This window comes from Streptomyces sp. NPDC127129, assembly GCF_042671585.1.
Lineage (GTDB): Bacteria > Actinomycetota > Actinomycetes > Streptomycetales > Streptomycetaceae > Streptomyces.
The window spans coordinates 1-109,971 of record NZ_JBHXTV010000010.1 but is presented as its reverse complement, the minus strand read 5'-3'; the positions used below and the strand labels follow the sequence as shown (position 1 = coordinate 109,971).

The window sequence follows — 109,971 nt, the reverse complement described above, 5'->3', positions numbered from 1 at the left end:
ACCTCACAGTCGTCCTCCGGGCAAGTCCCCGGACAGCAGCGGACCTTACCGACCGTCAACACTCTGTTGAACTGCGGATATGGCCCGCCCGGCCAGACATTGCACGGTAGGGCGGAAGTTTTTCCGGCGCGTTAACTCGGGCTTTGCACGTCCATGGACATCAGCCCGCGCAGGCCGTCCTCCAGGACCTCGACCTCCACGTCCCCGAAGAGCGCCTGCTGCGCGATGAATCCCTGGGCCGTGGCGATGAGGGTCCGGGCGACCCGGTCGGCGGGGACGTCCGCGGCCAGGATCCCGCTCGCACGGTAGGCGTCGACGAGCTTTCCCCAAGCCTCGCGCATACCGTCGTACCCCTCGGAGAGCGTCCGGAAGAGGTGCTCGTTGCGGAGGGTCTCCGACCACACCTGGAGGATGAGGCGCGCGAAGGCCTGCCGGTCGGCTCCCTCGATGCGCTCTTCGAGAAAGAGCCGCAGGACGGCGCCGAGCAGCACGTCGGGCGTGGGCGGCGGGGTCGCGCGGGAGGCCTCCTCGAAGGCGCCGCGGATTCCGGCGAACGCCTCCGTGGCGATGGCCGCGATCAGCTCGTCCTTGCCGCTGAAGTAGCGGTAGACGGCGCCTGCCGAGAGGCCCACCTCGGTCAGGACGTCCTGCATGGACGTGGCGTGGAAGCCGTTGCGGGCGAAGCAGCGCGCGGCGCCGTCGAGGATCTGCCGGCGGCGGGCGTCGAGGTGTTCCTGCGAGACACGGGCCATGCCAGAAATCTAAAACGAACATTCATTCTTGACAAGCGCGCACCTCGGCGGGACAGTGAGGACACCGTAAAACGAACGATCCTTCTCTTTGAATCGAGAGTGTCATGACCGCCACCCGCAAGACCGTCGCGGTGCTGGTGCTGATCCCGGTCGTCGTGGCCCTGGCCCTCTGGGCCTTCGCCTGGCCCGCCGCCCGGATCGCCCCGCGCGACCTGCCCCTCGGCGTCGCGGGTCCCGCCACCGCCACCGCCCCGCTGGAAGAACGGCTCGCCGAGCACGCCGGAGCCTTCGAGGTGCACCGGTACGACTCCGAGGCCGCCGCCCGTACGGCGATCGAGGACCGGGCCGTATACGGCGCGGTGGTCGTCACGCCGCAGGGACCGGAACTGCTGACGGCGTCCGCCGCGAGCCCGGTCGTCGCCGGGCTGCTGCGCGAGGCCGTCGCCGCACAGGCCCCGGCCGGCACCCAGATCAAGGTGACCGACGTCGTCCCGGCCCCGGCGGGCGACCCCCGGGGCAGCGCCTTCGGAGCGGGCCTGTTCCCGCTCATCCTGGCCGGCGCGGCATCCGGCATCGCGGCGACGGTCCTCGGCCTGCGCGGCGCCCGGGCGGCCGGGACCCTGCTCGGCGCCGCCGCGCTCGCCGGGATCGTCGGCGCGACGCTCGCCCACAGCTGGCTCGGCGTGCTCACGGGCGACTGGTGGGCGGAGGCCGGGGTCCTCGGCCTGACCGTGTTCGCGATCGGCGCGACGATCGCGGGGCTGGCCGCGCTCATCGGCAGGGCGGGCATCGGCGTCGGGGCGCTCCTGATGATCCTGCTGGGCAACCCGTTCTCCGGTGTGGCGAGCGCGCCGGAGCTGCTGCCCGCGCCGGCGGGCGCGCTCGGCCAGTGGCTGCCGCCGGGCGCGGGCGGCAGCGCGCTGCGCTCGGTCGCCTTCTTCGACGGTGCGGGCGCGGGCTCCGCGCTGCTGGTCCTCGGCGTCTGGGCGGCCGGTGGCCTGGCCGCGGTCCTGCTCGGCGGGCGGCGGGACCGCACCGCGGGCGCGGCGGCGGCCACCCCCGCTCCCGTGCCGGCACCCTCACCGGCGCCCGTGGGCTGACGCTCACGGCGACGCCCGCCGGCCGGCGCCCGCGAGGGCGCTCCGCACCGCCGCCCGGGCCGACGCCTTCTCATACGGCCGCGTGCCCCCGCTGTAGCGGACGGGGGCACGCGGCTTCGTCATGCGCCGGGAGTACCGGGGGCGCGATGGCGCGCCGCGATGCCGAACCGGCCCTGTTCACCCGGAGCGGACGGGAGCGGGCGCACCTCGGAGACCGTGCTGACCGCCAGGTCCTCGGCGGCCTCCTGCTCCGATTCGAGTCTGTCCAGGTCAGCGGCCGAGACCAGGGCCACGAGCGGCTTTCCGTGCCGGGTCACGACGACGCGCTCGTTGCCGTACACCACGCGGTTGATCAGGTCGGCGAGCTCTGCACGTGCTTGCGTCACCGGAATCTCGTAGGCCATGCTCCTCATCTTACGGCCTGTACGTCCTGTACATTTTTTACAAGGAGGCGCCGCATGCACGCCCGCTACGTCCTGCCCGAGTTCACCGAGCGCACGAGCTCCGGGTCCCGGACCCTCGACCCGTACTCCAAGCTGCTCGACGAGCGGATCGTCTTCCTGGGCACCCCGATCGACGAGACCTCGGCCAACGACGTCATCGCGCAGCTTCTGCACCTGGAGTACGCCGACCCGGACCGGGACATCTCGCTCTACATCAACTCGCCCGGCGGTTCGATCAGCGCCATGTCGGCGATCTACGACACGATGCAGATCGTCACCTGCGACGTGGAGACCACCTGCCTCGGGCAGGCCGTCTCGACCGCCGCCGTACTGCTCGCGGCCGGCGCCCCCGGCAAGCGGCTCGCGCTGCCCGGGGCCCGGGTCGTGCTCCAGCAGCCCGCGACGGACGAGCCGTTGCAGGGGCAGCCGAGCGATCTCGCCATCCAGGCGGCGGAATTGGTCCGGCTGCGCGCGATGCTGGCCGGCATCCTGGTCGCCCACACCGGGCAGAGCCGCGAGCGGATCGACGCCGACATCGACCGCGTCACCGTCCTGGACGCACCGGCCGCCACCGCGTACGGCCTGGTGGACCACGTGGTCCAGAACCGGGGGGCGTCGGGCGGCGCCGGGACGCGGTGAGCCGGTCATGGTCCCCGAACTGCCGCCGCTGCCCGCCCTGACGCGCGCCGAGGGCGAGTTCATCGACGCGTATCTCGAAGTCGTCGACCTGCTGGGCCGGATCAATCCATCCAGGGGAGCGCATACCTATGGGGCGCTGAGGGCGGCACAGGCCCTGGTGGGGAAGGCGAGCGCCCTCCGGGACGCGTTGACGGTGATGCATATCCGCGGGGAGGCGGAGGTCCACGCGGAGACATTGGCCCGCGCGCTGCGGGTGTTGGACGGGGAGCGCCGGGCGCAGCGGGTCACAGTGCCGGAGGCTCCGACGAGTTGACATTCAGGCGTGTCGTGTCGAGGTCCACTCGGAGCAGCGGAGCCGCAGAATCGCTCCCCCGTTCGGCGTAGTCGACGAATCGACATATGTGCGGGGTGAGTTGCACAACAGGTGTACGCATCTGGCCGAATCGGACGTTCCAGCCCTGGTCCGGGACTCGTCGGCAAAACCTCCGAAGATCACGAAACCTGCCTGTCCACCCGAATGGATCAGTCGTGAGGAGCCTCACATAACGCCGTTTCGACTCGGATTTCGCCCTGGTTGTGGGTCAAGATCCCTCACGACGACAAGCCCCCGCCACCGCGGCGGGGCGGTCCGGGCGGACGCCGAGTCCTGCCGCTGTCCCGGATGTCTGGTCGACAGGAGTGGATCGGCAGGAGTGGAGGACCCGAGCAGTACGGGACGGCCGGCCAGTGGGGCCGTTCCTCGGGGTGAAGCCGCAGCCGCGGCCGGGCAACTTCGCCAGCCCGAACCCGACAGGTCATCCTTCACAGGCGGCTGACGAAGGGTTGCGCATGAGTGCGCAGATTCATGTCCCGTCCATGCTGTCCCGGGCCGGAGCCGTCTCGGCTCTCACCCTCGCCGCCCTCGGCGGCACGATGCTGGCGCCGGGCGCCGCACCGGAGGCCCAGGCGGCGACGTCGCACGCCGGCAAGGCGCTGAACGTCGCCGCCTCCAAGAAGGGATCGCCCTACAGGTACGGAGCGGCCGGACCGACCCGGTTCGACTGCTCGGGGCTCACGCTCTACTCGTACAAGAAGGCGGGCAAGTCGCTGCCCCGTACCGCGCAGCAGCAGTACAACAAGACCCGGCACATCAAGGCCTCCAGCCGCCAGAAGGGGGACCTGGTGTTCTTCCATTCGGGTGGAAGGGTCTACCACGTGGGGATCTACGCGGGTAGCGGCAAGATCTGGCACTCGCCCAAGACCGGCTCCTGGGTGAAGCTCGACAAGATCTGGTCGTCCAAGGTGTATTACGGCCGGGTGCGCTGACGCCGCGCCGGGTGCGCCTACGCCGTGCCGGATCCGCTGACGACACCGCGCCGGAGCGGGGCGTGCCGTGCGGCGAGTGAGCTGAGCTGACACGACCAGTGGGTGCGGTGGCGCCGCCGCACCCGCTCGTCCTCAGGAACCGGCCGGCTGGGGCGCGAGCATCCGGTCCGGCGAGGCGGTCCAGGGAAGGTTGATCCAGACCGTCTTGCCGCCCTCGCTGGTCGGCGTGACGGAGAGCCGCCCGCCGGCCTCGGCCGCCAGGAAGCGGATGATGACCATCCCCCGGCCGTTGTCCTGCTGCACCGCCGCCGGAAGCCGCTTGGGCCAGCGGGGGTGGCTGTCGGTGACCCCGATGTGGAGCTGCTCCTCGCGCTCCAGGCGGACGTCGACGGTGAACGTGGGCGACTGCCCGAAGGTGTGCTGGACCGCGTTGGTGGCCAGTTCGGAGACGATGAGCCGGACGGTGTCGGCGGTGCCCCCGGCCTCCGCGAGCCCCCAGCCGGTCAGGACGTCGGCGACATATCTTCGGGCGGCGGACACCGAGGCGGGATCGCTCGGCAGAGTGACGGTTGCTTCCTGGTGGTCTGCCATGGCGACGCTGTCCCTTTCCCACCGGGCCCGGCCCGGATTGCGCTACGCGTCAGAGTGCCACCGATGGTGCCGTCCCGTATGGCGATCCACCAAGATATGTGCATATTTGTCGCTCGAAGCGGTGAACTCTGCTACGAGAGACCGTATTTGGGCTGCGGTCAGGCGATCGGAGGTGCTGTCCGCACGATCGTGGCGACGGCCTGCTCGATCTGCGCGTCCGTCAGGTCCGCGCGGGCCGTGAGCCGCAGCCGCGAGACACCGTCCGGCACGGACGGCGGACGGAAGCAGCCGACGACGAGCCCCTGATCGCGGCAGTCGGCGGCCCACCGCAGCGCCGCCTCGGGCGAGGGGGCACGGACCGAGACGACGGCCGCCTCCGGGCGCACGGCGGTCAGACCGGCCGCCGTGACCATCCCGTGCAGCGTGGTGGCGACGGTCCTGGCGCGCTCGGCGAGGCCGGGATCGCCCTGGATCAGCCGAAGGCTCGCCAGGGCGGCGCCCGCGGCGGCCGGGGCGAGGCCGGTGTCGAAGATGAACGTACGGGCCGCGTTGACCAGGTGCTCGATCACGCGGGCGGGGCCGAGGACGGCTCCGCCCTGGCTGCCGAGCGACTTGGAGAGGGTGACGGTGGCGACGACGTCCGGGTCGCCGGAGAGACCGGCGGCGTGCAGTCCGCCCCGCCCGCCGTCGCCGAGCACGCCCAGACCGTGGGCGTCGTCCACGACGAGCCCGGCGCCGTGGGCGCGGCAGGCCTCCGCCAGCTCGGCCAGCGGGGCCTGGTCGCCGTCCACGGAGAAGACGGAGTCGGAGACCACGAGGGTCCGGCGCTCCGGGTGGGCCTGGAGGGTCTTGCGTACGGCCTCGGGGTCGGCGTGCGGGACCACCGCCGTCTCGGCGCGCGAGAGCCTGCAGCCGTCGACGATCGAGGCGTGGTTGCCCGCGTCGGAGACGATCAGCGCGTCCCGGCCGCTGAGCGCGGTGAGCGCGGCGAGATTGGCGGTGTAGCCGGAGGAGAAGACGAGAGCCGCCTCGAAACCGCAGAAGTCGGCGAGTTCGCGCTCCAGGCGGGTGTGCAGCCGGGTGGTGCCGGTGACGAGACGGGAGCCGGTGGAGCCGGCGCCCCACCGGCGGGCGGCCTCGGCGGCCGCCTCCGTGACCTCCGGGCGGTGGGTCAGTCCGAGGTAGTCGTTGCTCGCCAGGTCGAGCAGATCCGACTCGGCGGCCCGCGGCCGGAGCGTGCGGACGAGACCCGCCTCCGCACGGCGGCGCGCCTCCGCGTCGGTCCAGTCGAACGGGGTCCGGCGGGTGTCCTCGTCCCGGTGCATGGGGCAGATCCTTTTGTAGGCAGCGCACAGACCCTAACCGCCCGCGGCCAGGGACAGGGTGTGGCCATGCACACACCTCAATCGGGCTCGTTTGTTCAGATCCTCCTTGGCCGCGAGGTGTGCCGTAGGCGAGGATCACCCTTTATGGACCTGCTGAACACGCTGGTGGACAAGGGGCTGCGGCGCGAGCTGCCGAGCCGTGAAGAAGCGCTCGCCGTACTGGCGACCTCCGACGACGAACTCCTCGATGTGGTGGCCGCCGCCGGCAAGGTGCGTCGTCAGTGGTTCGGGCGGCGCGTGAAGCTGAACTATCTGGTCAATCTGAAGTCGGGGCTGTGTCCCGAGGACTGCTCGTACTGTTCGCAGCGGCTCGGCTCGACGGCCGGGATCCTGAAGTACGGCTGGCTGAAGCCGGACGAGGCGTCCCAGGCGGCCGCCGCCGGTGTCGCGGGCGGGGCCAAGCGGGTCTGCCTGGTGGCGAGCGGCCGGGGGCCGACGGACCGGGACGTGGACCGCGTCGGCAAGACGATCGAGGCGATCAAGGAGCAGAACGAGGGCGTAGAGGTCTGCGCGTGCCTCGGCCTGCTCTCCGACGGCCAGGCGGAGCGGCTGCGCGCGGCGGGCGCCGACGCGTACAACCACAATCTGAACACGTCCGAGGAGACGTACGGGGAGATCACCACCACCCACACGTACCAGGACCGGGTGGACACCGTGCAGAAGGCGCACGCCGCCGGTCTGTCGGCCTGCTCCGGTCTGATCGCGGGCATGGGCGAGAGCGACGAGGACCTGGTCGACGTCGTCTACGCGCTGCGCGAGCTGGACTCGGACTCGGTGCCGGTGAACTTCCTGATCCCGTTCGAGGGCACGCCGCTCGCGAAGGAGTGGAACCTCACCCCGCAGCGCTGTCTGCGGATCCTCGCGATGGTGCGGTTCGTCTGCCCCGACGTGGAGGTCCGGATCGCGGGCGGGCGCGAGGTGCACCTGCGCTCGATGCAGCCGCTCGCGCTGAACATCGCGAACTCGATCTTCCTCGGCGACTACCTGACCAGCGAGGGCCAGGCCGGCAAGGCGGACCTCGACATGATCGCGGACGCCGGCTTCGAGGTGGAGGGCGCGGGCACCACGACGCTGCCGAAGCACCGTGCGGACGCGCTCGCGGAGGCGGGTGCGGCGGCCGCCGCGGGTACGGCCGGCGGGTGCGGCTCGCACGCGTCGGGCGGCTGCGGCCCGTCGGGGTCCGGGTCGGCGCCGGCGGGCTGTGGCTCGCACGCCGAGGCGGGCGGCGGCTGCGGTCCGTGCGGCGGCCACGCGCCGGCGGCCGTACCGGAGGAGTCCACGGAGGCGGAGCCCGCCGCCGAGGGTGCGCCGGGGGCCCGTACGGACCTGGTGGCGGTACGCCGTCGCGGCGCCGGGACGGAGTTCGCGCCGAATGCGTAACGAGGAACTGCTCGCCCTCGACCGGGCGCACGTCTGGCATCCGTACGGCCCCATGCCGGGCCGTACGGACCCGATGGTCGTCGCCTCCGCGTCCGGGGTACGGCTCCAGCTCGCCGAACCCGTCCACGGACAGGACGAGTTGATCGACGGCATGTCCTCGTGGTGGTCCGCCATCCACGGCTACAACCACCCGGTGCTCAACGAGGCGGCGCACGGTCAGCTGGACAGGATGAGCCACGTCATGTTCGGCGGGCTCACCCACGAGCCGGCCGTCCGGCTCGCCACGCGGCTGGTGGAGATCACGCCCGAGCCGCTCCAGCACGTCTTCCTCAGCGACTCCGGCTCGGTCTCCGTCGAGGTCGCGGCGAAGATGTGCCTGCAGTACTGGCGCTCGGTGGGCAAGCCCGGCAAGCAGCTCCTGATGACCTGGCGCGGCGGGTACCACGGGGACACCTGGCAGCCGATGTCGCTGTGCGACCCCGAGGGCGGGATGCACCAGCTGTGGTCGGGCGTGCTCCAGCGCCAGGTCTTCGTGGACGCGCCGCCGACCGCGTACGAGGAGTCGTACGCCGACATGCTGCGCGAGCAGATCGCGCTGCACGCGGACGAGGTCGCCGCGGTGATCGTGGAGCCGGTGGTGCAGAACGCGGGCGGGATGCGGTTCCACTCGCCCGAGTACCTGCGTGTGCTCCGCGAGGCGTGCGACGAGCACGGGGTGCTCCTGATCTTCGACGAGATCGCGACCGGGTTCGGCCGCACGGGCACGCTGTTCGGCGCCGGCCACGCGGGGATCTCGCCCGACGTGATGTGTGTGGGCAAGGCGCTGACCGGCGGGTATCTGTCGATGGCGGCGACGCTGTGCACGACACGGATCGCCGAGGGGATCTCGCGCGGCGAGGTTCCGGTGCTCGCGCACGGCCCGACGTTCATGGGCAATCCGCTGGCCTCCGCGGTGGCCTGCGCCTCCATCGACCTGCTGCTGTCCCAGGACTGGGCGCAGGAGGTCAAGCGGATCGAGACGGGTCTGCGCGAGGGCCTCGCCGAGGCGGCCGCGCTGCCCGGTGTGCGGGAGGTACGGGTGCTGGGCGCGATCGGCGTCGTCCAGCTGGACCACGACGTCGACATGGCCGCGGCGACGGAGGCGGCGGTCCGCGCGGGCGTCTGGCTGCGCCCCTTCCGCGACCTGATCTACACGATGCCGCCGTTCGTCACGGGCGACGACGACCTCGCCCGTATCTGCGCCGCGGCGTGCGCGGCCGCGGCGGCGGGCTGACGGCCGGAGCGGCACCGAAGAGAGCCGGAAGCCGGCCCGGGCCGTCCTTCGCGGGGCGGCGCGGGCCCGGCGCTCCGGGCGGCCGGCCCGTGCCCGGGCCTTCGGAAGCCCGGGTGAGGGCCGGCGCACCAGATCCCCCGCGGCCGTGCGGGCGCGGGGCCCAGGAGAGGAATCGACACACCATGACCGTCATCGTCGTCAGCGGTACGGGGACGGAGATCGGCAAGACGATCGTGACCGCAGCGGTGGCCGCCGTGGCCGTCGCGCAGGGGCGGTCGGTCGCCGTGCTCAAGCCGGCACAGACCGGACTGGAGCCCGGTGAGCGGGGGGACGCGGACGAGGTCGTACGGCTTTCCGGCGCGGCGGTCTCCGAGGAACTGGCCCGCTTCCCCGAGCCGTTGGCGCCCGCCACGGCGGCCCGGCGGGCCGGGATGGCACCGGTCGGGCCCCGGGAGGTCGCCGAGGCGGCTGCGAAGCTGGCCGCCGAGCACGATCTGGTGCTCGTCGAGGGCGCGGGCGGGCTGCTCGTCCGCTTCGACGAGGAGGGCGGCACGCTGGCCGACGCGGCCCGTCTCCTCGGCGCACCGGTACTGGTCGTGACACCGGCGGGGCTCGGCACGCTCAACACGACCCAGCTGACCGCCGAGGCGCTCGCGGCACGCGGCATCGAGCAGCTGGGCGTGGTGATCGGCAGTTGGCCGGCCGAACCGGACCTGGCCTCGCGCTGCAACGTGGCCGAGCTGCCGGAGATGGCCGGGGCGCCGCTCCTCGGAGCCGTGCCGGAGGGTGCGGGCGCGCTGGACCCGGCGGAGTTCCGGGCGCGTGCGGGCACGTGGCTGGCCCCGGCGCTCGGTGGGTCCTGGGGCGCCGACGCGCTCTGACCTCCGTAGGCTGGATCCATGCGCGCACACGTTTCGGAGATCGTTTTCGACTGCGCCGATCCGGCGCGTCTGGTGCGGTTCTGGGCCGCGCTCCTCGGCGGGGATCCGGTCGACCGGGGCCCCGACTGGTCGTACGTCGAGCCTCCCGGGTTCGTACGGATCGCCTTCCAGCAGGTCCCCGAGGGCAAGGTCGTGAAGAACCGGCTCCATCTGGATCTGGAGGCGCCCGGGCTGGACGCGGCGGCGGACGAGGCGACCGCCCTCGGCGCGTCCCGGGTCGGCGGTGTGGTCACCGATCCGCAAGGGGCTTTTCAGGTGATGCGTGACCCCGAGGGCAACGAGTTCTGCTTCGTGTCGGGCTGAGAAGGGCGGCAGGGGGCAGAATCCTTCCGTCCGTCCACGTCTGCGACGTCGAGCGTCGGAGGAGGTCCGCGATGTCCTCGCGTTCCACCCGGGTCCCCCGGGATGCCGTCCACCATCCCCTCTTCGCGCGCTTCTACGCGCGGTTCAGCGTCTCCGCCGACACGAAGGGCGGTATCGGCGCCCTTCGTTCGGAGCTGCTCACGGGCCTGTCCGGCCGGGTCATCGAGATCGGCGCCGGGAACGGGCTCAACTTCGCGCACTACCCCGGCGCCGTGTCCGAGGTGGTGGCCATCGAACCGGAGCGCCATCTAAGGCAGTTGGCGGCGGAGGCGGCGCTCCGCGCCGACGTGCCGGTGGACGTCGTCCCCGGCGCGGCGGAGGCGCTGCCGGTGAAGAGCGAGGCCTACGACGCGGCGGTCGCGTCGCTGGTGCTGTGCACCGTACGGGATGTGCACCGGGCACTGGCCGAGCTGCACCGCGTCCTGCGCCCGGGTGGCGAACTCCGCTTCTTCGAGCACGGGTTGGCACCCACACCAGGGATGGCGCGGACCCAGCGCGCCCTGGACCGCACGGTGTGGCCGCGGATGTTCGGGGGCTGCCACACGGCCCGTGACCCGCTGGCGGCGATCGAGGCGGCGGGCTTTGACCTCGTCACCTTCCGTCACTTCCAGGTTCCGGAGAACGGGCCCCGGCTCCCCTCCTCCTTCTGCGTGCTGGGCACGGCGCGCAGGGCCTGAGGGGCCGTCGGCTCAGCGGCTCCACTGGCGCAGCTCGTCCGCGATGGCGCGCACGTCGGCCTCGCCCTTCTTCACCAGGCGGGCCAGATCCCGCACCTGTTCGGGCGAGGTGACGACCTTCAGGCCGCTGGCGACCAGGTAGCCGTAGGCCACGGCGGAGGCGAACATGGCGTTGGAGTGCTCCAACGCCGGTACGTGCAACAGAAGTTGGAGGAGCGCCGCGGCGCGGGCGTGCGGGTCGCTGTAGACGGGCACGCCGAAGATCTCGGCGTCGTGCCGGCCGACGGCGGCGACGAGCGCTCCCCAGTCGGTGACCTGGGGGTCGCCGGGCGTCTGGTGTTCGGCCACCATGAGCAGCCAGGAGAGGTCGACCGCGAGGCTCATGCGGTGCGGTCGCGTGCGGTGCGGTCGCGCTCCGTCCCGAACTCCTCGGCGAACACGGCCTCGTACTGCTTCATGAAGTCGGCCGCCGCCTCGACGAAGGCGCGCCCCGACTCCCCCGCGTCCTGCTGGACGAGTTCCTCGATGTAGCGGTTGACGCTCATGCCGCGCTGCTGCGCCCGTCGGCGCGCGGTGTCGGCGGTGTTCTCGTCCACGCGTACGTTCAGCTGAGTCTTGGCCACACGACCACGCTAGCGCCGACGCGCTAGCAGCGACAAGGGGAACCGCCCGCGGGACGTGCCCGCGCCCGGGGGCGGCGCGTCGTCACCCGTCCCGCCAGGCGCCCACGACCCAGAAGACCGCGAACCCCGTCCATGCGATCGCGAAGCCCCAGACCAGAAGGTGTCCGCCGAACAACGCCATCGCACCGAGCCAGCCGACCCCTGCGGCCACGAAGAGCCAGCCGAAGTTGGGGAAGGCGAGGAGCCCCGAGAGCCGTCCGCTGACCACTCCCCACGCGCCCGCCGCCAGGATCAGGCAGCCCAGTGCGAGCCACCACGAGACCCCGCTCTGCGAGGAGGGCGCGTAGGAATGGGTGCGGCCGGCCACCTTCAGCCCCACGGCCTCGTCCCGCCACAACCGGACTTCGGCGCGGTCCCCCGCCTTGACGTCGTCGTACGTCGCCGAGCCCACCGCCAGCCAGGCGCTGCGGCCGGGCCACTCCACCTCGACGTCGTGGTACGTCGTGCACGTCGTACCGCCTCCGCCGCCGGTGGACACTCCGCCGGCCACCACACCACCCGTGCTGCCGCCGGCGGTGGCCATGCCGCCGCCCCCGCCGATCGTCGTGACGCCCCCGCTGGTTCCTCCGCTCGTACCGTTGGTGGTGCAGTGCTCGCCCGTCCGACGGTCGAGCACCGTGGCCCCCACGCGCCGCACGCACGCATCGTCCTCGGAACCGTTCCCGCTCCCCGACTCGCAGACCGGCGCGTCGCGGTACGCCATGGTCGCTCCGTACCCTTCGGCAACCTGCTGACCGCAGAGCAGGACTCCCCATCCGGCCGCGAGGACGACCAGCCCCCGTAACCAGAAGGGCAGCCGCCCGCGGTACCAACCCCGCCCGTACCCCGTTGACTTCACCCAGCCGTGATTCCCTGCGGACGGAGCGCCCATGCTCCGCGGCGGTCACCGTGCTCCGCAGCGGCCACCCGGCCTGCTACGCGCAGGAGGGGCAGAGTCCTCGGTAGGTGACCTCCGCCGCGGCCACCGCGAAGCCGAACCGCTCCCCCACCGGGAGGTCGGCCAGCGGGTCCCCGGTCGGGTGGACGTCGCGGATGGTGCCGCAGCGGGAGCACACCAGGTGCTGGTGCGGGTGGCGCGCGTTGGGGTCGTAGCGCTTGGCCCGGCCGTCGGTGGAGACCTCGGCGACCTCGCCGAGGGAGACCAGCTCGCCGAGCGTGTTGTAGACCGTCGCCCGGGAGATCTCGGGCAGCCGCTCCGCGGCGCGGACGTGCACCTCGTCGGCCGTGAGGTGCACATGGTCACCGTCGAGAACCTCGGCGACGACACGCCGCTGGGAGGTCATGCGCCAGCCACGTCCTCGCAGCCGCTCCAGCAGGTCGCTCATTCGGTTCACCCATTCAGCTCGGACTTCGGCGGGACACGCGACGTTCACCCAGGGGCGCCAGGGTTCCGAGGGGGTAGAGGATTGGCGCGCTTCTTGACTTGGACTCTGTCTATCGTAGGATCGATTCCGGCAATAGCCAAGGCACAACATGGCTCCGGACGGGCGACACGACCGCTCACCCGGGCCGCCCCGGCTGAGCACCGCGATCCGCCCCGTCCGGAAGGATTCCCATGTCCGAGAACCACGATGCAGTCGTCACCGACGCGAAAGCGGAGGGCGCGGGTGGCTGCCCGGTCGCGCACACCGCGCGTGCCGCGCACCCCACGCAGGGCGGCGGAAACCGCCAGTGGTGGCCGGAGCGGCTCAATCTGAAGATCCTCGCCAAGAACCCCGCCGTGGCGAACCCGCTCGGCGAGGAGTTCGACTACGCCGAGGCCTTCAAGGCCCTCGACCTGGCGGCCGTGAAGCAGGACATCGCGGAGGTGCTCACCACCTCGCAGGACTGGTGGCCCGCCGACTTCGGCCACTACGGCCCGCTCATGGTCCGTATGGCCTGGCACAGCGCCGGTACGTACCGCATCAGCGACGGCCGCGGTGGCGGCGGCACCGGTCAGCAGCGCTTCGCGCCGCTCAACAGCTGGCCGGACAACGGCAACCTCGACAAGGCCCGCCGCCTGCTGTGGCCGGTCAAGCAGAAGTACGGCCAGTCCATCTCCTGGGCCGACCTCATGATCCTCACCGGCAACGTCGCCCTGGAGACGATGGGCTTCGAGACCTTCGGCTTCGCCGGCGGCCGCGCCGACGTGTGGGAGCCCGACGAGGACGTGTACTGGGGCCCCGAGACCACCTGGCTCGGCGACGAGCGCTACACCGGTGACCGCGAGCTGGAGAGCCCGCTCGGCGCGGTCCAGATGGGCCTCATCTACGTCAACCCCGAGGGCCCCAACGGCAACCCGGACCCGATCGCCGCGGCCCGCGACATCCGTGAGACGTTCCGCCGCATGGCGATGAACGACGAGGAGACCGTCGCCCTCATCGCCGGTGGCCACACCTTCGGCAAGGCCCACGGCGCCGGCCCGGCGGACAACGTCGGCGACGACCCCGAGGCCGCGCCGCTCGAGGCCCAGGGCCTCGGCTGGGCGAACACGTACGGCACCGGCAAGGGCGCCGACGCGATCACCAGTGGTCTGGAGGTCACCTGGACCACCACGCCCGCGCAGTGGGGCCACGACTTCTTCAAGCACCTCTTCGAGTACGAGTACGAGCTCTCGAAGAGCCCGGCCGGCGCTCACCAGTGGGTGGCGAAGAACGCCGAGGCGATCATCCCCGACGCCCACGACGCGTCGAAGAAGCACCTCCCGACGATGCTCACCACGGACCTGTCGCTCCGCTTCGACCCGGTCTACGAGCAGATCTCGCGGCGCTTCTACGAGAACCCGGCGGAGTTCACGGACGCCTTCGCCCGCGCCTGGTTCAAGCTGACCCACCGTGACCTGGGCCCGGTCGTGCGCTACCTCGGCGCCGAGGTCCCGTCCGAGACGCTGCTGTGGCAGGACCCGCTGCCGGCGCGCGAGGGCGAGCTGATCGACGCCGCGGACATCGCCTCCCTCAAGGAGCAGGTCCTCGGCTCGGACCTCACGGTCACCCAGCTGGTCTCCGCCGCCTGGGCCGCCGCCTCCTCCTTCCGCGGCAGCGACAAGCGGGGCGGCGCCAACGGCGCCCGCATCCGTCTGGAGCCGCAGCGCAACTGGGAGGTCAACAACCCGGACGAGCTGGCGCAGGTGCTGCGTACGCTCGAAGGCATCCAGTCGTCCTTCAACGCCGCGGGCGGCAAGCAGGTCTCGCTGGCCGACCTGATCGTGCTCGCGGGCTCCGCGGCCGTCGAGAAGGCGGCGGCGGACGGCGGCTTCGACGTCGAGGTGCCGTTCACGCCGGGCCGCGTCGACGCCGCGCAGGAGCAGACGGACGTCGAGTCGTTCGCCGCGCTCGAGCCCACCGCCGACGGCTTCCGCAACTACGCGGGCAAGGGCAACCGTCTGCCCGCCGAGTACCTGCTGGTCGACAAGGCGAACCTGCTGACCCTCAGCGCGCCCGAGATGACGGTCCTCGTCGGTGGTCTGCGCGTCCTGGGCGCCAACGCGGGCCAGTCCAGGCACGGTGTCCTCACCGACCGCCCGGGCACGCTCTCCAACGACTTCTTCCTCAACCTGCTCGACCTGGGCACGGCGTGGAAGTCGACGTCCTCGGCGCAGGACGAGTTCGAGGGCCGCGACCTCGCCACGGGCGAGGTCAAGTGGACCGGCACCCGTGCCGACCTGGTCTTCGGCTCGAACTCCGAGCTGCGCGCGCTCGCCGAGGTCTACGCGAGCGCCGACGCGAAGGCGAAGTTCGTGAACGACTTCGTCGCCGCGTGGACCAAGGTCATGGAGCTGGACCGCTTCGACCTCGTCTGACGAGAGCCGCGGAGCCCGGCCAGGGACCCGGAGCCCCGTAGTCCCGTAGTCCCTTACTCACGGGCCCGGGCCCTGAAGCCGCGCTTCCGAAGCCCCGCCCTGCAGTCCAGGCCTGCCCTCTCGGGCAGGCCTGGACTGCTCCGCGCCCGCATCGCGAAACACGGTCGACGGACGGCCGGAGCCGGTGGTGGGATGCGCACCATGACCGAATCGCACATCCGCACCGCCGTACCGGCCGACCTCGACGCCGTTCTCGCCTTCTGGAAGATCGCCGCCGAGGGCACCAGCATCAGTGACGACCGTGACGGGATCGAGCGGCTCGTCGCCCGCGACCCCGAGGCCCTGCTGCTCGCCGAGCGCGACGGCGAGCTCGCCGGCACGGTGATCGCCGGCTTCGACGGCTGGCGCTGCCACCTCTACCGGCTCGCCGTGCACCCGGACCACCGCCGCCGGGGCGTGGGCGGCGCGTTGCTCGCCGCCGCGGAGGAACGTTTCGTTCGGCTGGGTGGCCGACGCGCCGACGCGATGGTGCTCGACCGCAACGAGCTCGGGCGACACGCCTGGCGGGCGGCGGCGTACGACCCCCAGGAGCAGTGGACCCGCTGGGTGAAGCCGCTGCCGACCACCCCTCCCCGGTGAGAACGGCTTTGCCCCTCCTTTACCATGGGTACCTCCATTCCCTGCACGATCGAAAGGTGTGAGCGTCCGCCCATGGGCGAGCCTCCCAGTACCAAGCGAGCGATACCTCTGTCCGTGACTGATCATGGAACGGAGGTGAACCGATGATCGAAGTGCTTCTGCTCGTGGTGGCGCTGCTGCTCTCGCTCGCGTGCGGCGCCTTCGTGGCGGCCGAGTTCTCGCTCACCACGGTCGAACGCTCCGAGCTCGAGAAGGCCGTCGAGCGGGGAGAGCGCGGTGCCTCCAGCGCCCTCAAGGCCGTCAAGTCGCTGACCTTCCAGCTCTCCGGCGCCCAGCTCGGCATCACCGTCACCAACCTGATCGTCGGCATGCTGGCCGAGCCGTCGGTCGCCAAGCTGATCCGCGGCCCCGTCGAGGCCCTCGGCCTCTCCCCCGCGGTCGCCTCCTCCGTCGCCCTGGTCCTCGGCACCGCCCTGTCGACCATCGTCCTGATGGTCGTCGGTGAGCTGGTCCCCAAGAACTGGGCGATCTCGTCGCCGCTGGCGATCGCGAAGCGGGTGGCGACCCCCATGCGGGTCTTCACCGCCGCCTTCAAGCCGCTGATCAGCCATCTCAACAACACCGCGAACCGGATCCTGCGGCGGCTCGGCATGGAGCCGACCGAGGAGCTGGGCTCCGCCCGTTCCCCGCAGGAGCTGGTGGCGCTGGCCCGCCACTCCGCCAAGCAGGGCGCGCTGGAGGCGGACACCGCGGAACTGTTCGTACGGACCCTCAACCTGGCGGAGCTGACCGCGGAGAACGTGATGACCCCGCGCGTGCAGGTCACGGCGCTCGAAGTGCAGGCCACCGCGGAGGACGTCGCCAACGCGACCCGCGCGACCGGCCTGTCCCGGTTCCCCGTCTACCGCGGCAGCCTCGACTCCGTCGTCGGCATCGCCCACGTCAAGGACGTCCTGGCCATACCGGCCGACGAGCGGCGGCGCCGGCGCATCGGTGACATGCTGCGCCAGCCGTTGCTGGTCCCGGAGACGCTCACCGTGGACCGGCTCCTCGACCGGCTCTCCGGCAAGCAGACCATGGCCGTCGTCATCGACGAGTACGGCGGCACGGCCGGTGTCGTCACGCTCGAGGACATCGTCGAGGAGGTCGTCGGCGAGGTGCGCGACGAGCACGACCCGCACGAGACCCCCGACCTGGCGCGGGCCGGTGTCGACGCGGACGGGCGCGAGCTCTGGTCCGCCGACGGCGCCGCGCGTACCGACCAGCTGGAGGCGATCGGCCTGCGCGTGCCGGACGGACCGTACGAGACGCTGGCGGGCGTCATCGCCAACGAGCTGGGCCGGATCCCGTCGGTCGGTGACCGGGTGGAGCTGGCCGGCTGGCTGCTGGACGTGGTGGACGCCTCCGGGCGCCGGGCCGCGCGGGTGCTGATGCACGTGCCGCCCCTCGAAGAGTCCGGCACGACCCCGGAGGCCGGCCGATGACCGCGATCCAGTTGCTGATCGGCGCGCTGACCCTGGTCGTGAACGCCTTCTTCGTCGGCGCGGAGTTCGCCCTGATCTCCGTACGCCGCAGCCAGATCGAACCCGAGGCCGAGGCGGGCAACCGGAGGGCGCGCAGCGTCATCTGGGGTCTGGAACACGTCTCGGCGCTGCTCGCCGCGGCGCAGCTCGGCATCACGCTGTGCACCCTGGTGCTCGGCATCGTCGCCGAGCCGGCCATCGCGCACCTGCTCGAGCCGGTCTTCGACGCGGTCGGCGTCCCGCACGGTCTGGTGCACCCGATCTCGTTCGTGATCGCGCTCGCCGTGGCGACGTACCTGCACATGCTGCTGGGCGAGATGGTCCCCAAGAACATCGCGCTCGCCGAGCCGACCCGCTCGGCGCTGCTGCTCGGCCCGCCGCTGGTCGCGCTCGCGCGGGCGCTGCGGCCGGTGATCTTCTCGATCAACGCCTTCGCCAACGCGCTGCTGAAGCTGTTGCGGGTGGAGGTCAAGGACGAGGTCTCGGCCACGTTCTCGGACGACGAGCTGGCGCGGATGGTGACCGACGCGGGTGTCGCCGGTCTGCTCGACGACCGTGCGGCGGAACGGCTGCACGACGCCCTGGAGCTGGGGCGCCGGCCGGTCCGGGACGTCGTCATGCCGGTGGAGAAGGTCGTGTACGCGGCGGTCGGGACGACGCCCGAGCAGCTGGAGGCGCTCGCCGCCGACTCGGGCTTCTCACGCTTCCCCGTGGTCGACGCGGGGAAGCGGATCCTGGGCTACCTCCACGTGAAGGACGCCCTGGACGTGACGCCGAGGGACCTGCCCTTCCCGGTCTCGGCGATGCGCCCGATCGCCCGGGTCCGGGCGGCGACGCCGATGGACGACGTGCTGACGGCGATGCGCCGCAGCCGTACGCACCTGGCGGCGGTCCTGGACGAGGACGGCAAGCTGGCCGGCCTGGTCACGATGGAGGACGTGCTGCGGGAGCTGGTCGGCCGGCCGACGGCTCCGTAGGACACCGCGGGAACAGGAGCCCCGGGGCGCGTCGCGCGCCCCGGGGCTCCGTCCTGCCTCCGGCGGAACACGCGCATACCGCACGGTATGATCGCTCTCGCCATGGAGATGAATGCCACCTACACAAGTCTGGTCGCCGTCGGGGACAGCTTCACCGAAGGCATGTCGGACCGACTGCCCGACGGGACGTACCGGGGGTGGGCCGACCTCCTCGCGGCCCGCCTCGCCGCCCGGACCCCCGACTTCCGCTACGCGAACCTCGCCGTACGAGGCAAGCTCATCGGCCAGATCGTCGAGGAGCAGGTGGACGTGGCCGCCGCGATGAAGGCGGACGTGGTGACCCTCGTCGGCGGCCTGAACGACACCCTGCGGCCCAAGGTCGACATGGGGCGTGTACGGGGCCTGCTGACCGAGGCCGTGGAGAAGCTGGCGCCGTCCTGCGGGCAGCTGGTCCTGATGCGCAGCCCGGGCCGCAACGGGCCCGTGATGCAGCGCTTCCGTCCCCGCATGGAGGAGCTCTTCGGGTACGTCGACGAGCTCGCCGCGCGCCATGGCGCCCTGGTGGTCGACCTCTACGGGGCACCCGCGCTCGGCGACCCGCGCATGTGGGACGTCGACCGGCTCCACCTCACCGACGAGGGGCACCGGCGGGTGGCCGAGGCCGTATGGCAGGCCCTCGGCCTGGCCGCCGAGGACGACTGGCGGACGCCACTGCCGCCGGCCCTGCCCCCGGGCTGGATGACCCGTCGCCTCGGGGACGCGCGGTTCGCGCGGGAGCACCTCGGCCCGTGGATAGGCCGCCGCCTCACCGGCCGCTCCTCGGGCGACGGCCGCCCGGCGAAGCGACCGGACCTGCTCCCCTACGAACCGGCCACGGCGCACGAGCCGGACACGACGAGCGAGCCGGCGCCGCACGAGCCGGACACGCCGCCCGGCAGGAGTCCCCGGCGGCCCTGAGGGTTCAGGAGCTGATGGGGACGGTGCCGAGCGGCTCGCTGGTGGGCTGGAGCGAGCCGCCGGGCGGCTCGACCGTGATCCCGACGGCCACCGCGTCGCCGAGCGGGCCTTCGAGGACGCGCGCCGAGCGGTCGCCGACGCCCGGCAGCAGACCGGCCGCGCGCAGATCGCCCGTCGGCTCTGCGTACCAGAGCTCGTAGACCTTGCCCCCGGTCAGCGCCGGGAGACCCTGGGCCGTGAAGACGGCCTCGGACTGACGGCGGGAGACGACGACCGCCGCCGTCGCTCCGTCGCTCAGCTCGCCGGTGTGGATCGTGGCGTCGGGCGCGGTCAGCACGTCGGTGATCGCGTCCTGGGCCTGCCGGGCCTCCTGCTGCGTCTGTGCGGCCCGTGCGCGCGCGTCGTCGGCCTGCGAGTGCTGCCACGCGGCGACCCCGCCGAGCCCGGCCGCCACCACGATGCTCGCCGCCAGCGCGAAGCGCAGTCCGCGTGCGGTGAGCGACGGCCCGTCGGCGCCGGGGCGCCTCCGCTCCTGACGCGTACGGGCGGCGGCGTCGAGGACGCGCGTGCGCAGCCCGGGCGGCAGGGGGGCGGTCTCGACGGCGGCGAGCCGGGCCGTGGTCGCCTCGAACTCGGCGACGTCCCTGCGGCACTCCTCGCAGCCGGCCAGATGGTTCAGGAAGGCTGCCTCCTCCGCCGGCGTGAGCGCGTGCAGGACGTACGCGGCGGCGTCGAGGTGGGGATCCTCCGGCTGTGTCATGAGCCGGCCTCCAGACATCGGCGGAGCTGCTCGAGGCCGTTGCGCATACGGGACTTCACCGTGCCTTCCGGCGTCGACAACGATCGGGCGACCTCGACGTACGTCATGCCCTGGTAGTAGGCCAGCACGAGCGGGACCCGCTGGAGGCGTGCCAGGGACGCGAGGCAGCGGCGGACCCGGCGCCGTTCGTCGTGGCCCTCGACGGTCTCCGTCACCTGGTCGAAGGCCCGGTCCGCGGCCAGCACGCCGGCCCGCTGTTCGCGCTCGGTGCTCGCCTGGGCGCTGCGCACCCGGTCCACCGCCCGCCGGTGCGCGAGGGTGAGGACCCACGCCTTGGCCGATCCGCGTTCGGGACGGAACCGGTCGGCCGTCCGCCAGACCTCGATCATGACGTCCTGCGTCACCTCCTCGGCCTGGGCGGCGTCCCTCAGGATCCGGCACGCGAGCCCCATGACCGCTTGGGCCAGCGCGTCGTAGATGCCGGCGAACGCCTCCTCGTCACCTTCCGCGGTCCGGGCCATGAGTGCTTCGACAGGCTCCGCCGGCTCGGATTCGTGCCGCACTGGCTGCTCCCCATCGTGCCTGTGGTCGTCCTGCCCTCGGTGCGGCAAACCGGCCTGCCGCCGGACGTCACCCATCCCTCGACTCTGCCGCTTGTGGTACGCGATCGCCGGATGGGGGTGGCGACCGGGTGACCGGACGCGGCCTCGTGACGTCACGGCGGTGCGTCTCGCGAGTCGGCGGTGTCGGGGGCCAGGGTCAGCGTGACGTGCACGGTCTTGCCGCCGAGACGTGGCACGACCGTGATCCGGCCGCCCAGACTGCGCATGATCTCCAGGCCGAAGCCGCCCCGGTGGTCCCCGCCGTCCCGGCGGCGCAGATCCGGGATCTCCTCGCTGTGATCGGTCACGGCGAGGTCCACGGAGGCACTGTGGGCGGTCAGGGTGAGCACACACGGTCCGTCGGTGTGGCGGACGGCGTTGGTGACCAGTTCGGACACGATCACGATCACGTCCGGAGTCCGGGCGCCTCGGCCCACGGACTCCAGCCATCGGGCCGTGATGCGACGGGCGGCGGCAGGACTGTGCAGGTCGCGGGGGAGAGCCGCGACGTGGCGTGTCGTGGTGGGTGGTGGCGCAATGGTGGTCATGCCCGCTCACTCCCTCGGGGCGCGAGGCCTGTGCACAGGGGATTCGTAGCCGGACCGACCGCGGATGTGCGGCGCTGCGCCGTCTCCGCGAGATTCTTCCCGCTGTCGTCGTCCGTCGGCTCCTCGTCGAGATTCTTCGCGCTGTCGTCATCCGGCGGCTCGACGGCACCGAATCACTCGTGTCCGTGCACCGCTGTCAACCAATTCGAGGGAGGTGTGTCCGATGACCGCATCCATGCGCGCCCGCCGTCTGGTGGCCGGCGCCGCCGCGACGGGGCTGCTGGCCGGTGGCGCCGCGCTCGGCATGTCCGGCACCGCCACGGCGGCTCCGGCGCCCACGTCGGTCGCGACCGTCGTCACGGGTGACCATCACGATCGCCACGAACGGTGCGAGTGGAAGAAGGGCCACTGGGAGAAGAAGTGGGTGAAGGGCCACTGGGAGAAGAAGGTGACCCATCACAAGACCTGGCACAAGGGCCATCACGACAAGCACGGCAAGTGGCACAAGGGCTACTGGGAGCACGAGCGGCACTTCAAGTGGGTCTACGTCCCCGCCCATTGGGACCACTACTGGGTGAAGGGCCACTGGGACTGCCGGCACCGCTGACCGCACGGTCGGCACCGACAGCGTCCGAGGACCGGGCCGTCCGGCGGCCCGGTCCTCACCGTGCGCGCCCGTGACGGGCGTCTCGTAGCAAGAGACGAAGACGGCCGTGGCGCTGGCCTGCAGAAACCGCCAGTAGAATCTGTCCACGTGACTGCTGTGACTGCGAAGCCCCGTATCCCCAACGTCCTGGCCGGCCGCTACGCCTCCGCGGAGCTCGCCGTCCTCTGGTCCCCCGAGCAGAAGGTGAAGCTGGAGCGTCAGCTGTGGCTCGCCGTGCTGCGTGCTCAGAAGGACCTCGGGATCGAGGTTCCGGACGCCGCCCTCGCCGACTACGAGCGTGTGCTCGACCAGGTCGACCTCGGCTCCATCGCCGAGCGCGAGAAGGTCACCCGGCACGACGTGAAGGCCCGGATCGAGGAGTTCAACGCCCTCGCCGGTCACGAGCACGTCCACAAGGGCATGACGTCGCGCGACCTCACCGAGAACGTCGAGCAGCTGCAGATCCGCCTCTCGCTCGAGCTGATGCGGGACCGCACGGTCGCCGTCCTCGCCCGGCTCGGCAAGCTGTCCGGCGAGTACGCCGAGCTCGTCATGGCCGGCCGCTCGCACAACGTCGCAGCCCAGGCCACCACCCTCGGCAAGCGTTTCGCCACGGCCGCCGACGAGCTGCTCGTCGCCTTCGGCCGACTGGAGGAGCTGATCGCCCGCTACCCGCTGCGGGGCATCAAGGGTCCGGTCGGCACCGCACAGGACATGCTGGACCTGCTCGGCGGCGACGCGGCCAAGCTGGCCGACCTGGAGCAGCGCATCGCCGGTCACCTCGGCTTCGCGCACGCCTTCACCTCCGTCGGCCAGGTCTACCCGCGCTCGCTCGACTACGACGTCGTCACGGGCCTCGTGCAGCTGGCCGCCGCGCCCTCGTCGGTCGCCAAGACGATCCGTCTGATGGCCGGTCACGAGCTGGTGACCGAGGGCTTCAAGCCCGGACAGGTCGGCTCGTCCGCGATGCCGCACAAGATGAACACCCGCTCGTGCGAGCGTGTCAACGGCCTCATGGTCATCCTGCGCGGCTACGCCTCGATGACCGGCGAGCTGGCGGGCGACCAGTGGAACGAGGGCGACGTGTCGTGCTCGGTGGTCCGCCGGGTCGCGCTGCCGGACGCGTTCTTCGCCCTGGACGGCCTGCTGGAGACCTTCCTGACCGTCCTCGACGAGTTCGGTGCGTTCCCCGCGGTCGTGGCGCGCGAGCTCGACCGGTACCTGCCGTTCCTGGCGACCACCAAGGTCCTGATGGGCGCCGTCCGGGCCGGCGTCGGCCGCGAGCTGGCCCACGAGGCCATCAAGGAGAACGCCGTCGCCTCCGCGCTCGCCATGCGCGAGCAGGGTGCCGAGCGCAACGAGCTCCTCGACAAGCTGGCCGCCGACGAGCGGATCCCGCTGGACCGCGCGCAGCTCGACGCCCTGATGGCGGACAAGTTGTCGTTCACGGGTGCCGCCGCCGACCAGGTCGCCGTCGTGGTCTCCCGTATCGAGGAGATCGTCAAGCAGCACCCGGAGGCCGCCGCTTACACCCCCGGGTCGATCCTCTGACCCGGTTCACCCCGCAGGAGCTCCAGGCCGCCCGCGACCGCGTCATCCCCGACGTGGTGGCGGGCGGCCTTTCGGTCCTCTTCTGCGGGATCAATCCGGGACTGATGTCGGCGGCGACGGGCCATCACTTCGCGCGCCCGGGCAATCGCTTCTGGCCCGTGCTCGCACGGTCCGGCTTCACGCCCCGGCTGCTGAAGCCGTCGGAGCAGGAGGAGCTGCTCGCCTACGGTCTCGGCATCACGAACGTGGTGGCGCGGGCGACCGCGCGGGCCGACGAGCTGAGCGCCGAGGAGTTCCTGGAGGGCGGCCGGCTGCTGACCGGGCGGGTCGAGCTCCGGCGTCCCCGCTGGCTGGCGGTGGTCGGCATCACGGCGTACCGGACGGCGTTCGGCGAGAAGCGCGCGGTCGTCGGGGAGCAGGAGCGGACGATGGGGGAGACCCGGATCTGGGTCCTGCCCAATCCGAGCGGGCTGAACGCGCACTGGACGGTGGACTCGATGGCGGAGGAGTTCGGGCGGCTGCGCGAGGCGGCGGGCGTACCGGACCGGCGGCCGGATGTCACGGCGGATCCACCTCCGTGACGCAGGCGAGGAGTGCGTGGCCGTCCTCGCCCCGGCGCGTGAGTCCGAGCACGATCCAGCGGGTGTCCACCCGCCAGAGCTGGATGTCGGGCACGGAGGCGCAGATCAGCGCCCAGGGCCGGGGTATGTCCTCGCCCGCTCCGGCGCGGGCGAGCAGGGAGTGGAGGCTGACCAGCTGAGGCGGGCCCCAGCGGGTCTCCAGGAGCAGGGCGAGAGCTTCCCGTTCGGCCTCCGCCTGCTCCTCGGTGGGCTCGGCGACGGCTAACTCGGTGAGGTGGTAGCCCTCTTCGGGGAAGGCGCGGGCGCGCAGCAGATCGAGGACGGCGAGATGCCGGGCGAGCGTCATGGGTTCAGTAAACCGCGCTGCTCTGACAGCCGATGATCCGTCAGGAGCCCCGTTCGCCACAGTGGGGTGCGGGTGGACCTCGCCGCACCACGGTCCATTGAGTAACATCCGGCAGACATGCGCACGAGCTGGGAGGACACACGGTGGGGCGGCTGACCGGCGGGGATCCGTCGCTGCTGCGGCGGATCAATTCCGCGGTGGTACTCCATGCTCTGCGGGGCGCCGACGCGCTCACGCTCACGGACCTGACGCGGATCACCGGGTTGTCCCGGCCGACCGTCGAGGGCGTCGTCGAAGGGCTCATCGTCGGAGGTCTGGTCGTCGAGGCGGCGGCCGAGGAGGGCGAGGCGAGGCGGCAGGGCCGACCTGCCCGGAGATTCCGCTTCCGGGCGGAGGCGGGGCATCTGCTGGGCATCGAGATCGGCCCGCACCGGGTCGCCGCGCTGCTCTCGGGTCTGGACGGCCGGATCATCGGCGCGGGGTCCCGTGACGTCTCGGAGACGGCTCCGGAGGACGAGCGCCTGGAGCGGGTCCGTACGGTCGTGGCCGACGTGCTGCGCAGGGCGGGCGTCGCACGGTCGAACCTGCGGGCGGTCGGCGTCGGCACTCCCGGGATCGTCGAGGCGGACGGCACGGTGCGGCTCGGTACGGCGCTGCCCGGCTGGACGGGCCTGGCGCTCGGGGAGCGGCTGCGGCGGTCGTTCAAGTGCCCGGTCCTCGTGGAGAACGACGCCAACGCGGCCGCGGTCGCGGAGCACTGGAAGGGCGCGGCGACCGACTCCGACGACATCGTCTTCGTCCTGGCCGGGCTGAGCCCGGGCGCGGGTTCGCTGATCGGCGGGCGGCTGCACCGGGGCTACGGCGGCGCGGCGGGCGAGATCGGCGCGCTGCACCTGCTGGGCCGGGGCGTCACGCCCGAGCATCTGCTCTCCACCACGGACGAGCCGCTGCATCCGCTGGACGAACAGGCGGTGGCCGAGGTCTTCGCGCTCGCCCGCGGGGGCGACGCCCGCGCGGAGGCGGCGGTGGAGCGCTTCACCCAGCGTCTGGTCCACGACGTGGCGGCGCTGGTCCTCGCGCTGGACCCGGAACTGGTCGTGATCGGCGGCTGGGCGGCCGGCCTGGACGGCGTCCTGCAGCCGCTGCGCGACGAACTGGCCCGCTTCTGCCTCCGCCCGCCGCGTGTGGTGCTGTCGATGCTGGGCGAGGCGGCGGTGGGCACGGGCGCGCTGCGGCTGGCGCTCGACCACGTGGAGGAGCAGCTCTTCGCGGTGGAGGGTACGGCGACGGCCCGCCGCTAGCGCGACGGGCCGAGGCTTCTTCCGGACACCAGTGGGCGAGGCGTCAGGACGCCATCACCAGGTCGCCCGAGTCGCCGAAGGTGAGGCGGCAGGTGTCGGCGCGGTAGGTGGCCACCGAGACCGCGGCCGTGCGGCCTTCGGAGAGGTAGCGGGTGGTGACGACGAGGACCGGGGCGCCGGGGAGGCGGTCCAGTTCCTTGGCGTCGTCCGCGCGGGCCGAGCCGAGCTCGACGGCACGGTCCTGTCCGTCCAGGGCGAGACGCTGGAGTTCGCGCAGGACGACACGGGCGCGGGCGGGGCCGGCCGGGGCGTCGATCGCGGTCAGGTCGGGGACCGAGGAGGACGGGACGTACAGGAGCTCGGCCGCGACGGGCTGGCCGTGCGTGACGCGCAGCCGGCGCACGACGTGCAGCTGCTCGTCGGGGGCGAGGTCCAGGAGCTTGGCGACGGCCGCGGGGGCCGTGTCACGGGCGGAGTCCACGGACTGCCAGGTCTCTTCGCCGACACCGGGCCAGACGTGCTGCGTGGTGGAGACGTCGACGCCCACGCGCGGCGGTGCGACGGTCGTCCCGACCCCGCGGCGGCGCTGCAGGCGGCCCTCCAGTTCGAGCTGCTCCAGTGCCTGGCGGAGCGTGGCCCGGGCGACGCCGAAACGCGCGGCCAGCTCACGCTCGTTGGGCAGGATCTCGCCGACCGCGAAGTCGGAGTCGAGAGCCTCGCCGATCACGGTCTTGAGGTGCCAGTACTTCGGCTCCGGAGCCGATTCCAGCTGCGTGGTCCCCACCCTGATCCTCCGCAATTCGCCGTGTCCCGCGGCGGTTTTCCGCGCCCTTGTTTATTAAAGGTTCCTGCACTAACTCTGCGACCATAAGGCGGCGCACCTACTTGGTCAAGACCAATCGTGACCCGGATGCCCCCCATTGCGGCCCTCTGGCGTAGATCGTTCACAGGACGTTCGCACCGATGTGTGCCCTGCGCAGCAAAGTGCCCCGCCTCCGGGGAGAAGGCGGGGCAGAAGGGACGGGCGTCGGGGAGCCGTCGGCGACGGAGCAGGTCAGCCGGGGTCGACGGCGGACAGCTTCTCGGGGTTGCGCACGATGTAGACGCACTGGATGCGCCCGTCACGTACCTCGATCTGGAAGACCGAGTCGGGCTTGCCGTCGGCGAGGGCCAGCAGCCCGGGCGCTCCGTTGAACTCGACGAAGCGGAACTCGAAGGCCGCCTCGGCGCCCTGGGCGACGGCGATGAGGAAGCGGCCGACCTTGTCCGCGCTGTCGATGACCCGCAGGGGCGCCTTCGCCTTGCCGCCGCTGTCGCCGACGAGCCGGGCGTCCGGCGCGAGCAGGGCCAGGAGCTGTTCCAGGTCGCCGCCTGCCGCCGCGGCGAGGAAACGCTCGGTGAGGTCGCGGCGTTCGGCCGGGTCGACGTCGTAGCGGGGCCTGCCCTCGTCGACGTGGCGGCGGGCGCGGCCGGCGAGCTGGCGGACGGCGGCCTCGGAGCGGTCGAGCGCGGTGGCGATCTCCCCGTACGGGAAGCCGAACGCCTCGCGGAGGACGAAGACCGCGCGCTCCAGCGGCGAGAGGGATTCGAGGACGACGAGGACGGCGAGGGAGACGGAGTCGGCGAGCATCGCGCGCTCGGCGGTGTCGGGGACGGCCGGACCGAAGTCGGTGACGACGGGTTCGGGGAGCCAGGGCCCCACGTAGGACTCGCGCCGGGCCTGCACCTGGCGGAGCCGGTCGAGGGCCAGCCGGGTGGTGATCCGGACGAGATAGGCGCGCGGTTCGCGGACGTCGTCGCGGTCCGCGGAGGACCAGCGCAGCCAAGCCTCCTGGACCACGTCCTCGGCGTCGGCGGCGCGGCCGAGCATCCGGTAGGCCACCCCGAGGAGGATCGGCCGGTGCTCTTGGAAGACGTCGGTCAGCGTTTCGGTCACCACTCCCCCATCCCAGCCGACGTGCCGCGCCCTGTCCAGTTCCGTCCGCACTCTTGAACTCGTATCTACCGAGCGGTAATTCTTGCTGACAGGGTGTCTAAGTCAAGGAGCAGGCGAATGTCCGCACAGATCTCGTTCACGGTCCGGACCCCGGCGGGGCCACGCACGGTCTCGGTGGCGTACGAGCGCAGGGGCGCGGGCGAGCCGCTCCTGCTGCTGCACGGCATCGGGCACCACTGGCAGGCGTGGGAGCCGGTGCTCGACATCCTCGCCGCCGAGCGGGACGTCGTGGCCGTGGACCTGCCGGGCTTCGGCACCTCCCCCGCGCTGCCCGACGGCTGCGCGTACGACCTGTCGACCGTGGTCCCGGTCCTGGGCGCCTTCTGCGAGGCGCTCGGTGTCGAGCGGCCGCATGTCGCGGGCAACTCGCTGGGCGGGCTGCTCGCCCTCGAACTCGGCCGGGAGAAGCTCGTGCGCTCGGTCACCGCGCTCTCCCCGGCCGGATTCTGGTCGGAGAGCGAACGGCGGTACGCCTTCGGGACACTGCGCGCGATGCGGGCGGCCGCGCTGTCGATGCCGGTGCCGCTGATCGAGCGGCTCTCGCGCAGCGCCGCCGGACGGACGGCCCTGACGAGCACCATCTACGCCCGCCCGGGGCGCCGTTCACCCGAGGCGGTGGTCGCCGAGACGCTCGCGCTGCGGGAGGCCACCGGCTTCCGTAAGACCCTGGAGGCCGGCCGGACCGTGATGTTCGGCGACGACGTCACCGAGGTTCCCGTGACCGTCGCCTGGGGCACCCAGGACCGGCTGCTGCTGCGCCGGCAGGGCGTCCGGGCCAAGCAGACCGTCCCGGGGGCGCGGCTCGTCCGGCTGCCCGGCTGCGGGCACGTTCCCATGAGCGACGACCCGGCTCTCGTCGCCCGGGTGATCCTGGACGGCAGCCGCTGACCCGTTCCGGCGGCTGAGGAGCCCGGTCCCGAGGGCCGCTCCGGCGCCGACGAGGAGCCCGCCGGCGGCCTGCGGGACGCCGAAGCCGCCGGTCGCGACGAGCGCCGCGGTCCCTGCCGCGGCGACCGGGATGGCGCCGGTGAAGAGGGTCGCGCGCTCCATGCCGAGCCGCTGGACGCCCATGTAGAACAGGACGAACCCGACGACCGTGGCCAGGACGGCCTGCCACATCAGAGCGCCCGTCTCCACGGCCGTCGGATTCCGCAGGAACGCGCCGCCGTCCACGACCAGCCCGAGCAGCGCCGACTCGACGGCGGCGATCCCGCAGACGGCCGCGGTCAGGAGCTTCGGCCCGAGCGGACGGAGCACCGGTACGGCGAGGACGGTGAACCCCACTTCGCCCGCCAGCGCTCCCGCGGAGTAGCAGAGGCCTGCCAGGTCGGTGCGGCCCCAGCCCTGGACGGTGAAGGCCCCGGCGGCCACCAGGAGCGCGCCGTGGAGGACCGGCCGGCTCGGCCTGCGCCCCTCCAGGAGGGGGACGACCACGGCCACGACGATCGGGGCACAGCCCACCAGGACGCCGGGCACGGCCGGTTCGGCGGTGCGTTCCGCGGCGAGGACCGCGAGGTTGAAGCCGACCATGCCGACGGCGGCGAGCACGGCGAGCCGGCACCATCCGCGGACACCGAGTCCCCGCAACGGCGCGAGCCCGCGGGGACCGAGCAGGGGCAGCAGCAGAAGGCAGGCGGCACCGTAGCGCAGAGCCTGGCCCCCCGCGTACGGATAGTCGCCCAGAAGGCTGTTGGCGGTGAAGGAGGCACCCACGAGGGCATAGGCGACGGTCACGAGGAGGGCTCCTCGCAGGGAGTTCGCGTTCATGCCCCCGACGCTAGAAAGCGGACCGGCCCGGTTTAAGGACCACTTCCCCCTCGCCGTCGGGGACCACTTCGCGCATCGCGGTCGAAGAGGGAGGAGGTGGGGCAGTGGGGCGGCGGAGGTGACGGCCGCGATGAAGGTACTCTCCACCGCGTTGTGCCGCGCCGGGTGACGACGGCCGCGCGACCACAGCCGACGGGCCGCGGGGGCGGCACGGACACCGCGATCAGGGGGACTTCTCGTATGCGGCCCACACCGGCCTGGGAACTGCTGCTCCCGGCGGCCGCCGCACCGGCGAGGCGGCGCGGCCGGGCGCTTCAGGAAGCGCTGCGGGAGGCGGTCCGCACCGGGCGGCTGGCGCCCGGGACGCGGCTCCCATCGAGCCGCGAACTGGCCGCCGACCTCGGCGTCTCGCGCGGCCTGGTGACGGAGGCGTACGAGCAGCTGACCGCCGAGGGTTACCTGCGCAGCGACCGGGGCGCGGGCACCTGGGTCGGAGAGGCGGTGCGGGCGGCCACGGACCGGGCGGGCCGGGACCGGGCGGGACGAGGCGGGGCGGGGGCGGTACGGGACCGGGCGGTACGGGACGCGGCGCCGCGCCCGCCGGGCGTGCGGATCGACTTCCGCCCCGGCACCCCCGACCTCTCGCTCTTCCCCCGCGCGGCCTGGGCGTCGGCCCAGCGCTCGGTGCTGTCCGCGCTGCCCCACCGGGCGCTCGGCTACCCCGACCCGCGCGGGCTGCCGGAGCTGCGGACGGCGCTCGCCGGGATGCTGGCCCGGCGGCGCGGCACGGTGGCCGATCCGGAACGCCTGGTGGTCTGCTCGGGTGTCGCCCAGGCGTCGACGCTGCTCGGCTTCGTGCTGCGGGCGCGGGGGCTGCGGACCGTCGGGATCGAGGACCCCGGCAGTCCGGAGCACGGGCGGCTTTTCGCCTCCACCGGCCTGGACACGGTGTGGCTGCCGGTGGACGACGAGGGGCTGCTGCCCGGTCCGCTCACCGCCTCGGGGGTGCGGGCCGTGGTGGCGACGCCGTCCCACCAGTTCCCGACCGGCATCGCGTACTCGGCTGCGCGCCGTGCCGCGCTGCTCGACTGGGCGCGGTCGGTGGACGGGTACGTGCTGGAGGACGACTACGACGGGGACTTCCGCTACGACCGGGCTCCGGTGGGCGCCCTCCAGGGCCTCGATCCGGAGCGGGTCGTCTACGCCGGGTCGGTGAGCAAGTCCCTGGCCCCTGGGCTGCGGCTCGGCTGGATGCTCGTACCGCCCGGGCTGCTCGCCGAGGTCGTGGAACGCAAGCGGACGATGGACCTCGGGAATCCGGCCCTGGACCAGGCGCTGCTGGCCGAGTTCGTGACGCGCGGGGCGTACGACCGGCAGCTGCGCCGCTGCCAGCGGGCGTACCGGGAGCGGCGGGACGCCCTGCTGGCGGCGCTCGCGGAGTCCTTTCCGGGCACCTCCGTGCGTGGCATCGCGGCCGGTCTGCACATCATCGCGCGCGTGCCGGAGCGATACGGCCCCACGGCGCGCTTCGTGGAGCGCTCGGCGCGGGCGGGGGTGGCTCTGCGCCCCCTGGAGGAGTTCGGCACGGCGCGCCCGACGGACGGCGCGGTCCGGCTGGTCCTCGGCTACGCCCATCTGACGCCGTCCGAGATCGGCCGAGGCGTGCGCCTGGCGGCGGAGGCGTGCGGCGCGGCATCCGGGGCCGGGGCCGATCCCGGGGCCGGGGCCGGGGCCGGGGCCGGGGCCGATCCCGGGGTCGGGGCCGGGGCCGGGGCCGCCGGGGCCACGGGTGCTGTCCGGACGGCCGAGGACCCGTCTGGCCCGAACGGGGGGTGACTCCGGGGTGTTCACCCCGGGTTCGCGTACGCGCCGCCCCTGACCGTTAGGCATGGGGCGACGCAACGCACCTGCTCCGTACCGCACTTGGAGGCGCTCCGATGTCCAGCTCCGTCCCCGAAGGACCGTCCCCCGCCCGTCGCAGCGTGCTGCGCGGCTCGCTCGCCGCGTCGGCGGCCCTCACCCTCGGCGGGGCCGCGGCCGCCCCGGCGCTGGCGCTCTCGGGGCGGCCGCGGGCCGCGTGGGGGGTGCAGACGGGCGATGTCACCGCCTCCTCGGGGCTGGTCTGGGTCCGTTCGGACCGCCCCGCCCGGATGATCGTGGAGACGTCGTCGAGCGAGTCGTTCCGCCGTACGCACCGCCATGTCGGTCCCCTGCTGGGAACGGGCAGCGACTTCACCGGGACGACGGCGCTGCGCGGGCTGCCCGCGGGCGAGCAGATCCACTACCGGGTCACCCTCGCGGACCCGGACGACCCGCGCCGTACCGGCGAACCGGTCGTCGGCACGTTCCGCACCGCCCCGGCACGGCGGCGCGACGGGGTGCGTTTCCTCTGGTCGGGCGACATCGCCGGACAGGGCTGGGGCATCAACCCGGACATCGGCGGATTCCGCGCCTACGAGGAGATGCGCCGGCTGAACCCCGACTTCTTCCTGTGCAGCGGCGACACGGTCTACGCCGACGGCCCCGTCCAGCCGGCCGTGACACTGCCCGACGGCCGGATCTGGCGGAACGTCACGACGCCGGAGAAGTCGAAGGTCGCCGAGACCCTGGCCGAGTACCGCGGCAACTTCCGCTACAACCTGCTCGACCACAACGTGCGTGCGTTCAACGCGCAGGTGCCCTCCATCGTGCAGTGGGACGACCACGAGGTCCGCAACAACTGGTACCCCGGCCAGATCCTGGACGACGCCCGCTACACGGAGAAGCACGTGGACGTCCTCGCGGCCCGCGCCTCCCGCGCGTTCGCCGAGTACTTCCCGGTCTCCACGCTCCACGCGCGCGGTGGCGGCGTCGAGGGCCGGATGCACCGGGTGGTGCGGTACGGGCCGCTGCTGGACGTCTTCGTCCTGGACATGCGCTCGTACCGGAACGCCAACTCCCCCGGCCGGCAGGCGGACGACACGACGGGCATCCTCGGCGCGGAGCAGCTGGCCTGGCTCAAGCGGGAGCTGGGCCGCTCCCGAGCGGTGTGGAAGGTGCTCGCCGCCGACATGCCGCTGGGGCTCGTCGTCCCCGACGGTTCGGCGAACTTCGAGGCGATCGCCCAGGGCGATCCGGGCGCCCCGCTCGGCCGTGAGCTGCAGATCGCGGAGCTGCTCCGGTTCATCAAGCACCGCCGGATCACCGGCACGCTGTGGCTGACCGCGGACGTGCACTACACCTCCGCTCAGCACTACGCGCCGGAACGCGCGTCGTTCCAGGACTTCGCGCCGTTCTGGGAGTTCGTCTCCGGGCCGCTGGCCGCGGGCGGCTTCCCGGCCAACGTGCTGGACGGCACCTTCGGGCCCGAGCGGGTCTTCGTACGGGCCCCGGAGCGGGCGAACGTGTCGCCGATGGAGTCGCCGCAGTACTTCGGCGAGGTCGACATCGACGGTGGCAGCGGGGAGTTGACGGTCCGGCTGCGCGCGGAGGGCGGGACGGTCCTGTTCAGCAAGGTCCTGCAGCCGGGACGCGTCGGGCAGTAGGACAGCGCAGTAGGGCAGCGGGGAGGCCGGGCCGGGCCGGGAGCGAGGCCCGGGAGGGCCTTCCGGGACGGCTCCCGGAGGCCGGCGGGACGGCCCCCGGAGGCGTGCGGGGCTGATTGTCAGTGGTGGGTCCTAGCGTTTTCGTCATGACGCGATCCGTACAGGCGCTCGCCTACTCACGCCCGTCCGCCCTGCGCTCCTCCGGGGACGGACGGCTCCTCGGCCTGGAGACCTCCGGGGGCCTCACGCCCACCGGCGCCGAGGCGCATCCCCGTTTCTTCACCGGGTTCCTGACGTCCCCGCAGATCGCCGCGCGGGGTCTGCTGGCGGTGGCGGACGTGGCGGCCGCCCGCTACTACCAGCGGATACGTCCGGGGTCGCTCGACCCGGTCGTGACGGGGAACGGCGACCGGCTGCGGTTCGAGTCCTTCTCCGGCTGCGGCGGGGTGTACGCCCGGCTCGACGTGCTGAGCGAGGGGCTCGACGGTGCCACGACGGGGCACGGCACGACCAACGTGGACGTCAACAACCCGCTGCGCGAGGCCCTGTCGCGGATGACGGGCAGCGATCCGCTGCATCTGCGGGTCGGCCCGGAGGAGTTGGCGGTGACGACGCTCCAGGGCGCGGTCGTGGAGAAGAAGGTTCCGCTGCCGGACCGCTGGCTGCGCGGTTTCGCGGAGGCGCAGGTGGCCTCGGCGGGCTTCGATCTGCGGGCCGAGCTGACGGGCGCGGAGGCGGTGAGGTTCCTGCGTTCGCTGCCGCGTTCGCAGGGCGCGGGGCGGCGGGTGCCGCTCTGGGTCGTCCAGGCCGGCCGGACGCTGCGGCCGACGACCCGGCCGGTCGCGGGAGCCGTCTGTCTGCCGGGGCCCGACCGGCTGGTGGCGCTGGAGCGGGTGCTCCGCCACGCGACGGCGCTGCGGGTGTACGGGCCGGTGCCGGACGGGGTCGCGACGGCGAGCGCCTGGGAGGTGACGCTGCCCGGGATGCGCCTGACGCTGACGCTCTCGCCGGACGCCTCGCGGGGCTTCTCCGGAGAGGGCGGGGTCCTGGAGGCTCTGGCGACGGAGGAGGCCGCCCAGGACGCCGAGCTGATCTCGGTCCTGCTCTCCTGGGAGCCGAAGATCGACCTGGCCGAGCTGGGTGACCGGTCGGGTCTTCCCGTGGACCGGGTGCGGGCCGCGCTGACCCGGCTGGGGACCGCCGGGCGGGTGGGATACGACGTGGCCGACGCGGCCTACTTCCACCGTGAGCTGCCGTACGACGCGGACCGCGCCGAGCGGCACAATCCCCGGCTGGTGGCGGCCCGCTCCCTCGTGACGGAGGGAGCGGTCACCCTCGACGGAGCGCTCGCGACGGTCGCCTCGGGGGAACGGCGTTACCAGGTACGGGAGTCGGGCGGATCGCTGACCTGCACCTGCCAGTGGTGGGCGGACTACCGGGGCCGCCGGGGGCCGTGCAAGCACGCGCTCGCGGTGCGGATGGCCCGGCGGAGTGCCGTGGCCGGTACGGCCGGCGTCGTGCCCGGTACGGCCGGTGCCCTGGCCGGGGCTGCTGCCGGATTCGAGTCCTTCGGCGGTGCGCGATGAGCGACGCGTTCGACCAGACCGCGCTGAAGGCGCGACTGACCGCGGCACGGGAGGGACGTGGGGTGAACAAGCTGCTGGCCGCCGTACGGGCGGGGCGGGTCGAAGCCGTCCCCGGGCTGCTGAAGGAGCTGGACCCGGGCGACCGCAAGAAGGCCCTCGTGGAGCTCAAGGCCCTGCGGACCGAGGTCCGTGGCTGGGGCTGGAGCCGGTGGCAGGAGCAGGTGCCGCTCCAGAAGGCGCTGCGGGTCGCCGGGGCGGGGTGCCACACGGGCGCGGCGGCGGCCGCCGCCTGGATCGGGGGCCGGGACCTCAACGACTGGGCCCGGGGCACGAGCCACGTCGTCCTGGACGTGCTCGCCGACCGTGATCCGGCCTGGCTGGGCGATGTCGCGCAGCGGCTCGCCGAGCGGCCGGCCGTGACGGAGCGCGACTTCCCGCTGGTGCGCGAGCTGGTGGCGCGCTCGGGCTGCTCCGTGCCGACGACGGACGGCTACGTCCTCGGCTGGACGGTCTCGGTGACCGGGGGACGGCTCCTGGAGGAGCTCCGCGCCGACGCTCACACGCCGGTGCTGGTGCCCCGCGTCCTCGACATGGCCGAGACCCCGGACCGGCTGACCTGGTCGGTGGGACCCGACGCCCCCACCCACTGGCCGACGGCGCTCGCGAAGCTCGCCGAGGAGGGTGTGCTGGACCGCGCGTCCCTGGTGGACGGCTGCGTGGCGCGGCTGCTGCGGGGCGGCCGGCCGCGGGACCTGCGGTTCCCGCTCGCCCTGCTGCAGCTCCTGGACCCGACGCCGGCGGAACGGCGGGGGCGGACGGCGGACTGGGCGGGGATGGCGGCGGACGCGCCGTCGCCGGTCGCCGCGTACGCGCAGGAGGTCCTGACGGGGCTCGCGGCCGGGGGCGAACTGTCGACGGCGGAGCTCGCGGAGATGTCCGGTCAGGTGCTGTTCCGTACGGAGAAGAAGCTCGTGCGGACCCAACTGACGCTTCTGGCCAAGGAGCTGCGGAGGGACCCGGGCGCAGCCGCGGCCTTGCTGCCCGTGGTCGCGGAGGCGTTCGGGCACGAGGACACGGGGATCCAGGAGCGGGCGCTGAAGCTCGTGGGACGCCACCTCACCCGGGTGGACGGTCAGGTGCGGGAGGAACTGGCACTCGCCGCCGCGGTGTTGAGCCCTGCGCACCGCGAGGCCGCCGAGGAGCTGTTCGGCTCCACGGGTCTCGCCGACGACCGTCCGTACGAGGAGACTCTGCCGCCCGTACCGGGGCTGAGGCGGGTGGCGGCCCCGGCCGCCACGGTCGCCGAGCTGGTCGAGGATCTCGTGACCGTGTCCAAGGGGCGGGGCGAGGCGCCGCCCGAGGAGTTCGAGCGCGCCCTCGCCGGGCTCGTCCACCATGCGCACCGGCACCGCGAGGAGCTGAAGGCGGCCCTGGCCGTGGCCTTCGCGGACGCCTGGTGGGCGGGCGAGGAGGGACAGGTCCCGGACCACTTCGTCTACGGGACGTACGGCGTGGCCGTGGTGATGGCCTCGCTGATGGGCCGGGTCCGCCGGTCCCGGATCCATGACGCCCGGGCCGGGGAGCCGGCCTCCTCCTGTGTGCACGGGGCCCTGGACGCGGTGGTCGACGCCCGTCTGTGGGAGGCGGCCGCCCTCGTCGGCACGGACCGGCTGCCGTTCCTGCTGGCCGCGCCGACCTGGCACACGGGGGCGATCGAACCCTCCGTCCTGGTGGAGCGGTTGCGCGCGTACCGGGACGCGGGCGTGGATCCGGCCCCCGTCGACCTCGCGCAGGCTCTGCTGCGCGTCCGTAAGGCCGACCCTTCGGCCGCCGCCGCGGCCGTCGACGCCTCGGCGCTGGGCACCCGGGCCGGGGAGCGGCTGGCGGACTGGCTCCGCGCGGACGCCTCCCTCGCACCCGGTCTGCGGTTCCTCGCCCGGGAACGGGCCCCGAAGGACGGCAGCGTGCGGCTGGCGGACCGGATCGTGCTGAAGATCCGCGAGCGCCGGGCGGTACGGGAGGAGTTCCCGCCCGTGTTCCGGTGGCTGGGCGGCGCCGACAGCAAGGCCCCGGAGCGCTGTTACCACTGGGGCGGGGAGCGGCGGAACTGGCCGGGCGTGGTGCCGGACGACCGGGAGACCCTGGCGTCCTGGCTGCTGCCCGTGCTCGCGGGCGGGGTCGAGTGGGACGAGCGCGGCACCTCCTGGGGCATGACCGCCCTGGCCGAGGCCGAGGGCCCCCTCGGGGAGGCGACGCATCTCGCCCTGGCGTTCGCGCTCGGCTGCCGGCACCCGGAGGACCGGCTGAACGCGGTGGACACCCTGCTCGTGCTCGCCGCGCGCGGCGATCTGGACGCCGGCCTGCTGGGCGGGCTGCTCGCGGGTCTGACCGTCGACGGCACCGTCAAGCCCAACCGCCTGGCGGACGCGGCCCGTACGGCCGCGGCGACGGGCGCGTACGGCACGACATGGTCCGTACTGGCCCCTCTGCTGCCCGCCCTGCTGACGGCCGAGAAGACGGCACGCGGGCTCGGCGAGCTGCTGGCCGTGGCGGCGGACTGCGTGGAGCGGTGCGGCACGGCCGGTGAGGTGGCGGGACTGGACGCGACGGCGGACCGGCGCGCTTCGTCGCAGCTCGTCGTCCAGGCCCGGCGGCTCCGGAAGGCGCTCCGGGCGGGTGCGTCAGCCTCCTCCCAGGAGGCCGATCAGAGGACGACACAAGTGGCCGAAAACGACCAGTAAGCTCACAGATCGGCGCTTAACCCGTCAGTCACAAAGCGTTCGTGATCACGCAACACCGTTGGGTCACAGTGAGGTCATGACCGATGTGACTTCCGCGAAGAGCTCCCGCCGCCCTCACCACTGGCGGCGGGACCTCATCGAACTCGCCGCCCTCTTCACCGCCGTGGTGGTGGCCGACACCATCGCCAAGACCGTCGTCCGCGGCGCCGACGGTCCGTACATGCTCGTGTTCTCGGCGATCGCCCTGGTCGCGACGGCCGCCTTCCACACCTGGTGGGCACGGCGCCACAGCCATGCGCCGCCCCATGGCCATCCCGGCGGCAGCGGGCCCACCCCGCTGCCGGCGGCCACCGACACGCGGGCGGGCGAGGCTCCGTCGCGCGAGTCCGCGTCCCGCGAGACCGGACCCGTCGAGACGACGCTCTGGCGGATGCGGACCACCGTCCGCGACACCCCGGGCAGCCTGGCCGCGCTCTGCACGGCACTGGCCCACCAGGGCGTGGACATCCTGACCCTCCAGACCCACCCGCTCGCCGAGGGCACCGTCGACGAGTTCCTGCTGCGCGCCCCGGCGCGCCTTCAGGCGAGCGAACTGACCCGGGAGATCGCCGGAGCCGGCGGCACCCACACCTGGATCGAACGCGCCGACGCCCACGACCTCGTGGACACCCCGACCCGACTGCTCGGACTCGCCACCCGGACCGCGCTCGACGCGGCCGAACTCCCGCTCGCCCTGCGCCAGCTCCTCGGCCGCTGCTCCATCCACTCGCTGCCCGCCGTCTCCCTCACCGGCCGTCCCACGGGCGAGACGGCGCCCGTCGAGGGGTCCCTGGAGGAGACGGTGATGCGTCTGCGCGACCCGAACGGCGGCGTGATCACGATCGAGCGGCCCTATCTGCCGTTCACCCCGACCGAGTTCGCCCGCGCGCGGGCTCTCGTCGAACTGGACGCCCGGCTCGGTCCGCGCATCCCGCGCAGCCAGGACGTCCTGACCCTTCCCGAGGGCAACGAGATCACCGTCCGCCGCGCCGACCAGCGGGACCTCGTCGCCGCACGTGCCATGCACGACCGCTGCTCCACCCGGACCCTCGGCCTGCGCTACCACGGCCCGGTCGGCGACGCCGACCGCTATCTCGACCACCTGCTCAGCCCCCGCTACGGCCGGACCCTCGCCGTGCAGACGACCTCCGGCCGGCTGGTCGCCCTCGGGCATCTGCTCTGGGACGGCGACGAGACCGAGGTGGCCCTGATGGTCGAGGACGACTGGCAGCGCCGGGGCATCGGCTCCGAACTCCTCGGCCGGCTGGTCGCGATGGCCGTGGAGGCAGGCTGCGAGAGCGTCTACGCCGTGACCCAGTCCTCCAACACCGGCATGGTGGCCGCCATGCGAGCCCTGAACCTCCCCCTCGACTACCAGATCGAGGAGGGAACCCTGGTCATCACCGCCCGCCTCTCCTCGGCCCAGACGCGAAGCCGTCTCCCGCTCGGCGAGCGCTGACGGACACCAGCCCGAGGAGGCGAACCCCTCAGGCCCCGGGCGCTCGCAAGTGTCGGAAAAGCGCCACACGGCCCATGGCCGGATCCCTTCTACCGCTCCCGGCCGGAGTGGCACGTTCTGCGCCTCCGCCGGCCGATACCGCGACCGCCCGCCGTGAGCTCGCCACCGAGGTGGGCGAGGCGCCCACCTCGGCTCCGCCGGGGACCGCCGCCGACGGGATCCGGCCAAACTCGGCCGCGGGCGTGAAGCCGCCCTCCCGGCCGAGAGCGTCCTCCCCGGCGCGAACTGATCGGCCCGTCCATCGAGCGCAAGCGCGGGTGACGCGCGTCGACCCCCCGCCGGGCGCCCGCTCGGAACCGGTACGGACCACCCGTTCCGAGCGCTCATTTGTCAGCCTAGTGAGATCGATTGAGGGTGACTCGAGGACCGTGAAGGCCCCAGGATGAACCTCATGCCAGAGACTTCCAGCAGCGCGCTCCCCCGCCAGGTCGCCGACAGCTACGTCGACGCTCTCATCGAACTCGACCCGATCACCGGTACGTACCTGGGAGTCAAAGCGAGCGCCGGCCTCCTTCCCGACTTCTCTCCGGCCGGCCAGGAAGCCGTGGCCGACCTCGCCCGCGGCACCCTCGCCCGGCTCGACGAGGCCGAGCGGCAGCCCGGTGCGGACAGCGACGCCGAACGACGCTGCGCCCGGCTTCTGCGGGAGCGTCTGACGGCCGAACTCGCCGTGCACGAGGCCGACGAGGGCCTCTGCGCGGTCAGCAACATGCGGTCCCCCGCGCACAGCGTGCGCATGGTGTTCACCGTGATGGCGACCGTGACCGAGGAGGACTGGGAGGCCGTGGCAGGGCGGCTGCGCGCGGTGCCCACGGCGCTGGAGGGCTACCGCGCCTCGCTGGAGCTCGGCCTGGAGCGCAAGCTCCTGGGCGGACCGCGGCCGACCGCCACGTTCGTCGGCCAGCTGACGGAGTGGGCGGGCGGGGAGGGCGACGGCCGGGGCTGGTTCGAGGAGTTCGCCGCCGCGGCCCCCGAATCCCTCCGCCCCGAGCTGCGTACGGAGCTGGCCTCTGCGTCCCGTGGTGCCACCGAGGCGGTCGTCGCGCTGCGGGACTGGATGCGCGACGTGTACGCCCCGGCCGTCGCCGGCGCACCGGACACGGTGGGCCGCGAGCGGTACCAGCGGTGGTCGCGCTACTTCAACGGCACCGACCTGGACCTCGACCAGGCCTACGCGTACGGCTGGTCCGAGTACCACCGGCTCCACGCCGAGATGCGCACCGAGGCCGAGCGCATCCTGCCCGGTTCCGGCCCGTGGGAGGCGCTCGCGCACCTCGACGTCCACGGCACCCACATCGAGGGCGTCGAAGAGGTCCGGGTCTGGCTGCAGAACCTGATGGACGAGGCGATCGAGGCGCTGGACGGCACCCACTTCGAACTCGCCGAGCGGGTACGGAAGGTGGAGTCGCGCATCGCCCCGCCCGGCGGCGCCGCCGCCCCGTACTACACCGGCCCGTCGGAGGACTTCTCCCGGCCCGGCCGCACCTGGCTGCCGGTCGACGGCCAGACCCGCTTCCCGGTGTACGACCTCGTGTCGACCTGGTACCACGAGGGTGTGCCGGGCCACCACCTGCAGATCGCCCAGTGGGTACACGTCGCCGACCAGCTCTCGCGCTACCAGGCGACGATCGGCGGCGTCAGCGCCAACGCGGAGGGCTGGGCGCTCTACGCGGAGCGGCTGATGGACGAGCTCGGCTTCCTCCCCGACGCCGAGCGGCGCCTCGGCTACCTCGACGCGCAGATGATGCGCGCCTGCCGGGTGATCGTGGACATCGGCATGCACCTGCGGCTCCGGATCCCGGCGGACTCGCCGTTCCACCCGGGCGAGGAGTGGACGCCGGAGCTGGCGCAGGAGTTCTTCCAGCGGCACAGCAGCCGCCCGCCGGCCTTCGTCGAGAGCGAGATGACCCGCTACCTCTCGATGCCGGGACAGGCGATCGGCTACAAGCTGGGCGAGCGCGCCTGGCTGCTCGGGCGCGCCAACGCGCAGGCGGCACACGGCGACGCGTTCGACGCGAAGGCGTGGCACATGGCGGCCCTGTCGCAGGGCCCGCTGGGCCTGGACGACCTGGTGGAGGAGATCTCACGCCTCTGAGCGTGCGCCGCAGGGGCAGCGCTGGAGCGAACCCGACAGGCGAGGGGCCCCGCACAGAAGCGACTCCGGCAGGCGGGGGCGCCCCGGCACAGAAGCGAATCCGCCAGGCGAGGGCGCCCCGGCGCAGGAGCGGACCCGGGCGGGGAATCCCGCCCGGTCCGCGTCCCGAGCCATGAGAACTCACCGGGGATCGCTTGATCGACCGGGGATTCCCCTGCACCATCTCGGTCATGACCGCCGTGACCGAGTACACCCCGGACGCCACCGACTGGCGCATCCTCGACGCCCTGCAGGCCCAGGGCCGGGCGAGCTTCACCGAACTGGCCCGTGCCGTCTCCATGTCGCCCTCCGCGGTGACCGAGCGGGTGCGCAGGCTGGAGGAGGCCGGGGTGATCACGGGGTACACGGCCGTCATCGACCAGGAACGCCTGGGGCTCCCGATCCTCGCCTTCGTCCGGCTGCGCTACCCGAACGGCAACTACAAGCCGTTCCACGACCTCCTCGCGGCCACGCCCGAGGTCCTGGAGGCGCACCACGTGACCGGCGACGACTGCTTCGTCATGAAGGTCGCCGCGCGGTCCATGAAGCACCTGGAGGAGGTCTCCGGGAAGATCGGCACGCTGGGCTCGGTGACGACGAGCGTCGTCTACTCCTCCCCCCTCCCCCGCCGCGCGGTCAGCCGCTGACCCCGCTCACCCGCCGGCTCCCGACTCGCGTCGGGGAAGCGGAGATCGAGCGCGCCGTTCAGGGTCTCCTTCCAGAAGCCGATCAGGGAAGCGGTCCACCCTTCCCGGCGCACCGGGACAGCGCCGGTGGGGACGAGGCGGATCAGGGGGCGGGGTCAGGCGCCGGCCGTTTTCTGGCGCACCGTCGATCCCGACCGTTCCTTGACGACCTCCAGTTGGGCCGGGATGCGGCGCCGGAGGTCGCCGACGTGGCTGACGATGCCGACGCTGCGGTCCCGTTCGCGCAGGGAGTCGAGGACGTCGAGCACCTCGTCGAGGGTCTGGTCGTCCAGGCTGCCGAAGCCCTCGTCGATGAAGAGGGTGTCGAGCCGGACGCCGCCCGCCTCGTCGGTGACGACGTCGGCGAGGCCGAGGGCGAGGGCGAGGGAGGCGAAGAAGGTCTCGCCGCCGGAGAGCGTGGCCGTGTCCCGCTCGTTGCCCGTCCAGGCGTCGACGACATGGAGGCCGAGGCCGGCGCGCTTGCCGCCGGAGCGGGCGTCGGAGTGCACGAGGGTGTAGCGGCCGGAGGACATGCGCTGGAGCCGGGCGGTGGCGGCGGCCGCGACCTGTTCCAGGCGGGCTGCCAGGACGTACGACTCCAGGCGCATCTTGCGTTCGTTCTCGGCGGAGGTCCCCGCGGTGAGGCCGGCGAGCCGGGCGACCCGGTCGTACTCCTCGCGCAACGGTCCCAGGCCGCGGACCTCGGCGCCGGCCTGCCGGGAGAGCCGGGCCAGTTCGGCGCCGCGGTCCCGGACGGCGGCGAGGGCCGAGGTGGCGTTCCGCAGGGTGCGTTCGGCGGCGGTGTGCGCGGCGTCGGCGGCCTCCGGGTCGGCGGCCGGGCGTTCGGCGGCGGCCCGGGTCTCCGGCTCGGCGAGCCGGTCGGCGACGGCGGCCGCCTCGGCCTGCCAGGCGTCCAGGCGGTGCTGGAGGGCGCGGTGCCCGCCGTCGTCCAGGAGCGCGGCGGCGGCCTCGGCGGGGGTGTCGAACCCGGCACGGAAGGCGGCGTTCGCGAGCCGGTCGTCGGCCTCCTTCAGACGCTGGGCGCTGAGCGCCTCGGAGCGTACGGTCTCGGCGGCCTCGATCAGGATGGTGATCTTCCGCTCAAGCCGTGAGGCGTGCTCTGCGACGCTCCCGGACTCGCCGCGCCCCCGGGCCACTTCGGCGTCGAGGGCCGTCTGCTCCCGGTCGAGCGCCTCCCGCTGCGAGGTCCGCGCGGCGACGCGCCGCTCGGCGTCCCTCTGTGCCCGCACCCGGCTCTCGTGCTCCCGCTCCGCCCGCGCGAGCGCCTCCCGAAGGCCGTGCGTCTGGGCGGCGAGGGTGTGTGCGTCGGCGTGCAGGCGGGTCAACTCGTCGACTTCGCCGACCAGTTCGTCGACCGTCGGCTCGGGGGCGTCCGCCGCCGACACCTCCGCGCGGGCCGCCGCCCATGCCTCCGCGGTGGCCGCCGCGTCGCGATCGGCGGCTGTGCGGGACTCCTCCGCGCGGGTGAAGAGCTCGTAGGCCGCGTCCTCGGTGGCGCGGTCGACGTGGTCGGCGCCCGTGCGGGCGGGGGCCGGGTGTTCGGCGGAGCCGCAGACCTGGCAGGGCGCGCCGGGGGCGAGGGCCGCGGCCAGTTCGGCGGCGATGCCCTGGAGGCGGCGCGCCTTGATGTCGAGCCACGCCTCGTGCGCTTCGTTGCGGCGCTCGCGCGCGGCCGTGAGCCGGGAGTCGGCGGTGGACGTCTGTCCGGCGAGCGTGTCCCGGCGGCGGGCGGCGGACAGTCGCCGGCGGGCAGGTTCGAGGCGGCCGGCGAGCTGCTCGGCACGCGCGGCGGCCTCCTGGGAGGCCTCGATGCGGGCGGCCAGCTCGGCCCTGCGGGGTTCCCAGCCGCTGAGCCAGCCGCCCGCGTCCTGGAGGATCTCCTCGTCGGCGCGGGCCTGCCGCTCCAGGTCCGTGCGCTCCCCGGCGATCTCCGCGCTGCGCCGCTCCGCCCGCCGCGCGGAGTCGAGCCCGCCCAGCTCCTCGCGCAGTCGCCGCTCCAGGGCGGACAGCTGCTCCGCGCCCGCGTCGGCGAGATCGGCGGGCAGCCGGTCCCGGCTGTTCTCCCGGGCCGCGTGCGCGGCGGCGTGCTCGCGTTCCGCGTCGGCGCGCAGACCGAGGGCGGGAGCGACGAGGTCGGCCTTGCGGGACCGGTCGAGCACCGCCTGCGCACGGTCCCGCTCGGGCCTGCTCGCCTCCAGCGCGTCCTGCCGCCGCCGCGATTCCGCGTACCGTGCCTGACGGTCCGCCAGCTCCCGTTCCTCGTCGAGCACCCTGCGGGCGGCGGCCTGCCGCGACTCGGCGGCCAGAACGGCCGAGTCCGCGATGTCGAGGGCCTCGCGCGCCTCGGAGCGCGCCACGGCCGCCAGGCCCAGGACGGCCTGGGCGAGTCCCGGCTCGCCGGGCCGCTCGTCGACGACGGCTCCGCCGGTGACCTGCGCCATCCGGTGGGCGAGCGCCAGCAGCCGCTCGTCCCCGTCCCGTACCTGCTGCTCGGCCGCGCGCCGCAGATCGGCGAGCCGCTCCTCCACGGCCGCGAACCGGCGGGTGTCGAAGAGCCGTCCGAGCAGCTTGCCGCGCGCCTCCGCGTCCGCCCGCAGAAAGCGCGCGAAATCGCCCTGCGGCAGGAGCACGACCTGGCAGAACTGCTCCCTGCTCATGCCGACGAGCTGGGTGATCTCCTCGCCGATCTCCTGGTGGGAGCGGCTGAGCGCGGCCCACTCGCCGGTGCCGGAATCGTACTCGCGCAGCCAGCTCTGGGCCTTCTCGGTGGTGAAGCCGCCGCCGCGCTTCTTCGGGCGGGGCTGGGCCGGTCGCCGGGTGATCTCCAGCCGCCGCTCGCCCACGGTCAGTTCGAGGGTGACCTCGGTGTACGTACCGGTGGGGGCGTGGTCGCTGCGCAGCGAGGTGCCGGGCGACTGCCGGGCTCCGGGCACGGCTCCGTACAGGGCGTAGCAGACGGCGTCGAGGACGGAGGTCTTACCCGCGCCGGTGGGACCGTGGAGCAGGAAGAGGCCCGCGCTGGACAGCGCGTCGAAGTCGATCTCCTGCGGGGCTCCGAACGGACCGAAGGCGGTGACGGAGAGGCGGTGGAGTCTCACCGGGCGCCCACCTCGCGCTCCCGTACCGCACTGTCCACCCGGACGTCGTCGAAGGCGCCGTGCAGCACGGTCCGTTCGGTGTCGTCGGGTCCGGCGCCGCCCCGCACGTGGGCCACGAAGTCCTCCGCGATCTGCTGGTCGCTGCGGTCGCGCAGCCGCTGGGCGTACGAGGCGAGCGGATCGCTCTCGGTGCGCTCGGGCTCGAAGACCAGGTTGAGCGTGTGCGGGAAGCGCTCGGCGAGCCGGGCCATCGGCTCGGCGGGCCGCACGGGGTCGGTGAGGGTCGCCTCGACCCAGGACTCCTCGTGCCGTACGAGTCCCGGGTCGGCGAGCAGGTCGTCGAGCCGGCCGCGGATCCGGGCCAGGGGCCGGGGCACGGGGCAGTCGACGCGCTCGGCCGCCTCGATCGACCCGTCGGCGCCGAGGTCGACCAGCCACATGCTCTTGCGGTGGTGGACCTCGGAGAAGGAGTACGCGAGGGGTGAGCCGGAGTAGCGGACGCGCGGGGTGACGGTCTGGCTGCCGTGCAGGTGCCCCAGGGCGACGTAGTCGACGCCGTCGAAGACCCCGGCGGGGACGGCGGCGACTCCGCCGACCGTGATGTCCCGTTCGCTGTCGCTCGGTTCGCCGCCCGCGACGAAGGCGTGCGCGAGGACGACGGACCGGGTGCCGGCGGGGCGCGTGGCGAGGTCGGCGCGGACGCGGTCCATGGCTGCGGAGAGCACCGCCTCGTGACTGGCCTTGGTGGCGCCGAACCGCTCGCGCACGAGGGCCGGTTCGAGGTACGGCAGGCCGTAGAGCGCGACGGATCCGTGGGCGTCGTCGAGCACGACAGGGGTCCCGACGCCCGCCGGGTCCGTACGGAGGTGGATGCCGGCCCGCTCGATGAGACCGGCGCCGACGCCCAGGCGGCGGGCCGAGTCGTGGTTGCCGGAGATCATGACGGTCGGCACTCCGGCCTCCGCGAGCCGGTGCAGGGCGGTGTCGAACAGCTCGACGGCGGTGAGCGGCGGCACGGCACGGTCGTAGACATCCCCTGCGACCAGGACCGCGTCCACGTCACGCGTGCGCACCGTGGCCACCAGGTGGTCCAGGAACGCGGACTGGGCGTCGAGCAGGCCGACGCGGTGGAACGACCGCCCCAGGTGCCAGTCCGACGTATGCAGGAATCTCATGATCGAGGAGCGTATCGGTGGGGTCGGACAGTGGCCGGGGCTTCGGGAAATCCGGGGGCGCGCGGGACGGCGCGCAGCGGCCCGGCGCCCAGCGGGACCCCGCGGTCGTCCGGGCGGTCAGGGCGCTCCGAGCAGTCAGGGCGCTCCGGGCGGTCAGCACGCTCCGGGCGGTCCGCACGCTCCGGGCGGTCAGACATCGCCGTACGCCTCGCCGCCCAGGTCCACGCGCGCGGTGCCGGCCGTGACATCGGCGAGCCAGGCCGTGAAGGCCTCCACGTCGGCGTCCGGAAGTCCGATCTCGATGGCGACCGCTTCGCCGTAGCGCACGTCGCGCACGCTCCGGCCCGTCGCCCGCAGGTCGTTCTCCAGCTTGCCCGCGCGCTGGTGGTCGACGGTGACGGTGGCGAGGCGGAAGCGCTGCCGCGTGACGGTGCCGAGCGCGTCCAGGGCCTCCCCGACCACTCCGCCGTACGCCCGGATCAGACCACCCGCGCCGAGTTTCACGCCGCCGTAGTAGCGGGTGACGACGGCGGCGACGTACCGCATCTCGCGCCGCATCAGCATCTGGAGCATGGGGACACCGGCCGTGCCGCCGGGCTCGCCGTCGTCGCTCGCCTTCTGGACGGACGCGTCGGCTCCGACGACGTACGCGAAGCAGTTGTGCGTGGCCGTCGGGTGCTCCTTGCGGATGCGCGCGACGAAGTCCTGCGCCTCCTGCTCGGTCGCCACCGGTGCCAGCGCGCAGATGAAGCGCGAGCGGTTGATCTCGGTCTCGTGCACGCCCTCGCGGGCGAGCGTGCGGTACTGCTCCTGCATCCCGCCACCCTATGCGGCCGGGAACGTCCCTCCGTCCCCCGGTGCCGGGCCCCGCTCCCGCCCGCCCCCGCAGGCCCCCGCGGGCCCCGCGCCCGGCAGCCCGGAGAGCCCGCGGTTAGCCTGCCACCTGGGACCGTGCCCATGCGTCCGTGCCACCGGTACGGCATCCGAGGACGAGGAGACCGACCATGACGACCACCGCCCGCGCAAGCGTGCAGCACGAGGACGAGCGGGTACGGGTCACTCGCTGGGACTTCGAGCCGGGGCAGAGCACCGGTCGCCACGTCCACGCCTACGACTACGTCGTCGTCCCCGTCACCGACGGGCGGACGGACGTGATCGCCCCCGACGGCACGGTCACCTCCTCGCAGCTGCGTGCGGGCGAGTCCTACGCCCGTGGGGCCGGGGCCGAGCACGAGGTCGTCAACGCCGGCGCCCTGCCGCTGGCCTTCGTCGAGGTCGAGATGAAGCGGGCGTAGCCGCCACGGGGCGGGGCAGCGGCGTTCCCCCGGGGGGAATCACCGGTGCCCGTGATCCGTTGTGCTCAGCGACGAGCCACAGGAGGCAGCAGATGAGCGTCGAGACGTCCACCACCGGAGCCACCGAGTCGGACACGGTCCGGAAGATCCTGACCGCCGCGGGCGACACCTGGGCGGTCGTGGGCCTGTCGTCGAACCGGTCGCGCGCCGCCTACGGTGTGGCGGCGGTCCTCCAGCGCTACGGCAAGCGGATCGTGCCCGTGCACCCGAAGGCGGAGACGGTCCACGGCGAGCAGGGGTACGCCTCGCTCGCGGACATTCCGTTCCCGGTCGACGTGGTCGACGTGTTCGTGAACAGCGAGCACGCCGGACAGGTTGCCGACGAGGCGGTGGCCGTCGGCGCCAAGGCGGTCTGGTTCCAGCTGGGCGTGCTCGACGAGGCGGCGTACGCGCGGACCCGCGAGGCGGGGCTCGACATGGTCATGGACCGCTGCCCCGCCATCGAGATCCCGCTGCTCGACCCGCGTCCGGACCTCGGCTGAGCGCCGAGCCGCGGCCGACCGCCGGGCCGCAGCGGACGACCGCGCCACAGCAGACCACCGGACCTCGGCTGACCGCCGGATCTCGGCCGATCGCCGGACACCGCTGACCGCCCGGCCTCGGCCGACGTCGCTGCTCAGCCGGCGGCGACGTCGACGCCGAGACCCTCCAGGACGACGGCGCCGGGCAGTTCGGCGAAGGCCTTGCCCGGCAGGATGAGCTTGCCGCGACGACGTCCGCTGCCGACGAGCACCCAGTCGGTGTCGACGACGGAGGCGTCCACGAGGAGGGGCCAGTCGGCGGGGAGGCCGATGGGGGTGATGCCGCCGTACTCCATGCCGCTCTCGCCGGTCGCGATCGCCATGTCCGCGAACCGCGCCTTGCGGGCGCCCAGGTGACGGCGGACGACGCCGTTGACGTCGACCCGGGTGGCCGAGCGCACGAGGCAGGCGGCCAGGGTCGTCTCCTCGCCCCGCTTCCCTGCGACGATCACGCAGTTCGCCGACCGGTCGAGGAGGTCCTGGTCGTGGTGCTCGACGAAGACGGCCGTGTCGGCGATCTCGGGGTCGGTGTCGACGTACAGGAGCTGGTCCGCCGGGACGCTGCCCTGCCACGCCCGGACGGCCGCGGCGACCGGTTCCGTGAGCAGGTCCAGGCAGTCGGGGGCCGGTACCGCGTTGTCGAAGTCTCCGATGGGTGCGCGCATACCGGCCACGCTAACAAGTGGGGTGCTCCCCCGACTTGGGCGTCTCAGCGGGCGGGCGGAATGGAGACGGCCATCGTCATCTCGGCCGTCTCCGTGCCGTCGTTGCGGTAGGCGTGCGGCACGTTGGCCTCGAAGACCGCGGAGGTGCCGGCCGGGATGCGGTGCTCCTCCCCCTCCACGACGAGGGTCAGTTCCCCGGCCGTGACGTGCAGGAGCTCGGTGGTGCCGTCGGGGTGCGGGTCGGAGGCGCTGCCGTCGCCCGGCATGAGCGTCCAGGACCAGAGTTCCAGCGGGCCGCGCGCCTCGGTGCCGGCGAGGAGGGTCGTGTGGCTGCCGGTGGAGGTGGACCACATGCGCACGGCCTGAGCCGGCGGGACGAGGCGGACGTGGGGGCCCTGCTCGTAGTCGAGGAGGGTGGTGATCGAGACTCCGAGCGCGTCCGCGAGCTTCACGGTGGTGCCGACGCTGGGGTTCGTACGGGCCTGCTCGATCTGGATGATCATGCCGCGGCTGACGCCCGCCCGTGCGGCGAGCGCGTCCAGCGTGAAACCGCGCTCGTTGCGCCACCGCTTCAGGTTCCGCGCGAGGGACTGCGTGAGCTGATCGAGGTCCGACACATTCCGTCCAATATTTTGGATGACAGAGTTCAACAGACTGAACTACGGTGTGGTCTACCGCGGTGTACTCAGCTGTCCACCGCACTGTACTGCGAGACCGCCACCCTGCGAGGATCCATGACTGCGCTGTTCGCCCTGGCCACCGCCCTGCTCTGGGGCCTGGCCGACTTCGGCGGCGGGCTGCTGACCCGGCGCATGCCGGCGCTCACGGTGCTCGTGATCTCGCAGACGATCGCGGTCGTCGTCCTCGGGGCGATCGTGATCGCCACCGGGGCCTGGCGCGAGGTGAGTCCCGAACTCTGGTACGCCGTCGCCGCGGGCCTCGTCGGCCCGGTCGCGATGCTCGCGTTCTACAAGGCCCTGGCGCTCGGACCGATGGGCGTGGTCTCCCCGCTCGGCTCGCTGGGTGTCGTCGTCCCGGTCTCGGTCGGCCTCCTCATCGGCGACCGGCCGGGGTTCCTGCAGTTCGCCGGGATCGGTGTGGCGATCGTCGGCATCGTCCTCGCCGGCGGGCCCGAGCTGCGCGGCGCGCCGGTACAGCGCCAGGCGGTGCTGCTCACGCTGGTCGCGGCCTTCGGGTTCGGCTCGGTGATGGCCCTGATCGCGGAGGCGTCCTCGACCCTGACCGGACTGTTCCTCGCCCTGTTCGTCCAGCGGGTGACGAACGTGGCGGTGGGCGGCGGCGCGCTGTACGTCTCCGTGAAGCGCGGCGGACGGGCGCTGCCCGAGGGCGGCGGGGGGATGAACGTCGTGTGGGCGGCACTCCCCGCGCTCGCCTTCGTCGGTCTCGCGGACGTCGCCGCCAACGGTACGTACTCGATCGCGGCGCAGAACGGGCCGGTGACCGTCGCGGCGGTACTGGCGAACCTCTACCCGGTCGTCACGGCGCTGGCCGCGCGCGGGGTGCTGAAGGAGAGGCTCCGCGCGGTCCAGGCGGCGGGCGCCGGCCTCGCTCTGGTCGGCACGGTGCTCCTCGCGACGGGCTGACGAGATCACCTTCCCCGGGGCGCGCCTCCGGCACCTCGAACCGGCCCGCGCGGCACCCTCGGACCCGCCCGCGGGGGCACCCTCAAGCCCGCCCGCGCGGCACCCCGCCCTCGGGCCGACGACCCTCGGGTCGGTCAGCCCTCCGCGAGGTCCCAGGTGGCGAGCGCGGCGAGCTGCTCGTGCGTCACTCCGTCCGGGATCGGCACCGGTGCCGGCGTCCGCAGCGGCGGCTGCCAGCCCCGCTCCGGGTCCCAGCTGCGCACCACCTTCGCCGGCGCCCCGGCCACCACCGAGTGGTCCGGCACCTCTCCCCGTACGACCGCGCCCGCCGCGACCACCACGTTCCGGCCGAGCCTGGCGCCGGGCAGGATCACCGCGCCCGTGCCCAGCCAGCAGCCGGGTCCGATCTCGACCGGCTCGGAGCGCGGCCACTGCCTGCCGACGGGCTCGTCCGGATCGTCGTAACTGTGGTTGGTCGAGGTGATGTAGACGTACGGGCCGCAGTACGTGTCCGAGCCGATCGTCACCCGGGCGTCGGCGATGACATGGCTGCCGCGCCCCAGGACGACGCCGTTGCCCAGGGTCAGGACCGTGTCGGGCCCGAGGTCGAGTCCGGGCAGCATGCCGGCGGTCAGCGTGACCTGCTCGGCGACGATGCAGCACTCGCCGATCTCGATCCACCGCTCGCCGAAGACCGTCCCCTGCGGGAACGCCAGCCGGGTACCCGCGCCGAGGCGCTTGAAGCGGAGGCGTCCGGGGCTCTCGGCGGTGACGGCACCGGCCTGCTGCACCCAGCGCCATCCGCCCTGCAGGGCGCGGGCGAGAACCCGGCGCCGCCAGGCGGTGAGAGAGGAGAACGTGTTTCTGTTCCTGGGCACCCGCACACGGTAGTCGGCGCCGTCGTGCCTGATCGGCGGGGTGCGCTGTGATGTCCGTCATGGGCCGCGGCTAGGGTGCCGTGGAGGCGTGACGCAATCACGAGGTACCAGGAGCGAACCATGGCAGAGGCGTTGATCAAGGGCGTGGGCGGCAAGGAGCCGCAGGTCGATCCGACGGCCTTCACAGCGCCGACCTCGGTCGTGCTCGGCGATGTCACGCTCGGCGCCCGCGCCAGCGTCTGGTACCACGCGGTGCTGCGGGCGGACTGCGGCCCCGTCGTCGTCGGCGAGGACTCCAACATCCAGGACAACTGCACCGTCCACGTCGACCCGGGCTTCCCGGTCACGATCGGCGACCGCGTGACGGTCGGCCACAACGCGACCGTCCACGGCTGCACCATCGAGGACGACGTCCTGGTCGGCATGGGTGCCACGGTCCTCAACGGGGCCCGCGTCGGCGCCGGTTCGCTGATCGCCGCGCAGGCGCTCGTCCCGCAGGGGATGGAGATCCCGCCGGGTTCGCTGGTGGCCGGTGTCCCGGCCAAGGTCCGGCGCCCGCTGACGGAGGAGGAGCAGGCCGGCATCCGCCTCAACGCGGAGATGTACCTCCACCTGGCCAAGGGCCACGCAGAGGCCTTCCAGGACTGAGGGCCAACGGAGAAGGGCGCGGCGGCCGTGAGGCCACCGCGCCCTCGCGCGTCCGTCCGCGCCGACCTCACCGGTCGGATCAGTCCGCGACCGGTACCGGAACCGGCTCCGCGGCCGGCTCGCTCTCCGCCTTCGTGCCGGGCTGGGTCCCGGTCTGGGCCGCGGCCTTCTTCGCACGGTTCTTCAGGATCAGCATCGAGGTCACGCCGACCAGGACGGCGAGCACCAGACCCAGCCACGAGAAGCGCTTGAGCCACGCCTCGGCGACGATGCCCACCGAGTAGATGACGGCGGTCGTGCCGCCCGCCCAGAGGATGCCTCCGAAGACGTTGGCGATCAGGAACTTCCAGTACGGCATCTTCAGCACGCCCGCGAGCGGTCCGGCGAAGATCCTCAGCAGGGCGACGAAGCGGCCGAAGAAGACCGCCCACATGCCCCACTTCTCGAAGGACCGCTCGGCCAGCGCGATGTTGGCCTCGCTGAAGTGCTTGGGGAACTTCTTGCCCAGCCAGGCCAGCAGCGGGCGCCCGCCCCTGCGGCCGATCGCGTACCCGATCGAGTCGCCGATGATGGCGCCGGCCGTGGCGCAGGCGCCGAGGACGTACGGGTTGATGTCACCGTGCTGGGAGGCGAGCAGGGCCGAGCTGACGAGGACGATCTCGCCGGGCAACGGGATCCCCAGGCTCTCGAGCCCGATCACCACACCCACCAGTGCGTAGATCGCGCCCGCGGGGATCGTCTCCAGCCACTCCTGGACGTGCAACGCGGATTCCTCCCGTTCGAAGGCGCGCGCCGCGTCGCGCACGCCGGGGCAGCCTACCTGGTCGTGCGACGACGCCCGGCCGCCCGGCGCGTGCATCGACGGCGGTCGCGGCGGGCCCGCGGCGACACGCTCCGCGGCGACGACGGCTCAGGGGCCGGGGCGTGCTCCGCCGCACGCGCGCGACCCCGACCGCACCCCGACCGCACCCCGACCGCGCCCCGGACGGCCCACCGCCCAGGGCCCGCGTCGTCGCCCTTGGCCGGGCGCGGTCCGCGGGTCCGGGGCGCGGCTAGTCGTCCGTTACTTCCCCTGGCCGTTCGGGCGCAGGGTCCAGACGACCGTCATCTCGCCCGTCACGGCGCCGTCCTCGCGGGTGATCGCGATGTGGACCGGGAACTCCGGGCGCTCGCCCGCGTCGAGTTCGGCGACGACCTCGACGGCCGGGCGGCCGAGGGTGGCGGTGGCGGTGACGACGCCCATGGCCAGCTTCTTGTAGCCGATCTCGGCGGTGACCGCGAGCGGGACCGCGCGGTTCAGCTGGTCGCCGAAGGCGGCCAGGACGATCGCGCCACTGGCCGACTCGGCCAGGGTGAACATGGCTCCGGCGTGCGGGCCGCCGACGTGGTTGTGGTAGTCGGCCTGGTCCGGCAGGCGGACGACGGCTCGCTCGGGCGTGGTCTCCAGGAACTCGAGGTTCAGGGTCCTGGCCATGGGGACGGTCGCGGCGAGCATCTCGCCGACGGACATCTGGTCTGCGCTCATGGCGGCGATGTTACCCACGGGTAGCAGAGAAGGCCATCCCGCCTGCACCACACCCTCACGGGGGCGGGCGTAGCACGGTTCCGGCCGCACCTCTATGGTTACTGGCCATGTGGCCAGGACAGCAGCCGCCCGGGGGCGAGCAGAACCCGCAGGACCAGAGTCAGAACCCCTATCAGCAGTCGGGGTACCAGCAGCCCAACCCGTACCAACAGCCCGGCTACCAGCAGCAGCCCGGGTACCCGCAGCAGCCGCCGGCCCAGCCGCCCACGCAGCCCGGTTACCCCCAGCAGCCCGCGCAGCCCGGCTCCCAGCAGCCCAACCCGTACCAGCAGCCGACCGTGCCGCAGTACCAGGTCCCGGGCGCGCCCCAGGGCGGACCCGGCGACGGCAAGAAGAAGCAGACGACCCTGATCGCCATCGTCGCCGCGACCGCCGTGGTCGTCACCGCCGGCGTCACCGGGTTCCTGGTCCTCGGCAACGACGACAAGAACACGAAGGCGGGGGGCGACGACCCGAAGCCGACCGTCTCGGCCCCCACCTCCGGCGGCTCGGGTGAGCCGTCCACCTCCCCCTCGCTCGACAACCCGCGTGACGACGCCGCGCTGCAGCCGACCATCCCGGGCTGGAAGGTCGTCCACAACCCGAAGTACGGCACGCTCTTCGACGTACCTGCCGACTGGGAGCTCCTCAAGCCCGGCTCCGTCACGTTCTTCGAGGACGAGAAGAAGGGCGACGGCACTCCGGTCGTCACCATGTCCGCGCCCGTGCGCTACAAGAGCAAGTGGTGCACGCTCGACACGAACAAGGACGGCTCCGAGGAGCACTGGGGTCTGAGCAGCGCCGGCACCAAGGGCGGTCAGGGGGCCAAGGACACCGCCGAGGCGGCGTTCAACGAGGCCGGCAACTGGGTGTGGGCGGGTTACGCCCAGCACATGCCCAAGGGGACCATCAAGATCACCAAGGCGGTGCCGTACACCACCACGTCCGGCCTCGCGGGCCACGTCGCGACGGCGACCGCCCCGGGGATCAAGAAGCGGAACAACTGCGAGTCGGACGGCAAGTCCCTCGCGTTCTCCTTCAAGAACGCCAAGGGCGACTTCTCGTCGTTCGTGCTCTACGGGGCGGACGGCGTGAAGGACGAGCTGGCGGACGCCACGATCCAGAAGATCCTCGCCACGGTGAGGCTGGCCCCGGAAGCGTCCTGACGGGCGGAGCCGAACGGCGCACGGGCGAAGGCGGCAGGAGAACGAGCAGCCGGAGAACGGGCCGCCGGAGAACGAGCGGCCGGACGGCGAGCTGACGGGTAATCCGTTTGGCAGGAGGCGGCGTCGCCGGGGATAGTCCCGGAGTGAGTACTGTCGCCGCCTCCCCCCGCACGCCGCGCTCCCGCCGTCCCGAATGGGCAGGCCGCAACTACATCCTGCTGACCGCCGCCGCGATCGTCACCAACCTGGGCACCCACGGCGCCCTGATCGCGGCGGCGTTCGCGGTGATCCAGACCGGCGGCGACGGCGGAGACGTGGGGCTCGTCGCGGCGGCCAGGACACTGCCGCTCGTCCTCTTCCTCCTCATCGGCGGCGCCGTCGCCGACCGGATACCCCGGCACCGCGTGATGGTCGCCGCCAACGCGCTGAACTGCGTCTCGCAGGGCGCCTTCGCCGTTCTCGTCCTCGCCGGCGAACCGCAGCTGTGGCAGATGATGCTGCTGACCGCGCTGTGCGGAACGGGCCAGGCCTTCTTCAGCCCGGCGGCCGAGGGCATGCTGATGTCGAGCGTCAGCGGCGAGCAGGTCAGCCGGGCCTTCGCGCTCTTCCGGATGGCGATGCACGGTGCCGGCATCGGCGGGGCCGCGCTCGGCGGCGCGATGATCGCCGCCGTCGGCCCCGGCTGGGTCCTCGCCATCGACGCGGCCGCGTTCGCCGTCGCCGGTGCGCTGCGCGCCTTCCTCGACGTCAGCCACATCCGCGAACGCGAGGCGGGCGGCGGACTCCTCGCCGATCTCCGCGAGGGCTGGCAGGAGTTCATCGGGCGGCCCTGGCTGTGGTCGATCGTGGCGCAGTTCTCCATCGTCGTGGCCCTGGTCGGCGCGGCCGAGTCGGTGTACGGACCGCTGGTCGCCCGGGACGAGCTGGGCGGCGCCAGGCCCTGGGGGCTCGCGCTCGCCGCGTTCGGCGTCGGTACGCTCAGCGGCGCGCTGCTGATGATGCGCTGGAAGCCGCGCCGGATGCTGCTGGTCGGCACCCTGGGCGTCTTCCCGATCGCCCTGCCCTCGGCGGCGCTCGCGGTGCCGCTCGACGTGGTCGGGCTCTCGGCGGCCATGTTCGTCAGCGGGGTCGCCATCGAGGTGTTCGGCGTGGCGTGGATGACGACGCTGCACCAGGAGATCCCGGAGGAGAAGCTGTCCCGGGTCGCCGCGTACGACTGGTTCGGATCGACGGCCATGCTCCCGCTGTCCACGGCCCTGGCGGGCCCGGCGGAGAGCGTCTTCGGGCGGAGCCAGGCGCTGTGGGGTTCGGCGGTCCTGATCGTGGTCGTGACGGCGCTGGTGCTGTTCGTCCCGGACGTCAGGAACCTGACGCGCCGCACGAAGCGGATCGCCTCCGGTCCCGCCGCTCCTCTTCCGCCGGAGCAGGCACCCACGGGTGCGGGCACGGACGCGGTCCGCTGACCGTCACCCCACGCTGAACGCCCCGTCCGGCGGTACGGGGGACGGCACGGCATCCGGGTCGCCGACCGGCCGGGCGTCGCCGGTGAAGCGTGTCAGGGTGTCGCCGTACTCCACCCGCGCGGGGAACGCGTCCGCCGCCGCACGCCGGGCCAGTCGGATCGTGTCGATCTCCCGGTCGGAGGCGACGAGGACGGCGTTGCCGAAGCGGCGGCCGCGCAGCACGGCGGGCTCGGCGATCAGGGCCAGTTCGGGGAAGACGGCCGCGAAGGTGGCCAGTTGGGAGCGGAGGAAGGCGAACGGCGCCCCGTCGGCCAGGTTGGCCGCGTAGATCCCGCCCGGCCGCAGCACCCGTCGTGCCTCGCGGGCGTACTCCACGGAGGTCAGGTGCGCGGGGACGCGCGAGCCCCCGAAGACGTCGGCGACGAGCACGTCCGCCGACGCGGCGGGCGCGCTCTCCAGCCAGGCCCGGGCGTCGGCGCCGTGCACGGTCACACCGGAGCCCTCCGGCAGCGGCAGATGCTCGGTGATCAGGTCGAGCAGGCCCCGGTCGGCCTCCACCACGTCCTGGCGGGAGCCGGGGCGGGTGGTCGCGACGTACCGGGGCAGGGTGAGCGCGCCGCCGCCGAGGTGCAGGACGGCGAGCGGTTCGCCCTCGTCGGCGGCGCTGTCGAGGACGTGGGCCAGCCGGCGCGCGTACTCGAACTCCAGGTACGCCGGATCGTCCAGGTCGACGTACGACTGTGGCGCGCCGTCGACCGTGAGCAGCCAGGCCCGCTCGCGGTCGACGTCGGGCATGAGCCGGGCGGTGCCGCCGTCGACGTCCCGGATGACGGGTATCTGCTCGTTCACGCTCTCATTGTGCCCGCGGACCACGGACCGCCTCCGCGTGGGAGGCGGGCACGGGCCCGTCCGGCACGAGCCCGACCGGCACGGGCCCGACGTGCACGAGTGGCGGTGGGCCCGCACTCCATGGATGCGGAGTGCGGGCCCCCGCCCGTACGCGTGCGGTCAGTCCACCGTCGTGACCGTGCCCGCGCCGACAGTGCGGCCGCCCTCGCGGATGGCGAAGCCGAGGCCGGGCTCCAGCGGTACGTCACGTCCGAGCTCGACGGTCAGGGTGACCGTGTCGCCCGGGCGCGCGACGGCCCGCTCGCCCAGGTCGACGTCGCCGACGACGTCCGCGGTCCGGATGTAGAACTGCGGCCGGTAGCCGGTGGAGACGGGGGTGGTGCGACCGCCCTCCTTCGCCGACAGGACGTAGACCTGCGCGGTGAACCGCCGCCGCGGGACCACGCTGCCGGGCGCCGCCACGACGTGCCCGCGGCGGACCGTGTCGCGTGCGACACCGCGCAGCAGCAGGGCCACGTTGTCGCCGGCCTCGGCGGACTCCATGGGCTTGCCGAAGGTCTCCACGCCGGTGACGACCGTCTCCGTCTCCGCGCCGAGCACCTCCACACGGTCGCCGACCCGCACCGTCCCGCGCTCGACCGCGCCGGTGACGACGGTGCCGCGGCCCGTGATGGTGAGCACGTTCTCGACGGACAGCAGGAACGGGGCGTCCACATAGCGCACCGGCATCGGTACGTAGGTGTCCACGGCGTCCAGCAGCGCCTCGATCGAGGCGGTCCAACGTGGGTCCCCCTCCAGGGCCTTGAGCCCGGAGACGCGGACGACGGGGACGGCGTCGCCGCCGTAGCCGTGCGCGGACAGCAGCTCGCGGACCTCCAGCTCGACCAGGTCGGTCAGCTCGTCGTCCCCGGCGTCGGCCTTGTTGAGCGCGACGACGATGTGGTCGACGCCGACCTGGCGGGCGAGCAGGACGTGCTCCGCCGTCTGCGGCATGATCCCGTCGAGCGCGGAGACGACGAGGATCGCCCCGTCGAGCTGGGCGGCGCCCGTGACCATGTTCTTGACGTAGTCGGCGTGACCGGGCATGTCGACATGGGCGTAGTGGCGGGTGTCGGTCTCGTACTCGACGTGCGCGATGTTGATCGTGATGCCGCGCTGCGCCTCCTCGGGCGCGCGGTCGATCCGGTCGAAGGGCACGAACGTGCCCGTCCCGCGCTCGCTGAGAACCTTGGTGATGGCGGCGGTGAGGGTGGTCTTGCCGTGGTCGACGTGGCCCATGGTGCCGATGTTCAGGTGCGGCTTGGTGCGCACGTACGCCGTCTTGGACATGGTTCGCTCGTTCCTTGAGCTCGAAGCGTGTGAGGGGACCCCGGGGCCGGACCGACCCTCCCCCTGCGGGGTCCGCCGGACGATCCGGGGAGGGTCAGCTTCGGGCGCCGTCGAATGCGGCTGCCGTGCCGGGAACGAGGAGATCGGCAGCCTTCGGCGCGGCCGCGACTGCGGGCCGTGCTGCGAGGAAGGCGTACCGGAACATGCCCACGATCATCCCGGGACGGGGGACGGCCGTCGAACGATTTTCTGCCGAGCGGGAGTTCAGAGGTGCTTGAGCGCCTCGCGCACGGAGAGCGGGGCGAGCCTCTCCCGGTTGCCGTCGACGAACGCGCGCACCTCGTCGGGGCCGGTCTTCGCGTACTCGCGCAGGGCCCAGCCGATCGCCTTGCGGAGGAAGAAGTCCGTGTCCGGGGCCCGGCGCAGGCAGTAGGCGAACAGCCGCTCGGTGTCGGTGGCGCCCTTGAACCGGAGTTGGTGGAGCAGCGCGGTGCGCGCGACCCAGAGGTCGTCGTCCTCGATCCACTCGTCCATCCGCGCGGCGAGCCCCGGGTCGGCGGCGACGAGACCTCCGACGACGTGGGCGGCGAGGTGGTCGACGGTGTCCCACCAGGATTCGGTGGTGACGAGATGCCGGGCGACGGGCAGGAAGCCGGAGGAGCAGCTCTTGACGTGGCGGCGCAGGTAGTCGACGCCGAAGTAGTGGTACTCGCGCTCCGGGAGGGCGAAGCAGCGCAGCGCGACGGCCGCGCAGTCCGCCTCGTCGGGGCGCGGGGTGCCCTCCAGGACGGTACGGGACAGGGCGCGCCGCTCGGGGGTGCGGATGCCGAGGAAGGGGGCGACGCCCTTCATGTACGCCACCATCTCCTGGGCCCTGAAGGGGTCGCCGGCAGCGGGATAGATCTCGGTGAGGCGTTCGAGCACCGTGTCGGCGAGGGCGCTGGCGGGGACGGCGGGCGGCGCGGACGTCATACGGCTCACAGTACGGCGGATGACGGACATTACGGCGATCACATGGGTGGTTCGGTTACTCTCCCCGGATGCTCGACCCCGTCACCCGGCCGCCGGGCTCCCTCGCTCTGCGCTGCTCCCGGGCTCTGCTCTCGCCCTGGTCGCGGCTGTCCCTGCTCGCGGCGCTCCTCGTCGGCGCGGCGACGACCGTGGTCCTGTACGAGCCACAGCGGCTGCTCGCGGCCGGCTGGCCGCCGCAGGCGAGCGGTGCGGGCGCGGTGGTGCTGTTCGGTCTGGCGTACGGCGTGTGCACCGCCGCGTTCGTGCCGAGGCCGATCCTGAACCTGGCGGCGGGCGCGCTGTTCGGTACGCAGGCGGGGCTGGCGGCCGCGGTGGCCGGGACGGTCCTCGGGGCGGGCATCTCGTTCACGCTGGGGCGGCTGCTGGGGCAGGGCGCGCTGCGGCCGCTGTTGCGGGGGCGCTGGCTGACGGCCGCGGACGGGCAGTTGAGCCGGCACGGCTTCCGCTCGATGCTGGCGATCCGGCTCTTCCCCGGGGTGCCGTTCGCGGCGGCCAACTACTGCGCGTCCGTCTCGCGCATGGGGTACGCGCCGTTCCTGCTGGCCACCGGCCTCGGATCGATCCCGAACACGGCGGCGTACGTGGTGGCGGGCAGCCAGGCCGGGTCGCCGACGTCGCCCGCGTTCCTCGTCTCGATGGGCTTCATCGTCGTGTCCGGCCTGGGCGCGGCGGCCGTGGCGTGGCGCAAGCGCCACGGCCTGCGGGCCCGGGCGGGGGCGGCAGCCGACCAGGCCCCCGCCGCCCCCGCACCGGCGCGCCCTCTGGAACCGGCGGGATCCCCGAAGGCCGGCTGACCCGGAGGGCGCCCTGCCTCAGAGCGCCTCGACGATCATCGCGTTCGCCAGGCCGCCCGCCTCACACATGGCCTGGAGGCCGTACCGCGCGCCCCGCGCGCGCAGGGCGTGGACCAGGGTGGTCGTCAGGCGGGTGCCGCTCGCGCCGAGCGGGTGGCCGAGCGCGATGGCGCCGCCGTGGACGTTGACCTTGGCCGGGTCCGCTCCGGTCTCCTGCTGCCAGGCGAGCACGACGCTGGCGAACGCCTCGTTGATCTCGAAGAGATCGATCTCGTCCAGGCCGAGTCCGGCCCGGCGCAGCACCTTCTCCGTGGCGGGGATGACGCCGGTGAGCATGAGCAGCGGGTCGGAACCGGTCACCGCGAAGCTGTGCAGCCGGGCGAGCGGCCGCAGGCCGAGCCGCTCGGCGGTCTCGGCGGCCATGACGAGCACGGCCGAGGCTCCGTCGTTGGTGGGGCTGCTGTTGCCGGCCGTCACCGACCAGTCGATCTGCGGGAAGCGCTCGGCGAATCCCGGGTCCTCGAAGGCGGGCCGGAGTCCGGCGAGGATCTCGGGCGTCGTCGTGGGCCGCACGGACTCGTCGCGCCGGACCTCTCCGTAGGGAACGACCTCCGCGTCGAAGAGCCCGGCCTCCCAGCTCCGCGCGGCCTTGGCGTGCGAGGCGGCGGCGAACTCGTCCATCGCCTCCCGCCCGATCGACCACTTCGCGGCGATCAGCTCCGCGCTGATGCCCTGCGGCACGAGGCCCTCGGGGTACCGCGCGGCGACACCCGGTCCGAAGGGGTCGGCGCCGGGCGGCACGTTCGACCACATCGGTACCCGGCTCATCGACTCGACCCCGCAGGCGACGGCGATGTCGTACGCCCCCGAGAGCACGCCCTGGGCCGCGAAGTGCACCGCCTGCTGGGAGGAGCCGCACTGCCGGTCGACGGTGGTGGCGGGCACGGACTCGGGGAATCCGGCGCCGAGCCAGGCGTACCGGGTGGTGTTCATGGCCTGTTCGCCGACCTGGTCGACCGTTCCGCCGATGACGTCGTCGACGAGCGCGGGGTCGATGCCGCTGCGGTCGATCAGCGCCTTGAGGGTGTGGGAGAGCAGGGCGACGGGGTGGACCTGGGAGAGGGCGCCGGTGGCCTTCCCCCTGCCCATGGGCGTACGGACTGCTTCGACGATGACGGCGTCGCGCATGATGACGGCTCCTCGCTCACCTGATGAGTTGGAAAACTGGACCTACACCTGCCAGTAACATAGCCCAGTCGGTTTGATTTTCAAACCGTCCCGTGTCCGCTCCCTTAGGCTGGGCGCATGAAGGCCGCCCCCCGCCCCTGCTCGATCGCCGACACCCTCGCCCTCGTCGGTGAGAAGTACGCGCTGCTGGTGATGCGCGAGATCTCGCTCGGCGTTCACCGCTTCGACCGCATCGCGCGGAACACCGGCGCCCCGCGCGACATCCTCACCGCGCGCCTCAAGCGGCTCGTGGAGGCGGGGATCGTGGAGAAGGTGCCGTACAGCGAGCGCCCGGCGCGCTTCGAGTACCGCGCCACCCTCGCCGGGAAGGAGCTGCAGCCCGTCCTGCTGACGCTGATGGCCTGGGGCGACCGGCATCTGAACGGCGACGACCGCCCGGTGCTCCTGGAACACAGCTGCGGCGAGGTGCTCAGCCCGCGCGTCGTCTGCGCCTGCTGCGGCGGCGAGGCGGACCCCGCCAGCCTGACCCACCATGTGCGGTCACCCGGCTGGACGACGAAGGGCCCTGTGGAGACCTGAGATCAAGGGCTTCACCCAGGGACGGTACGCTGCGCAACGACCGGCGGCCGATCTCCGATCCGACCGCCTCTTCTGACCGCACGAGCACATTCGGGACGGCCCTAGCCCCATGAGTTGGTTCGAATCATTCATCCTCGGACTCGTCCAGGGGCTGACGGAGTTCCTTCCCATCTCCTCCAGCGCGCACCTCCGCCTCACCGCCGCGTTCGCCGGCTGGGAGGACCCGGGAGCGGCCTTCACCGCGATCACGCAGATCGGTACGGAGACCGCGGTCCTGATCTACTTCCGCAAGGACATCGCCCGGATCGTCTCGGCGTGGTTCCGCTCGCTCCGCGACAAGTCGATGCGCGGCGACCACGACGCGCAGATGGGCTGGCTGGTCATCGTCGGCTCGATCCCGATCGGCGTGCTCGGTGTGACGCTGAAGGACCACATCGAGGGCCCGTTCCGCGATCTGCGGCTGATCGCCACGACCCTCATCGTGATGGGCATCGTCCTCGGGGTCGCGGACCGGCTGGCCGCCCGCGACGAGGCCGGCGGCCGGCACCGCGCGGCCCGCGAGCGCAAGACGCTCAAGGACCTCGGCGTGCGCGACGGCCTGATCTACGGCATCTGCCAGGCGATGGCCCTGATCCCCGGTGTCTCCCGTTCGGGCGCGACGATCTCCGGCGGTCTGCTGATGGGCTACACCCGCGAGGCGGCGGCCCGCTACTCGTTCCTGCTCGCCATCCCCGCCGTACTGGCCTCGGGCGTCTTCGAGCTGAAGGACGCCACCGAGGGCGGCCATGTGTCCTGGGGCCCGACGATCTTCGCGACGATCATCGCGTTCGCCGTCGGTTACGCCGTCATCGCCTGGTTCATGAAGTTCATCACGACCAAGAGCTTCATGCCGTTCGTGATCTACCGGATCGCACTGGGCATCCTGCTCTTCATCCTGGTCGGCACGGACACCCTGAGCCCGCACGCGGGCGAGTCCGGCAGCTGACCCGGCCAGGCCCCGGCCGACTCCGGCAGGCGCCGCCCGACTGCGCCGGGGCCGACCCCGCCGGGCGATCTTCGGGTGCGCGTCGCACCCTGGAACCATGGCCTGGCAACCCCCCATCGTCGTGCACCGCCCGTCCCCCGACGGCGGGCGGCGCGTCACCGTCCGCGGCCAGATCGTGGGCCTGGCGCACAACGACACCGACCTCGTCGAGTTCCTGCGCCGAGCGGGGCTCGAGGACGCCGACATGATCCTCGACGACCCCCACCTGGTGGAGTGGCGCGGCGGCCGCCCGCACCGGTGGGAGGCGGCCTGAGGCCGGCTCCCCGGCCCGTCAGGCCTCGGGGTCGTACGGCACCCGGGCGATCTCGCGGACGCCGCCGAGGGTCCCCCACTCGTTCCGGCCGAGCCGGGTCAGCGGGCGCATCAGCGTGATCTCGGGGTGACCGTCCACCATCACGGACTCGTCCACCGCCGCGTGCACCACCCGCCCGAAGACGACGGTCGAGTCCCCGATCCGCAGCGTGCTGTGCAGTTCGCACTCCAGCGCGACCGGCGAGGACGCCACCCGGGGCGGCTTGACCCGCAGACTCGGCTCGCGCTCCACCCCGCAGGCGTCGAACTCGCTCACGCCGCGCGGGAAGTCCGTCGCCGTGGCGTTGATCTGCTCGAAGAGCGGCTCGGGGGACAGGTTCACGACGAACGCGCCCGTGTCCTCGATGTTCCGCAGCGAGTCCTTGCGGCCCACCGAGGTGAACTGCACCACCGGCGGCGTGACCGAGGAGATCGTGAAGAAGGAGTGCGGTGCGAGATTGTCGGTCCCGTCGGCCGACGTCGTGGAGATCCAGGCGATGGGCCGGGGCACGACGGTGGCGGTGAGCAGCCGGTAGAAACTGTTCCGGTCACTGCGGTCGGGATCGAAGTCGATACGCATGCCGAGAAGTATGACCGGTATCCGACCACGCCTCCGACGCACGGCTCTTGGCGCCCCGCCTCCGCTGCCCGACACTGAAGCGATGACGCAGCGCGTGGACCTCGCGACCGTGATGGACCGGATGGCCATCGACGACCTCGTCACCGGGTACGCGGTGGCCGTGGACGACTCCGACTGGGCGGGCTACCGGGCGCTGTTCACCCGCGACGGCCGGGCCGACTACCGCGGCTCCGGCGGTGTCGAGGGCCCCGCGACCGAGGTCGCCGACTGGCTCGCGGAGACGATGCGGCTCTTCCCGGTGCGCCAGCACCTCATCGTGAACCGCCGGGTCCGGATCCAGGACCTCGGCGGCTACCCGGGCGACAGCGCGGACGTCCGCGCCGACTACGTGAACCCGATGCGCTTCGAGTCGGGTGAGGACTTCGTCTGCGGCGGCCGCTACACGTTCACGCTGACCAGGACGGACGCCGGCTGGCGGCTGCGCTCCGTGGTCGTCGAGGAGAAGTGGCGCCGCCTCTGACGGCCGTACGGCCGTAGGGGTCGTCCGGTCGTGGCGCCCGTGGGGCCGCGGCGGTCGTACGGCGCACACTGGAGGCGACACCTGGAGGCGACGCCGCATGCGGAATCCGTTCGGCCGTCGCGACAGCGAGGGCGCGCCCGGCAGCGACACGAACACCGGCACGGGCACGGGCTCCGGGGCGGACACCGCCACGGGTTCCGGGGCAGGCGCGGGAACCGGCACGGGCTCCGGGGCGAACACCGGAACCGGCACGGGCTCCAGGACGGACACGGGAAACGGCCCCGGCACGGGCTCCGGGGCGGACACCGGAACCGGCCCCGGCGCGGGCGCCCGTGCCGACCGTGACACCGGCGCCCGCACCGGTCCGCGCCCGGTGCCCGTGACGTCGCACCGCGCCGCCCGCGCCGTGCTCGCGGTCGTCGCCGGCGCCCTGCCCGCGCTGGCGTTCCCGGAGGCCGGGCTGTGGTGGCTCGCCTATGTCGCGCTCGTTCCCTGGCTGCTGCTGCTCCGCACCGCGCCCACCGCGCGCCGGGCGGCGCTCGAGGGCTGGCTGGGCGGCGTCGGGTTCGTGCTCGCCGTGCACCAGTGGCTGATGCCGAGCCTGCACGTGTTCATCCTCGTCATCGCCGCGCTGCTCGGTCTCCTGTGGCTGCCGTGGGGGTGGCTCGTCCGCGCGATGCTCGGAGACGGTCCTTCCGGCCTGCGCGCGGCCGCCGCGATCCTCGTCGTCCCCTCCGGCTGGCTGCTCATCGAACTCGCCCGGTCCTGGGAGGGCTTGGGCGGGCCCTGGGGGCTCCTCGGCGCCAGTCAGTGGCAGATCGCCCCGGCGCTCCGCCTCGCCTCGGTCGGCGGCGTCTGGCTGGTCTCGCTGCTCGTGGTGGCGGTCAACACCGCTGTGGCTCTGCTCGTGGTGTCGACGGCTGCCGTTCGACTGACGGGCCTGGTCGGCCTCGTGGTGTGCGCCCTCACCGTGGGCGTGGTCTGGTGGGGCGTCGCACCACCACGCGAGCAGGGCACGGCGCGGATCGCCGTCGTCCAGCCGGGGGTGTACGACGGGGTGGCCGGGGCCGAGCAGAGGTTCGCCCGGGGTGAGGCACTCACCCGGGAGCTCGTCGGCCAGGACCTCGACCTGGTCGTCTGGGGCGAGAGCAGCGTCGGCGCGGACCTGACCGCGCGCACCGACCTCGCGGCCCGGCTGTCCGCCCTGTCGCGTGCCGTCGACGCCCCGATCCTGGTCAATGTGGACGCCCGCCGCTCCGACCGGCCGGGCATCTTCAAGAGCAGTGTCCTGATAGGGCCGCAGGGGCCGACGGGCGACCGGTACGACAAGATGCGGCTCGTACCGTTCGGCGAGTACATCCCGGCGCGCCCGGTGCTCGGCTGGGTGACCTCGGTCGGCAAGGCGGCGGGCGAGGACCGGCGGCGCGGGACGGAACCGGTGGTGATGACCCTGCCGCCCGAGGACGGTCGGCCGCCGCTGCGGATCGGCCCGCTGGTCTGCTTCGAGTCGGCGTTCCCCGACATGAGCCGCCGGCTGACCCGCGACGGCGCCGACGTGCTCGTCGCCCAGTCGGCGACGTCGACCTTCCAGAACAGCTGGGCGCCCGCCCAGCACGCCTCGCTGGCGGCGCTGCGCGCGGCGGAGTCCGGGCGGCCGATGGTGCACGCGACGCTGACCGGTGTCAGTGCCGTGTACGCCCCGGACGGCGGCCGGGTCGGCGCCCCCCTGGGCACCGACCGGAGCGCGGCCGCCGTCTACGACGTACCGCTCGCGCGGGGGACGACGGGCTACGTCCGGTACGGCGACTGGGTGTTGTACGGCGCTCTCAGCGTCCTGGCCGCGCTCTGCGCCGCCGAGGGCATGGGCGCCCTCAGGAGGCCTGCATCAGAGCTTCGCGCACCACGCGCTCGCACAGCTCGTGGGTCGCGAGGGCGTCGCGAGCGCTGAGCGTCGTGCCGTCCCGTACCGCGTCGAGGAAGGCCAGCACGGCCTGCTCGATACCGCGCTGACGGGCCACCGGCACCCAGTCGCCGCGCCGGCGGGTCGTCGGCTGCCCCTTGTGGTCGACGATGTCCGCGAGGTTGAGGACCTGACGCTTGGTGTCCTGGCCCGAGACCTCCAGGATCTCCTCGGTGGAGCCGTTCATCCGGTTCATCATGCCGATGGCGGTGAATCCGTCGCCGGAGAGCTGGAGCACGACGTGGTGCATGAGCCCGTCCCTGATCCGGGCGCGTACGTCGGTGTGCTCGACGTCTCCCGGCAGCAGGAAGCGCAGGGTGTCGACGACGTGGATGAAGTCGTCGAGGACGAGGGTGCGCGGGTCCTCGGGCATGCCGACGCGGTTCTTCTGCATGAGGATCAGCTCGCGCGGGTGGTCCAGGCACTGCGCGTAGCCGGGGGCGAGCCTGCGGTTGAAGCCGACGGCCAGGCTCACCCGGCGCGCCTCGGCGAGCTCCACGAGCCGTTCGGAGTCGGCGTATTCGTACGCCAGCGGCTTGTCGACGTACGTCGGTACGCCCGCCTGCAGGAGCCGGGCGGTGATCTCGGGGTGCGCGTCCGTCGGCGCGTGCACGAACGCCGCGTCGAGCCCCGCGGCGAGCAGCGAGTCGAGGTCGCCGTGACGCTGGTCGCCGGGCACGCGGTGGATCTCGGCGACTCGGTCCAGGGTGGTCTTCGTCCGTGTCTGGAGGTGGAGTTCGACCCCGGGGAGGGCGGCGAGGACGGGGAGATATGCCTTCTGAGCGATGTCGCCGAGTCCGATGCAGCCGACCTTCACGGGGTCTCCCTAGCGCTTGTTGGGGTGCTCTCTTCGACGGCGTACGGCCCGCCGTTCGCGCTGGTCAGCTTACGCGGGCACGCTCGTCGGCGAGCGGGGGCCGCCAGTCGGCGATGCCGTCGAAGCCGCGCAGCACGAGCCCGGGGCCGAACCGCGAGACTGCGGCGATGAGCGCGTTGCGCAGGGCGACGGCGGGTGGGGCGGTCAGCAGGGTCAGCCGGCCGGTGCGGGCGGCCTTGCGGACGATCGCGGTGGTGCGCGGCAGCCGGTCGGCGGTGTACGCGGCGAGGGCGCGGCTCGGCGGAGTTCCCCGGGCGACGTGGTGGGCGAGGACGATCGCGTCCTCGATGGCCTGGTTGCCGCCCTGGCCGAGGGTGGGCTGCATGGCGTGGGCGGCGTCGCCGAGCAGGGCGACACGGCCCCGGTGGAAGGCGGGCAGGGGGTCGATCAGGTGGTGGACGTCGTTCCGCAGCACGCCGGCCGGGTCGACGGCGGCGAGGATCCCGGGAACCGGGTGGTGCCAGTCCCCGAAGAGGCGGAGGAGTTCGGCCCTCTCGTCGTCGGGGGCGTGGGCACCTTCCGGGGCGGCGGCCATCGCGTAGGCGTAGATCCGGCCGTCCTTGAGGGGCTGGGTGCCCCAGAGGCGGCCGGCGCCCCAGGTCTCGTGCGGGGCGAAGGGCCGGTCGGGGGCGGGGACGACCACGCGCCACGTGGTGAAGCCGGAGTAGGCGGGGCCGGGGTGGCCGGGGAAGAGGGCGCGGCGGAGCGTGGAGTGGATGCCGTCGGCGCCGACGACCAGCTCGGCCTCGATCTCTTCGCCGGCGTCCCCGTCGGCGGTCCTGACGACGGCGGGCCGTCCTTCGTCGCCGGGGTCGACGAGGGACGCGGCGGCTCCGGTCCGTACGACCCCTTCGGGAAGGGCGGAGGTGAGGATCTCGACGAGGGTGGCGCGGTGCAGCAGGACGAGCGGGCCGCCGAAGCGCTCGGCGGCGGCCTTGGCGCTGGTACGGGCGAGCCAGCGGCCGTCGGGGGCGCGCATGCCGCCGTCGCCCTGCCAGGCGGAGAGCTCGCGGACGCGGTCGCCGAGGCCGATGACGTCCAGCGCGCGCTGGGAGTTGGGGGCGAGGCCGATGCCGGCCCCCACGGGCGTCAGGGCGGCGGCGCGCTCCAGGACGGTGACGTTCCAGCCGGCCTGGTGCAGGGCGACGGCGACGGTGAGTCCGCCGATGCCGGCTCCGACGACGACGGCACGGTGCTGATCCATGACTCTCCTCCTGGCAACTACAGGTGTAGTGACAGGTTCGACGGTACTACAGCCGTAGTCGCACCGGGAGTAGGTTGTCCCCATGACCGCCCGCACCCCCGCCTCCTCCGCCTCCCGCACCACACGCGTCGGGGACGCCGCGCTCGAACTGCTCGTCGAGCGCGGGATGCGCGGACTCACCCATCGCGCCGTGGACGAGCGCGCCGGCCTCCCCCAGGGGTCGACCTCCAACCACGCCCGCACCCGTCAGGCGCTCCTGGAGACAGCGGTACGGCGACAGGTCGAACTGGAGGCCGCCGTGCTCGCCCCGCACGAGATGCCGGACCCCGGCCGCGGGCTCGACGCGCTCGTCGACGCGCTGGCGCTGGCCCTGCACCGGTACCTCACCGACCACCGGGCGCTGCTCGTCTCGCGCTACGAACTCGCCCTGGAGGCCACCCGCCGCCCGGAGCTGCGCTCCTTCTTCGACGCGGCGGGGTCGGCGGCGTTCCACGGGCCGCTGGTCGCGATGATGGCCGGGGCCGGCTCCCCGGCCCCCGAACGGCACGCCCTCTCGCTGATCGCCTGGTGCGAGGGGCTGATGTTCTCCTGCGCCGCCGGGTCCTTCCACTCCGCCGTGCCCGGCCGCGCGGAACTGCGGACCGGGTTCGAGGAGTTGCTGCGGGGCATGCTCGGGCGCTGAGGGCCTCCGGTCCGGCCGGAGGAGCGGGGTCGGTCATCCAGAGAGCCGACGTCACCCGTGCGGGGCATTCCCCGCCGGTAGGGGCGCGAAGATCACCGTCCGGCCGGGAGAGTTGCGCGGGTGCATGCAACGAGAACCACAGCGAGGTTCCTGGTCGGGGCGGCGGTCGCCGCACTCACCGGCTGCGTCTCGGTCGATCCGCCGCCCGCCGCGCCTCCGCCACCCCCGGAGGTGAGCAGCCCCGCCCCTCGCGTGGAGGTCGCTCCGCAGATCGTCGAGGGTCCGGCCCGCGAGGCCCTGGAGGCCGCGCTCCCCGCTCCCCCGCCCGCGTCCCCCCGGGCGGCGCAGAGGAAGCCGAGCGAGTCGAGGGAGCAGACCGGGACCGGCGTACGACAGGGCGCGGGCACCTCACAGCGGCAGTCGTCCGCGCCGCGGGAACAGAGACGGAGCAAGCCGCCCCGGCCGCCCCAGGTGCCCGAGCTGCCCCGCTCACGGGCCGATGTGTGCCGGCTCGGCGCGCAGTACGGGGGCTGGCATCCGGACAGTGTGCAGTCGAAGGTCTGCAAGGACGCGTACGCGCGCTGAGACGGGATGCCGCGGCGCGGGAAAGCCGGGTACGGGCAGTACGGGGCACGCGCGGAAGCACCGCTACCGTGAGCGGAGCCGTACCTCCAGGCGGTCGATCGCGGCGCGGACGCCGTTGCCGTACCCGTCGTCGTCCAGCGCGTCGGAGGCCGCGCGGGCCCGGTCCAGATGGACCCGCGCCGCGTCGGGCTGCTGGAGCTTGAGGTAGTCGGCGGCCAGGTTCAGATGGAGCGAGGGGTACAGGGCCCGGAGAGCGGCCGTCGCGTCGTGCGCGGCCAGCCGCTCCTCGCTCAGCCCCTCGGCCGCCAGCAGTGCCCGCAGATCCCAGGCGAGCTCGGCGTCCGGGTCGTCCTGCGCGTCCGCCATGTAGTGCGCGAGCGTGCAGCGGTGCAGCGGGTCGCCGTCCGGGCCGATCTGCGCCCACAGCTCCACGAACCGGTTGCGGGCCTCCTCCCGGTCCCCGCCGTGGAGCAGCATCGTCGCCTGCCCGATCCGGGTCATGACGCCGTCGTCCGACGCCTGCTGCTCCTCGGTCACTGCGGCCTCCACACGCTCTCCGTCCAGGGGCTCCGACGCTAACCGTCACGGCCCCCGATCCGGCACAGGCTCGGGTGGCACCCCGAGCCTGTCAGCCGGGCGGGCTCAACGCCCTCAGCCGAGGTTCGGGATCCGCCAGTCGATCGGCTCGTGGCCCTGGGCCGCGATCGCCGCGTCGATCTGCGTGAAGGGACGGGATCCGAAGAACTTCTTCGCCGACAGCGGCGAGGGGTGCGCACCCTTCACGACGACATGACGCTCCTCGTCGATGAGCGGGAGCTTCTTCTGCGCGTAGTTCCCCCAGAGCACGAAGACCGCCGGGTCCGGGCGGGAGGCCACCGCGCCGATCACCGCGTCCGTGAACTTCTCCCAGCCCTGGCTCTTGTGCGAGTTCGCCTCGCCGGCGCGGACGGTGAGGACCGCGTTGAGCAGCAGGACGCCCTGCTCCGCCCACGGCATCAGATAGCCGTTGTCGGGCACGGGGTGGCCGAGCTCCTCCTGCATCTCCTTGTAGATGTTCCGGAGGGAGGGCGGCGTCTTGACACCGGGACGGACCGAGAAGCAGAGGCCGTGCCCCTGCCCCTCGCCGTGGTACGGGTCCTGGCCGAGGACCAGGACCTTCACCTTGTCGTACGGAGTCGCCGCCAGGGCGGCGAACACCTCGTCCCGAGGGGGGTAGACCGGCCCCTTGGCCCGCTCCTCCTCGACGAACTCGGTCAGCTGCTTGAAGTACGGCTTCTGCAGCTCTTCGCCGAGGACGCCGCGCCAGGACTCGGGCAGCATGTCGGTGTCGGTCACGTCAACAACCTCCGGTAGGCGATCTCTTGTACGTCCAAGAACCTACCGGGGGCCACTGACAACGGTTCCGCTCGGGCCGCCTACCAGCTGGTCCGGCGGTTGAGCTCCCACATCTGCATGACGGTCTGCGGGTCCAGCGCCCGCTCGGCGCCGCCGATGTCCTCGCTCGCCGCGATGTAGAGCTTGCCCTGCCACAGCGGGAGGAGACGCACGTCCTCCACCATGATCTCCTGGGCCTTGCGGAACTCGGACACGACCGCCCCGCGGTCGCTCTCGCGCCGCGACTTCGGGAGGATCTCGTCCGTGATCTCGGGGCTCAGGTACGGCGTGCCCAGCGCGTTCTGCTTGCCGACGAACGGGGCGATGAAGTTGTCCGCGTCCGGGAAGTCGGGGAACCAGCCTCGGCCGAAGACCGGGTACTGCCCCTTCTGGTAGCCGGCGGCGAACTCCTTCCACGGCTTGCTGCGCAGGGTCACCTCGAAGAGCCCGGAGGCGTCCAGCTGCCGCTTGAGCTCGGCGAACTCCAGCGCCGTGCCCGAGCCGTACCGGTCGGTGGTGAACCAGAAGGTCAGCGCGACGGGCTTCTTGATCCCGGCCTCGCGCAGGATGTCGCGCGCCTTGGGGACGCTGGGCTCGCCGAAGCGGTCGAAGAACTCGGTGGTGTGGCCGACGATGCCCTTGGGGACCATGGAGTACAGCGGCTCCGCGGTGCCCTTGTACGCCTTGGCGACCAGCTCCTCACGGTCGACGAGCTGGGCGATCGCCTTGCGGACGGGCTCCTTGGCGACCGAGGGGTCCTGGGCGTTGAAGACGAGGTAGCGGATGTCGGCGCCGGTGGACTCCACGAGCTGGAGCTCCTTGTTGGCGTCGCTGTCCTGCAGGTCGACGACCTCCTCGGCGGTGAGGCCTCGGTAGGTGGCGTCGATCTCCTTCTTCTTCAGCGCCTGAACCATCGGCTCGGACTCCGCGAAGTACCGGATGGTCACGCCGTCGTTCTTGCGGTCCGCGAACCCCTTGTAGGAGGGATTCTTGGTCAGCTCCGCCTTGTCGCCCTCGGTGTACGAGTCGAGGACGTACGGCCCCGAGCCGGTGAGGCCGCCGTCCTCGCGGAGCTTGTCGGCGGGGTACTCGGCCGGGTCCACCAGGGACATGGCGGGAGTGGCGAGGACGAAGGGGAAGGTCGCGTCGGGCTTGTTCAGCTTGAAGACGACCGTACGGGCGTCCACGGTCTCGATCTTGTCGAGCGAGCCGAGCATCCCGTTCGGGCCGCCCTCGACGTCGATCTTCCGGATGCGCTCGATCGAGTGCTGGACCGCCTTCGCGTCCAGTTTGTTCCCGTTCGAGAAGGTGAGGCCGTCCTCGAGCTTGCACTCGAACACCCGGCTGGCGGTGTCGGTGAACTTGCAGTCCGCGGCATCGGACTGCGGGGAGGTGCTGCCGGTCGGGAAGCTCACCAGCGTCTGGAAGACATTTCGGAACAGTTCCCAGGAATTGTCCCAGGCTGCTGCCGGATCAAGCGTGGTGGGAGAACTCGTCGTGCCGACGACGAGTCTCTGCTCCCCGGCGGAGGCATTGTCAGAAAACAGGCTGCATCCGGACACCAGGGATATGGACGCAAGGGCTGCAGCGGCCTGCAGACTGGTCCGGTTGAACACGTGCACGCTCCTCGTTCAGCCATGGGTCGGCCGACCATACCGCAGCGCCCCGCCAGGTCAATGTTCGACCCTGGCGGGGCACTTGTTGCATTCAACGATTAACCGGGGTCAAACCGGTCAGGAATTCAAGAAAGTGTCCGGATAGCGGTCACTCGACGCCGGAGTTGAGGAAAAGCCCTCCGTCGACCACCAGCGTCTGGCCGGTGATCCAGTCCGACTGCGCGGAGGTGAGGAAGGCGGCAGCCCCGCCGATGTCCTCCGGGACCCCCAGCCGGCCGAGCGGGTACGCGGCGGCGGCCTCCGCCTCCCGGCCCTCGTAGAGCGCCTGGGCGAACTTGGTCTTCACGACGGCGGGGGCGATCGCGTTGACGCGGACCACCGGCGCGAATTCATGGGCCAGCTGAAGGGTCAGATTGACCATGGCCGCCTTGCTCATCCCGTACGCCCCGATGAAGGGCGAAGCGGAGATACCGGCGATCGAGGCGATGTTCACGATCGCGCCGCCGTGATCCTTCTGCCAGGCGCGCCAGGTCAGCTGGGCGAATCCGAGCGCCGAGATCACATTCGTCTCGTAGACCTTACGTGCGACATTCAGGTCGAGTTCGGCGATCGGGCCGAAAACCGGGTTGGTTCCGGCATTGTTCACCAGGAAGTCGACCCGGCCGAAGGCCTCCATGGTCGCCTCGACGGCAGCCGCCTGGTGCGCCTCGTCGTGGGCCTTGCCGGGCACGGCGATGACCCGGTCGGAGCCGAGACGCTCCACGGCCTCCTTGAGGGCCTCCTCGCCCCGTCCTGTGATGCAGACCCGGTCGCCGCGGGCGACCAGCGCCTCGGCGACGCCGTAGCCGATACCTCGGCTGGCTCCGGTGACCAGAGCGACCTTGCCGGAGAGCTCGGGCAGTTCCTTCGTGCTCATCTGTGTCTCCTCTTCCCGCTCGGGCGTCAGTTGAGCGGGCCGCCGGCCACGTACAGGACCTGGCCGGAGACGAAGCCGGCGTCGTCGCCCGTGAAGAAGGCGATGGCGTTGGCGATGTCCTCCGGCTTGCCGACCCGCGCCACCGGGATCATGGAGGCGGCCGCGGCCTGGAAGTCCTCGAAGCCCATGCCGACGCGCTCGGCGGTCTGCGCGGTCATCTCGGTGACGATGAAGCCCGGGGCGACGGCGTTGGCGGTGATGCCGAACTTGCCGAGCTCCTTGGCGAGGGTCTTGGTGAAGCCCTGGAGGCCGGCCTTGACCGCCGAGTAGTTCGCCTGGCCGCGGTTGCCGAGCGCGGACGACGAGGAGAGCGAGACGATACGGCCGAAGCCCGCGTCCACCATGTGCTTCTGGCAGGCCTTGGCCATCAGGAACGCGCCCTTGAGGTGGACGTTCATGACCATGTCCCAGTCGGCCTCGGACATCTTGAAGAGCAGGTTGTCGCGGAGCACGCCCGCGTTGTTGACGAGGATCGTCGGCGCGCCGAGCTCGGTGGCCACGCGCGCGACGGCGGCCTCGACCTGGGCGCTGTCGGAGACGTCGCAGCCGACGGCGATGGCGGTGCCACCGGCGGCCGTGATCTTCTCGACGGTGTCCTTGCAGGCCGCCTCGTCGAGGTCGAGTACGGCGACGGCACGGCCCTCGGCGGCCAGCCGTACGGCGGTCGCGGCGCCAATGCCCCGCGCCGCGCCGGTGACGACGGCTACGCGCTGCTCGGTGGTCGACATGCTGGTTCTCCTCGCCCTTGGATCATCCATGGATGCGGCTCACACGGTGCGTCCCACACATGAGCGACCGCTTAGTACCTTCCGCAGACGAGACGCTAGAAGCCCTGGCACCCGGTGTCAACGGCCCACCGGGTGCACCGGATCACTCCGCGTCACGCGCCGGGGCTCAGCGCACCAGCAGATCGAGCAGCCTTTCGACCTCCGCCTCGGGATCGGCGGTCAGGCCGGTGTGCACCGGGCCCGGCTGGACCACGGTGGACCGGGGTGCGATCAGCCAGCGGAAGCGCCGGCCGGCGTCGTCACGCGCCGCCTGTCCGGCGTCCTCGCCGCCCAGGCAGACGCCCTCGACGGCGTGCAGCGCCGCCCGTACGCCGATGACGTCCGCGCCGGGGTCGAGCGCCCGGAGCTTGCTCTCGTCCAGGTGCGTGCGGGCGGCGACGTAGGACCGGGCACGGCAGTAGACCACCACGCCGGCGTTGAAGAACTCGCCGCGCTCCACGCGGGGCACCACGCGCAGCAGCGCGTACTCGAAGACGTCGCGGTCGGTCACGTGGTGCGGTCCTTCTCGACGGAGTGCGGCCGGGGGGCGAGGCGGTCGGCGAGCCAGCCGGGCGGTTGCGCGGGCCGGCGCTCGACGCGCGGACCGAGGGTGATGCGCTCGTGGATGGTCGCGGCACGCGGCAGCAGCGCGTCCACGTACGCCTGGCGCAGCGCGTCGGTGTCGTCGAACCCCGGCTCGTCGACGAGCCACTCGTCGGGGACGTCGGCGGCGACCTCCTCCAGGAGCTCCCGTGTGACCAGGGGCGCGAGCTCGGCCGCGGCGGAGGCGACGTCCGGCGAGAAGGGCGCGAGGGCGTGGTCGGAGGCGTCGTACGGCTTGGCGGCGGAAGCCTGGGCGCCGCGCCAGTTGTGGTGCCAGATCATGGTGGCGCCGTGGTCGATCAGCCAGAGGTCGCCGTGCCAGACGAGCATGTTGGGGTTGCGCCAGGACCGGTCGACGTTGTTGATCACCGCGTCGAACCAGACGACCTTCCCCGCCTCCTTCGGGTCCACCTCGTACGCCAGCGGGTCGAACCCCAGCGAGCCGGGCAGGTAGTCCATCCCGAGGTTGAGCCCGCCGCTCGCCTTGAGCAGCTCCTGGACCTCCTGGTCGGGCTCGGAGAGCCCGATCACGGGATCGAGCTGGATCCCGACCAGCTCCGGCACCCGCAGCCCGAGCCGCCGCGCGAGCTGCCCGCAGACGACCTCGGCGACCAGGGTCTTCCGCCCCTGTCCGGCCCCGGTGAACTTCATGACGTACGTTCCGAGGTCGTCGGCCTCGACGATCCCGGGGAGCGAGCCGCCCTCGCGCAGGGGCGTGACGTAGCGGGTCGCTGTCACTTCGGTAAGCATCGCCCCAGGTTATCGGGGACCGGGGATGTCGTTCAGACGGCGCCGTCACCGCGCATCAGGTTCTGGAACAGCTCGCCCTGCTCGATCGCGTCGTCCCGGAGTGGCGCCCACCTCCTCGGACACGCCCGCGAGCCAGGCGGCCGCGGCGTTCATGGCCTGCGCGGGCTCCTGCCCTTCCCGCGCCAGCCGGCCGCGGTCCAGACCGCTGACCGCCAGGGCCTCCAGGTCGTAGGCATCGCTGATCGGCCTGAGCTCGGCCCTGGAACCGGCCCGTCGGCCTCCACATCGGCCGACACATAGAACTCGGCTTTCGCCATGGTCTTTTCTCCTCGTCCCGCGCCGTTTGAGGACCGGAATCACTCGACGTGCTTCAGGACCACGTACCGACCTCGGTCGGGAACGTCCTGCACGCGGTCGAAGACCCAGGTCTCACCCCGGACGAGGAAGGTGTCCCCCGGCACCAGGTCGTAGTCCTGTTCCTCGTCGGCGACCACCATGAAGGACGCCAAAGGCGTTTTTCCTTACCGGACTTGAACATGCGCCAGAATGAATTCGATATCGCCGAACGGTGCGGGCACGCTGAGAGTGGGGCCGTTGCGGAGTGAACCCTTGGGCTTGCGGCGCGTACGGCCGGGGCTGCTGCCCGAGTTCACGGCGCGCGCAGTGACGCATTCACCCTCTCAGGCGGAGCGGGAGAACACCGCCACGTCGTAGCGTTCGAGGACCGGGCTCGGCGCGTCGCGTTCCTCCTCGCCGGCCGCCCTCTCCAAGTGGGCCAGGCCCTCGCGGAACTCCTCCGGCGTGAGGTGGGTGAATTTCGACTGCGGGGCGGTGGCCAGTCGTGCGTGGTACGCCCTCAGGCTTGCCGTCACCGGCTGGGCGAAGGACGTGACCTCCTCCAGCGCGAAGCCGGCGGCCGTGAAGTCGGCGACGACCTCCTCCTCGCCCGGGAAACGCCGCTCGTCGATCGCCCGGAGCCGGGGCCAGTGGTCATAGACCACCGCGTCCAGCCGTTCACGGAACGTCGTACGCACGATCACGTTCCCGCCGGCCCGTACGACGCGCGCCAGCTCCCGGGCCGCCCGCGCACGGTCCGGAATGTGGTGGATCACGCGCGAGAGCAGCGCCGCGTCGAAGGCGTCCGCGGGGGCCGGCACCGCCTCGGCCGCCCCGGACACGTACCGCACCGCGGGATGCGCGTGGTGGCGTCGCGCCTCGGCGAGCATCGCCTCGGAGGCGTCCACGGCCAGGACCGAGGAGCCCTCGATCCAGCGGGCCATCGCCGCCGAGAAGACGCCCGTCCCGGCGCCGATCTCGACGAGGGCGGGCGACGGGCTCCGTATGTGCGAGGCGATCAGCTCCACCCAGGCCCGCAGGGATGCTTCGGGCATCTCGTTGCCACGCTCGTACGCACCGGCCAGTCGCTCGTCGTCGTAGACACGGCTCATGGACCGGATCCTCGCGGAGGGACCGGGTCCGGACAAGAGCGTGCCGCCCGTTGGCGGCCCGGTCCTGGTCGGGCAGGCGTGGAGCCGGGGGCAACGGGCGGACCCGGTGCTTGCACCCGCACGGATGAGCGCCGTCCGTTCCTCGGCTCCGCCTGCGTCGCACGGACCGCCCGTCGTCGGACAGTGGGCGGATCATGCGTCAACCACTCCGAGCAGGGAGCCAGATGGGTAGCCCCCCGGTCCTCCGACGTCTCAGGACCCTCGCCGCCGTGGCGCTGGCCGCGGCGACCGTGCTGGCGCTTCCGGGCGCGGCCGCCTCGGCCGCGCAGGAAGCCGGCCCGGCGCACACTCGCGCCCGCACCGTCCCACCCCGCACCCTTGTCCCCATGAGCCCACCCCCCACCGTGAGCCAGACCGCCGCCCCCGCCTTCGACCCCGCGCCCGCACGCGCGAGCCTGGAGCGCCTGCTGTCCTCCCGGGCCCCGCAGTTCACCCTGGTGCCGGTCGCCAGGACCGCCTCCGGCGACCGGTTCTCCGTCTCCGGCGGCCCGGGCGCGATCCGGGTGCAGGGCACCTCCCCCGCCACGCTGCTCACCGGCGTCGGCTGGTACCTGGAGCATGTCGCCGGGGTCGACATCGGCTGGCCCGGCGACAGTCTCGGCAGGCTGCCCGCCAGGCTTCCCGCGGTCGACGGCGAGATCACGCGCACGGCGAGCGTGCCCCATCGCTACGCCCTGAACGACACCGACGAGGGCTACTCCGGTCCGTACCGCGACTTCGCCTCCTACCAGCGCGACATCGATCTGCTCGCACTGCACGGAGTGAACGAGGTCTTCGTACCGACAGGGGCGGAGTACACGTACTACCGCGCGCTCCAGGACTTCGGCTACAGCGAGGCGGAGTTGCGCGCGTGGATCCCGGCTCCGGCCCATCAGGGCTGGTGGCTGCTGCAGAACCTGTCGGGGTTCGCGGGTCCGGTCTCCCGGCAGCTCGTCGAGGCCCGTGCCACGCTGGGCCGGCGGATCGCGGACCGGCTGCGCTCCCTGGGGATGACACCCGTCCTGCCGGGGTTCTTCGGCACGGTCCCGCCGGGCTTCGCCGACCGCAACCCGGGGGCCGTCACGGTGCCGCAGGGCACCTGGCTCGGCTTCGCCCGCCCGGACTGGCTGGATCCGACGGGTCCGGTCTTCGACCGGCTCGCCGCCGCCTACTACCAGGTCCAGCGACGGAAGTTCGGCGACGCCGACATGTTCAAGATGGACCTGCTGCACGAGGGCGGCACCCCAGGAGCCGTGGACGTACCCGGCGCGGCGGGCACTGTCCAGCGCGCACTGGAGAGCGCACACCCCGGTGCCACCTGGGTGATGCTCGGCTGGCAGCGCAACCCCTCCCCGGCCGTCCTGAGCGGCGTGGACCGTGGCCGGGTGCTCATCGTCGACGGACTCTCGGACCGGTACGACAACCTGGACCGGGAGACGCAGTGGGGCGGGACACCGTACGCCTTCGGCACGATCCCCAACTTCGGCGGCCACACGGGCGTCGGCGCCAACACCGCCGCGTGGACCGACCGTTTCCACGCGTGGCTGGCCAAGCCCGGCAGCGCGCTGCGCGGCATCGCGTATCTGCCGGAGTCCACCGGCGCCAGCCCGGCGGCCTTCGAGCTGTTCACCGAACTGGCCTGGCAGCCGGGCCCGATCGACCGGACGGCCTGGTTCGCCTCGTACGCGTCCCGCCGGTACGGCGGTGAGGATCCGCACGCGGCCGCGGCGTGGGAGCAGCTGCGCCTCGGCCCCTACGGCATGCCCTCGGGCGGCTGGAGCGAGCCGCAGGACAGCCTGTTCACGGCGCGGCCCAGCCTGACGGCGACCCGCGCGGCGCGCTGGAGTCCGACGGCGATGCGCTACGACGCGACGAGAGTGGAGCGTGCGCTCGCGGAGCTGCTCCAGGTGGCTCCGGAGCTGCGGACGACGGACGCGTACCGCTTCGATCTCGTCGACGTCGCCCGCCAGGCACTGACCAACCGGAGCCGGGTGCTGCTCCCCCGGATCAGGACGGCGTACGAGACGAGGGATCTGGCGGCCTTCCGCGGGCTGGTCGAGGAGTGGAAGGCGGACGAGGAGCTGCTCGGCCGGCTGGTCGGCTCCGATCCGCGCTTCCTGGTCGGGCGGTGGCTCGCCGCCGCGCGGTCCTGGGGAGCGGACGGCGCGGAGCGCGACAAGCTGGAGTACGACGCCCGCTCGATCCTGACCACCTGGGGCGGCCGTGTGCAGAGCGAGAGCGGCCTGCGCGACTACGCCAACCGTGAGTGGTCGGGGCTGATCGAGGATCTGTACGCCCCGCGCTGGGCGGCGTACTTCGCGCAGCTCGACCGCGCCCTGGTGGACGGTACGGCTCCGGCCGCCGTCGACTGGTTCGCGGTGGACGACGCCTGGGCGCGCGGTCACGCCTCCTATCCCACCCGTCCGGAGGGCGATCCAGTGGCGCTGGCGGGCGAGGTCCTGTCAGCCCTCCGTGCTCGTGAGTAGTGGGTTCCCGAGCCGGTTCGTAGCGGGTCCGAGCGGGTTCACGAGCGGGTTCCGTAGCGGGTTCGTAGCGGGTTGAACCTTTCGGCGCTCCCGCTCGTACTCACTCCTACCAAGTGATCGCGTCGGTGTGATCGGAACGCAAGGGGAGTGCGATGAGTGGAGTAGCACGTCGGACGGTCGTCTCGGCGGCGGGCGGTATGGGTCTGGTGGCCGCGCTCACCGCCTGCGGCGCCTCGGACAGTTCGTCGTCGGGCGGCGGCTCGGGTGACGCCCCGAAGGAGGCGGGGTCGCCGCTCGCGAAGACCGCGGACATCCCGGTGGGCGGCGGCAAGGTCATCGACGGTCAGGGCGTGGTGATCACCCAGCCGAAGGCGGGCGAGTTCAAGGCCTTCTCCTCGAAGTGCACCCACCAGGGCTGCGCCGTCAGCGGGGTCGCCGACGGGGTCATCACCTGCCCGTGCCACCAGAGCTTGTTCGACGCCTCGGACGGCACCGTGAAGGGCGGCCCGGCGACCAGCCCGCTGCCGCCGACGCCGATCAAGGTGGACGGGGACTCGATTACGCTCGCGTGACGCGCCGCGGGCTCTTCCAGCAGCGCAGCACCTCCTCGGTGGTGGTGACGGTGGAGACGAGCGCGAGCGTGTGACGGATCATCGCGGGGGTGTAGTCGGCCGGCACCCCCGCGATGGCGTCACCGGGCACGACCACGGTGTAGCCGAGGTTGACCGCGTCGAAGACGGCGTTGGGGATCGCCACGTTGGCCGAGACTCCGGTGACGACGAGGGTGCGGCAGCCGAGGTTGCGCAGCAGCGGGTCGACGTCGGTCCCGGCGACGGGCGAAAGCCCGTGCAGCCGTCGTACGACGATGTCCTGGTCGGCGACCTCGATGGGTGCGGCGATCCGTACCGCCGCGCTGCCGCGATGCTGCTGCACGGGAAGCCGGGCGGCGGCGCGGAAGAGCCGGGCGTTGCTGTTGGCGCCGCGCCCGTCAGGCCTGCGCTCGGCGACGGCGTGCATCACCTGCACGTCGGCCTCGTGGGCGGCCGCGACGAGCCGGGCGACGTTGGCCAGCGCGCCCGACGCGCGCGCGGCCGTGGCGAGTTCGGGCAGGGCGCTCTCCTCGCCGACCACGCCCTGCTGGCACTCGACGGTGAGCAGCACCGTGCCGGACGGTTCGAGGTGTTCCTGGAGCTGCTCCCACTGTGACGCGCTGGTCATGGTCTCCCCTGTCCGCATCGCCCTGCCGTACTCCGGGCGGGCGAGGCTAGCCACCCTTGCCCCAGGAGGGAAGAGCCTCCATGATTTCTGACATTCCATCAGACTTTTGGAAAGGGGCGGGCGATGGCCGTCGCGCAGCGCCGTGGACGCCGGATCATGATGACCCCGGCCGAGCTTGACACCTTCCTCACCGAGCAGCGCACCTGCCGGGTCGCGACCGTCTCCGCGGACGGCCGTCCTCATGTCGGCGCGCTCTGGTTCGTCTGGGACGGGACCTCGCTCTGGCTCTACTCCCTCACCCGCAGCCGCCGTTGGGCGGAGCTGCGCGGCGACCCGCGCATCGCGGTGGTCGTCGACGACGGCGAGGAGTACGGGGAGCTGCGCGGCGCGGAACTCTCGGGCACCGCGGTCTTCGTCGGCGAGGCGCCGCGCACCGGGGAGCCGTGCCCTGAACTCGACGTGCCGGAACGCCTCTTCGCCGCCAAGAACTTCGGCATGGACTCGATGCCGCACGACGGCCGGCACGCCTGGCTGAAGCTGACCCCGGACGCGGTCGCGTCCTGGGACTTCCGCAAGATCTAGGGCCTGTCGCGAAGGCGGCGCGCGGCAGGCGGAGCGTTCGCGACACGCCCTGGCCGCCGCGGACGACACCGGCGCGCGCAGAACGCACAAGATGCGCGAGGCGCGCGCCGGAGCACGCCCCCGGCCTCCCTTCAGCTGCTCAACGGCGCCCCGATCTCCCGCAGCGCCTCGACCGCCGCCCTGATGGACGGCCGGCGGTCGGCGTCGCTGCGCCAGGTCGCGTAGATGTGCCGCTTCACCTTCTGCCGTACGGGCAGCAGCACCACCCCGTCGGGGGCCGGGCCGCGACCGAGCCGCGGAGTGACGCACACTCCCAGCCCGGCGGCGATCAGCGCGAGCTGCGTGTGGTGCTCCCCGGCGAGATGGGCGATGCGCGGCTCCATGCCCTGTGACCGCAGGGTGAACATCAGCCAGTCGTGGCAGAACTCGCCTTCGGGCCAGGAGACCCAGTCCTCGTCGCCGAAGTCGACGAGATCCACCTCGTCCCGTGCGGCCAGCGGATGGCCGGCGGGCACGGCGACGTCGGCCGCGTCGTCGAGCAGGTGGGCGCGCTCGAGGCCGCCCGGCACCGGGGCCTTCTTGTTGCTCCAGTCCAGGACGATCGCGAGGTCGGCATCGCCCCGCAGCACCTCGCGGATGCCGCGCTCCGGCTCCAGCTCGGTGGTCCTCACCCGGAGGTCGGGATGGGCGGTGCGCAGCGCGGCGAGGGCTCCGGGCAGCAGCCCGCGCGCCGCCGTCGGGAAGGCCGCGATCCGCACCTCGCCGACGACCTGACCGCGCTGAGCCTCGATGTCCGACTGGGCGAGCTCCACCTGCGAGAGGATGCGCGCCGCGTGCTGGGCGAGCAGCAGGCCGGCGTCGGTGAGGCGTACGCCCCGTCCGTTCTTGGCGAGCAGCTGCTGGCCGATCTCCCGCTCCAGCTTGGACAGCTGCTGCGACACGGCCGAGGTGGTGACATGCAGGCCGTCGGCCGCTCCGCTGACCGATCCGTGCCGGGCGACGGCGTCCAGGGTCCGGAGGCGCTCCAGGTTCAACATGTAAGCAATCCTAAGCGAAGACCTTCATCTATTCTCGCTTGTTCTAACAGATGGGAGCGGTCACTCTGGGGGCATGAGCACCGCGACCTCTCCCACCGCCCACGGCCCACGTCTGGTCGACTGGCGGATCCGCTTCGGCGTACTGGCCCTGATCTGGGGCTTCAGCTTTCTCTTCATCAAGGTCGGTACGGAGGGGTTCGCGCCGTTCCAGGTGACCTTCGGCCGGCTGCTGTTCGGCACGGCGGTGCTGGCCGTGGTGATGGCGATCAAGCGGGAGCGGCTGCCGCGGGGGCGGCGCACATGGCTCCATCTGACGGTGGCCGCGTTCCTGCTGAACGCGCTGCCGTTCTCCCTCTTCTCGTACGCCGAGCTGACCATCCCCTCCACGCTGGCGGGGATCTGCAACGCCACGACACCCCTGTGGGGCATGGTGCTCTCCCTGGTCGCCCTCTCCGAGGACCGGCCGACGCGGGTGCGCGCGGCGGGTCTCGGCATCGGCTTCGTCGGGGTCCTGACGGTGCTCGGCGCCTGGCAGGGCTTCTCCGGGCTCGACGTCACGGGCACGGCGCTGGCGCTGCTGGCCTCCTTCAGCTACGCGGTCGGCTGGATCTACGTGCGCCGCACCCTGGCCGGCAACGGGGCGTCGAACCTCTCGCTCGCGGGCACCCAGGTCGGTATCGCGACGCTGCAACTGGCGGTGGTGACGCCGGTGTTCACCTCGCTCCCCTCGTCGGTCGAGGTCGTCCCGCTGCTCGCCGTGATCGCGTTGGGCGCGCTGGGCACGGGGTACGCGATGCTGCTGCAGTACGGACTCGTGGCCGAGGTCGGCCCCACGACGGCGGCGATGGTCACGTACTTCATCCCGGTGATCGCCACGGCGGCGGGCGTCGCCGTCCTGGGCGAACACCTCGGCTGGAACACGCCGGTCGGCGCCGCCGTCGTCCTCGCGGGTGCGGCCCTGACCCAGCGCCGAGGTCCGTCGAGGAAGCCGCGGACCACGATCCGGGCGACGGCGTCACCGAGCACGCCGCCACCCGCCGTCCCGCACGACGCCCACCCGGCCACCGTCCCGTCGGGCACCCACCCGGCTGCCATCCCGTCGGGCACCCGCCCGGCCGCGGCCACGGCGGTCGCATCACCGACCGCCGGCGTCCCGCAGGACAACGCTCCGGGCGCCTGACCGGCCGCGCCTCCGGCGCCCGGGAGGGAGCCGCCGGCCCCCGCCCGGCCCGGGGGCCCGGCGCCCGCCCGGCCGCCGCCCGGCCCCCGCCAGGGGCCCGAGCGGGCCCGAGCGGCATCCCCTCCACCGCAGACACGCAGTCCTCAGCCGTAGCTCCGCGCCGGCGCCGGGCCCGACGCGATGGCCAGCGCGTCGGCCAGAGGTTCGATGTCCCGTGGCGTCAGGTCGGAGACCGTGACCCGGACGGCCGGGCCCGCCGTCAGCCGGAAGCGGGCTCCGGGGGCGACCGCCCAGCCCGCGCCCAGGAGCCGGGTCACCGCACCCGTCTCGTCGGAGACCGGCACCCAGACGTTCATCCCGCTCCGCCCGTGCGCCTCGACGCCGCGCCGCTCCAGGGCCCGTACGAGCGCGTCGCGCCGCTCCGCGTACGAGGCGGCGACGGCCGCGGGGTCCACGGCCCCCGTCGCCCACAGGTGCGCGACGGTGTGCTGGAGGAGTCGGCTGACCCAGCCGGGCCCGAGCCGCTGGCGTCCGAGGACCCGGTCGACGGTCTCGGCGTCGCCGGTCAGCGACGCGATCCGCAGGTCGGGGCCGTACGCCTTGGCCACGGAGCGTACGAAGGCCCAGTGGCGGGTCACGCCGGCCAGCGGGTGCAGCGGCAGGTCGACGATGCCGTGACCGTGGTCGTCCTCGACGAGCAGCACGTCCGGGTGCCCGGCCAGGACGCGGCGCAGGGCGGCCGCCCGGTCCGCGCCGACGGCCGCGCCGGTCGGGTTCTGCGCGCGGTCGGTGATGATCACCGCTCGTACGCCGTCCCGCAGCGCTCCCGCCACCGCCGCCGGGAGCGGCCCCTCGTCGTCGACGGCGATCGGCACCGGCCGCAGCCCGAGCGCCGGTACGAGGTCGAGCAGGCTGCCCCACCCCGGGTCCTCGACGGCGACGGCGTCTCCGGCCCTGAGGTGGACCGCGAGCACGCGCTCGATCGCGTCGAGCGACCCCGAGGTGACGGCGACCGGCCCGTCGGGGACCCCGTCCGCGTCCAGCGCCGCGCGGGCGAGCCGCGCGAACCCCTCGTCGACGGGGGCCTCCCCATACATGCCGGGACGCTCGGCCGCCCGCCGGGCCGCCTCGGCGAGCGCCGCGCCGAGCGACGGGAGCAGGCGGGGGTCGGGGTTGCCTCTGCTGACGTCCCGCACCCCGGCCGGAGCGTCCACCTGGATCGAGCCGCGGGCCGTCGTGGCGGGCCTCGGCCGTACCCGGCTGCCGCGCCGCCCGTCCGTCTCGATGACCCCGCGCTCCCGCAGGGTCCGGTACGCGGCCGCGACCGTGTTCGGGTTCACCCCGAGCATGAGCGCCAACTCACGCATGGACGGCAGCAGTTGACCCGGTTCCAGGGCTCCCGCACCGACCCCGCGTTCGACGCTGGCGGCAATCTCCGATGCGCGACGACCTTCGATCCGATACTCTCCTAGCACAAACAACATTATGCACTAGTGCAATGGAGAACGCAATGACGGATTCCTACGAGCCGACCGAGCGGACCATCCCCACCCGCTCCCGCAACCGAGCTTCGTACGACCGCGCTCTGGTGCACTCGATACTCGACGAGGCGTACGTCTGCCACCTCGGCTTCGTCCGCGACGGCGCCCCGGTCGTGCTGCCGACCCTCTACGGCCGGATCGGCGACCGGCTCTACGTCCACGGCTCCACCGGCTCGCGCCCGCTGCGCATGGCGGGAAGCCCGGGCGGCGAGGCCCCCGGACTGCCCGTCTGCCTCACCGTGACCCACGTCGACGGCCTGGTCCTCGCCAAGTCGGCGTTCCACCACTCGATCAACTACCGCTCGGTCGTGGTCCACGGCACCGCCCACCAGGTCACCGACCCCGAGGAGCTGCGCACCGCGCTCGACGCGCTGGTCGACCACGTCGTCCCGGGCCGCGCCGACGACTCCCGCCGGGCCGACGCCAAGGAGCTGGCCGCGACCGCCGTCATCCGTCTCGACCTGGACGAGGTCTCCGCGAAGGTCCGTACGGGCGGCCCGAACGACGAGCCGGAGGACGCGTCCCTCCCCCACTGGTCCGGTGTGGTCCCCGTACGCAGGACCTACGGCACCCCGGTTCCGGCGGAGGACCTCGATCCGTCCGTCGCCCTGCCCGACTACCTCGCCGCCGTCTGAGGTGCCGCCATGCTGATCCATCCCTGGGACGCCGCCCACGACTCCGCCGAGTGGCGCGACTGGCTCACCCGCCACGACTTCGGGCAGCTCGCCGTCAACGGACCGGCGGGCGAGCCGCCGTGGGTGCAGCCGATGCACTTCCGGTACGACTCCGAGCCCGGCCCGCACGGGCAGGTGCTCGCCCACCTCGCCCGCCCCAACCCGATCTGGCCCGCCCTGGAGGCGAACCCGACGGTCCTGCTGAGCGTGGTCGACGACTACGCCTTCGTCCCCGGCCCGTGGGCGGCCCCGGAGGGAGGCCCGCCCGAGAGCGGGACTCCCACCTCCTTCTACGCCGCCGTCCAACTGCGCTGCACGGCGCACGTGGTGGACGACCCGGCCGAGAAGGCCAGGCTCCTCGACCGTCAGGTCGCCCACTTCCAGCCCGCGGGCGGCACCGCCCCGGTCACGGCCGGCGAGGCCCCCTTCGGGCGCCTGCTGTCGGGCCTTCGGGTGCTGCGCCTCGACGTGACCGAGGTCCGGGCGAAGTTCAAGTACGCGAACCACAAGCCGGAACCGGTCCAGGACCGCATCGTGGAGGGCCTGACGACCCGGGCGGGCCGAGGAGACCGGGAGGCGGCGACGCACCAGCTGCGCCGCCGAGGGGCGCAGCCCCTGCGGCCAGCGAGCAGGTCCTAGGCCACCGCCTCCCGACGCCGGGCCGTCGCCGTGCGGGCCTCCGCGAGGGCGAGCCCCGTGACCGCCACGAGCAGCAGCAGCGTGCCCACCACGGTCGCGGCGGTCAGCTCCTCGCCCAGGACCGTCACCGCGATCACCGCCGCGCTCACCGGTTCGAGCAGCATGATCACGGAGACGGTCGCCGCGCGCACCACCGCCGCCCCGGCGAAGTAGAGCGCGTAGGCGAGCGCGGTCGGCACCGCCGCCACGTACACCAGCAGTCCGAGCACCTCCAGGGGCTGCCCGGTGTGCGGGAAGAGGCCTTCCGCCGCGGCCATCGGCAGCAGCCCGGCCGCGCCGACGGCGAAGGCCCAGGTGGTCGTCGACAGGGCGTCCGAGCCGCCTCCGTCGCGGCCGAGCCACCGGGTGAGCAGGGTGATCGCCGCGTATCCGGCCGCCGAGAGCACGGCGAGCGCCACGCCCAGCGGCCGCACCTCGCCGTTCTCGCCGCCGAGCACCAGCACGGCCAGCCCGGCCAGCGCCCCGCCGACGGCGGCGGCGCCACCGCCACCGAGGCGTTCGCCCATGGTGAGCCGCGCGCCGAGCGCGATCATGACGGGGCCCGCGCCGAGGGTGACGACGGTGCCGACGGCGAGCCCGGTGGCCTCGACCGCCGCGAAGTACGCGCTCTGGAAGACGGTCAGCCCGATGCCCGTACCGAGGATGCGGATCAGCCCGCGCCGGCGCGGTTCCACCGTTGCCGGGGCGGCGGCTCTGCGAGACCGGGCCCGCAGGGCCAGGGCTGCGAGCAGCAGCACGAGGCCGCCGACGCAGCGCCAGAAGGAGAGCGCCAGCGGTCCCATGTCGCTGACCCGGAAGATCAGCGAGGCCGCGGCGCCGGCGGTGCCCCAGGCGACTCCGGCGACGATCAGATAGAGCAGACTCCGCCCGACGGCAGGCAGGACGGCCGCGGACGTGGAGGAGGAATTCGACACGTGCTTCTCCGTGTGAAGACGGGGTGGTGTGGTCGCTCGGCTCCGCACGCGGGCAGCGACGGACCGCTCGGGGACTGCCCGAGCCCGGTCTTCGTCAGGGAGAGTGCCGCCCGCGCCTAGGCGGCGGGAGGCGGAAGGACGGTCGAATGCATGATCGGCACCTTACGGGGCCGTCCGCCGGGCCGACAACTCGTCTTCTCGGGCCTCGGGCTCCGCCCCGGCCTCGGAGCCGGCGTGAGACCCGGCCACGGGCTCGGCCCCGGCCCCGGACCCAGCCTCGGACCCGGACCCGGCCTCGGACCCGGCCACCGGATCGACCGGCGCCGCCTTCGGCGTGGACGACTGGGCGATGAACGCGCCGACGAGGACCACCGCGCCGCCGATGATCTGCGGCGCCGCCAGGTGTTCGCCGAGCAGCACCCACGCCAGGACGGTCGCGACCACGGCCTCCAGGCACGCGACGACTCCCGCCACCTGCGGCGACAGCCGGCGCACCGAGATGACCCCGGTGACGTACGCGAGGACGGTGGCGATCAGCACGATCCAGCCGATGAGCAGCCAGGCGGGTGCCTCGGTGCCGTTCATGTCGGCGGTTCCGCCGAGGACCGACCACTCCATGCCCCACGGCCGCGCGACGACGGTGAGGGCGAGTGCGCCGAAGAGGAGGCCGTACGCGATGACGCCCAGCGGGTCGGCCGGGTCGGACTCGTCGCCCCCCTGGTCGGAGAGGACGAAGTAGCCGACCTGGCAGCAGGCCGCGCCGAGCGCGAGCAGGAGTCCCAGGAGGTCGAAGCTGAGTCCGGACCAGACCTGGACGACACAGGCGAGGCCGCCGACGGCGAGGACGACGCCGAGCGCGGCGGCGCGGGTGACCGGCCGGCGCTGGACGAAGCGGACCCAGCCGAGGACGAGGGCCGGGGCGAGGTACTCGACGAGCAGTGCGACGCCGACCGGGATCCGGGAGATCGAGGCGAAGTAGAAGGCCTGGACACCGGCGACGGCGAGCAGGCCGAAGCCCGCGAGGAGGGCGGGCTTGCGGCGCAGGAGGTCGCGGTGGCGCCAGGCCACCGGCAGCATGACGAGGGCGGCGCCGGCCACCCGGAGCCACACCACATGGAGCGGGCCGAGCCCCGCCTCGATGAGCGGCTTCGCCGCCACACCTGAACCACCGAATGCGAAGGCCGACGCCAGGGCGAGTCCCAGGCCGGCGCTTCTCCCCTGAGACGCGTGCATCGGGCCATCATGACAGGACGACGTCAGGAGCGTCACCCCTGTCACACCTGTTGAGACAGCTCCCCGATCCGGTCGGTCAGAGCGAGCGGATCGACGCCCGCCCGGCGCAGCACCTCGACGGCCCGGCTCTCCGGGTCGGAGGCGATGACGGCGAGGAGATCGAGGCCGCGGGCCCGCTGGTCTCCGCGCCGTTCGGCCCGCTCCCACGCGCCGTCCATCGCGGCTGCCGCCGCGGGCGACCAGCCGGCCGCCGCCTCCGGATCCCGTACGGCGTTCAGGGTGCCGGAGTCCTCGACGGAGCCGCGCCACCGCAGGCCGTAGCCGATCGAGCGCTGGACGAGATAGCCGAGCACACGCGCGAGCTGAGGCGGGCCGCCCTCGAAGGCCGCACCCACCTCGGGGTCGGACTCGATGAGGGAGTGGAGCAGGTGAGCGGTGTCGATCTGCCGGTCGCCGTCGCGCAGGGCCCTGCGGCGGGCGCTCGCCACGACCGTCGCCAGTTCGGCGGTGAATCGGCCGAGCTGGATTTCGGGGCGGCGGGCTGGGGGCTGCTGAGGCACGCGAGGGACAGGACTTTGCACTCTCCCACCTCATCAGCCTCCGGAGGCCGGAGCATCCCCGGCGAGAAGCATGTTCGCATCCCACCGGAGTTGGGCACACGCGACCGGTTCCTCCTCCTTCAGGAGGAGATTGCGCGCGTTTCCCGCCCGAGGGGCGCGCGCCGCCTTGCATTGCGCCCCGAATGCAACCACGGCACCCTTCCGTTCCGTCTCCAGGACATGCTCTGGATGGTCGCCCTGCTCGCGCTCGACGGGCGGCAGTACGTCTATCGCGTGTACGCACCGCGCGAGGCGCTGCCGGCCGATCTCTTCTGGGCCGCGTTCCACTGCCACGACGAGGGCGGCGGGCCACGGGCCTCGGACTGGTTCGACGCGGCGCAGATCTGGTGGATCGGCGACGTCGAAGAACTGACGGTTCATCAGTATTGAATGTTCACGGTCGCCCGGCTACGTTCCGCGACACCAGAGTCGGACGGAACGCGTGAAGGGGTGGTCTCATGGCCGAAGTCAGCGCGGAGGCACGGATCGAGGCGCCGGCCGAGAAGGTCTGGGCGCAGCTGACGGACTTCTCCTCGTACGGCGAGTGGAACGCCACCCACACCAACTTCCCGAACGGCGGTCCCGCCTCCCTGGAGACGGGCGCCACGTTCGCGGAGAACATGAAGCTGATGGGCTTCCCCGCCGAGGTGACCTGGACCGTGGAGGAGCTGGCGACGGCCCGGGTGCTGGCGATCCGGGGCAAGGGCCCGATGGGGGTCGTCGTCGGGACGCGGTACTCGCTGGCGGCGGAAGGGGACGTCACCACGGTCCGGATCGACGGCGAGTTCACGGGCGCGGCCGTCTCCCTGATGGCGGGCAAGCTGAAGGACTCGGCGACCGCCGCGCTGAACGAGTCCCTCCGCAAACTGGCCGGCCTGGTGGCCTGAGCCTCCCCACCGCCGAACACCCCGAACACCCCGAACACCCCGAACACCCCGGGCGGCACGCCCGGCGACGACGCGAAGGGCCCCGCGACGACCGTCGCGGGGCCCTTCGGGCTTCCGGGCACTCAGTGCTCGTCGGCCAGAATCAGGTAGAGCTTCTTGCGGGCTTCGTTGATGACCGCGACCGCCTTCTGCCGCTGCTCGGCACTGCCGGTCTTCCAGACCTGGCCGAACGCCTCCATCAGACCGAAGCCGGCCTGCCGGATCTCGTTGACGGCTTCCCAGTCGACTCCGCGACCGGCCTCCTCCCAGGGGGCCTCCGGCCCCGACTCGGCCTCGGTCCGGCCGGCGTCGGTGAGCGTGAACAGCTTCTTGCCGCCCTCGCTCTGACTGGTGATCAGACCCTCGTCCTCGAGGAGCTGCAGGGTCGGGTAGACCGAGCCGGGGCTGGGCTTCCACGCCCCGCCGCTGCGCTCGCCGATCTCCTGGATCATCTCGTAACCGTGCATCGGCCGGTCCTTCAGCAGCGTGAGGATCGAGGCGCGCACATCTCCGCGCCGCGCCCGTCCCCGGCCGCCGCCTCCGCGACCACGGCCGCCCCCGAAGGGGCCTCCGCCCCACGGTCCGCCGCCGAAGCCCGGCCCGAACTGCCCGAAGGCGGCGCGCCGCCCTTCGAAGTCACCGCGCGGGCCTCCGCGACCACGAGGGCCGGGTCCGCAGTCTCCATGTCCGTGTTCGTGTCCATGTGAACGCATCGCAACGCTCCTTCCATCGGGTACATCGTCGAACTGTCGCGATGCCTCAACGATATATCGGAACTGTTCGTTTGCCAACACCCGAACGGTCCAGTCGTCCGTGATTGGCCTTGGCCTGCGGCTTTGCCGCCCCGATACGGTCCGTTCCATGCGGATCCGAATCGTCGACGCGTTCACCGACCGCCCCTTCTCCGGCAACCCGGCGGGCGTCCTCCTCCTCGACTCCTTCCCCGACGACCACTGGCTCCAGAAGGTGGCCGCCGAGGTCAACCTCTCCGAGACGGCCTTCGCCCACCCGCTCCCGCCGGGCGGCGAGGCCGACTGGGCCCTGCGCTGGTTCACGCCGGCCACCGAGGTCGACATGTGCGGCCATGCCACGCTCGCCACCGCCCACGTCCTGCACACCACGGGTGCCGCGACGGGGACCGTCCGCTTCGCCGCCCGCTGCGGCATCCTCACCGCCACGGCGGCGCCAGACGGCACCGTCACCATGGACTTCCCGACCTCGTCACTGACCCCCGTGCCGGCCCCCGACGGCCTGGAGAAGGCCCTGGGTGCGGAGATCGTCTCCGTCCACGTCACCGCCGCCCACGTCGGCGACCTCCTCGTCGAGCTCCGCGACGAGGCCGCCGTCCGCGCCCTGACGCCGGACCTCGCGGCCCTCGCGGCCCTCTCCCGCCGCGGAGTGATCGCCACCGCCGCGGCCGAAGACCCCGACGGGGGCTACGACTTCGTCTCCCGCGGCTTCTTCCCCCGCGTCGGCATCGACGAGGACCCGGTCACCGGCAGCGCGCACACCGCGCTCGCCCCCTTCTGGTCCGCGCGCTTCGGCCGCGACGAGCTCACCGGTCTTCAGGGCGGCGCGCGCACGGGGACCGTCCGCACCCGGCTCCGCGGCGACCGCACCCTCCTGACGGGCCACGCGGTCACCGTCGTCGACGGCGAGCTGAACGCCTGAGCATCCGCTCCGACCAGCGAGAAGAGGGGCGTACGGCCGTCGCCGTACGCCCCTCTCCGTCTCGCCGTCTCGCCGTCTCTCCGCCCCTCCGCCCCTCCGCCTACACGGTGGGCAGCCAGTCCACCCTCCCGGCCAGCAGGCCGTACCCGACGAAGGCCACGATGTCGAGCAGCGCGTGCGCCACGACCAGCGGGCCCACCCGCCCCCAGCGGCGGTAGAGGTAGACGAAGACGACGCCCATCACGACGTTCCCGACGAAGCCGCCGATGCCCTGGTAGAGGTGGTACGAGCCGCGGAGCACCGAACTCGCCACCAGCGCCGCCGTCGGCGACCACCCCAACTGCCCGAGCCTGCGCAGCAGATAGCCGACGACGATGACCTCCTCCAGTACGGAGTTCTGGATCGCCGACAGGATGAGCACCGGGTACTTCCACCAGACGTCCGGCAGCGACTCGGGTACCACGGTCAGGTTGAACCCGGCCCCCCGCGCCCCCAGGTAGAAGGCCAGTCCGGCGCTTCCGATCACCGCCGCGACCAGCGCGCCCCGGCCGAGGTCCGGCCAGGGGCGCGTCCGGTCGAAGCCGATGGCGCGCATTCCCGAGCCCTCGCGCAGCAGCAGATGGGCGACGAGCACCACCGGCACGAGCGCCGAGGCGATCCCGAACAGCTGCCAGGCCAGGTCGAGCCAGGGGCGCCCGGGCGCGTACGAACTGTTGAGCCTCGCCGCCTGCTCCTCCAGCCCACCGGGCTTGGTCAGCGAGCCGGTGAAGCTGATCAGCGACGACAGTGCGCTGGCGCCGAGCGACAGCGCCAGGACGATCAGCGTCTCGGACCTCAGGATCCGGCGCGGCAGGCCGTCGGGCGGAAGGGCAGCGGGTACCACTCGTTGATCCGACACCACACCTGTTCTCCACTTCCCCATCGCGTTCCGGGTACGGAGATCATGCGTGACGGGCCGGGCCGCGCGCCATTCCGGTGGCTGTCCGATGGCTGTCCGGTGGCTAGTCGATCCCCACGGGCCATCGGTGCACCGGCTCGCCGCCGTGCATCAGCTCGGCGTACCGGCGCGTGGTGGCCGCCAGCGCCGCGTCTCGGCCGAGGCCGGATTCCAGCGCCTTGTGGAAGGTGTCGGCCTGCCAGGAGGCACCGTTGACCCGCCCCCGGCAGCGCTGCTCGATCACGCCGAGGTAGAAGTCCCGGTCCGCCGGTTCGACGTGCCAGGAGTCGAGCCCGGCCGCGGCCAGCGGCAGGAGCTCGTCGAGGACGAGGCGTACCGCCGGGACGGTCGCCACCCCGCCGGAGCGGCCCTGCCGCGGCCAGCGGAGCTCCGCCTCGATGCCGTGCCGGCAGGCGGTGTCGAAGTTCGCGGCGGCGTCCTCGAAGGGCAGCCGCTTCCAGATCGGCCGGGTGTCCTCGGCCAGCGCCCGTACCAGTCCGTAGTAGAAGGCCGCGTTGGCGACGACGTCGGTGACCGTCGGACCGGCCGGCAGCACCCGGTTCTCCACGCGCAGGTGCGGAACGCCGTCGACCCAGCCGTAGACCGGCCGGTTCCAGCGGTAGACCGTGCCGTTGTGCAGCACGAGCTCCTGCAGCCGCGGCACTCCGCCCTGGTCGAGGACGAGGAGCGGGTCCTCCTCGTCGCAGATCGGCAGCAGGGAGGGGAAGTACCGCAGGTTCTCCTCGAAGAGGTCGTAGACGGAGTCCACCCACCGCTCCCCGAACCAGGTCCTCGGCCGCACCCCCTGCGCCTGGAGCTCGGGCGGACGGGTGTCCGTGGCCTGGGTGAAGAGCGGGGGCCTGGACTCGCGCCACAGCTCCCGGCCGAAGAGGAACGGGGAGTTGGCGCCGACCGCGATCTGGACCGCCGCCACGGCCTGGGCCGCGTTCCACACGGCGGCGAACCGGGCGGGCGTGACCTGGAGGTGCAGCTGTACGGAGGTGCAGGCCGCTTCCGGCACGATCGACGTGGCCGTGCAGGTGAGCGCCTCGACACCGTGGATGTCGAGCGTGAAGTCCTCGCCGCGGGCGGCGACGATCTGGTCGTTGAGCAGGGTGTACCGGTCGACGGTCGAGATGTTCTCGGAGACGAGGTCGTCCTGCGCGAGCGTGGGCAGAATTCCGATCATGAGCACGCCCGCGTCGAGTTCACGGGCCTTGCGGTCGGCATATCCGAGACCGGTCGTGAGTTCCTCCGCGAGCCGGTCGAAAACTCGGCCTCCGAGTCGGTGCGGAGCTATGTTCACTTCGAGGTTGAACATTCCCAGCTCCGTCTGGAAATCCGTGCTGGCGATCCGCTCGAGGACCGCGCCATTCACCATCCTCGGCATGCCGTCGGCGCCGGCCAGATTGAGTTCGATCTCCAGGCCCATCAGATTGCGCGGCCGGTCGAACCGCTTCTCCGCCAGGAGCCTCGCCAGCCCCGCCAGGCACTGTTGGAGCTTCCTGCGGTATCTCTGCCGATCGGACAGGTCGAACCCGTCTGCCACGACCTTCTCCCCCATGGAAGCTTCCCTCCCGATCGGGCGGCCACGGCGACGGCCGCGCGTGTCACGGACGATGATGCCCACCCGATTGATCCATAACGCCTGCGGACCGCCTTCGTTGAACGATAGGCTGAGGCACGCAATCGCCCGGCACCTCCCGAGGGCAACGGCAAAGGACATATTCCGCTGCCATATTCATCGAAAGCATGGGGTCGATATCCGGCCGTCCGCATCGGTGAAGTCCTCGCAGGCCGACGACCTGCACGCGCCGCAAATACGATGAATCGCCTCCGCGTTAAGGCCGGATGACGCCTTGTCGGCAATATCGGCGACCGCTAGAGGAAACAACGCGTGAACACGTCTCGTATAAACTCCGCGAACGAGGCAGAGTGTTGGCGCCCGGCCATGGCTTCATGGCCCCCTCGGCCCGGCAGCCCACAGCGCCGTCGTACCTGCCCACGCGTCACCGTGTCTCCTGAGTGAGAGGCGACCCATCATGCTCCGACCTTCCCCGGCCCCCGCGCCTGCCCTGCGCAGTGTCCTCGCGGCCCTCGGCTCCCCCGCCGCCGTCAGCGAGGCGCGAACTCCCGCTCTGCGAGCGGCCCCTGGGCCACTGAGCCCCGAGGCCCCCCTGCCCCTCCACGTCCTCGACGTACGGGACCAGGTCGTCCCGTCGGGGCAGGCACCGCATACGCGACTGGCCGGCTGGCGCTTCCTGATCCGGGGCACCGACCGGGCGGTGGCCGCCGCCGACACCATGCTCACCCCCGACGGCTGGTCCTTCTCGCACTTCTTCGAGGGTCCGTACGTCGCGGCGACCGAACGCGCCCTGCTCCAGGCCGAGTCGCTGCCCACGGTGTACCAGCCGCGGCTGCTCTCCGTACCCGAGCTGTACATGCTGACGCTCTGGCTGCACGGCGACACGGATGCCGACGGGGCGACGGCCTCGCCCGACCCGGCGGATCTGCTCGTCCCGCTCGCCCCGGCACCACCCGGCATCGCGGCCCACCGGCCGCACCGGGTCGCCGACCTGCTGCCCGTCCTCACCCTGCGACTGGCTCCCCCACCGCTGTTCGGCACCCCGGCGCCGGCCTGAACCACCTCTGCCGAGATACGTCACGCCCCGCGGCCCCGACCGGGCCGCGGGGCGTCCTGGTGTCCGAACGACCCTCTCGAACACCCCGCCCCGGACGGACTAGCCCACTGGGGCTACCTCGAACCACCCGAAGAGACCGCCCAGTTGCGTTGAACCGCCCGCGCGGGTGATACGTCTTCATGCAGTAGGAAGAGCTGCCGTGAAATACCTGCGGATCGCCTTCCGTAGCGGAACACTGGACCAACCGAACCGACAACGGGGGGCGGCCATGAGCACCGCATCGAGCCGCAGGACGACAGAGACCACGACGCAGCGAAAGAACCCAGCCATGTGCCAGCACCAACCTGCCTGTCCCACCGCCGACTCCGCCGACCGGGAGGCGGCCCGTCTGACGGCGCACCACCCGGAGCAGGGCTGGAGCCTGCTGTGCAACGGGGTCCTGCTCTTCGAGGACACCGGTGAACTGCTGCCGGACGGCCAGATCATCGCCCCGCACCGCCCGCTGACGGCGGGCCGGGTGACGACCGCCGCCTGACACCGGGCCACGTCGGGCACGACACGTACGAGGGAAGACGCAAGGGCCGGCCCGGAGAGAACTCTCCGAACCGGCCCTGACTCATGTCCGCGCCGTGCGTGCTACTGGTCGTACTCGTCCAGCGGAGGGCAGGAGCAGACGAGGTTGCGGTCGCCGAACGCACCGTCGATGCGGCGGACCGGCGGCCAGTACTTGTCCGCGGCCGAGACACCAGCCGGGAAGACGGCCTCGTCACGGGTGTACGGGTGGTTCCACTCGCCGCCCAGCGCGGCGGCCGTGTGCGGGGCGTTCGCGAGCGGGTTGTCCCCGGCCGGCCACTCGCCCGACGCGACCTTCTCGATCTCGCCGCGGATGGCGATCATCGTGTCGCAGAAGCGGTCGAGCTCGGTCAGGTCCTCGGACTCGGTCGGCTCGATCATCAGGGTGCCGGCCACCGGGAACGACATCGTCGGCGCGTGGAAGCCGTAGTCGATCAGGCGCTTGGCGATGTCGTCGACGCTGACACCGGTCGCCTTGGAGAGCGGGCGCAGGTCCACGATGCACTCGTGGGCGACCAGCCCGGCCGGACCGGTGTAGAGCACCGGGTAGTGCGGCTCCAGGCGCTTGGCGATGTAGTTCGCCGCGAGGACGGCCACCTGCGTGGCGCGCTTGAGGCCCTCGCCGCCCATCAGGCGCACGTACGACCAGGAGATCGGCAGGATGCCCGCGGAGCCCCACGGAGCGGCCGAGATCGGGCCGACGCCCGTCTCCGGACCCGCGGTCGGCTGAAGCGGGTGGTTCGGGAGGTACGGCGCGAGGTGCGCGCGCACACCGACCGGGCCGACGCCGGGGCCGCCGCCCCCGTGCGGGATGCAGAAGGTCTTGTGCAGGTTCAGGTGCGAGACGTCGCCACCGAACTTGCCCGGCTTGGCCAGACCCACCAGCGCGTTGAGGTTGGCGCCGTCGACGTACACCTGACCGCCGGCCTCGTGCACCTCGGCGCAGATGTCGGCGACGTGCTCCTCGAACACACCGTGCGTGGACGGGTAGGTGATCATCAGCACGGACAGCTCGTCGCGGTACTGCTCGATCTTGGCGCGCAGGTCCGCGACATCGACCTCGCCGTCGTCGGCGGTCCTGACGACGACGACCTTCATGCCGGCCATCACCGCGGAGGCGGCGTTGGTGCCGTGCGCGGAGGACGGGATGAGGCAGACGGTGCGCTGCTCGTCACCGTTGGCGCGGTGGTAGGCGCGGACGGCCAGCAGACCGGCCAGCTCGCCCTGCGAACCGGCGTTGGGCTGGATCGACACCTTGTCGTAGCCGGTGACCTCGGCGAGACGCTCCTCGAGCTCGGTGATGAGCGTGAGGTAGCCCTGCGCCTGCTCGACCGGGGCGAAGGGGTGGATCTGGCCGAACTCCGGCCAGGTCACGGGCTCCATCTCGGTGGTCGCGTTCAGCTTCATGGTGCACGAGCCGAGCGGGATCATGCCGCGGTCGAGCGCGTAGTCGCGGTCGGCGAGCTTGCGCAGGTAGCGCAGCATCGACGTCTCGGAGCGGTGCGCGTGGAAGACCGGGTGGGTGAGGTACGTGTCGGAGCGGAGCACCCCGGCGGGCAGCGCGTCCTCGGTGGCGGCGTCCAGGGCCTCGATGTCGGCGGCGACGCCGAAGGCGCTCCACACGGCGTCGAGCTGGGCGCGGCCGGTGGTCTCGTCGCAGGAGACCGAGACGTGGTCGGCGTCGACGAGGTACAGGTTGACGCCGGCCTCGCGGGCGGCGGCGACGGCCTCGGCGGCCTTGCCGGCCACGCGGACGGTGACGGTGTCGAAGAAGCTGCCGTGGACGACGTCGACGCCACCGGCCTTCAGGCCCGCGGCGAGGATGGCCGCGTACCGGTGCGTCCGCTGCGCGATGCCCTTGAGGCCGTCGGGGCCGTGGTAGACGGCGTACATGCCGGCCATGACGGCGAGCAGCACCTGCGCGGTGCAGATGTTGCTGGTGGCCTTCTCACGGCGGATGTGCTGCTCGCGGGTCTGCAGCGCCAGTCGGTACGCCCTGTTGCCGTCGGCGTCGACGGAGACGCCGACGAGGCGGCCGGGCAGCGAGCGGGCGTGCTTGTCCTGGACGGCCATGTAGCCGGCGTGCGGGCCGCCGAAGCCCATCGGGACGCCGAAGCGCTGGGTGGTGCCGACGGCGATGTCCGCGCCGAGCGCACCGGGCGAGGTGAGCAGGGTCAGCGCGAGGAGGTCGGCGGCGACGGTGACGATCGCGCCGAGCTCGTGGGCCGCGTCGATGAGCGGCTTGATGTCGCGCACGGCACCGGAGGCGCCGGGGTACTGGAGGAGCACGCCGAAGACGCCGCGCTCGGCGATGTCGGCGGGGATGCCCTCGGACAGGTCCGCGACGACGACCTCGACGCCGGTCGGCTCGGCGCGCGTCTCGATGACCGCGATGGTCTGCGGCAGGGTGTCGGCGTCGATGAGGAAGACACCGTTCTTGACCTTGCCGACACGGCGGGAGAGCGCCATGGCCTCGGCCGCCGCGGTGCCCTCGTCGAGGAGGGAGGCGCCGGAGGTGGGCAGACCGGTGAGGTCGGCGACCATCGTCTGGAAGTTGAGGAGCGCCTCCAGGCGGCCCTGCGAGATCTCCGGCTGGTAGGGCGTGTACGCCGTGTACCAGGCCGGGTTCTCCATGACGTTGCGGAGGATCACCGGCGGGGTGAAGGTGCCGTAGTAGCCCAGGCCGATCATCGGGGCGAGGACCTGGTTGCGGTCGGCGAGCTCACGCAGCTCCGCGAGGACCTCGGCCTCGGTGCGGGCGGCGGGCAGACCGAGCGCCTCGGCGTTCTTGATCACGTCCGGCACGGCGGCGGCCGTGAGTTCGTCGAGGGAGCCGTAGCCGACCTGCGCGAGCATCTTGGCCCGTGCTTCGGCGTCGGGCCCGATGTGCCGCTGCTCGAACGGAATGCCCTGTTCGAGCTCGGAGAGCGGAATGCGGTGGGCGGTCATGTACGGAGGCCTCCTGGTCGTCACGACCTGCGAGGGGCACCACGGCGCGGGTACCCGGACGGCCTCCCCCTCTGTCATCTCAACCTGAGAGCTTCACCGGCATGCCGAAGGGGCGCGCCGGTTTTCACCGTCGGTGAGAGCGGATGGCGTCGGCCTTCCGCTCTGCTTTCCAGAGTGACCTCGCCCGTGCGGTACAGGTGCCTGAGAGATTCCGGGGAGGATTTGCTCCTTCGGCGCCTCCGAAAGGTTTCTCCGGAGGACTCTCCCGCACGGTGTCGACAGCCACAGCCAGCCTACCAGCGCGGTTCCCGGACCAGTCGCTCAAGTGGCCGACATCCCAGATGTGCACTTTCGTAGTCCTTGTAGAGCAGTTGCGACCTGTTGGAGGGACCGTGCAGACCGACATCGATCCGCGCAGCCTGATCGGCCGCAAGGCGTACGACCGCGACGGACACAAGATCGGCACCGTGGACGAGGTGTACCTGGACGACGCGACGGGAGTCCCCGAGTGGGCGGCGGTCCGCACGGGACTCTTCAGCCGGGACGCGTTCGTCCCTCTGGAGCCGAGCGAACTGGTCGAGGACGGCCTCCACATCCCGTACGAACGCGCCCTGATCAAGGACGCCCCGGACTTCGGTGTGGGCCGCCACCTCTCGCCCGAGCAGGAGCTCCAGCTCTACCGCCACTACAGCCTGGCCCTCCCGCCCCCGCCCCCGATGGACCACGACTTCGGCCGCCTGGCAGGCCAGGAGGAGACCTGACGCCTCCAGCACCCAGGACCGGGCAAGCGGCCGGGTAGCCACTCGCCCTCGACTTCGCCTGCCCCGCCGACGGCGTAGCACCACCCACGGGTGGTGCGGGTGAACCAGCCCGGCAGAAGGCCGGCCGGGCGCACCCCCTAGGCCACCGCCGCCCCTCCCTCCGCGTCCCCCACCAGCGGCAGCGGCTCCCCCGGCTCCAGCTCCGGGTCGTCGACGAGAAACGTCCGCACCCGCCCCGGCGGCGACTGCGGCTCCTCGAATCGCACGGTGACGCGCCCGACCCCGCTCCCCTGCACCCACCCGGCCCCGTACACGGCATGCCGTACGTCGTTCCCGGGCGCCCATCTCCGCTCGGCGGCCTGCGGCTCCTCCGGCTCGGGGGCCGCCGCGGCCGCCGGCACGTCCTCCACCCCGTCCCCCGGGGCCTCCGGACCCCCCGCTTCCCCCGCCAGCTCCGCCGCCTGAGCGAAGAGATCCTCCTGCGTGTAGTCGGCGAGGCCGCTCACCCCCACGCCGAGCAGCCGCACGCCACCCGTGGTGTCCACGCCCTCCAGGAGCCGCCCGGCCGCCTCCCGCACCACGAGCGGGTCGTCCGTGGGCCCCCGCAGCGTCTCCGAGCGCGTCAGCGTCGAGAAGTCGAACCGTCGGACCTTCAGCACGATCGTCCGGCCCGAGTGCCCCGACGCCCGCAGCCGCCCCACGCACCGCTCGGCAAGCCGCTCCACCTCGATCCGGATCCGCACCCGGTCGTGCAGGTCCACGTCGAACGTGTCCTCGACCGACACCGACTTCGCGTCCCTCTCGGCCACCACGGGCCGATCGTCGTACCCCTGGGCCATTCGGTACAGGGAGGTCCCGTGCGCCCGCCCCAGCAGCCGTACGAGCTCGTCCTCGCCCGCTTCCACCAGGTCGGAGACCGTGGTCATCCCGGCCCGCCGCAGATGCTCCCCCGTGGCGGGCCCGACCCCCGGCAGGATCCGGACCGACTTCGGCCCCAGCAGCGCCCGCTCGGTCCCCGGCTCTATGAGCACCAGCCCGTCCGGCTTCGCCTCCTCGGAGGCGATCTTGGCGAGCATCTTCGACCCCGCGAGCCCCACGGACCCCGTCAGCCCCGTGGTGGTGAGAATGTCCCTGCGCAGCCGCTCACCGGCCTCCAGGGCGCTCGCGCGGTCGTCGGCCACTCCCCCGGCCTCCAGGTCCACGAAGGCCTCGTCCAGGCTCAGCGGCTCCACGAGCGGCGACAGCCGCCCGAGCAGCTCCATGACCTGCTCACTGATCGAGCGGTAGAAACCGAAGCGCGGCACGAGATAGGCCGCGTTGGGCGCGAGCCGCCGCGCCTGGGCCATCGGCATCGCGGAGTGCACGCCGAAGCGCCGGGCCTCGTACGAGGCGGTCGCCACGACCCCGCGCGGGCCCAGACCGCCCACGACCACAGGCTTTCCGCGCAGACTGGGCTTCGCCGCCTGCTCGGCGGCGGCGAAGAAGGCATCCATGTCCAGATGCAGAATCGTCGGCGCGGCTCTCACACGTCCGATGCTGCCCTACGCCACTGACAATCGGCCGCACACTCGTACGGACGCGCCACAGCCGGCAGACGGGTCAGACCGCGCGGTCCCGCCGTCGGCGCGCGAGCTCGTCGCCGGGGTTGTGACCGATCAGGGTCTCGCCGGTGTCGATCCGCTCCCCGTGCAGCTGGGAGAGGGCCGCCTCCACATCGCGCCAGACCACGCCGACCGCGATCCCGAAGACGCCCTGACCGCCCTGGAGCAGGTCCACGACCTCGTCGGGCGAGGAGCACTCGTAGACCGTGGCCCCGTCGCTCATCAGCGTCATCCGCTCCAGGTCGCGGAAGCCGCGGGCCCGCAGATGCTGGACGGCGGCCCGGATGTTCTGCAACGCGACCCCGGTGTCCAGGAATCGCTTGACGATCTTGAGTACGACGACGTCACGGAAGCTGTACAGCCGCTGCGTCCCGGATCCGTACGCCGGCCGCACGCTCGGCTCGACGAGCCCGGTGCGTGCCCAGTAGTCCAGTTGGCGGTACGTGATCCCCGCCGCCGCGCAGGCCGTCGGACCGCGGTACCCCACCGTGTCCGTACCGGCCGCCGCCTCGTCGGAGACGGCGTTCGGCACCGTCCCCGCACCCGCTTCCGCCCCGAAGTCGCCCACACTGCCGTGAAGCGGATACGGACCGCTCTCCCCGGGCGTGCGCCCGAGGGAGCCCCCTGCCGTACCGTCGCCGCTGCTCATCACGCCGACCCTCCGTCCTTGACCTGCCCACACGAAGGTAGGCAGTCGCTCGGGGTGCGTCAACGATCGCCACACTCGGCACGCCGAGTGATAATCACCCTGAGAGTGGTTTCCCGTGCCCCTCTCCGGGGAAAGGCTTTCCGAATGCCCTGACGACACCCCGTGAACAGCGGCCGGATCTCACTGGCTGCTGGACCCGAAGTCCTCGGGGGAGATCTGGTCGAGGAACTCGCGGAACTTCTCCACCTCGTCCTCCTGCTCGTCCGGAATCGCGATACCGGCGTCGTCCAGCACGCCGTCACTGCCGAAGATCGGCGTCCCGGTGCGCAGGGCCAGCGCTATCGCGTCGGACGGCCTGGCGCTCACCTCGACACCGCTGGCGAAGACCAGCTCCGCATAGAAGACACCTTCACGGAGATCGGTGATGCGGACCTCGGTGAGCTCTTGGCCCACGGCTTCAAGGACGTCCTTGAAGAGGTCGTGCGTCAGCGGCCTGGCAGGGGCCATGCCCTGCTGGGCGAAGGCGATCGCGGTCGCCTCACCCGGTCCGATCCAGATGGGGAGGTACCGATCGCCTCCCACTTCACGCAGGAGCACGATCGGCTGGTTGGAGGGCATTTCCACCCGGACACCCACAACGTCGAGCTCGTTCACACAGCAACCCTAGGACGTGCCCGACCGGTTTGGGTAGTCGGGCCCCCACAAGATCACTGCAGCCGAAGTCCGAGCGCGGTCTGGACCAGTGCCGCGTGGAGCCGTACGGAGAGCCCGGCGAGCTCCTTCGCGGTGGCCTCCGCATGGGCTCTGGTCTGCGGATTACGGTGCCGGCGCAGCGGCGCGACCACCTGCTCGACCAGCCCGGCCTCCCGGTCGGCCGCCGCTTTCACCGCCCGGAGATGCCGCGGTTCCAGACCGAATCTCCCCAGATCCGCAACGAGCCGGGCGACGGTGACCGCCTCGGCGTCGTAGCCGCCCTCGGGTCCCGCGGCAATGAGTCCGTACGACTCCCACTCCGCGAGCTCCCCCTCGGTCACCTCGGCGGCGGCCAGCAGCTCGGACCGCCCCACGCGCGCCGCGGTCGGACGGTCCCCCTCCGCCTCCCACGCACCGTCGAGCAGGTCGCGCTGGGGGCTGGGAGCGGGAAGCCTGATCTGCTCACCCCGGGCAAGGGCGTCGAGATGCTCCCGGATGACCTTCAGCGGAAGATAGTGATCGCGCTGCATCCGCAGGATCTGGGCGAGCCGCTCCACGTCCTGCGGGCTGAACTTCCGGTACCCGGAGGCCGTCCGCCGGGGCTCGACGAGCCCCTCGGACTCCAGGAACCGGATCTTCGAGATGGTCACTTCGGGAAACTCGTCACGCAGCTGGTTCAGCACCGTCCCGATGCTCACCAGCCGGTCGCCCGCTGTGGCGGCGCCGTGACCGGCGCCGCCCGTCGGTGTTCGCAGCATGGACCTTCCCTGAAGGCTTCCCCGAGGCGTCACATGCCTCGCTGGCTCGAGTAGAAGACCAGCCGGTACTTGCCGATCTGCACCTCGTCGCCGTTGGACAGAACCGCCGAGTCGATCGGCTCCCGGTTGACGTACGTACCGTTGAGGCTGCCGACGTCGGCGACGGTGAAGCTGCCGTCCTGCGCCCGCCGGAACTCCACATGGCGCCGCGACACGGTGAAGTCGTCGAGGAAGATGTCGCTCTGCGGGTGACGGCCGGCCGTGGTCAGCTCGCTGTCCAGCAGGAAGCGGCTGCCCGAGTTCGGGCCGCGGCGCACGACGAGGAGCGCCGATCCGGCCGGCAGCGCCTCGACGGCCGCCAGCGCCTCGGGCGAGAGGGACGGCAGCGCCGTCTGGCCGGTGACCTCGGCGTCGTACGCCTCGAGGCCGGAGATCGAGATCGTCGACGTCGTCTCGGACGCACGCTCCACAGGCGCCCCGCCCCGCAGCGGCGTGCCGCAGTGGGAGCAGAAACGGCTGTCCGCGGCATTGCGGTGACCGCACCTCGTACACACCGGCATGGACGCGTCCTCCTGCCGCGGCTGACCCGCGGAGGTCTGTGTCGCATACGGGTCGGGGGTGAACCCTCCACCCGTACCTGAGGTTGATGGTTCTCCGAAACCTATGCGCCCGGCACCGGCAGGGTCAACAGACGACGCGCCATGGTCGTCGACCTCGTCACGGAAGAGGGGGCGTTCGCCACCCTGCTCCTCGCTCTGGGCGTGGCGCGGCGCGCGGTGCTTGGCGTTGCCGCCGTCCTCGCGTGCGCTCTTGCCGAACAACTTCGCAAAAAAACTCACGGGCGATTCCCCTTGACCGAAACAGACCCGCCCGTGGGGCAGGACGAACCCTGAATGAACACACCTGCCGACCCGGACATCCTCACAACGTCCGTATCCACCCGACAGTTTCCACCACGCACCATGCTTGTGGTGCGGCGACCCCCCGCAACGTCCTCCCCTTGTCGCGCGGCCGCCATGCGCCCCCGCCTCACTGCGAGGACGACTGAGCGTAGTCAGGCCGCTTCGCAGGTCGCAAGGCATCCACGACGATCTTCTGAGACCGGGCCACGGTCGCGGTGGCCTGCTCCTTCTCCAACGTCTGCACGACGCCACCAGGGATGTTGAGCGCGGGCTCAAGATCCTCGGGCTTGCCGATGACCTTGAAGACGTACGGAGCGGCCACCTTCGTTCCATCGATCTCTATGTCGGATCCACTACCCGTGAAGTAGCTGTCCGCGACGACGCGTACGTCGTTGACCTGAATCGCCTCGGCACCGGCCGCGCGCAGCTCCTGGATGGCGTCGAGCAGCATGTCCGACTCGACCGACGCGGCGGCGCCGCGAATGGTCAGCGTGATGCCCGGGCCCTCCGCGGCGACGGTGCCGGCCAGGATGCCGAGCTGCTGCTCCTTCTCCTGGGTCTGCTTGCGCGCCTCCTCGGCCTGGTCGGAGCTGGACTCCAGCTCCGAGCGCTGGGTCTCCAGGCGCGACGCCTCGTCCTCGAGTCGCTGGGTGCGGTCGTCGAGTTCGTCGAGGATGCGGACCAGGTCCTCCTGGCGCGCGCCGCGCAGCGCGCTGTTGTCGCTGGTGGAGCGGACCTGGATGGCGAGACCGAGACCGAGGACGAACAGCAGCACGGCGACGATCAGTTGGGCCCGGCTCACCCGCGGCGGCCAGAGCCCGGCCGCCAGCCGCTGGCGGCCGGTCAGCGGCTGCTCGGGGGCAGCGGATGCAGCGGGTGCGGAGGGCGCCGCCGGCTCCGCGGGGGTCGGGCGGTCGTCGTCCGGGTTCTCGGGGGTCTCCGGGTTGGTCGCTTCGCTCATCGGTGTCACGCCCGGAAGACGTGCCGCCGGATGGCGGCCGCGTTGGAGAAGATCCGGATGCCGAGCACGACGACGACACCGGTGGACAGCTGCGCGCCGACGCCCAGCTTGTCGCCGAGGAAGACGATCAGCGCGGCCACGACGACGTTCGAGAGGAAGGAGACCACGAAGACCTTGTCGACGAAGATGCCGTCGAGCATGGCCCTGAGGCCGCCGAAGACCGCGTCGAGGGCGGCGACCACGGCGATCGGAAGATAGGGCTCGACCACCGCCGGAACCTCGGGACGGACGAACAGTCCGACCACGACTCCCACGATCAGGCCCAGTACGGCGATCAAGATGTGCCCTTCCCTGTGTCGGCCGTGGCCTGCCCGCTGGGCTTGGTCGCCCCGGCTCCCCTCGGCTCTGCTGTACGTACGATCAGGCTCGGCGCGGCCGGCAGACGCACATCGGTCTCCGCCGAGATACTGGTGCGGATCCCGAAGTTCTCCTGCAGCGCGTGCAGGTACTGCCCGTCGGCGCTGTCCTGGAACGCGGTGGCCAGTCGCTGCCCGTCCCCCACCGCGAGCACCGTGTACGGCGGCACGAGCGGCTTGTTGTCGACCAGTATGGCGTCACCGGCGGCCCGGATCGCCGACAGCGAGGTCAGCCGCTGACCGTTGATCGCGACCGCCTCGGCACCGGACTCCCAGAGGCCGTTGACGACCCGCTGCATGTCACGGTCACGGACCCGGCCGGTGTCGGAGAAGCCGCTGCTCTCGCGCGGACCCCCGCCGCCCGCCTCGGTGTCCTTGGCGTCGTCGACCACCAGCTTCACGCCGGGGCCGTGCACCGGCGTCGCGCCGGAGAGCAGCGCCACCAGCTCGGCCTGGTCGCCGCCGTGCTGTTCCAGCGCCTCGCGCTGCCGCTCACCGACCTCGGCGCGGATCTTCTCGACGTCCTGCTCCAGCTGCTCGGCCGCCGCGGTCTCCGCGTCGATGCGGTCGATCAGCTCCTGCCGTTCCTTGGCGACGACCGGCGCGGAGATCCGCGCCTCGGCGGCGCCCACGGTCACCACAGCGGCGGCGAGGACGAGGCCGGCCGCGAGCCCGAGCTTGGCCCGGAGCGTACGGGGCAGACCGCCGCCCTCCGCCTCACGCCGGGCCGAGGCCTCCGCGTACCCGTCGTCGAGCGCGTGGTCCATCACGTTGTTCAGCAGCGACATGGACGCGTCCGGGCGCGGGGGTGGTGTTCCTGTGCTCCGAACGGGGTGCTGCTGCGACATGCCGCACATCGTCGCACGTCGGCGCCGCTACCGCCGAATGGCCCCACCGGTGAGCCGGGCGGCGTAGGACGGACACCACCCGGCTCACCTGTCCCATCGGTCTACTGACCTGCGCTGTCGACCACGCCCGACCACTCGTCGAGGAGCGCCTGTGCGGACGCGTCGTCGGGCCCCTCGGCCCACAGATGAGTGACGGCCTCGGCCGGGTCCGGCAGCACCATGACCCAGCGGCCGTCGGTCTCCACGACCCGCACGCCGTCGGTGGTGTCCACCGACCGTTCGCCGGCCGCCTCCACCACTCGGCGCATCACGAGCCCCTTCACGGCCCACGGCGTCGGGACGTCCCGCTTCAGGACGTGTGCCCGCGGGATCCGGGCGTCGATCTGGCTCAGCGTGAGCTGGGTCCGCGCCACCAGACCGATGAGCCGTACGAAGGCGGCGGCACCGTCGAACACGCTGGAGAACTCGGGAACGATGAACCCGCCCCGGCCGTCCCCGCCGAAGATCGTGGTGTCCTCCCGTCCGACCCTGGTCAGATCGTCGGGTGAGGTCGTCGTCCACTCCACCTGTGTGCCGTGGTACGCGGCGACCTGCTCGGCGATCCGCGTCGTCGTCACGGGCAGCGCCACCCGCCCCGAACGCCGCTCGGCGGCCACGAGGTCGAGCATGACGAGAAGCGAACGGTCGTCCTCGATGATCCGGCCCCGTTCGTCGACGAGCGACAGCCGCTCGCCGACCGGGTCGAACCGCACCCCGAACGCGGCACGCGCCGAGGCGACGATCTCCCCGAGCCGCACCAGCCCGGCCCGCCGGGTCTCCGCCGACTCCGTGGGCCGCGCCTCGTCCAGGCCCGGGTTGATCGTCAGCGCGTCCACCTGGAGGCGGCCGAGGAGGCTCGGCAGAACGAGCCCCGCGCTGCCGTTGGAGGCGTCCACGACGACCTTCAGCCCGGCCTCCGCAACGCCCGAGGTGTCGACGTTCCGCAGCAGCGAGCCGGTGTACGAGTCGAAGACGCTCGCCGGGAAGGTCAGGTCCCCGATCTCACCCGGGAAGGCCCGCCGGTACTCCTGACGTGCGAAGACCCGGTCCAGCTTGCGCTGCCCCGCCTGCGAGAGATCCGCTCCCCGCTCGTCGAAGAACATGATGTCCACGGAGTCCGGAACACCGGGCGAGGTCCGCAGCATGATCCCGCCCGCGCTTCCCCGGGCGGTCTGCTGCCGTGCGACCGGCAGCGGTACGTTCTCCAGGTCGCGTACGTCGATCGCGCTGGCCTGCAGCGCCGAGATCACGGCCCGTTTCAGGGCGCGGGCGCCCCGGGAGTGGTCACGCGCGGTGGTGACGGTGGACCCCTTCTTCAGCGTCGTGGCATACGCCCCCGCGAGCCTCACGGCCAGCTCGGGCGTGATCTCCACGTTGAGGATCCCGGAGACACCACGCGCACCGAAGAGATGTGCCTGGCCACGCGACTCCCAGATGACGGAGGTGTTGACGAAGGCGCCGGCTTCGATGGTCTTGAAGGGGTAGACCCGTACGTTCCCCTGAACGATCGATTCTTCGCCCACGAGACACTCGTCGCCGATGACGGCGCCGTCCTCGATCCTGGCCGCCCGCATGACATCGGTGTTCTTCCCGATGACACAGCCGCGCAGATTGCTCTGCTGGCCGATGTAGACGTTGTCGTGGACGACGGTCTTGTGAAGGAACGCGCCACTCTTGACGACCACGTTCGACCCGATGACGCTGTGCTCGCGCACCTCGGCACCGGCCTCGATCTTCGCGTAGTCACCGATGTACAGCGGCCCTCGCAGGACTGCGTCGGGGTGTACCTCGGCGCCTTCCGCGACCCAGACGCCGGGCGAGATCTCGAACCCGTCGAGTTCGACCTGGACCTTGCCTTCGAGCACGTCGGCCTGCGCCTTGACGTAGCTCTCGTGAGTGCCGACGTCCTCCCAGTAGCCCTCGGCGACATAGCCGTAGATCGGCTTGCCTTCCTTCATGAGCTGAGGGAAGACGTCACCCGACCAGTCGACGGAGGTGTCGGCCTGGACGTAGTCGAAGACCTCGGGCTCCATCACGTAGATGCCCGTGTTCACGGTGTCCGAGAAGACCTGTCCCCAGGTCGGCTTCTCCAGGAATCGCTCGACCTTTCCCTCCTCGTCCACGATCGTGATGCCGAATTCCAGCGGATTCGGCACACGGGTCAGACAGACGGTGACCAGAGCGCCCTTCTCCTTGTGGAAGGCGATCAGATCGGTGAGGTCGAAGTCGGTGAGCGCGTCACCCGAGATCACGAGGAAGGCGTCGTCCTTCAATGCCTCCTCGGCGTTCTTCACACTCCCCGCTGTGCCGAGCGGTTTCTCCTCGTTGGCATACGTGAGCTCCATCCCGAGTTCCTCGCCGTCACCGAAGTAGTTCCTGACCAGCGAGGCCAGAAACTGTACGGTCACGACGGTCTCGGTGAGTCCGTGCCTCTTGAGCAGTCGAAGGACGTGCTCCATGATCGGCCGGTTTGCCACCGGCAGGAGAGGCTTGGGCATGCTCGAGGTCATGGGGCGAAGCCGTGTTCCTTCGCCACCGGCCATCACGACGGCCTTCATGTCGGAAGCGTCCTCCTTGAAGAGACGACGGTCCTGCCGACTTCACCTGCCCGCGCAGTGGGCCTCGGGCGTCCTCGATCGTGCCGGCGACACTGCACGGCACAGGACAGACGGGCTCAATCGGCCTCGGTATCCGCCTTCACGAGTCGACGGACCTGGACCACGTAGAGGATCCCTGCCCACCAATACAGAGTTGTACCCCATCCGGCGAAGGCCCACCCGAAAACTTCGGCGAGTGACGAAAGCCAGCCCGTTCCGTCACTGAGCAGCAGCAAGGGGAAGGCGTACATCAGGTTGAAAGTCGCAGCCTTCCCCAGGAAGTTCACCTGTGGCGGCGGATAGCCGTGCCTGCGGAGGATTCCCACCATCACGAGCAACATCAACTCGCGGGCGAAAAGCGCGGCGGTCAGCCAGAGCGGCAGGATCTCGCGCCAGGTCAGCCCGATGAGGGTGGAAACGATGTACAGCCGGTCGGCGGCCGGGTCGAGCAGCCGGCCGAGGTTGCTGATCTGGTTCCAGCGCCGGGCGAGCTTCCCGTCGAGATAGTCGCTGACACCGCTGAGCATCAGCACGAGCAAGGCCCAGCCATCACTGTTGGGCCCACCGAACACAGGTCGGAGAATCAGCCACAGGAAGAGCGGCACGCCAACAAGGCGAGCCATGCTCAAGATGTTGGGGATGGTGAGGACCCGGTCCGTCTGAACGCGAGTCTCCTGGACCTCCACCCGGGGGCCTCCTGTGGGGGAACGTGCCGATGATGCCCCCTGACCTTACCTTCAGCCGCGGCGACGAGATGCACAGGGGTCGTGCGCCTGTTCGTGAACGCAAAAATGCCTCAACCCCCGGACGAGGTCCGGGGGTTGAGGCTAAAAATTGTTCGGCGGCGTCCTACTCTCCCACAGGGTCCCCCCTGCAGTACCATCGGCGCTGAAAGGCTTAGCTTCC

Annotated in this window: 110 protein-coding genes, 1 pseudogene and 2 riboswitches; of the genes and pseudogenes, 52 read left to right on the top strand and 59 right to left on the bottom strand. The window is 72.4% G+C overall.

Annotation, left to right across the window (positions count from 1 at the left end; all coding sequences use genetic code 11):
- Window positions 1-131: 131 nt before the first annotated feature.
- Complete coding sequence (locus ACFVGW_RS20470) at window positions 132-752, bottom strand: TetR/AcrR family transcriptional regulator (RefSeq protein WP_385852971.1); 621 nt, start codon at window positions 750-752, stop codon at window positions 132-134.
- A 104-nt stretch (window positions 753-856) separates the two neighbouring features.
- Here ACFVGW_RS20470 and ACFVGW_RS20465 point away from each other — a divergent pair, with 104 nt between their 5' ends.
- Window positions 857-1,852, top strand: coding sequence for an ABC transporter permease (locus ACFVGW_RS20465; RefSeq protein WP_385852970.1), 996 nt, complete (start codon window positions 857-859; stop codon window positions 1,850-1,852).
- A gap of 119 nt (window positions 1,853-1,971) precedes the next feature.
- Here ACFVGW_RS20465 and ACFVGW_RS20460 read toward each other — a convergent pair whose 3' ends face one another.
- Entirely contained in the window at window positions 1,972-2,256 is a 285-nt protein-coding gene (locus tag ACFVGW_RS20460) for a type II toxin-antitoxin system Phd/YefM family antitoxin (RefSeq protein ID WP_385852969.1), read from the bottom strand.
- Between the two features lie 54 nt (window positions 2,257-2,310).
- Between ACFVGW_RS20460 and ACFVGW_RS20455 the strand changes: the two genes are divergently transcribed.
- From ACFVGW_RS20455 to ACFVGW_RS20445, 3 genes are all read left to right on the top strand, one after another.
- On the top strand, window positions 2,311-2,934 hold the full coding sequence (locus ACFVGW_RS20455; RefSeq protein ID WP_383309120.1) for a ClpP family protease: 624 nt from the start codon (window positions 2,311-2,313) through the stop codon (window positions 2,932-2,934).
- A gap of 7 nt (window positions 2,935-2,941) precedes the next feature.
- Window positions 2,942-3,247, top strand: coding sequence for a hypothetical protein (locus tag ACFVGW_RS20450; RefSeq protein ID WP_352191007.1), 306 nt, complete (start codon window positions 2,942-2,944; stop codon window positions 3,245-3,247).
- Between the two features lie 314 nt (window positions 3,248-3,561).
- A riboswitch (cyclic di-AMP (ydaO/yuaA leader) is annotated at window positions 3,562-3,759 on the top strand.
- A 3-nt stretch (window positions 3,760-3,762) separates the two neighbouring features.
- The gene (locus ACFVGW_RS20445; protein WP_385852968.1) at window positions 3,763-4,239 is read left to right on the top strand and encodes a C40 family peptidase; all 477 of its coding nucleotides are present in this window, start codon (window positions 3,763-3,765) and stop codon (window positions 4,237-4,239) included.
- A gap of 132 nt (window positions 4,240-4,371) precedes the next feature.
- Here ACFVGW_RS20445 and ACFVGW_RS20440 read toward each other — a convergent pair whose 3' ends face one another.
- Complete coding sequence (locus tag ACFVGW_RS20440) at window positions 4,372-4,830, bottom strand: ATP-binding protein (RefSeq protein ID WP_385852967.1); 459 nt, start codon at window positions 4,828-4,830, stop codon at window positions 4,372-4,374.
- Between the two features lie 158 nt (window positions 4,831-4,988).
- Entirely contained in the window at window positions 4,989-6,155 is a 1,167-nt protein-coding gene (locus tag ACFVGW_RS20435; protein WP_385852966.1) for an 8-amino-7-oxononanoate synthase, read from the bottom strand.
- 144 nt (window positions 6,156-6,299) lie between these two features.
- Between ACFVGW_RS20435 and bioB the strand changes: the two genes are divergently transcribed.
- From bioB to ACFVGW_RS20410, 5 genes are all read left to right on the top strand, one after another.
- Window positions 6,300-7,595 carry a biotin synthase BioB gene (bioB, locus tag ACFVGW_RS20430; protein WP_385852965.1) on the top strand — a complete coding sequence of 432 codons (1,296 nt, stop codon included), beginning with the start codon at window positions 6,300-6,302 and terminating at the stop codon, window positions 7,593-7,595.
- Complete coding sequence (locus tag ACFVGW_RS20425) at window positions 7,588-8,868, top strand: adenosylmethionine--8-amino-7-oxononanoate transaminase (protein ID WP_385852964.1); 1,281 nt, start codon at window positions 7,588-7,590, stop codon at window positions 8,866-8,868. The genes bioB and ACFVGW_RS20425 overlap by 8 nt, the downstream gene beginning before the upstream one ends.
- A 182-nt stretch (window positions 8,869-9,050) precedes the next feature.
- Window positions 9,051-9,749: a dethiobiotin synthase gene (gene bioD, locus ACFVGW_RS20420; protein WP_385852963.1), complete on the top strand. Its 699-nt coding sequence runs from the start codon at window positions 9,051-9,053 to the stop codon at window positions 9,747-9,749.
- 18 nt (window positions 9,750-9,767) lie between these two features.
- The gene (locus tag ACFVGW_RS20415) at window positions 9,768-10,112 is read left to right on the top strand and encodes a VOC family protein (RefSeq protein WP_383226898.1); all 345 of its coding nucleotides are present in this window, start codon (window positions 9,768-9,770) and stop codon (window positions 10,110-10,112) included.
- Window positions 10,113-10,183: 71 nt separating this feature from the next.
- On the top strand, window positions 10,184-10,849 hold the full coding sequence (locus ACFVGW_RS20410) for a class I SAM-dependent methyltransferase (protein ID WP_385852962.1): 666 nt from the start codon (window positions 10,184-10,186) through the stop codon (window positions 10,847-10,849).
- Between the two features lie 12 nt (window positions 10,850-10,861).
- On the opposite strand, the gene ACFVGW_RS20405 is transcribed toward ACFVGW_RS20410, so the two are convergent.
- The 4 genes from ACFVGW_RS20405 to ACFVGW_RS20390 all read right to left on the bottom strand — a co-directional run bounded on the left by ACFVGW_RS20405 (window position 10,862) and on the right by ACFVGW_RS20390 (window position 12,857).
- Window positions 10,862-11,233: a fic family toxin-antitoxin system, toxin component gene (locus ACFVGW_RS20405; protein ID WP_352191016.1), complete on the bottom strand. Its 372-nt coding sequence runs from the start codon at window positions 11,231-11,233 to the stop codon at window positions 10,862-10,864.
- Entirely contained in the window at window positions 11,230-11,472 is a 243-nt protein-coding gene (locus ACFVGW_RS20400; RefSeq protein ID WP_352191017.1) for an antitoxin, read from the bottom strand. Before ACFVGW_RS20400 ends, ACFVGW_RS20405 begins: the two co-directional genes overlap by 4 nt.
- 82 nt (window positions 11,473-11,554) lie before the next feature.
- Window positions 11,555-12,370 (bottom strand): hypothetical protein, encoded by an 816-nt coding sequence (locus ACFVGW_RS20395; protein ID WP_385852961.1) that lies wholly within the window; start codon window positions 12,368-12,370, stop codon window positions 11,555-11,557.
- A gap of 76 nt (window positions 12,371-12,446) precedes the next feature.
- Window positions 12,447-12,857 (bottom strand): Fur family transcriptional regulator, encoded by a 411-nt coding sequence (locus tag ACFVGW_RS20390; RefSeq protein WP_383170653.1) that lies wholly within the window; start codon window positions 12,855-12,857, stop codon window positions 12,447-12,449.
- A gap of 230 nt (window positions 12,858-13,087) precedes the next feature.
- On the opposite strand from ACFVGW_RS20390, the gene katG reads away from it, so the two are divergent.
- The 5 genes from katG to ACFVGW_RS20365 all read left to right on the top strand — a co-directional run bounded on the left by katG (window position 13,088) and on the right by ACFVGW_RS20365 (window position 19,406).
- A complete protein-coding gene (gene katG, locus ACFVGW_RS20385; protein ID WP_383226890.1) occupies window positions 13,088-15,310 on the top strand; it encodes a catalase/peroxidase HPI in 2,223 nt (740 codons plus the stop codon).
- 150 nt (window positions 15,311-15,460) lie between these two features.
- Entirely contained in the window at window positions 15,461-15,949 is a 489-nt protein-coding gene (locus ACFVGW_RS20380; protein WP_385853121.1) for a GNAT family N-acetyltransferase, read from the top strand.
- Between the two features lie 143 nt (window positions 15,950-16,092).
- A complete protein-coding gene (locus tag ACFVGW_RS20375) occupies window positions 16,093-17,433 on the top strand; it encodes a hemolysin family protein (RefSeq protein WP_352189454.1) in 1,341 nt (446 codons plus the stop codon).
- Entirely contained in the window at window positions 17,430-18,449 is a 1,020-nt protein-coding gene (locus tag ACFVGW_RS20370; RefSeq protein ID WP_383226885.1) for a hemolysin family protein, read from the top strand. The genes ACFVGW_RS20375 and ACFVGW_RS20370 overlap by 4 nt, the downstream gene beginning before the upstream one ends.
- A gap of 102 nt (window positions 18,450-18,551) precedes the next feature.
- Window positions 18,552-19,406 carry an SGNH/GDSL hydrolase family protein gene (locus ACFVGW_RS20365; protein WP_385853120.1) on the top strand — a complete coding sequence of 285 codons (855 nt, stop codon included), beginning with the start codon at window positions 18,552-18,554 and terminating at the stop codon, window positions 19,404-19,406.
- Window positions 19,407-19,410: 4 nt separating this feature from the next.
- On the opposite strand, the gene ACFVGW_RS20360 is transcribed toward ACFVGW_RS20365, so the two are convergent.
- The 3 genes from ACFVGW_RS20360 to ACFVGW_RS20350 form a co-directional block, all read right to left on the bottom strand.
- Complete coding sequence (locus tag ACFVGW_RS20360) at window positions 19,411-20,166, bottom strand: anti-sigma factor domain-containing protein (RefSeq protein WP_385852960.1); 756 nt, start codon at window positions 20,164-20,166, stop codon at window positions 19,411-19,413.
- On the bottom strand, window positions 20,163-20,804 hold the full coding sequence (sigK, locus tag ACFVGW_RS20355) for an ECF RNA polymerase sigma factor SigK (protein WP_385852959.1): 642 nt from the start codon (window positions 20,802-20,804) through the stop codon (window positions 20,163-20,165). The genes ACFVGW_RS20360 and sigK overlap by 4 nt, the downstream gene beginning before the upstream one ends.
- 77 nt (window positions 20,805-20,881) lie before the next feature.
- The gene (locus ACFVGW_RS20350; protein WP_385852958.1) at window positions 20,882-21,316 is read right to left on the bottom strand and encodes an ATP-binding protein; all 435 of its coding nucleotides are present in this window, start codon (window positions 21,314-21,316) and stop codon (window positions 20,882-20,884) included.
- Window positions 21,317-21,539: 223 nt separating this feature from the next.
- Between ACFVGW_RS20350 and ACFVGW_RS20345 the strand changes: the two genes are divergently transcribed.
- The 3 genes from ACFVGW_RS20345 to mug all read left to right on the top strand — a co-directional run bounded on the left by ACFVGW_RS20345 (window position 21,540) and on the right by mug (window position 24,094).
- Entirely contained in the window at window positions 21,540-21,923 is a 384-nt protein-coding gene (locus tag ACFVGW_RS20345; protein WP_383226877.1) for a hypothetical protein, read from the top strand.
- A gap of 147 nt (window positions 21,924-22,070) precedes the next feature.
- On the top strand, window positions 22,071-23,513 hold the full coding sequence (purB, locus tag ACFVGW_RS20340; protein WP_385852957.1) for an adenylosuccinate lyase: 1,443 nt from the start codon (window positions 22,071-22,073) through the stop codon (window positions 23,511-23,513).
- Window positions 23,510-24,094 (top strand): G/U mismatch-specific DNA glycosylase, encoded by a 585-nt coding sequence (gene mug / locus ACFVGW_RS20335; protein ID WP_385853119.1) that lies wholly within the window; start codon window positions 23,510-23,512, stop codon window positions 24,092-24,094. Before purB ends, mug begins: the two co-directional genes overlap by 4 nt.
- Here the strand turns inward: mug and ACFVGW_RS20330 are convergent.
- A complete protein-coding gene (locus tag ACFVGW_RS20330) occupies window positions 24,072-24,440 on the bottom strand; it encodes a hypothetical protein (RefSeq protein WP_385852956.1) in 369 nt (122 codons plus the stop codon). The two genes, mug and ACFVGW_RS20330, sit on opposite strands and share 23 nt — an antisense overlap.
- 143 nt (window positions 24,441-24,583) lie before the next feature.
- On the opposite strand from ACFVGW_RS20330, the gene ACFVGW_RS20325 reads away from it, so the two are divergent.
- Window positions 24,584-25,741: an ROK family transcriptional regulator gene (locus tag ACFVGW_RS20325; RefSeq protein WP_352189462.1), complete on the top strand. Its 1,158-nt coding sequence runs from the start codon at window positions 24,584-24,586 to the stop codon at window positions 25,739-25,741.
- Between the two features lie 43 nt (window positions 25,742-25,784).
- On the opposite strand, the gene ACFVGW_RS20320 is transcribed toward ACFVGW_RS20325, so the two are convergent.
- Window positions 25,785-26,525 carry a GntR family transcriptional regulator gene (locus ACFVGW_RS20320; RefSeq protein ID WP_385852955.1) on the bottom strand — a complete coding sequence of 247 codons (741 nt, stop codon included), beginning with the start codon at window positions 26,523-26,525 and terminating at the stop codon, window positions 25,785-25,787.
- Between the two features lie 270 nt (window positions 26,526-26,795).
- Complete coding sequence (locus tag ACFVGW_RS20315) at window positions 26,796-27,680, bottom strand: RNA polymerase sigma-70 factor (protein ID WP_352189464.1); 885 nt, start codon at window positions 27,678-27,680, stop codon at window positions 26,796-26,798.
- 114 nt (window positions 27,681-27,794) lie between these two features.
- Here ACFVGW_RS20315 and ACFVGW_RS20310 point away from each other — a divergent pair, with 114 nt between their 5' ends.
- Window positions 27,795-28,625, top strand: a complete 831-nt coding sequence (locus ACFVGW_RS20310; RefSeq protein ID WP_385852954.1) for an alpha/beta fold hydrolase — start codon at window positions 27,795-27,797, stop codon at window positions 28,623-28,625.
- A 474-nt stretch (window positions 28,626-29,099) separates the two neighbouring features.
- Here the strand turns inward: ACFVGW_RS20310 and ACFVGW_RS20305 are convergent.
- Window positions 29,100-29,504 (bottom strand): annotated as a pseudogene (locus ACFVGW_RS20305) (EamA family transporter); the annotation flags it as partial.
- A 240-nt stretch (window positions 29,505-29,744) separates the two neighbouring features.
- Here ACFVGW_RS20305 and ACFVGW_RS20300 point away from each other — a divergent pair.
- The 7 genes from ACFVGW_RS20300 to ACFVGW_RS20270 all read left to right on the top strand — a co-directional run bounded on the left by ACFVGW_RS20300 (window position 29,745) and on the right by ACFVGW_RS20270 (window position 41,694).
- A complete protein-coding gene (locus tag ACFVGW_RS20300; RefSeq protein WP_385852953.1) occupies window positions 29,745-31,340 on the top strand; it encodes a PLP-dependent aminotransferase family protein in 1,596 nt (531 codons plus the stop codon).
- A gap of 101 nt (window positions 31,341-31,441) precedes the next feature.
- Window positions 31,442-33,028, top strand: coding sequence for an alkaline phosphatase D family protein (locus ACFVGW_RS20295; protein ID WP_385852952.1), 1,587 nt, complete (start codon window positions 31,442-31,444; stop codon window positions 33,026-33,028).
- Window positions 33,029-33,174: 146 nt separating this feature from the next.
- The gene (locus ACFVGW_RS20290; RefSeq protein ID WP_385852951.1) at window positions 33,175-34,614 is read left to right on the top strand and encodes an SWIM zinc finger family protein; all 1,440 of its coding nucleotides are present in this window, start codon (window positions 33,175-33,177) and stop codon (window positions 34,612-34,614) included.
- Window positions 34,611-37,355, top strand: coding sequence for a DUF6493 family protein (locus tag ACFVGW_RS20285; protein WP_385852950.1), 2,745 nt, complete (start codon window positions 34,611-34,613; stop codon window positions 37,353-37,355). The genes ACFVGW_RS20290 and ACFVGW_RS20285 overlap by 4 nt, the downstream gene beginning before the upstream one ends.
- Window positions 37,356-37,431: 76 nt before the next feature.
- Window positions 37,432-38,853, top strand: coding sequence for a GNAT family N-acetyltransferase (locus ACFVGW_RS20280; RefSeq protein WP_385852949.1), 1,422 nt, complete (start codon window positions 37,432-37,434; stop codon window positions 38,851-38,853).
- 451 nt (window positions 38,854-39,304) lie between these two features.
- Window positions 39,305-41,008: a DUF885 domain-containing protein gene (locus ACFVGW_RS20275; protein WP_385852948.1), complete on the top strand. Its 1,704-nt coding sequence runs from the start codon at window positions 39,305-39,307 to the stop codon at window positions 41,006-41,008.
- Between the two features lie 239 nt (window positions 41,009-41,247).
- Window positions 41,248-41,694, top strand: coding sequence for an Lrp/AsnC family transcriptional regulator (locus tag ACFVGW_RS20270; RefSeq protein WP_352189534.1), 447 nt, complete (start codon window positions 41,248-41,250; stop codon window positions 41,692-41,694).
- A gap of 155 nt (window positions 41,695-41,849) precedes the next feature.
- Here ACFVGW_RS20270 and ACFVGW_RS20265 read toward each other — a convergent pair whose 3' ends face one another.
- The 3 genes from ACFVGW_RS20265 to ACFVGW_RS20255 form a co-directional block, all read right to left on the bottom strand.
- A complete protein-coding gene (locus tag ACFVGW_RS20265) occupies window positions 41,850-44,852 on the bottom strand; it encodes an AAA family ATPase (protein ID WP_385852947.1) in 3,003 nt (1,000 codons plus the stop codon).
- Complete coding sequence (locus tag ACFVGW_RS20260) at window positions 44,849-46,027, bottom strand: exonuclease SbcCD subunit D (protein WP_385852946.1); 1,179 nt, start codon at window positions 46,025-46,027, stop codon at window positions 44,849-44,851. Before ACFVGW_RS20260 ends, ACFVGW_RS20265 begins: the two co-directional genes overlap by 4 nt.
- A 189-nt stretch (window positions 46,028-46,216) precedes the next feature.
- Window positions 46,217-46,843 carry a YigZ family protein gene (locus tag ACFVGW_RS20255; RefSeq protein ID WP_352189474.1) on the bottom strand — a complete coding sequence of 209 codons (627 nt, stop codon included), beginning with the start codon at window positions 46,841-46,843 and terminating at the stop codon, window positions 46,217-46,219.
- A gap of 188 nt (window positions 46,844-47,031) precedes the next feature.
- Between ACFVGW_RS20255 and ACFVGW_RS20250 the strand changes: the two genes are divergently transcribed.
- Both ACFVGW_RS20250 and ACFVGW_RS20245 read left to right on the top strand, forming a co-directional pair.
- A complete protein-coding gene (locus ACFVGW_RS20250; protein ID WP_383226845.1) occupies window positions 47,032-47,322 on the top strand; it encodes a cupin domain-containing protein in 291 nt (96 codons plus the stop codon).
- A gap of 92 nt (window positions 47,323-47,414) precedes the next feature.
- Window positions 47,415-47,864: a CoA-binding protein gene (locus ACFVGW_RS20245; protein ID WP_385852945.1), complete on the top strand. Its 450-nt coding sequence runs from the start codon at window positions 47,415-47,417 to the stop codon at window positions 47,862-47,864.
- 134 nt (window positions 47,865-47,998) lie between these two features.
- On the opposite strand, the gene ACFVGW_RS20240 is transcribed toward ACFVGW_RS20245, so the two are convergent.
- Both ACFVGW_RS20240 and ACFVGW_RS20235 read right to left on the bottom strand, forming a co-directional pair.
- Window positions 47,999-48,568, bottom strand: coding sequence for a YbaK/EbsC family protein (locus ACFVGW_RS20240; protein ID WP_385852944.1), 570 nt, complete (start codon window positions 48,566-48,568; stop codon window positions 47,999-48,001).
- Window positions 48,569-48,612: 44 nt separating this feature from the next.
- Window positions 48,613-49,185: an XRE family transcriptional regulator gene (locus ACFVGW_RS20235; RefSeq protein ID WP_352189478.1), complete on the bottom strand. Its 573-nt coding sequence runs from the start codon at window positions 49,183-49,185 to the stop codon at window positions 48,613-48,615.
- Window positions 49,186-49,302: 117 nt separating this feature from the next.
- On the opposite strand from ACFVGW_RS20235, the gene ACFVGW_RS20230 reads away from it, so the two are divergent.
- Window positions 49,303-50,172: a DMT family transporter gene (locus tag ACFVGW_RS20230; RefSeq protein ID WP_352189479.1), complete on the top strand. Its 870-nt coding sequence runs from the start codon at window positions 49,303-49,305 to the stop codon at window positions 50,170-50,172.
- Window positions 50,173-50,306: 134 nt separating this feature from the next.
- Here the strand turns inward: ACFVGW_RS20230 and ACFVGW_RS20225 are convergent, their stop codons facing one another.
- Window positions 50,307-51,050 carry an acyltransferase gene (locus ACFVGW_RS20225; RefSeq protein ID WP_385852943.1) on the bottom strand — a complete coding sequence of 248 codons (744 nt, stop codon included), beginning with the start codon at window positions 51,048-51,050 and terminating at the stop codon, window positions 50,307-50,309.
- Between the two features lie 120 nt (window positions 51,051-51,170).
- On the opposite strand from ACFVGW_RS20225, the gene ACFVGW_RS20220 reads away from it, so the two are divergent.
- On the top strand, window positions 51,171-51,698 hold the full coding sequence (locus ACFVGW_RS20220) for a gamma carbonic anhydrase family protein (protein WP_383226832.1): 528 nt from the start codon (window positions 51,171-51,173) through the stop codon (window positions 51,696-51,698).
- A 79-nt stretch (window positions 51,699-51,777) separates the two neighbouring features.
- Here ACFVGW_RS20220 and ACFVGW_RS20215 read toward each other — a convergent pair whose 3' ends face one another.
- Together ACFVGW_RS20215 and ACFVGW_RS20210 are read right to left on the bottom strand one after the other, a co-directional pair.
- Window positions 51,778-52,461 (bottom strand): DedA family protein, encoded by a 684-nt coding sequence (locus ACFVGW_RS20215; RefSeq protein WP_385853118.1) that lies wholly within the window; start codon window positions 52,459-52,461, stop codon window positions 51,778-51,780.
- Window positions 52,462-52,761: 300 nt separating this feature from the next.
- The gene (locus ACFVGW_RS20210) at window positions 52,762-53,223 is read right to left on the bottom strand and encodes a DUF4442 domain-containing protein (RefSeq protein WP_383226830.1); all 462 of its coding nucleotides are present in this window, start codon (window positions 53,221-53,223) and stop codon (window positions 52,762-52,764) included.
- 107 nt (window positions 53,224-53,330) lie between these two features.
- Between ACFVGW_RS20210 and ACFVGW_RS20205 the strand changes: the two genes are divergently transcribed.
- Window positions 53,331-54,428: a hypothetical protein gene (locus ACFVGW_RS20205; protein WP_385852942.1), complete on the top strand. Its 1,098-nt coding sequence runs from the start codon at window positions 53,331-53,333 to the stop codon at window positions 54,426-54,428.
- A 143-nt stretch (window positions 54,429-54,571) separates the two neighbouring features.
- Window positions 54,572-55,891: an MFS transporter gene (locus ACFVGW_RS20200; RefSeq protein WP_385852941.1), complete on the top strand. Its 1,320-nt coding sequence runs from the start codon at window positions 54,572-54,574 to the stop codon at window positions 55,889-55,891.
- Between the two features lie 3 nt (window positions 55,892-55,894).
- Here ACFVGW_RS20200 and ACFVGW_RS20195 read toward each other — a convergent pair whose 3' ends face one another.
- The 3 genes from ACFVGW_RS20195 to ACFVGW_RS20185 all read right to left on the bottom strand — a co-directional run bounded on the left by ACFVGW_RS20195 (window position 55,895) and on the right by ACFVGW_RS20185 (window position 59,041).
- Complete coding sequence (locus ACFVGW_RS20195) at window positions 55,895-56,740, bottom strand: spermidine synthase (protein WP_385852940.1); 846 nt, start codon at window positions 56,738-56,740, stop codon at window positions 55,895-55,897.
- Between the two features lie 159 nt (window positions 56,741-56,899).
- The gene (tuf, locus tag ACFVGW_RS20190) at window positions 56,900-58,069 is read right to left on the bottom strand and encodes an elongation factor Tu (protein ID WP_383226822.1); all 1,170 of its coding nucleotides are present in this window, start codon (window positions 58,067-58,069) and stop codon (window positions 56,900-56,902) included.
- A 264-nt stretch (window positions 58,070-58,333) separates the two neighbouring features.
- Entirely contained in the window at window positions 58,334-59,041 is a 708-nt protein-coding gene (locus ACFVGW_RS20185) for a DNA alkylation repair protein (protein WP_385852939.1), read from the bottom strand.
- A gap of 68 nt (window positions 59,042-59,109) precedes the next feature.
- Between ACFVGW_RS20185 and ACFVGW_RS20180 the strand changes: the two genes are divergently transcribed.
- Window positions 59,110-59,895 (top strand): TVP38/TMEM64 family protein, encoded by a 786-nt coding sequence (locus ACFVGW_RS20180; RefSeq protein WP_385852938.1) that lies wholly within the window; start codon window positions 59,110-59,112, stop codon window positions 59,893-59,895.
- 18 nt (window positions 59,896-59,913) lie between these two features.
- Here the strand turns inward: ACFVGW_RS20180 and ACFVGW_RS20175 are convergent, their stop codons facing one another.
- Entirely contained in the window at window positions 59,914-61,083 is a 1,170-nt protein-coding gene (locus ACFVGW_RS20175) for a thiolase family protein (protein ID WP_385852937.1), read from the bottom strand.
- Window positions 61,084-61,200: 117 nt separating this feature from the next.
- Between ACFVGW_RS20175 and ACFVGW_RS20170 the strand changes: the two genes are divergently transcribed.
- From ACFVGW_RS20170 to ACFVGW_RS20160, 3 genes are all read left to right on the top strand, one after another.
- Window positions 61,201-61,662: a winged helix-turn-helix transcriptional regulator gene (locus tag ACFVGW_RS20170; RefSeq protein WP_385852936.1), complete on the top strand. Its 462-nt coding sequence runs from the start codon at window positions 61,201-61,203 to the stop codon at window positions 61,660-61,662.
- A gap of 109 nt (window positions 61,663-61,771) precedes the next feature.
- Window positions 61,772-62,647, top strand: a complete 876-nt coding sequence (locus ACFVGW_RS20165; protein WP_385852935.1) for an undecaprenyl-diphosphate phosphatase — start codon at window positions 61,772-61,774, stop codon at window positions 62,645-62,647.
- Between the two features lie 97 nt (window positions 62,648-62,744).
- Window positions 62,745-62,960: a hypothetical protein gene (locus ACFVGW_RS20160; RefSeq protein ID WP_260227218.1), complete on the top strand. Its 216-nt coding sequence runs from the start codon at window positions 62,745-62,747 to the stop codon at window positions 62,958-62,960.
- Window positions 62,961-62,978: 18 nt separating this feature from the next.
- On the opposite strand, the gene ACFVGW_RS20155 is transcribed toward ACFVGW_RS20160, so the two are convergent.
- On the bottom strand, window positions 62,979-63,578 hold the full coding sequence (locus ACFVGW_RS20155) for a flavin reductase family protein (RefSeq protein ID WP_383226813.1): 600 nt from the start codon (window positions 63,576-63,578) through the stop codon (window positions 62,979-62,981).
- A gap of 82 nt (window positions 63,579-63,660) precedes the next feature.
- On the opposite strand from ACFVGW_RS20155, the gene ACFVGW_RS20150 reads away from it, so the two are divergent.
- Complete coding sequence (locus ACFVGW_RS20150) at window positions 63,661-64,098, top strand: nuclear transport factor 2 family protein (RefSeq protein WP_385852934.1); 438 nt, start codon at window positions 63,661-63,663, stop codon at window positions 64,096-64,098.
- Window positions 64,099-64,195: 97 nt separating this feature from the next.
- Complete coding sequence (gene lnt, locus ACFVGW_RS20145; protein ID WP_385852933.1) at window positions 64,196-66,046, top strand: apolipoprotein N-acyltransferase; 1,851 nt, start codon at window positions 64,196-64,198, stop codon at window positions 66,044-66,046.
- On the opposite strand, the gene ACFVGW_RS20140 is transcribed toward lnt, so the two are convergent.
- Both ACFVGW_RS20140 and ACFVGW_RS20135 read right to left on the bottom strand, forming a co-directional pair.
- Window positions 65,970-66,875, bottom strand: a complete 906-nt coding sequence (locus ACFVGW_RS20140; RefSeq protein WP_385852932.1) for a Gfo/Idh/MocA family protein — start codon at window positions 66,873-66,875, stop codon at window positions 65,970-65,972. The two genes, lnt and ACFVGW_RS20140, sit on opposite strands and share 77 nt — an antisense overlap.
- Before the next feature lie 64 nt (window positions 66,876-66,939).
- Window positions 66,940-68,139 (bottom strand): FAD-dependent monooxygenase, encoded by a 1,200-nt coding sequence (locus ACFVGW_RS20135; RefSeq protein ID WP_385852931.1) that lies wholly within the window; start codon window positions 68,137-68,139, stop codon window positions 66,940-66,942.
- 82 nt (window positions 68,140-68,221) lie between these two features.
- On the opposite strand from ACFVGW_RS20135, the gene ACFVGW_RS20130 reads away from it, so the two are divergent.
- Both ACFVGW_RS20130 and ACFVGW_RS20125 read left to right on the top strand, forming a co-directional pair.
- The gene (locus ACFVGW_RS20130) at window positions 68,222-68,821 is read left to right on the top strand and encodes a TetR/AcrR family transcriptional regulator (RefSeq protein ID WP_385852930.1); all 600 of its coding nucleotides are present in this window, start codon (window positions 68,222-68,224) and stop codon (window positions 68,819-68,821) included.
- Between the two features lie 120 nt (window positions 68,822-68,941).
- Window positions 68,942-69,406, top strand: coding sequence for a hypothetical protein (locus ACFVGW_RS20125; RefSeq protein WP_385852929.1), 465 nt, complete (start codon window positions 68,942-68,944; stop codon window positions 69,404-69,406).
- A gap of 63 nt (window positions 69,407-69,469) precedes the next feature.
- On the opposite strand, the gene ACFVGW_RS20120 is transcribed toward ACFVGW_RS20125, so the two are convergent.
- The 9 genes from ACFVGW_RS20120 to ACFVGW_RS20080 all read right to left on the bottom strand — a co-directional run bounded on the left by ACFVGW_RS20120 (window position 69,470) and on the right by ACFVGW_RS20080 (window position 76,940).
- Window positions 69,470-69,943 carry a hypothetical protein gene (locus ACFVGW_RS20120; RefSeq protein ID WP_352189535.1) on the bottom strand — a complete coding sequence of 158 codons (474 nt, stop codon included), beginning with the start codon at window positions 69,941-69,943 and terminating at the stop codon, window positions 69,470-69,472.
- Window positions 69,944-70,057: 114 nt separating this feature from the next.
- Entirely contained in the window at window positions 70,058-70,726 is a 669-nt protein-coding gene (gene ung / locus ACFVGW_RS20115; RefSeq protein ID WP_352189536.1) for a uracil-DNA glycosylase, read from the bottom strand.
- A 95-nt stretch (window positions 70,727-70,821) separates the two neighbouring features.
- Window positions 70,822-72,396, bottom strand: a complete 1,575-nt coding sequence (locus ACFVGW_RS20110) for an ABC transporter substrate-binding protein (RefSeq protein ID WP_383291553.1) — start codon at window positions 72,394-72,396, stop codon at window positions 70,822-70,824.
- Window positions 72,397-72,544: 148 nt separating this feature from the next.
- Window positions 72,545-73,312, bottom strand: coding sequence for an SDR family oxidoreductase (locus ACFVGW_RS20105; RefSeq protein ID WP_361678071.1), 768 nt, complete (start codon window positions 73,310-73,312; stop codon window positions 72,545-72,547).
- Between the two features lie 26 nt (window positions 73,313-73,338).
- Window positions 73,339-74,100 (bottom strand): 3-oxoacyl-ACP reductase FabG, encoded by a 762-nt coding sequence (fabG, locus tag ACFVGW_RS20100; protein ID WP_352189502.1) that lies wholly within the window; start codon window positions 74,098-74,100, stop codon window positions 73,339-73,341.
- Window positions 74,101-74,266: 166 nt separating this feature from the next.
- Complete coding sequence (locus tag ACFVGW_RS20095; RefSeq protein WP_352189503.1) at window positions 74,267-74,650, bottom strand: DUF3037 domain-containing protein; 384 nt, start codon at window positions 74,648-74,650, stop codon at window positions 74,267-74,269.
- Window positions 74,647-75,492 (bottom strand): HipA family kinase, encoded by an 846-nt coding sequence (locus ACFVGW_RS20090; RefSeq protein WP_383226797.1) that lies wholly within the window; start codon window positions 75,490-75,492, stop codon window positions 74,647-74,649. Before ACFVGW_RS20090 ends, ACFVGW_RS20095 begins: the two co-directional genes overlap by 4 nt.
- A 356-nt stretch (window positions 75,493-75,848) precedes the next feature.
- Complete coding sequence (locus ACFVGW_RS20085; RefSeq protein ID WP_385852928.1) at window positions 75,849-76,001, bottom strand: DUF6406 domain-containing protein; 153 nt, start codon at window positions 75,999-76,001, stop codon at window positions 75,849-75,851.
- A 171-nt stretch (window positions 76,002-76,172) separates the two neighbouring features.
- Window positions 76,173-76,940, bottom strand: coding sequence for a class I SAM-dependent methyltransferase (locus tag ACFVGW_RS20080; RefSeq protein WP_385852927.1), 768 nt, complete (start codon window positions 76,938-76,940; stop codon window positions 76,173-76,175).
- A gap of 224 nt (window positions 76,941-77,164) precedes the next feature.
- On the opposite strand from ACFVGW_RS20080, the gene ACFVGW_RS20075 reads away from it, so the two are divergent.
- Window positions 77,165-79,465: an alpha-N-acetylglucosaminidase gene (locus ACFVGW_RS20075; RefSeq protein WP_385852926.1), complete on the top strand. Its 2,301-nt coding sequence runs from the start codon at window positions 77,165-77,167 to the stop codon at window positions 79,463-79,465.
- A gap of 152 nt (window positions 79,466-79,617) precedes the next feature.
- Entirely contained in the window at window positions 79,618-80,037 is a 420-nt protein-coding gene (locus ACFVGW_RS20070; RefSeq protein WP_383226782.1) for a Rieske (2Fe-2S) protein, read from the top strand.
- Here ACFVGW_RS20070 and ACFVGW_RS20065 read toward each other — a convergent pair.
- Window positions 80,024-80,683 carry a cysteine hydrolase gene (locus tag ACFVGW_RS20065; protein WP_383226779.1) on the bottom strand — a complete coding sequence of 220 codons (660 nt, stop codon included), beginning with the start codon at window positions 80,681-80,683 and terminating at the stop codon, window positions 80,024-80,026. The two genes, ACFVGW_RS20070 and ACFVGW_RS20065, sit on opposite strands and share 14 nt — an antisense overlap.
- 123 nt (window positions 80,684-80,806) lie before the next feature.
- Here ACFVGW_RS20065 and ACFVGW_RS20060 point away from each other — a divergent pair, with 123 nt between their 5' ends.
- Window positions 80,807-81,265, top strand: a complete 459-nt coding sequence (locus ACFVGW_RS20060; protein ID WP_352189509.1) for a pyridoxamine 5'-phosphate oxidase family protein — start codon at window positions 80,807-80,809, stop codon at window positions 81,263-81,265.
- Window positions 81,266-81,396: 131 nt separating this feature from the next.
- On the opposite strand, the gene ACFVGW_RS20055 is transcribed toward ACFVGW_RS20060, so the two are convergent.
- Window positions 81,397-82,302: a LysR family transcriptional regulator gene (locus ACFVGW_RS20055; RefSeq protein WP_385852925.1), complete on the bottom strand. Its 906-nt coding sequence runs from the start codon at window positions 82,300-82,302 to the stop codon at window positions 81,397-81,399.
- 73 nt (window positions 82,303-82,375) lie between these two features.
- Between ACFVGW_RS20055 and ACFVGW_RS20050 the strand changes: the two genes are divergently transcribed.
- Complete coding sequence (locus ACFVGW_RS20050) at window positions 82,376-83,482, top strand: DMT family transporter (protein ID WP_385852924.1); 1,107 nt, start codon at window positions 82,376-82,378, stop codon at window positions 83,480-83,482.
- 143 nt (window positions 83,483-83,625) lie between these two features.
- On the opposite strand, the gene ACFVGW_RS20045 is transcribed toward ACFVGW_RS20050, so the two are convergent.
- The gene (locus tag ACFVGW_RS20045; protein WP_385852923.1) at window positions 83,626-84,957 is read right to left on the bottom strand and encodes an aminotransferase class I/II-fold pyridoxal phosphate-dependent enzyme; all 1,332 of its coding nucleotides are present in this window, start codon (window positions 84,955-84,957) and stop codon (window positions 83,626-83,628) included.
- Between the two features lie 35 nt (window positions 84,958-84,992).
- On the opposite strand from ACFVGW_RS20045, the gene ACFVGW_RS20040 reads away from it, so the two are divergent.
- Entirely contained in the window at window positions 84,993-85,658 is a 666-nt protein-coding gene (locus tag ACFVGW_RS20040) for a pyridoxamine 5'-phosphate oxidase family protein (protein WP_383226767.1), read from the top strand.
- A 9-nt stretch (window positions 85,659-85,667) separates the two neighbouring features.
- Window positions 85,668-86,336, top strand: coding sequence for an FMN-binding negative transcriptional regulator (locus ACFVGW_RS20035; RefSeq protein ID WP_385852922.1), 669 nt, complete (start codon window positions 85,668-85,670; stop codon window positions 86,334-86,336).
- On the opposite strand, the gene ACFVGW_RS20030 is transcribed toward ACFVGW_RS20035, so the two are convergent.
- From ACFVGW_RS20030 to ACFVGW_RS20020, 3 genes are all read right to left on the bottom strand, one after another.
- On the bottom strand, window positions 86,333-87,310 hold the full coding sequence (locus ACFVGW_RS20030; protein WP_385852921.1) for a DMT family transporter: 978 nt from the start codon (window positions 87,308-87,310) through the stop codon (window positions 86,333-86,335). The genes ACFVGW_RS20035 and ACFVGW_RS20030 overlap by 4 nt on opposite strands.
- A gap of 162 nt (window positions 87,311-87,472) precedes the next feature.
- The gene (locus ACFVGW_RS20025; RefSeq protein WP_385852920.1) at window positions 87,473-88,543 is read right to left on the bottom strand and encodes an EamA family transporter; all 1,071 of its coding nucleotides are present in this window, start codon (window positions 88,541-88,543) and stop codon (window positions 87,473-87,475) included.
- Between the two features lie 41 nt (window positions 88,544-88,584).
- Entirely contained in the window at window positions 88,585-89,124 is a 540-nt protein-coding gene (locus ACFVGW_RS20020; RefSeq protein WP_383296363.1) for a Clp protease N-terminal domain-containing protein, read from the bottom strand.
- 198 nt (window positions 89,125-89,322) lie between these two features.
- Between ACFVGW_RS20020 and ACFVGW_RS20015 the strand changes: the two genes are divergently transcribed.
- Window positions 89,323-89,532: a hypothetical protein gene (locus tag ACFVGW_RS20015; protein ID WP_385853117.1), complete on the top strand. Its 210-nt coding sequence runs from the start codon at window positions 89,323-89,325 to the stop codon at window positions 89,530-89,532.
- Between the two features lie 68 nt (window positions 89,533-89,600).
- Window positions 89,601-90,029 carry an SRPBCC family protein gene (locus tag ACFVGW_RS20010; RefSeq protein WP_383572507.1) on the top strand — a complete coding sequence of 143 codons (429 nt, stop codon included), beginning with the start codon at window positions 89,601-89,603 and terminating at the stop codon, window positions 90,027-90,029.
- A gap of 122 nt (window positions 90,030-90,151) precedes the next feature.
- On the opposite strand, the gene ACFVGW_RS20005 is transcribed toward ACFVGW_RS20010, so the two are convergent.
- On the bottom strand, window positions 90,152-90,781 hold the full coding sequence (locus ACFVGW_RS20005) for a PadR family transcriptional regulator (protein WP_383229461.1): 630 nt from the start codon (window positions 90,779-90,781) through the stop codon (window positions 90,152-90,154).
- A 148-nt stretch (window positions 90,782-90,929) separates the two neighbouring features.
- Here ACFVGW_RS20005 and ACFVGW_RS20000 point away from each other — a divergent pair, with 148 nt between their 5' ends.
- Window positions 90,930-91,739: a PhzF family phenazine biosynthesis protein gene (locus ACFVGW_RS20000; protein WP_385852919.1), complete on the top strand. Its 810-nt coding sequence runs from the start codon at window positions 90,930-90,932 to the stop codon at window positions 91,737-91,739.
- A gap of 100 nt (window positions 91,740-91,839) precedes the next feature.
- On the opposite strand, the gene ACFVGW_RS19995 is transcribed toward ACFVGW_RS20000, so the two are convergent.
- Both ACFVGW_RS19995 and ACFVGW_RS19990 read right to left on the bottom strand, forming a co-directional pair.
- The gene (locus tag ACFVGW_RS19995) at window positions 91,840-92,661 is read right to left on the bottom strand and encodes a CPBP family intramembrane glutamic endopeptidase (protein ID WP_383309000.1); all 822 of its coding nucleotides are present in this window, start codon (window positions 92,659-92,661) and stop codon (window positions 91,840-91,842) included.
- A 79-nt stretch (window positions 92,662-92,740) separates the two neighbouring features.
- Window positions 92,741-94,240 (bottom strand): glutamate-cysteine ligase family protein, encoded by a 1,500-nt coding sequence (locus tag ACFVGW_RS19990; RefSeq protein ID WP_385852918.1) that lies wholly within the window; start codon window positions 94,238-94,240, stop codon window positions 92,741-92,743.
- A 478-nt stretch (window positions 94,241-94,718) separates the two neighbouring features.
- Here ACFVGW_RS19990 and ACFVGW_RS19985 point away from each other — a divergent pair, with 478 nt between their 5' ends.
- Complete coding sequence (locus ACFVGW_RS19985; RefSeq protein ID WP_383296353.1) at window positions 94,719-95,318, top strand: hypothetical protein; 600 nt, start codon at window positions 94,719-94,721, stop codon at window positions 95,316-95,318.
- A 328-nt stretch (window positions 95,319-95,646) separates the two neighbouring features.
- Window positions 95,647-95,853, top strand: coding sequence for a DUF5999 family protein (locus ACFVGW_RS19980; protein WP_053648929.1), 207 nt, complete (start codon window positions 95,647-95,649; stop codon window positions 95,851-95,853).
- 101 nt (window positions 95,854-95,954) lie between these two features.
- Here the strand turns inward: ACFVGW_RS19980 and gcvP are convergent, their stop codons facing one another.
- Window positions 95,955-98,840, bottom strand: coding sequence for an aminomethyl-transferring glycine dehydrogenase (gene gcvP, locus ACFVGW_RS19975; RefSeq protein ID WP_385852917.1), 2,886 nt, complete (start codon window positions 98,838-98,840; stop codon window positions 95,955-95,957).
- A 179-nt stretch (window positions 98,841-99,019) separates the two neighbouring features.
- A riboswitch (glycine riboswitch) is annotated at window positions 99,020-99,118 on the bottom strand.
- Window positions 99,119-99,232: 114 nt separating this feature from the next.
- Here gcvP and ACFVGW_RS19970 point away from each other — a divergent pair.
- Window positions 99,233-99,601 carry a PRC-barrel domain-containing protein gene (locus ACFVGW_RS19970; RefSeq protein WP_383229449.1) on the top strand — a complete coding sequence of 123 codons (369 nt, stop codon included), beginning with the start codon at window positions 99,233-99,235 and terminating at the stop codon, window positions 99,599-99,601.
- A gap of 137 nt (window positions 99,602-99,738) precedes the next feature.
- Here the strand turns inward: ACFVGW_RS19970 and ACFVGW_RS19965 are convergent, their stop codons facing one another.
- The 10 genes from ACFVGW_RS19965 to ACFVGW_RS19920 all read right to left on the bottom strand — a co-directional run bounded on the left by ACFVGW_RS19965 (window position 99,739) and on the right by ACFVGW_RS19920 (window position 109,751).
- Window positions 99,739-101,127, bottom strand: a complete 1,389-nt coding sequence (locus ACFVGW_RS19965; RefSeq protein WP_385852916.1) for a DNA polymerase IV — start codon at window positions 101,125-101,127, stop codon at window positions 99,739-99,741.
- Window positions 101,128-101,200: 73 nt separating this feature from the next.
- Window positions 101,201-101,851 (bottom strand): MerR family transcriptional regulator, encoded by a 651-nt coding sequence (locus ACFVGW_RS19960; protein ID WP_383229446.1) that lies wholly within the window; start codon window positions 101,849-101,851, stop codon window positions 101,201-101,203.
- Between the two features lie 180 nt (window positions 101,852-102,031).
- On the bottom strand, window positions 102,032-102,505 hold the full coding sequence (locus ACFVGW_RS19955; RefSeq protein WP_158985224.1) for a bifunctional nuclease family protein: 474 nt from the start codon (window positions 102,503-102,505) through the stop codon (window positions 102,032-102,034).
- A 53-nt stretch (window positions 102,506-102,558) separates the two neighbouring features.
- Window positions 102,559-103,302 (bottom strand): MerR family transcriptional regulator, encoded by a 744-nt coding sequence (locus ACFVGW_RS19950; RefSeq protein WP_352189528.1) that lies wholly within the window; start codon window positions 103,300-103,302, stop codon window positions 102,559-102,561.
- A 29-nt stretch (window positions 103,303-103,331) separates the two neighbouring features.
- Window positions 103,332-104,249 (bottom strand): FHA domain-containing protein, encoded by a 918-nt coding sequence (locus tag ACFVGW_RS19945; protein WP_352189538.1) that lies wholly within the window; start codon window positions 104,247-104,249, stop codon window positions 103,332-103,334.
- An 82-nt stretch (window positions 104,250-104,331) separates the two neighbouring features.
- The gene (locus ACFVGW_RS19940; RefSeq protein WP_385852915.1) at window positions 104,332-105,165 is read right to left on the bottom strand and encodes a DUF881 domain-containing protein; all 834 of its coding nucleotides are present in this window, start codon (window positions 105,163-105,165) and stop codon (window positions 104,332-104,334) included.
- A gap of 5 nt (window positions 105,166-105,170) precedes the next feature.
- Window positions 105,171-105,503 (bottom strand): small basic family protein, encoded by a 333-nt coding sequence (locus tag ACFVGW_RS19935; RefSeq protein WP_158985233.1) that lies wholly within the window; start codon window positions 105,501-105,503, stop codon window positions 105,171-105,173.
- Window positions 105,500-106,429, bottom strand: a complete 930-nt coding sequence (locus tag ACFVGW_RS19930; RefSeq protein ID WP_383229441.1) for a DUF881 domain-containing protein — start codon at window positions 106,427-106,429, stop codon at window positions 105,500-105,502. Before ACFVGW_RS19930 ends, ACFVGW_RS19935 begins: the two co-directional genes overlap by 4 nt.
- A 101-nt stretch (window positions 106,430-106,530) precedes the next feature.
- On the bottom strand, window positions 106,531-109,026 hold the full coding sequence (locus tag ACFVGW_RS19925) for a sugar phosphate nucleotidyltransferase (protein ID WP_385852914.1): 2,496 nt from the start codon (window positions 109,024-109,026) through the stop codon (window positions 106,531-106,533).
- 116 nt (window positions 109,027-109,142) lie between these two features.
- Window positions 109,143-109,751 carry a CDP-alcohol phosphatidyltransferase family protein gene (locus ACFVGW_RS19920; protein WP_260227174.1) on the bottom strand — a complete coding sequence of 203 codons (609 nt, stop codon included), beginning with the start codon at window positions 109,749-109,751 and terminating at the stop codon, window positions 109,143-109,145.
- Window positions 109,752-109,971 lie beyond the last annotated feature (220 nt).

Excerpts from the sequence above, each read along its gene's own strand:
- ACFVGW_RS20470 (WP_385852971.1), bottom strand. The coding sequence starts at position 752 with ATGGCCCGTGTCTCGCAGGAACACCTCGACGCCCGCCGCCGGCAGATC.
- ACFVGW_RS20465 (WP_385852970.1), top strand. The coding sequence starts at position 857 with ATGACCGCCACCCGCAAGACCGTCGCGGTGCTGGTGCTGATCCCGGTC.
- ACFVGW_RS20460 (WP_385852969.1), bottom strand. The coding sequence starts at position 2,256 with ATGGCCTACGAGATTCCGGTGACGCAAGCACGTGCAGAGCTCGCCGAC.
- ACFVGW_RS20455 (WP_383309120.1), top strand. The coding sequence starts at position 2,311 with ATGCACGCCCGCTACGTCCTGCCCGAGTTCACCGAGCGCACGAGCTCC.
- ACFVGW_RS20450 (WP_352191007.1), top strand. The coding sequence starts at position 2,942 with ATGGTCCCCGAACTGCCGCCGCTGCCCGCCCTGACGCGCGCCGAGGGC.
- ACFVGW_RS20445 (WP_385852968.1), top strand. The coding sequence starts at position 3,763 with ATGAGTGCGCAGATTCATGTCCCGTCCATGCTGTCCCGGGCCGGAGCC.
- ACFVGW_RS20440 (WP_385852967.1), bottom strand. The coding sequence starts at position 4,830 with ATGGCAGACCACCAGGAAGCAACCGTCACTCTGCCGAGCGATCCCGCC.
- ACFVGW_RS20435 (WP_385852966.1), bottom strand. The coding sequence starts at position 6,155 with ATGCACCGGGACGAGGACACCCGCCGGACCCCGTTCGACTGGACCGAC.
- bioB (WP_385852965.1), top strand. The coding sequence starts at position 6,300 with ATGGACCTGCTGAACACGCTGGTGGACAAGGGGCTGCGGCGCGAGCTG.
- ACFVGW_RS20425 (WP_385852964.1), top strand. The coding sequence starts at position 7,588 with ATGCGTAACGAGGAACTGCTCGCCCTCGACCGGGCGCACGTCTGGCAT.
- bioD (WP_385852963.1), top strand. The coding sequence starts at position 9,051 with ATGACCGTCATCGTCGTCAGCGGTACGGGGACGGAGATCGGCAAGACG.
- ACFVGW_RS20415 (WP_383226898.1), top strand. The coding sequence starts at position 9,768 with ATGCGCGCACACGTTTCGGAGATCGTTTTCGACTGCGCCGATCCGGCG.
- ACFVGW_RS20410 (WP_385852962.1), top strand. The coding sequence starts at position 10,184 with ATGTCCTCGCGTTCCACCCGGGTCCCCCGGGATGCCGTCCACCATCCC.
- ACFVGW_RS20405 (WP_352191016.1), bottom strand. The coding sequence starts at position 11,233 with ATGAGCCTCGCGGTCGACCTCTCCTGGCTGCTCATGGTGGCCGAACAC.
- ACFVGW_RS20390 (WP_383170653.1), bottom strand. The coding sequence starts at position 12,857 with ATGAGCGACCTGCTGGAGCGGCTGCGAGGACGTGGCTGGCGCATGACC.
- katG (WP_383226890.1), top strand. The coding sequence starts at position 13,088 with ATGTCCGAGAACCACGATGCAGTCGTCACCGACGCGAAAGCGGAGGGC.
- ACFVGW_RS20375 (WP_352189454.1), top strand. The coding sequence starts at position 16,093 with ATGATCGAAGTGCTTCTGCTCGTGGTGGCGCTGCTGCTCTCGCTCGCG.
- ACFVGW_RS20370 (WP_383226885.1), top strand. The coding sequence starts at position 17,430 with ATGACCGCGATCCAGTTGCTGATCGGCGCGCTGACCCTGGTCGTGAAC.
- ACFVGW_RS20365 (WP_385853120.1), top strand. The coding sequence starts at position 18,552 with ATGGAGATGAATGCCACCTACACAAGTCTGGTCGCCGTCGGGGACAGC.
- ACFVGW_RS20360 (WP_385852960.1), bottom strand. The coding sequence starts at position 20,166 with ATGACACAGCCGGAGGATCCCCACCTCGACGCCGCCGCGTACGTCCTG.
- sigK (WP_385852959.1), bottom strand. The coding sequence starts at position 20,804 with ATGGGTGACGTCCGGCGGCAGGCCGGTTTGCCGCACCGAGGGCAGGAC.
- ACFVGW_RS20350 (WP_385852958.1), bottom strand. The coding sequence starts at position 21,316 with ATGACCACCATTGCGCCACCACCCACCACGACACGCCACGTCGCGGCT.
- ACFVGW_RS20345 (WP_383226877.1), top strand. The coding sequence starts at position 21,540 with ATGACCGCATCCATGCGCGCCCGCCGTCTGGTGGCCGGCGCCGCCGCG.
- ACFVGW_RS20330 (WP_385852956.1), bottom strand. The coding sequence starts at position 24,440 with ATGACGCTCGCCCGGCATCTCGCCGTCCTCGATCTGCTGCGCGCCCGC.
- ACFVGW_RS20310 (WP_385852954.1), top strand. The coding sequence starts at position 27,795 with ATGTCCGCACAGATCTCGTTCACGGTCCGGACCCCGGCGGGGCCACGC.
- ACFVGW_RS20300 (WP_385852953.1), top strand. The coding sequence starts at position 29,745 with ATGCGGCCCACACCGGCCTGGGAACTGCTGCTCCCGGCGGCCGCCGCA.
- ACFVGW_RS20295 (WP_385852952.1), top strand. The coding sequence starts at position 31,442 with ATGTCCAGCTCCGTCCCCGAAGGACCGTCCCCCGCCCGTCGCAGCGTG.
- ACFVGW_RS20290 (WP_385852951.1), top strand. The coding sequence starts at position 33,175 with ATGACGCGATCCGTACAGGCGCTCGCCTACTCACGCCCGTCCGCCCTG.
- ACFVGW_RS20285 (WP_385852950.1), top strand. The coding sequence starts at position 34,611 with ATGAGCGACGCGTTCGACCAGACCGCGCTGAAGGCGCGACTGACCGCG.
- ACFVGW_RS20280 (WP_385852949.1), top strand. The coding sequence starts at position 37,432 with ATGACCGATGTGACTTCCGCGAAGAGCTCCCGCCGCCCTCACCACTGG.
- ACFVGW_RS20275 (WP_385852948.1), top strand. The coding sequence starts at position 39,305 with ATGCCAGAGACTTCCAGCAGCGCGCTCCCCCGCCAGGTCGCCGACAGC.
- ACFVGW_RS20260 (WP_385852946.1), bottom strand. The coding sequence starts at position 46,027 with ATGAGATTCCTGCATACGTCGGACTGGCACCTGGGGCGGTCGTTCCAC.
- ACFVGW_RS20255 (WP_352189474.1), bottom strand. The coding sequence starts at position 46,843 with ATGCAGGAGCAGTACCGCACGCTCGCCCGCGAGGGCGTGCACGAGACC.
- ACFVGW_RS20250 (WP_383226845.1), top strand. The coding sequence starts at position 47,032 with ATGACGACCACCGCCCGCGCAAGCGTGCAGCACGAGGACGAGCGGGTA.
- ACFVGW_RS20245 (WP_385852945.1), top strand. The coding sequence starts at position 47,415 with ATGAGCGTCGAGACGTCCACCACCGGAGCCACCGAGTCGGACACGGTC.
- ACFVGW_RS20240 (WP_385852944.1), bottom strand. The coding sequence starts at position 48,568 with ATGCGCGCACCCATCGGAGACTTCGACAACGCGGTACCGGCCCCCGAC.
- ACFVGW_RS20230 (WP_352189479.1), top strand. The coding sequence starts at position 49,303 with ATGACTGCGCTGTTCGCCCTGGCCACCGCCCTGCTCTGGGGCCTGGCC.
- ACFVGW_RS20220 (WP_383226832.1), top strand. The coding sequence starts at position 51,171 with ATGGCAGAGGCGTTGATCAAGGGCGTGGGCGGCAAGGAGCCGCAGGTC.
- ACFVGW_RS20210 (WP_383226830.1), bottom strand. The coding sequence starts at position 53,223 with ATGAGCGCAGACCAGATGTCCGTCGGCGAGATGCTCGCCGCGACCGTC.
- ACFVGW_RS20205 (WP_385852942.1), top strand. The coding sequence starts at position 53,331 with ATGTGGCCAGGACAGCAGCCGCCCGGGGGCGAGCAGAACCCGCAGGAC.
- tuf (WP_383226822.1), bottom strand. The coding sequence starts at position 58,069 with ATGTCCAAGACGGCGTACGTGCGCACCAAGCCGCACCTGAACATCGGC.
- ACFVGW_RS20185 (WP_385852939.1), bottom strand. The coding sequence starts at position 59,041 with ATGACGTCCGCGCCGCCCGCCGTCCCCGCCAGCGCCCTCGCCGACACG.
- ACFVGW_RS20180 (WP_385852938.1), top strand. The coding sequence starts at position 59,110 with ATGCTCGACCCCGTCACCCGGCCGCCGGGCTCCCTCGCTCTGCGCTGC.
- ACFVGW_RS20175 (WP_385852937.1), bottom strand. The coding sequence starts at position 61,083 with ATGCGCGACGCCGTCATCGTCGAAGCAGTCCGTACGCCCATGGGCAGG.
- ACFVGW_RS20170 (WP_385852936.1), top strand. The coding sequence starts at position 61,201 with ATGAAGGCCGCCCCCCGCCCCTGCTCGATCGCCGACACCCTCGCCCTC.
- ACFVGW_RS20165 (WP_385852935.1), top strand. The coding sequence starts at position 61,772 with ATGAGTTGGTTCGAATCATTCATCCTCGGACTCGTCCAGGGGCTGACG.
- ACFVGW_RS20160 (WP_260227218.1), top strand. The coding sequence starts at position 62,745 with ATGGCCTGGCAACCCCCCATCGTCGTGCACCGCCCGTCCCCCGACGGC.
- ACFVGW_RS20155 (WP_383226813.1), bottom strand. The coding sequence starts at position 63,578 with ATGCGTATCGACTTCGATCCCGACCGCAGTGACCGGAACAGTTTCTAC.
- ACFVGW_RS20150 (WP_385852934.1), top strand. The coding sequence starts at position 63,661 with ATGACGCAGCGCGTGGACCTCGCGACCGTGATGGACCGGATGGCCATC.
- lnt (WP_385852933.1), top strand. The coding sequence starts at position 64,196 with ATGCGGAATCCGTTCGGCCGTCGCGACAGCGAGGGCGCGCCCGGCAGC.
- ACFVGW_RS20135 (WP_385852931.1), bottom strand. The coding sequence starts at position 68,139 with ATGGATCAGCACCGTGCCGTCGTCGTCGGAGCCGGCATCGGCGGACTC.
- ACFVGW_RS20130 (WP_385852930.1), top strand. The coding sequence starts at position 68,222 with ATGACCGCCCGCACCCCCGCCTCCTCCGCCTCCCGCACCACACGCGTC.
- ung (WP_352189536.1), bottom strand. The coding sequence starts at position 70,726 with ATGCTGCCCGAGTCCTGGCGCGGCGTCCTCGGCGAAGAGCTGCAGAAG.
- ACFVGW_RS20105 (WP_361678071.1), bottom strand. The coding sequence starts at position 73,312 with ATGAGCACGAAGGAACTGCCCGAGCTCTCCGGCAAGGTCGCTCTGGTC.
- fabG (WP_352189502.1), bottom strand. The coding sequence starts at position 74,100 with ATGTCGACCACCGAGCAGCGCGTAGCCGTCGTCACCGGCGCGGCGCGG.
- ACFVGW_RS20090 (WP_383226797.1), bottom strand. The coding sequence starts at position 75,492 with ATGCTTACCGAAGTGACAGCGACCCGCTACGTCACGCCCCTGCGCGAG.
- ACFVGW_RS20080 (WP_385852927.1), bottom strand. The coding sequence starts at position 76,940 with ATGAGCCGTGTCTACGACGACGAGCGACTGGCCGGTGCGTACGAGCGT.
- ACFVGW_RS20075 (WP_385852926.1), top strand. The coding sequence starts at position 77,165 with ATGGGTAGCCCCCCGGTCCTCCGACGTCTCAGGACCCTCGCCGCCGTG.
- ACFVGW_RS20070 (WP_383226782.1), top strand. The coding sequence starts at position 79,618 with ATGAGTGGAGTAGCACGTCGGACGGTCGTCTCGGCGGCGGGCGGTATG.
- ACFVGW_RS20065 (WP_383226779.1), bottom strand. The coding sequence starts at position 80,683 with ATGACCAGCGCGTCACAGTGGGAGCAGCTCCAGGAACACCTCGAACCG.
- ACFVGW_RS20060 (WP_352189509.1), top strand. The coding sequence starts at position 80,807 with ATGGCCGTCGCGCAGCGCCGTGGACGCCGGATCATGATGACCCCGGCC.
- ACFVGW_RS20055 (WP_385852925.1), bottom strand. The coding sequence starts at position 82,302 with ATGTTGAACCTGGAGCGCCTCCGGACCCTGGACGCCGTCGCCCGGCAC.
- ACFVGW_RS20050 (WP_385852924.1), top strand. The coding sequence starts at position 82,376 with ATGAGCACCGCGACCTCTCCCACCGCCCACGGCCCACGTCTGGTCGAC.
- ACFVGW_RS20040 (WP_383226767.1), top strand. The coding sequence starts at position 84,993 with ATGACGGATTCCTACGAGCCGACCGAGCGGACCATCCCCACCCGCTCC.
- ACFVGW_RS20035 (WP_385852922.1), top strand. The coding sequence starts at position 85,668 with ATGCTGATCCATCCCTGGGACGCCGCCCACGACTCCGCCGAGTGGCGC.
- ACFVGW_RS20025 (WP_385852920.1), bottom strand. The coding sequence starts at position 88,543 with ATGCACGCGTCTCAGGGGAGAAGCGCCGGCCTGGGACTCGCCCTGGCG.
- ACFVGW_RS20015 (WP_385853117.1), top strand. The coding sequence starts at position 89,323 with ATGCTCTGGATGGTCGCCCTGCTCGCGCTCGACGGGCGGCAGTACGTC.
- ACFVGW_RS20010 (WP_383572507.1), top strand. The coding sequence starts at position 89,601 with ATGGCCGAAGTCAGCGCGGAGGCACGGATCGAGGCGCCGGCCGAGAAG.
- ACFVGW_RS20005 (WP_383229461.1), bottom strand. The coding sequence starts at position 90,781 with ATGCGTTCACATGGACACGAACACGGACATGGAGACTGCGGACCCGGC.
- ACFVGW_RS20000 (WP_385852919.1), top strand. The coding sequence starts at position 90,930 with ATGCGGATCCGAATCGTCGACGCGTTCACCGACCGCCCCTTCTCCGGC.
- ACFVGW_RS19995 (WP_383309000.1), bottom strand. The coding sequence starts at position 92,661 with ATGGGGAAGTGGAGAACAGGTGTGGTGTCGGATCAACGAGTGGTACCC.
- ACFVGW_RS19990 (WP_385852918.1), bottom strand. The coding sequence starts at position 94,240 with ATGGGGGAGAAGGTCGTGGCAGACGGGTTCGACCTGTCCGATCGGCAG.
- ACFVGW_RS19985 (WP_383296353.1), top strand. The coding sequence starts at position 94,719 with ATGCTCCGACCTTCCCCGGCCCCCGCGCCTGCCCTGCGCAGTGTCCTC.
- ACFVGW_RS19980 (WP_053648929.1), top strand. The coding sequence starts at position 95,647 with ATGTGCCAGCACCAACCTGCCTGTCCCACCGCCGACTCCGCCGACCGG.
- gcvP (WP_385852917.1), bottom strand. The coding sequence starts at position 98,840 with ATGACCGCCCACCGCATTCCGCTCTCCGAGCTCGAACAGGGCATTCCG.
- ACFVGW_RS19960 (WP_383229446.1), bottom strand. The coding sequence starts at position 101,851 with ATGAGCAGCGGCGACGGTACGGCAGGGGGCTCCCTCGGGCGCACGCCC.
- ACFVGW_RS19950 (WP_352189528.1), bottom strand. The coding sequence starts at position 103,302 with ATGCTGCGAACACCGACGGGCGGCGCCGGTCACGGCGCCGCCACAGCG.
- ACFVGW_RS19940 (WP_385852915.1), bottom strand. The coding sequence starts at position 105,165 with ATGAGCGAAGCGACCAACCCGGAGACCCCCGAGAACCCGGACGACGAC.
- ACFVGW_RS19930 (WP_383229441.1), bottom strand. The coding sequence starts at position 106,429 with ATGTCGCAGCAGCACCCCGTTCGGAGCACAGGAACACCACCCCCGCGC.
- ACFVGW_RS19925 (WP_385852914.1), bottom strand. The coding sequence starts at position 109,026 with ATGAAGGCCGTCGTGATGGCCGGTGGCGAAGGAACACGGCTTCGCCCC.